Source organism: Haemophilus parainfluenzae (genome assembly GCF_014931415.1).
Lineage (GTDB): Bacteria > Pseudomonadota > Gammaproteobacteria > Enterobacterales > Pasteurellaceae > Haemophilus_D > Haemophilus_D parainfluenzae_AF.
In genome coordinates, this window is sequence record NZ_CP063121.1 from 1,729,387 (window position 1) to 1,844,729 (window position 115,343).

The 115,343-nt window shown below is 39.4% G+C and carries 100 protein-coding genes and 2 other RNA genes (2 of these 102 only partly in view); 44 read left to right on the forward strand and 58 right to left on the reverse strand.

Features of this window, described 5'->3' with window-relative positions; genetic code table 11:
- Positions 1–648 carry the 5' portion of an AraC family transcriptional regulator gene (locus INP93_RS08445; RefSeq protein ID WP_232087608.1) on the reverse strand. 255 nt of this gene lie to the left of the window's left edge, so 648 of the gene's 903 nt are visible here — the first part of the coding sequence; it begins with the start codon at positions 646–648; its stop codon lies off the left edge, out of view.
- 92 nt (positions 649–740) lie between these two features.
- Here INP93_RS08445 and INP93_RS08450 point away from each other — a divergent pair, with 92 nt between their 5' ends.
- Complete coding sequence (locus tag INP93_RS08450; RefSeq protein WP_193451221.1) at positions 741–959, forward strand: OsmC family protein; 219 nt, start codon at positions 741–743, stop codon at positions 957–959.
- Between the two features lie 108 nt (positions 960–1,067).
- Here INP93_RS08450 and INP93_RS08455 read toward each other — a convergent pair whose 3' ends face one another.
- The 5 genes from INP93_RS08455 to ssrA form a co-directional block, all read right to left on the reverse strand.
- Positions 1,068–1,682 (reverse strand): CadD family cadmium resistance transporter, encoded by a 615-nt coding sequence (locus INP93_RS08455; RefSeq protein ID WP_003766668.1) that lies wholly within the window; start codon positions 1,680–1,682, stop codon positions 1,068–1,070.
- On the reverse strand, positions 1,597–2,145 hold the full coding sequence (locus INP93_RS09725) for an ATP-binding cassette domain-containing protein (RefSeq protein WP_232087609.1): 549 nt from the start codon (positions 2,143–2,145) through the stop codon (positions 1,597–1,599). Before INP93_RS09725 ends, INP93_RS08455 begins: the two co-directional genes overlap by 86 nt.
- A gap of 289 nt (positions 2,146–2,434) precedes the next feature.
- Positions 2,435–3,724, reverse strand: a complete 1,290-nt coding sequence (locus INP93_RS08470) for a DUF2931 family protein (protein ID WP_197544663.1) — start codon at positions 3,722–3,724, stop codon at positions 2,435–2,437.
- Between the two features lie 538 nt (positions 3,725–4,262).
- Positions 4,263–4,841 (reverse strand): NAD(P)H-dependent oxidoreductase, encoded by a 579-nt coding sequence (locus tag INP93_RS08475; RefSeq protein ID WP_197544664.1) that lies wholly within the window; start codon positions 4,839–4,841, stop codon positions 4,263–4,265.
- 199 nt (positions 4,842–5,040) lie between these two features.
- Positions 5,041–5,406, reverse strand: a transfer-messenger RNA (tmRNA) gene (ssrA, locus tag INP93_RS08480).
- Positions 5,407–5,513: 107 nt separating this feature from the next.
- On the opposite strand from ssrA, the gene INP93_RS08485 reads away from it, so the two are divergent.
- Positions 5,514–6,011, forward strand: a complete 498-nt coding sequence (locus INP93_RS08485; RefSeq protein WP_197544665.1) for a hypothetical protein — start codon at positions 5,514–5,516, stop codon at positions 6,009–6,011.
- 109 nt (positions 6,012–6,120) lie between these two features.
- Positions 6,121–7,188 (forward strand): DNA polymerase IV, encoded by a 1,068-nt coding sequence (dinB, locus tag INP93_RS08490; RefSeq protein WP_070635239.1) that lies wholly within the window; start codon positions 6,121–6,123, stop codon positions 7,186–7,188.
- Between the two features lie 86 nt (positions 7,189–7,274).
- Here dinB and rnpB read toward each other — a convergent pair.
- Positions 7,275–7,651: RNase P RNA component class A (rnpB, locus tag INP93_RS08495), an RNA gene on the reverse strand.
- A 124-nt stretch (positions 7,652–7,775) separates the two neighbouring features.
- On the opposite strand from rnpB, the gene INP93_RS08500 reads away from it, so the two are divergent.
- Together INP93_RS08500 and INP93_RS08505 are read left to right on the forward strand one after the other, a co-directional pair.
- A complete protein-coding gene (locus INP93_RS08500) occupies positions 7,776–8,711 on the forward strand; it encodes a KpsF/GutQ family sugar isomerase (RefSeq protein WP_070592279.1) in 936 nt (311 codons plus the stop codon).
- A complete protein-coding gene (locus INP93_RS08505) occupies positions 8,711–9,256 on the forward strand; it encodes a KdsC family phosphatase (RefSeq protein WP_070592280.1) in 546 nt (181 codons plus the stop codon). Before INP93_RS08500 ends, INP93_RS08505 begins: the two co-directional genes overlap by 1 nt.
- Before the next feature lie 71 nt (positions 9,257–9,327).
- Here the strand turns inward: INP93_RS08505 and INP93_RS08510 are convergent, their stop codons facing one another.
- On the reverse strand, positions 9,328–11,985 hold the full coding sequence (locus INP93_RS08510; protein WP_197544666.1) for a PqiB family protein: 2,658 nt from the start codon (positions 11,983–11,985) through the stop codon (positions 9,328–9,330).
- Positions 11,969–13,222, reverse strand: a complete 1,254-nt coding sequence (locus INP93_RS08515) for a paraquat-inducible protein A (RefSeq protein WP_197544667.1) — start codon at positions 13,220–13,222, stop codon at positions 11,969–11,971. The genes INP93_RS08510 and INP93_RS08515 overlap by 17 nt, the downstream gene beginning before the upstream one ends.
- 168 nt (positions 13,223–13,390) lie before the next feature.
- On the opposite strand from INP93_RS08515, the gene proQ reads away from it, so the two are divergent.
- The 5 genes from proQ (at position 13,391) to INP93_RS08540 (ending at position 19,015) form a co-directional block, all read left to right on the forward strand.
- Positions 13,391–14,038, forward strand: a complete 648-nt coding sequence (gene proQ / locus INP93_RS08520) for an RNA chaperone ProQ (RefSeq protein ID WP_049372655.1) — start codon at positions 13,391–13,393, stop codon at positions 14,036–14,038.
- Positions 14,039–14,066: 28 nt separating this feature from the next.
- Positions 14,067–16,136 (forward strand): carboxy terminal-processing peptidase, encoded by a 2,070-nt coding sequence (gene prc / locus INP93_RS08525; RefSeq protein ID WP_197544668.1) that lies wholly within the window; start codon positions 14,067–14,069, stop codon positions 16,134–16,136.
- A gap of 79 nt (positions 16,137–16,215) precedes the next feature.
- Positions 16,216–17,685, forward strand: coding sequence for a L,D-transpeptidase family protein (locus INP93_RS08530; protein ID WP_197545335.1), 1,470 nt, complete (start codon positions 16,216–16,218; stop codon positions 17,683–17,685).
- Positions 17,686–17,760: 75 nt separating this feature from the next.
- Positions 17,761–18,321 (forward strand): peptidoglycan L,D-endopeptidase MepK, encoded by a 561-nt coding sequence (gene mepK, locus INP93_RS08535; RefSeq protein ID WP_049367438.1) that lies wholly within the window; start codon positions 17,761–17,763, stop codon positions 18,319–18,321.
- 64 nt (positions 18,322–18,385) lie between these two features.
- Positions 18,386–19,015: an MBL fold metallo-hydrolase gene (locus INP93_RS08540; RefSeq protein WP_197544669.1), complete on the forward strand. Its 630-nt coding sequence runs from the start codon at positions 18,386–18,388 to the stop codon at positions 19,013–19,015.
- Positions 19,016–19,180: 165 nt separating this feature from the next.
- Here the strand turns inward: INP93_RS08540 and pepT are convergent, their stop codons facing one another.
- The gene (gene pepT, locus INP93_RS08545; protein WP_197544670.1) at positions 19,181–20,416 is read right to left on the reverse strand and encodes a peptidase T; all 1,236 of its coding nucleotides are present in this window, start codon (positions 20,414–20,416) and stop codon (positions 19,181–19,183) included.
- 278 nt (positions 20,417–20,694) lie between these two features.
- On the opposite strand from pepT, the gene potA reads away from it, so the two are divergent.
- The 4 genes from potA (at position 20,695) to INP93_RS08565 (ending at position 24,644) form a co-directional block, all read left to right on the forward strand.
- A complete protein-coding gene (gene potA / locus INP93_RS08550) occupies positions 20,695–21,813 on the forward strand; it encodes a spermidine/putrescine ABC transporter ATP-binding protein PotA (RefSeq protein ID WP_005698520.1) in 1,119 nt (372 codons plus the stop codon).
- The gene (gene potB, locus INP93_RS08555; protein ID WP_197544671.1) at positions 21,797–22,657 is read left to right on the forward strand and encodes a spermidine/putrescine ABC transporter permease PotB; all 861 of its coding nucleotides are present in this window, start codon (positions 21,797–21,799) and stop codon (positions 22,655–22,657) included. The genes potA and potB overlap by 17 nt, the downstream gene beginning before the upstream one ends.
- The gene (gene potC, locus INP93_RS08560; RefSeq protein WP_005695832.1) at positions 22,657–23,427 is read left to right on the forward strand and encodes a spermidine/putrescine ABC transporter permease PotC; all 771 of its coding nucleotides are present in this window, start codon (positions 22,657–22,659) and stop codon (positions 23,425–23,427) included. The genes potB and potC overlap by 1 nt, the downstream gene beginning before the upstream one ends.
- A 134-nt stretch (positions 23,428–23,561) precedes the next feature.
- Complete coding sequence (locus INP93_RS08565; RefSeq protein WP_005698550.1) at positions 23,562–24,644, forward strand: extracellular solute-binding protein; 1,083 nt, start codon at positions 23,562–23,564, stop codon at positions 24,642–24,644.
- Between the two features lie 74 nt (positions 24,645–24,718).
- On the opposite strand, the gene INP93_RS08570 is transcribed toward INP93_RS08565, so the two are convergent.
- From INP93_RS08570 to INP93_RS08595, 6 genes are all read right to left on the reverse strand, one after another.
- Complete coding sequence (locus INP93_RS08570) at positions 24,719–26,059, reverse strand: replication-associated recombination protein A (protein ID WP_197544672.1); 1,341 nt, start codon at positions 26,057–26,059, stop codon at positions 24,719–24,721.
- Positions 26,060–26,112: 53 nt separating this feature from the next.
- Positions 26,113–26,739, reverse strand: a complete 627-nt coding sequence (gene lolA / locus INP93_RS08575; RefSeq protein WP_197544673.1) for an outer membrane lipoprotein periplasmic chaperone LolA — start codon at positions 26,737–26,739, stop codon at positions 26,113–26,115.
- 36 nt (positions 26,740–26,775) lie between these two features.
- Entirely contained in the window at positions 26,776–29,565 is a 2,790-nt protein-coding gene (locus INP93_RS08580; RefSeq protein ID WP_197544674.1) for a DNA translocase FtsK, read from the reverse strand.
- 2 nt (positions 29,566–29,567) lie between these two features.
- Positions 29,568–30,047 carry a leucine-responsive transcriptional regulator Lrp gene (gene lrp, locus INP93_RS08585; RefSeq protein ID WP_005695827.1) on the reverse strand — a complete coding sequence of 160 codons (480 nt, stop codon included), beginning with the start codon at positions 30,045–30,047 and terminating at the stop codon, positions 29,568–29,570.
- A gap of 82 nt (positions 30,048–30,129) precedes the next feature.
- Entirely contained in the window at positions 30,130–31,509 is a 1,380-nt protein-coding gene (radA, locus tag INP93_RS08590) for a DNA repair protein RadA (RefSeq protein ID WP_049380993.1), read from the reverse strand.
- 26 nt (positions 31,510–31,535) lie between these two features.
- The gene (locus INP93_RS08595; RefSeq protein WP_197544675.1) at positions 31,536–32,558 is read right to left on the reverse strand and encodes a CYTH domain-containing protein; all 1,023 of its coding nucleotides are present in this window, start codon (positions 32,556–32,558) and stop codon (positions 31,536–31,538) included.
- 138 nt (positions 32,559–32,696) lie between these two features.
- Between INP93_RS08595 and INP93_RS08600 the strand changes: the two genes are divergently transcribed.
- From INP93_RS08600 to INP93_RS08630, 7 genes are all read left to right on the forward strand, one after another.
- On the forward strand, positions 32,697–33,377 hold the full coding sequence (locus INP93_RS08600) for a TIGR00153 family protein (protein ID WP_049365956.1): 681 nt from the start codon (positions 32,697–32,699) through the stop codon (positions 33,375–33,377).
- Between the two features lie 35 nt (positions 33,378–33,412).
- The gene (locus tag INP93_RS08605; RefSeq protein ID WP_049384911.1) at positions 33,413–34,675 is read left to right on the forward strand and encodes an inorganic phosphate transporter; all 1,263 of its coding nucleotides are present in this window, start codon (positions 33,413–33,415) and stop codon (positions 34,673–34,675) included.
- Positions 34,676–34,749: 74 nt separating this feature from the next.
- A complete protein-coding gene (locus tag INP93_RS08610; RefSeq protein WP_049384910.1) occupies positions 34,750–35,358 on the forward strand; it encodes a TIGR04211 family SH3 domain-containing protein in 609 nt (202 codons plus the stop codon).
- 61 nt (positions 35,359–35,419) lie between these two features.
- Entirely contained in the window at positions 35,420–36,664 is a 1,245-nt protein-coding gene (locus tag INP93_RS08615; RefSeq protein ID WP_197544676.1) for a multifunctional CCA addition/repair protein, read from the forward strand.
- 64 nt (positions 36,665–36,728) lie between these two features.
- Entirely contained in the window at positions 36,729–37,352 is a 624-nt protein-coding gene (lolB, locus tag INP93_RS08620) for a lipoprotein insertase outer membrane protein LolB (protein WP_049365960.1), read from the forward strand.
- Positions 37,352–38,275 (forward strand): 4-(cytidine 5'-diphospho)-2-C-methyl-D-erythritol kinase, encoded by a 924-nt coding sequence (gene ispE, locus INP93_RS08625; protein WP_197544677.1) that lies wholly within the window; start codon positions 37,352–37,354, stop codon positions 38,273–38,275. Before lolB ends, ispE begins: the two co-directional genes overlap by 1 nt.
- 1 nt (position 38,276) lies before the next feature.
- Entirely contained in the window at positions 38,277–39,224 is a 948-nt protein-coding gene (locus tag INP93_RS08630) for a ribose-phosphate pyrophosphokinase (RefSeq protein ID WP_005695817.1), read from the forward strand.
- Positions 39,225–39,547: 323 nt separating this feature from the next.
- On the opposite strand, the gene mdh is transcribed toward INP93_RS08630, so the two are convergent.
- Positions 39,548–40,483: a malate dehydrogenase gene (gene mdh, locus INP93_RS08635; RefSeq protein WP_065243159.1), complete on the reverse strand. Its 936-nt coding sequence runs from the start codon at positions 40,481–40,483 to the stop codon at positions 39,548–39,550.
- A gap of 186 nt (positions 40,484–40,669) precedes the next feature.
- Here mdh and argR point away from each other — a divergent pair, with 186 nt between their 5' ends.
- Both argR and INP93_RS08645 read left to right on the forward strand, forming a co-directional pair.
- Positions 40,670–41,125: a transcriptional regulator ArgR gene (gene argR, locus INP93_RS08640; protein ID WP_197544678.1), complete on the forward strand. Its 456-nt coding sequence runs from the start codon at positions 40,670–40,672 to the stop codon at positions 41,123–41,125.
- A complete protein-coding gene (locus tag INP93_RS08645; protein WP_197544679.1) occupies positions 41,125–42,009 on the forward strand; it encodes a TIGR01777 family oxidoreductase in 885 nt (294 codons plus the stop codon). The genes argR and INP93_RS08645 overlap by 1 nt, the downstream gene beginning before the upstream one ends.
- A gap of 47 nt (positions 42,010–42,056) precedes the next feature.
- On the opposite strand, the gene folC is transcribed toward INP93_RS08645, so the two are convergent.
- The 4 genes from folC to rplY form a co-directional block, all read right to left on the reverse strand.
- Positions 42,057–43,361: a bifunctional tetrahydrofolate synthase/dihydrofolate synthase gene (folC, locus tag INP93_RS08650; RefSeq protein ID WP_197545336.1), complete on the reverse strand. Its 1,305-nt coding sequence runs from the start codon at positions 43,359–43,361 to the stop codon at positions 42,057–42,059.
- Positions 43,362–43,365: 4 nt separating this feature from the next.
- Positions 43,366–44,256, reverse strand: a complete 891-nt coding sequence (gene accD / locus INP93_RS08655; RefSeq protein WP_049365964.1) for an acetyl-CoA carboxylase, carboxyltransferase subunit beta — start codon at positions 44,254–44,256, stop codon at positions 43,366–43,368.
- Between the two features lie 65 nt (positions 44,257–44,321).
- Positions 44,322–45,116: a tRNA pseudouridine(38-40) synthase TruA gene (gene truA, locus INP93_RS08660; protein ID WP_197544680.1), complete on the reverse strand. Its 795-nt coding sequence runs from the start codon at positions 45,114–45,116 to the stop codon at positions 44,322–44,324.
- A 103-nt stretch (positions 45,117–45,219) separates the two neighbouring features.
- Complete coding sequence (gene rplY / locus INP93_RS08665; RefSeq protein ID WP_005698823.1) at positions 45,220–45,507, reverse strand: 50S ribosomal protein L25; 288 nt, start codon at positions 45,505–45,507, stop codon at positions 45,220–45,222.
- Between the two features lie 226 nt (positions 45,508–45,733).
- On the opposite strand from rplY, the gene INP93_RS08670 reads away from it, so the two are divergent.
- On the forward strand, positions 45,734–46,342 hold the full coding sequence (locus INP93_RS08670; RefSeq protein ID WP_197544681.1) for a DedA family protein: 609 nt from the start codon (positions 45,734–45,736) through the stop codon (positions 46,340–46,342).
- Positions 46,343–46,412: 70 nt separating this feature from the next.
- On the opposite strand, the gene INP93_RS08675 is transcribed toward INP93_RS08670, so the two are convergent.
- Positions 46,413–47,024, reverse strand: coding sequence for a riboflavin synthase subunit alpha (locus tag INP93_RS08675; protein WP_197544682.1), 612 nt, complete (start codon positions 47,022–47,024; stop codon positions 46,413–46,415).
- 45 nt (positions 47,025–47,069) lie between these two features.
- Between INP93_RS08675 and INP93_RS08680 the strand changes: the two genes are divergently transcribed.
- Entirely contained in the window at positions 47,070–48,467 is a 1,398-nt protein-coding gene (locus INP93_RS08680; protein WP_197544683.1) for an MATE family efflux transporter, read from the forward strand.
- A gap of 47 nt (positions 48,468–48,514) precedes the next feature.
- On the opposite strand, the gene INP93_RS08685 is transcribed toward INP93_RS08680, so the two are convergent.
- Both INP93_RS08685 and rng read right to left on the reverse strand, forming a co-directional pair.
- Positions 48,515–49,078, reverse strand: a complete 564-nt coding sequence (locus INP93_RS08685; protein ID WP_197544684.1) for a hypothetical protein — start codon at positions 49,076–49,078, stop codon at positions 48,515–48,517.
- Positions 49,079–49,233: 155 nt separating this feature from the next.
- On the reverse strand, positions 49,234–50,709 hold the full coding sequence (gene rng / locus INP93_RS08690) for a ribonuclease G (protein ID WP_197544685.1): 1,476 nt from the start codon (positions 50,707–50,709) through the stop codon (positions 49,234–49,236).
- Positions 50,710–50,826: 117 nt separating this feature from the next.
- Between rng and putP the strand changes: the two genes are divergently transcribed.
- A complete protein-coding gene (gene putP / locus INP93_RS08695) occupies positions 50,827–52,341 on the forward strand; it encodes a sodium/proline symporter PutP (RefSeq protein ID WP_049368956.1) in 1,515 nt (504 codons plus the stop codon).
- Positions 52,341–53,306, forward strand: a complete 966-nt coding sequence (gene cmoB, locus INP93_RS08700) for a tRNA 5-methoxyuridine(34)/uridine 5-oxyacetic acid(34) synthase CmoB (protein ID WP_197544686.1) — start codon at positions 52,341–52,343, stop codon at positions 53,304–53,306. Before putP ends, cmoB begins: the two co-directional genes overlap by 1 nt.
- Before the next feature lie 59 nt (positions 53,307–53,365).
- Here cmoB and rlmM read toward each other — a convergent pair whose 3' ends face one another.
- Positions 53,366–54,454, reverse strand: a complete 1,089-nt coding sequence (gene rlmM, locus INP93_RS08705; RefSeq protein ID WP_197544687.1) for a 23S rRNA (cytidine(2498)-2'-O)-methyltransferase RlmM — start codon at positions 54,452–54,454, stop codon at positions 53,366–53,368.
- Positions 54,447–55,340 carry a transcriptional regulator GcvA gene (locus INP93_RS08710; RefSeq protein WP_070582220.1) on the reverse strand — a complete coding sequence of 298 codons (894 nt, stop codon included), beginning with the start codon at positions 55,338–55,340 and terminating at the stop codon, positions 54,447–54,449. The genes rlmM and INP93_RS08710 overlap by 8 nt, the downstream gene beginning before the upstream one ends.
- A gap of 484 nt (positions 55,341–55,824) precedes the next feature.
- Here INP93_RS08710 and INP93_RS08715 point away from each other — a divergent pair, with 484 nt between their 5' ends.
- The 4 genes from INP93_RS08715 to INP93_RS08730 all read left to right on the forward strand — a co-directional run bounded on the left by INP93_RS08715 (position 55,825) and on the right by INP93_RS08730 (position 60,532).
- The gene (locus tag INP93_RS08715; RefSeq protein ID WP_049362750.1) at positions 55,825–56,856 is read left to right on the forward strand and encodes a branched-chain amino acid aminotransferase; all 1,032 of its coding nucleotides are present in this window, start codon (positions 55,825–55,827) and stop codon (positions 56,854–56,856) included.
- A gap of 288 nt (positions 56,857–57,144) precedes the next feature.
- Positions 57,145–57,411 carry an oxaloacetate decarboxylase subunit gamma gene (locus tag INP93_RS08720; protein ID WP_070582465.1) on the forward strand — a complete coding sequence of 89 codons (267 nt, stop codon included), beginning with the start codon at positions 57,145–57,147 and terminating at the stop codon, positions 57,409–57,411.
- Between the two features lie 15 nt (positions 57,412–57,426).
- Positions 57,427–59,217: a sodium-extruding oxaloacetate decarboxylase subunit alpha gene (oadA, locus tag INP93_RS08725; protein ID WP_070582219.1), complete on the forward strand. Its 1,791-nt coding sequence runs from the start codon at positions 57,427–57,429 to the stop codon at positions 59,215–59,217.
- 10 nt (positions 59,218–59,227) lie between these two features.
- Positions 59,228–60,532, forward strand: coding sequence for a sodium ion-translocating decarboxylase subunit beta (locus INP93_RS08730; RefSeq protein ID WP_070582218.1), 1,305 nt, complete (start codon positions 59,228–59,230; stop codon positions 60,530–60,532).
- Between the two features lie 93 nt (positions 60,533–60,625).
- Here INP93_RS08730 and INP93_RS08735 read toward each other — a convergent pair whose 3' ends face one another.
- The 4 genes from INP93_RS08735 to INP93_RS08750 form a co-directional block, all read right to left on the reverse strand.
- On the reverse strand, positions 60,626–64,075 hold the full coding sequence (locus tag INP93_RS08735) for an acyl-[ACP]--phospholipid O-acyltransferase (protein ID WP_070582217.1): 3,450 nt from the start codon (positions 64,073–64,075) through the stop codon (positions 60,626–60,628).
- Entirely contained in the window at positions 64,072–64,713 is a 642-nt protein-coding gene (locus tag INP93_RS08740; RefSeq protein ID WP_070582216.1) for a MerR family transcriptional regulator, read from the reverse strand. Before INP93_RS08740 ends, INP93_RS08735 begins: the two co-directional genes overlap by 4 nt.
- A gap of 136 nt (positions 64,714–64,849) precedes the next feature.
- A complete protein-coding gene (locus INP93_RS08745; RefSeq protein WP_197544688.1) occupies positions 64,850–66,412 on the reverse strand; it encodes a peptide ABC transporter substrate-binding protein in 1,563 nt (520 codons plus the stop codon).
- Positions 66,405–66,767: a YbaN family protein gene (locus INP93_RS08750; protein WP_049370318.1), complete on the reverse strand. Its 363-nt coding sequence runs from the start codon at positions 66,765–66,767 to the stop codon at positions 66,405–66,407. The genes INP93_RS08745 and INP93_RS08750 overlap by 8 nt, the downstream gene beginning before the upstream one ends.
- Positions 66,768–66,997: 230 nt before the next feature.
- Here INP93_RS08750 and prlC point away from each other — a divergent pair, with 230 nt between their 5' ends.
- Entirely contained in the window at positions 66,998–69,037 is a 2,040-nt protein-coding gene (gene prlC / locus INP93_RS08755) for an oligopeptidase A (RefSeq protein ID WP_197544689.1), read from the forward strand.
- A gap of 113 nt (positions 69,038–69,150) precedes the next feature.
- On the opposite strand, the gene rpsO is transcribed toward prlC, so the two are convergent.
- Together rpsO and hldE are read right to left on the reverse strand one after the other, a co-directional pair.
- On the reverse strand, positions 69,151–69,420 hold the full coding sequence (rpsO, locus tag INP93_RS08760) for a 30S ribosomal protein S15 (protein WP_005628925.1): 270 nt from the start codon (positions 69,418–69,420) through the stop codon (positions 69,151–69,153).
- Positions 69,421–69,550: 130 nt separating this feature from the next.
- A complete protein-coding gene (gene hldE, locus INP93_RS08765) occupies positions 69,551–70,981 on the reverse strand; it encodes a bifunctional D-glycero-beta-D-manno-heptose-7-phosphate kinase/D-glycero-beta-D-manno-heptose 1-phosphate adenylyltransferase HldE (protein WP_197544690.1) in 1,431 nt (476 codons plus the stop codon).
- Between the two features lie 97 nt (positions 70,982–71,078).
- On the opposite strand from hldE, the gene INP93_RS08770 reads away from it, so the two are divergent.
- The 4 genes from INP93_RS08770 to rnb all read left to right on the forward strand — a co-directional run bounded on the left by INP93_RS08770 (position 71,079) and on the right by rnb (position 75,934).
- The gene (locus tag INP93_RS08770) at positions 71,079–72,014 is read left to right on the forward strand and encodes a Kdo(2)-lipid IV(A) acyltransferase (RefSeq protein ID WP_197544691.1); all 936 of its coding nucleotides are present in this window, start codon (positions 71,079–71,081) and stop codon (positions 72,012–72,014) included.
- Positions 72,015–72,258: 244 nt separating this feature from the next.
- Positions 72,259–73,014: a Nif3-like dinuclear metal center hexameric protein gene (locus tag INP93_RS08775; RefSeq protein WP_197545337.1), complete on the forward strand. Its 756-nt coding sequence runs from the start codon at positions 72,259–72,261 to the stop codon at positions 73,012–73,014.
- 85 nt (positions 73,015–73,099) lie between these two features.
- The gene (locus INP93_RS08780; RefSeq protein WP_197544692.1) at positions 73,100–73,888 is read left to right on the forward strand and encodes an SDR family oxidoreductase; all 789 of its coding nucleotides are present in this window, start codon (positions 73,100–73,102) and stop codon (positions 73,886–73,888) included.
- Positions 73,889–73,954: 66 nt separating this feature from the next.
- Positions 73,955–75,934 carry an exoribonuclease II gene (gene rnb, locus INP93_RS08785; RefSeq protein WP_197544693.1) on the forward strand — a complete coding sequence of 660 codons (1,980 nt, stop codon included), beginning with the start codon at positions 73,955–73,957 and terminating at the stop codon, positions 75,932–75,934.
- Positions 75,935–76,135: 201 nt separating this feature from the next.
- Here the strand turns inward: rnb and INP93_RS08790 are convergent, their stop codons facing one another.
- The 4 genes from INP93_RS08790 to malQ are packed head-to-tail and all read right to left on the reverse strand — an operon-like array spanning position 76,136 to position 82,384.
- Complete coding sequence (locus INP93_RS08790) at positions 76,136–77,800, reverse strand: PTS transporter subunit IIBC (RefSeq protein WP_197544694.1); 1,665 nt, start codon at positions 77,798–77,800, stop codon at positions 76,136–76,138.
- 10 nt (positions 77,801–77,810) lie between these two features.
- Entirely contained in the window at positions 77,811–78,602 is a 792-nt protein-coding gene (locus tag INP93_RS08795) for an endonuclease/exonuclease/phosphatase family protein (RefSeq protein ID WP_197544695.1), read from the reverse strand.
- Between the two features lie 9 nt (positions 78,603–78,611).
- Positions 78,612–80,879, reverse strand: a complete 2,268-nt coding sequence (gene glgP / locus INP93_RS08800; RefSeq protein WP_197544696.1) for a glycogen/starch/alpha-glucan family phosphorylase — start codon at positions 80,877–80,879, stop codon at positions 78,612–78,614.
- Positions 80,879–82,384 carry a 4-alpha-glucanotransferase gene (malQ, locus tag INP93_RS08805; RefSeq protein WP_197544697.1) on the reverse strand — a complete coding sequence of 502 codons (1,506 nt, stop codon included), beginning with the start codon at positions 82,382–82,384 and terminating at the stop codon, positions 80,879–80,881. Before malQ ends, glgP begins: the two co-directional genes overlap by 1 nt.
- A 195-nt stretch (positions 82,385–82,579) precedes the next feature.
- Between malQ and INP93_RS08810 the strand changes: the two genes are divergently transcribed.
- Entirely contained in the window at positions 82,580–83,293 is a 714-nt protein-coding gene (locus INP93_RS08810; RefSeq protein WP_197544698.1) for a UTRA domain-containing protein, read from the forward strand.
- A gap of 78 nt (positions 83,294–83,371) precedes the next feature.
- On the opposite strand, the gene tehA is transcribed toward INP93_RS08810, so the two are convergent.
- Entirely contained in the window at positions 83,372–84,316 is a 945-nt protein-coding gene (gene tehA, locus INP93_RS08815; RefSeq protein WP_197544699.1) for a dicarboxylate transporter/tellurite-resistance protein TehA, read from the reverse strand.
- A gap of 157 nt (positions 84,317–84,473) precedes the next feature.
- Positions 84,474–85,763: a serine--tRNA ligase gene (serS, locus tag INP93_RS08820; RefSeq protein ID WP_197544700.1), complete on the reverse strand. Its 1,290-nt coding sequence runs from the start codon at positions 85,761–85,763 to the stop codon at positions 84,474–84,476.
- A gap of 238 nt (positions 85,764–86,001) precedes the next feature.
- On the opposite strand from serS, the gene INP93_RS08825 reads away from it, so the two are divergent.
- Positions 86,002–86,220 (forward strand): HP1242/YdcH family protein, encoded by a 219-nt coding sequence (locus INP93_RS08825; RefSeq protein ID WP_005695756.1) that lies wholly within the window; start codon positions 86,002–86,004, stop codon positions 86,218–86,220.
- A gap of 51 nt (positions 86,221–86,271) precedes the next feature.
- On the opposite strand, the gene INP93_RS08830 is transcribed toward INP93_RS08825, so the two are convergent.
- A complete protein-coding gene (locus INP93_RS08830; protein ID WP_115912486.1) occupies positions 86,272–87,150 on the reverse strand; it encodes a DMT family transporter in 879 nt (292 codons plus the stop codon).
- Entirely contained in the window at positions 87,150–87,950 is an 801-nt protein-coding gene (locus tag INP93_RS08835; protein ID WP_197544701.1) for an HI_1241 family integral membrane domain, read from the reverse strand. The genes INP93_RS08830 and INP93_RS08835 overlap by 1 nt, the downstream gene beginning before the upstream one ends.
- A 133-nt stretch (positions 87,951–88,083) precedes the next feature.
- Here INP93_RS08835 and INP93_RS08840 point away from each other — a divergent pair, with 133 nt between their 5' ends.
- The gene (locus tag INP93_RS08840; RefSeq protein ID WP_070713693.1) at positions 88,084–88,746 is read left to right on the forward strand and encodes a trimeric intracellular cation channel family protein; all 663 of its coding nucleotides are present in this window, start codon (positions 88,084–88,086) and stop codon (positions 88,744–88,746) included.
- A gap of 156 nt (positions 88,747–88,902) precedes the next feature.
- Here INP93_RS08840 and INP93_RS08845 read toward each other — a convergent pair whose 3' ends face one another.
- Entirely contained in the window at positions 88,903–89,283 is a 381-nt protein-coding gene (locus tag INP93_RS08845; RefSeq protein WP_197544702.1) for a CDI toxin immunity protein, read from the reverse strand.
- A gap of 207 nt (positions 89,284–89,490) precedes the next feature.
- Here INP93_RS08845 and proA point away from each other — a divergent pair, with 207 nt between their 5' ends.
- Positions 89,491–90,744: a glutamate-5-semialdehyde dehydrogenase gene (gene proA / locus INP93_RS08850; protein ID WP_197544703.1), complete on the forward strand. Its 1,254-nt coding sequence runs from the start codon at positions 89,491–89,493 to the stop codon at positions 90,742–90,744.
- Positions 90,745–90,810: 66 nt separating this feature from the next.
- Here the strand turns inward: proA and INP93_RS08855 are convergent, their stop codons facing one another.
- From INP93_RS08855 to seqA, 10 genes are all read right to left on the reverse strand, one after another.
- Positions 90,811–91,659 carry a DUF808 domain-containing protein gene (locus INP93_RS08855; RefSeq protein WP_005695749.1) on the reverse strand — a complete coding sequence of 283 codons (849 nt, stop codon included), beginning with the start codon at positions 91,657–91,659 and terminating at the stop codon, positions 90,811–90,813.
- Positions 91,660–91,699: 40 nt separating this feature from the next.
- Positions 91,700–93,844, reverse strand: a complete 2,145-nt coding sequence (gene dnaX / locus INP93_RS08860) for a DNA polymerase III subunit gamma/tau (RefSeq protein WP_197544704.1) — start codon at positions 93,842–93,844, stop codon at positions 91,700–91,702.
- A gap of 16 nt (positions 93,845–93,860) precedes the next feature.
- Positions 93,861–94,403 carry an adenine phosphoribosyltransferase gene (gene apt, locus INP93_RS08865; protein ID WP_005698770.1) on the reverse strand — a complete coding sequence of 181 codons (543 nt, stop codon included), beginning with the start codon at positions 94,401–94,403 and terminating at the stop codon, positions 93,861–93,863.
- 113 nt (positions 94,404–94,516) lie between these two features.
- Positions 94,517–95,476 carry a lauroyl-Kdo(2)-lipid IV(A) myristoyltransferase gene (lpxM, locus tag INP93_RS08870; RefSeq protein WP_197544705.1) on the reverse strand — a complete coding sequence of 320 codons (960 nt, stop codon included), beginning with the start codon at positions 95,474–95,476 and terminating at the stop codon, positions 94,517–94,519.
- A gap of 9 nt (positions 95,477–95,485) precedes the next feature.
- Positions 95,486–96,253: a TSUP family transporter gene (locus INP93_RS08875; protein ID WP_197544706.1), complete on the reverse strand. Its 768-nt coding sequence runs from the start codon at positions 96,251–96,253 to the stop codon at positions 95,486–95,488.
- Between the two features lie 10 nt (positions 96,254–96,263).
- On the reverse strand, positions 96,264–97,136 hold the full coding sequence (mepA, locus tag INP93_RS08880) for a penicillin-insensitive murein endopeptidase (protein WP_197544707.1): 873 nt from the start codon (positions 97,134–97,136) through the stop codon (positions 96,264–96,266).
- Between the two features lie 65 nt (positions 97,137–97,201).
- Positions 97,202–98,275: a chorismate synthase gene (gene aroC / locus INP93_RS08885; RefSeq protein ID WP_197544708.1), complete on the reverse strand. Its 1,074-nt coding sequence runs from the start codon at positions 98,273–98,275 to the stop codon at positions 97,202–97,204.
- Positions 98,276–98,290: 15 nt separating this feature from the next.
- On the reverse strand, positions 98,291–101,632 hold the full coding sequence (gene mscK, locus INP93_RS08890) for a mechanosensitive channel MscK (protein WP_197544709.1): 3,342 nt from the start codon (positions 101,630–101,632) through the stop codon (positions 98,291–98,293).
- Positions 101,633–101,645: 13 nt separating this feature from the next.
- Complete coding sequence (gene menE, locus INP93_RS08895; protein WP_197544710.1) at positions 101,646–102,998, reverse strand: o-succinylbenzoate--CoA ligase; 1,353 nt, start codon at positions 102,996–102,998, stop codon at positions 101,646–101,648.
- A 4-nt stretch (positions 102,999–103,002) separates the two neighbouring features.
- Positions 103,003–103,644 (reverse strand): replication initiation negative regulator SeqA, encoded by a 642-nt coding sequence (seqA, locus tag INP93_RS08900; RefSeq protein ID WP_197544711.1) that lies wholly within the window; start codon positions 103,642–103,644, stop codon positions 103,003–103,005.
- Positions 103,645–103,714: 70 nt separating this feature from the next.
- On the opposite strand from seqA, the gene INP93_RS08905 reads away from it, so the two are divergent.
- From INP93_RS08905 to fur, 3 genes are all read left to right on the forward strand, one after another.
- Positions 103,715–104,500 carry an alpha/beta fold hydrolase gene (locus INP93_RS08905; RefSeq protein ID WP_197544712.1) on the forward strand — a complete coding sequence of 262 codons (786 nt, stop codon included), beginning with the start codon at positions 103,715–103,717 and terminating at the stop codon, positions 104,498–104,500.
- A gap of 127 nt (positions 104,501–104,627) precedes the next feature.
- On the forward strand, positions 104,628–105,152 hold the full coding sequence (fldA, locus tag INP93_RS08910; protein WP_049362803.1) for a flavodoxin FldA: 525 nt from the start codon (positions 104,628–104,630) through the stop codon (positions 105,150–105,152).
- 33 nt (positions 105,153–105,185) lie between these two features.
- Positions 105,186–105,620 carry a ferric iron uptake transcriptional regulator gene (gene fur / locus INP93_RS08915; protein WP_049366031.1) on the forward strand — a complete coding sequence of 145 codons (435 nt, stop codon included), beginning with the start codon at positions 105,186–105,188 and terminating at the stop codon, positions 105,618–105,620.
- Between the two features lie 93 nt (positions 105,621–105,713).
- Here the strand turns inward: fur and cysI are convergent, their stop codons facing one another.
- From cysI to INP93_RS08950, 7 genes are all read right to left on the reverse strand, one after another.
- Positions 105,714–107,480 carry an assimilatory sulfite reductase (NADPH) hemoprotein subunit gene (gene cysI, locus INP93_RS08920; RefSeq protein WP_197544713.1) on the reverse strand — a complete coding sequence of 589 codons (1,767 nt, stop codon included), beginning with the start codon at positions 107,478–107,480 and terminating at the stop codon, positions 105,714–105,716.
- A gap of 17 nt (positions 107,481–107,497) precedes the next feature.
- Positions 107,498–109,291, reverse strand: coding sequence for an assimilatory sulfite reductase (NADPH) flavoprotein subunit (locus INP93_RS08925; RefSeq protein WP_197544714.1), 1,794 nt, complete (start codon positions 109,289–109,291; stop codon positions 107,498–107,500).
- A gap of 57 nt (positions 109,292–109,348) precedes the next feature.
- Entirely contained in the window at positions 109,349–110,632 is a 1,284-nt protein-coding gene (cysN, locus tag INP93_RS08930; RefSeq protein ID WP_197544715.1) for a sulfate adenylyltransferase subunit CysN, read from the reverse strand.
- A 226-nt stretch (positions 110,633–110,858) separates the two neighbouring features.
- On the reverse strand, positions 110,859–111,782 hold the full coding sequence (gene cysD, locus INP93_RS08935) for a sulfate adenylyltransferase subunit CysD (RefSeq protein WP_049362808.1): 924 nt from the start codon (positions 111,780–111,782) through the stop codon (positions 110,859–110,861).
- 20 nt (positions 111,783–111,802) lie between these two features.
- The gene (locus tag INP93_RS08940; RefSeq protein ID WP_111327021.1) at positions 111,803–112,537 is read right to left on the reverse strand and encodes a phosphoadenylyl-sulfate reductase; all 735 of its coding nucleotides are present in this window, start codon (positions 112,535–112,537) and stop codon (positions 111,803–111,805) included.
- A 10-nt stretch (positions 112,538–112,547) separates the two neighbouring features.
- Positions 112,548–113,978 carry a siroheme synthase CysG gene (gene cysG / locus INP93_RS08945; protein WP_197544716.1) on the reverse strand — a complete coding sequence of 477 codons (1,431 nt, stop codon included), beginning with the start codon at positions 113,976–113,978 and terminating at the stop codon, positions 112,548–112,550.
- An 11-nt stretch (positions 113,979–113,989) separates the two neighbouring features.
- Positions 113,990–114,997, reverse strand: a complete 1,008-nt coding sequence (locus INP93_RS08950) for a sulfate ABC transporter substrate-binding protein (RefSeq protein WP_111327019.1) — start codon at positions 114,995–114,997, stop codon at positions 113,990–113,992.
- 257 nt (positions 114,998–115,254) lie between these two features.
- Here INP93_RS08950 and cysT point away from each other — a divergent pair, with 257 nt between their 5' ends.
- Positions 115,255–115,343, forward strand: the beginning of a protein-coding gene (cysT, locus tag INP93_RS08955) for a sulfate ABC transporter permease subunit CysT (RefSeq protein ID WP_197544717.1). 733 nt of this gene lie beyond the right edge of the window; the window shows 89 of its 822 coding nt (coding positions 1–89); its start codon is at positions 115,255–115,257; its stop codon lies off the right edge, out of view.

The following is a 115,343-nucleotide window of genomic DNA, read 5'->3' on the forward strand; positions in this document are numbered from 1 at the left end:
GGTTTCACTAAAATGTTGTTGCAGATAATGGGTGGCTTGGGCGATTTTTTTGGTGTGCGATCCATTGCTTACCATGGCTTTAAATTTGCCACCTTGCTCGCCTGTAAGGAGTCGATAATAAATTTCTTGTTGGATAAGCGGTGCAAGAAACCCAATATCTTTTGGATTTTCGTGCAAGAGTAATAAGCGTTCAACAGCATTTTTGAGAGATTCATCCAAATGCCATTGTGCAAAACCCTCGTCGCCCTGTTGGACATCATCTGCAAGGTTTGGATTTGCTAATAAAATCTTGCTAACGCTTTCAATATCAATTTTCATCGACATCACTAAAAACGGCTTTTGCGGCTCTGCATATTTAATCTCGCCACGCATCGGTATGTTTACTGGGCAAAACATAAAATGTTGATTATCAAATCGGTAGCATTGTTCGCCTAGCTGCACTTCACGTTCTCCGCTTAACACGATGCAAATGCTCGGTTCTTGAATAATACCCTCGTAGCAAAACGGCTGATCGGCATGGCGAATCACCAAGCCTTTAATTGGAGATGAATAGGTTTCGTTATGTGGAATAACTTTTAATAAGCGTTCTATCGTTTCAGTTGAGAACATTATTTTGTAGGAATAGGCAAGTAATTTGGATAAATCCATATAACACTTCATATTGCCGTTCAATATAATGAACTCACTTTCAACGGCAGTACGCCAAAACATTTAACCAATATTGAATTGAGGACAATATCATGAAAATTTTCTACAAAACATCAGCAACAGCAACCGGCGGACGTGATGGTCGTACCCAAGTGGACGATGGTTCAATCGGCTTTGATTTGGTTTCATTTCAAAATGACGGCACCGGAGCTGATGAAAAACACCAACGCGCCGAGTATGGCAAGCACCGCCGCACCGACGAAAAACGGCTGCATGGGGTGGGTGAAAAACTTATTCATGGTTTGGCTTAATTCTGCATGAAGATGCTTTCGGATATGGATTTATTGGGCGGACAGGGTTGTATCTTATATTGAAGAAGCAAGCCGAAGGTTTGTCAGATACTCAAATGCCCGTATCATTCATATTATTGATATTATTGTTTGAATTGTATTATTTTCAATAATAATAAATAACCCTAAACCAATATAAATAACAGCCATTATCCAACGACTAAACTTCTCTACAATTTCACCAACACCTGAAATATTAGCCAATCTTTGTGCTGTATATACTAAAACAAAAATCAATATTAAAAATACAAGAAGAGTAACTAATAAGTCGACAAGATCTAAAGTCACAAAGTAAGGAACAAAAAGTCCAATATTATCTGCACCACAACTAGCAACTGTAACCAAAGCAACAATACCGACTAATTTTGACAACCCTTTTTCATCCAATTCTTTTTTAGCTCTTTTTTCGCCCTCACAATCGTCGTAAATAGCAACTTTAATACCTAAGTAAATCGGTATTAAACCTAATAAACCCAACACCCATTTTTCCGGAACATAATTCAAAACAAAAGCTAGAAATAAACTAACTAATATTAAAATTACAGAACCTAAATATTGTCCGATATAAATATCTCGATATTCTTTTCTAGTATTTGCTCTAGCAAAAAATATTAATAGTATTACCAACAAATCTACTGCTGTAGCAATATATAAAACAGCAGCAGTAATCACAGTCGAAAACATAAAGCACCTCATAATGAATCCCCTGAAACTCTCTTGCCACCGCGGCTTCTTCAAAAGCCAAATCGCGTTCGGACAGCGGCGTAGGCAGGGTAATCACGTTTTGCACGTTCATGCCCTTAGTGGAAAGCAGCATGATTTCATGGCTCAGGCGTGCGGCTTCGAAGCGGTCGTGCGTTACCAGCATACACGCCATGCCCTGCCGCTCGATTTTTTCCACCAGCATGGCGACCAAAATATCGCGCAAATCGCGGTCTAAACCGACGAACGGCTCGTCCAGCAAGGCAAGGTCGCAGCCGCACAGCAGCAGGCGCAAAAATGCTACCCGTTTCGCCATGCCGCCGGACAATTCGGTCGGATATTTGTTCAAATCGCCCGCAGTCAGCCCGACTTTCGCCGCCAGCGCGATGATTTCGCCTTCATCGGGTTTGTCCATAAAAATAGCGATATTCTGCATCGCGGTCAAGTTTTCCGGCAGGCGGTTTTCCTGAAACTGAAAACCCGATATGATTTCAGACGACCTTTTTATCGTTTCGTTTATATTTTACTTTTGAAGATCTTCCAATTCTTTTTCACTAAAGCGGGCTTGACCTTTATCTTCACACTTGAGTAGCCGCCAAACAGTATCTTCCCGAAAAATGGGATTGCCGTTCTCATCCCTCTTGGCACTAACCTGTTCGGCAGGCAGAAGTTCTCCTCGACTGATTGGTTTTCATGACCGATAAAGTTATCAAAGCCGTATTTTCCTAATAATATTAGTAATAAGCAGTATTGCTGATTTCATAACGTTGATGGAGCTTAGCATCTGGCAATACAAATTTTTGTCCATCTTTTTGAAGATATGCTTCGGTTAATTCAAAATGATCATCAAATTTCAATTTCAACGTGGCAAACTGATTTATTGAAGGTGTACTGATATTGTGCGCTTGATTCCTTCCGGGGAATGCCTGTTGAAATATCTTGTATAACCCGTTTAGTCGGGCATCATCATATATGATTTTATAATCATTCTGTTCTTGTTCTTCAGTCTTAAATGGATGCAATCTGATGCCCCACCGATTACCCGTTTCTTTGTCTATTAACCATATTCTGATGTAAGTTGGCATCGCCTTCATTGCCTTCTTCTCTTCTTCTATCCTCTCCTTACCGATGGCCGTCCAGCGCTCCGTATTAGCGAATTCCATATAATATTCGCCGTTCCATTCCCCCCCATCCACTTCAACTTCCAAGTTCCATGGATATTTTGTTTGCATTTGTTTGTACCATTCTGCACTGACGTTTTTGGATCCAGCTATATAAGTGTGATAGAAATCGGGGTGTTCTTTACGTACTCCATCTAAGTATTCAGCCCTTCTCTTAGGGTCATGATAAAACTCAACATCGTAATACCACATTTCATTAAAGTGGTGTTTAGCAGCCTCTTCCAAAGAAGGTACAATCTCTCTTGCTTGCCAGGACATTAATTCCTTATGGATAAAAGTGCTGGTCAAATTCAACGTAACCCAACCACCAGGAGCAACAGCTAATTCAAAATTATTGGGAGATTCATATCGCGGAGTTTCAGTATCCTCTACTGCATTATTAAATACCCTGTAACTTTTTGCCATCATAGGACGTATCTTGTCTGTAGGAAGAGCTTCGTCCAGCTGATAAAATTTATTTTCAAACTGGGATAAATAGGTAAAAGTTAACCTTTCGGGAAGTAAATCAAACTCTGCCGTTCTTCCTAAGTATCCTCCTCGACCCCAGATAGAGCCTGTACCAAAGAAGTTTCGCAAGACCGTTCCGTTCTGCAAATAAAAATCAGAGCTGTACTTATTAGATACGTCTACCGCATATGCTCCCAACGTCAAATATGAAGAATTTTCCGGTGTGGCGTTAACCAATATAGCCTCCGCCATCTTAACACCCCAAACCATGCCTTTTGCCTGTTCGGGATTGCCGTTGCCTTCAATCATTCTATTTAATCCTATGTTTGCCAATACAATGCTGAGGTAACCTGCTGCTACTATTCCTAAAAGGATATTTGTTTTCTTGTGTTTCATTCAGACGGCCTTTTGACTATCTTATTGATTCCAATAAAGATACGAATTAATGATATCAATCCAGTATCCGTAAATTACCCAGACATTGAGCAGAATGAAAACAACTGCACAATATTTCCAATGACGGTTTTGATACATTCTGATAATGCAGTAGGCATTGACAATCAAAAAGAATGCGTATTTGCCAATTTCCTCCCAAAGCACCTGAAGACTTAATATCATATATTCCATATTACCAACCATTTAAATTTTTCTAGGTTCCTAATCGTTAAATTCAAAAGAATTCTCTCCGTTTTTACATAGATATCTAAATTATTTACATTTTTAATGATAACCCATATATCTACCTTTGATAATAATTATAGAATATGCAATGCTACCAGACAATAAGCTGTGCGGAAATGAAAAGGTTCAACGAATATTACCGTAAAGCCTGTGAGCGCATTGGTGAATTAGAATTAAAAAAATTGGCATAATAATTAATTTTGACATAAAAAAGGTGAGCAAAATGCTCACCTTCTAAACCAATATTTTGCAATTAACCAAACACTTTTTCCAAGTGGTCTTGGTAGTCTGCCAAGTATTGTTCAACTTGTGGATTTTTAATCACGTCGTTGCATAGGAATGTCGGCAGACGGGTCAAGCCGATGAACTCGTTGAGTTTGTGGAAGTGCATATACAACGTATCTACACCTTTACCTTCGAAGAAATCGCCTTCACGGGTAAATGCTTCAATCGGTGCATTCCAAGTAAGTGAAAGCATGTGTTTTTTGCCTTGCAACAAGCCACCTGTGCCGTAGCCTTCGGTTGGATTTACACGATGGCGGCCATCACTGTGGTAAAGCTTGCCGTGTCCGGCGGTTAATACTTCGTCTATGTATTTTTTCACTGTCCAAGGTTCGTGCATCCACCAACCTGGCATCTGCCAAATCACGGCATCCATCCACAAGAATTTTTCGATTTCTGCTTCAACATCATAGCCGGCATCAATCACGGTTTCTTGAACATTGTGTCCAAGTGCGGTCAAAACTTCTTTCGCTTTTTTATGAAGCGTGTGGTTCAACTCGCCATGTGAATGACCAAAATCTTTACCACCATCTAGTAATAAAATATTCATTTTTTCTCCTTTAGCTGATAATTTACGATTATTAAGCACTTTACTAATGCAACAATTTAACCAATCAATAAGTGCCAACTATTAAATGCACTACTCAAATTCGAGAGTTTGATAGAAGTTAAAAGCGCAATAAAAAAGCCTTGAAGTCATTATTTTCAAGGCTTTAAAGTCTTTCATAGGACTTGATAGGTTTATTTTGTGGTGGAGCTGGCGGGAGTTGAACCCGCGTCCGAAATTACTCTACCTTCAGTACTACACGTTTAGTCTCGTCTTTAATTTCACTTAAGCATGCGGACAGACACGCTAAACTTAAGCTAGTTTGATTCAATTTAGTGCTTCGATCCTCAAACAGCGGCTTCCACACGATCTCGTTTTGATTTGACTCCGCTTTATCCCCGTCTTACGAGCGGAAGCTGGGGAGCGAAGGCTATGAGCAGGTTATTAAGCTGCTAAAGCGTATTGTTCGTCGTTTGCGACTATTTTTTTGCGGTTTATTTACGAGGCCTACCGCACCTCGACGTGCACCTTGGGCTTCGCTAATCCCGTCGAATCCAGAATCAGCCCCAAAATCGTTCGGCAGTTTATCAAAAAATCCAAGAAAGGAAAAGAAGCTATTTATTAACCTAAGAAGTTAGGGTAAAATTTTGCCACTTTTTTATAAGGAATCGAATAATGAAAACATTAAAATCTCTGACCGCACTTTCATTAGGTGCATTATGTTTAGCATTTAACACACAAGTTATTGCAAAAGAAGCAACACCCGCAAAAGCAACACAAACCCAACAACAAGCGGTAAAAGCGAATGATAACATCGACAAATACCTTGCCATCAATATTGGTAATCGTGAAATGGTGGTTGATGAAAATGGCCAAGCATTAAGTGCATTCAAACATGAAATCACTAACATTGGTCAAAAACCAATCAAAAATATTCAATGGGTGGGCGTATATGTGAATAACCGTAAAGTTATTTACAGCCAAGATATGCAAATCAATTTAGAAACCCCATTACAACCGGGCAAATCCATCAATATTAATTTACAAATTCCGTTTGTTCAATTGGCTGAAGACGCACGCAAAGTCTTTATGAACCAACAAGAAAAAATTGATGTTTATCCTATTGAACGCGTTATCCTGTTTGGTGATAAAACCGTTCTCTCAGATCGTTAATTCTCTTCTCTAGCCCACGTAATGTGGGCTCTTTAATTACTGTATGGTTGAACAGTTATTTTCTTTTCGATATACTAAAAACACGCCTAATTTTGACCGCACTTATAGCATGAACTCCACCCGAAAAATTATTCACATTGATATGGATTGCTTTTATGCCTCTGTTGAAATCCGTGAAAATCCAACGCTACAGGGCAAACCTGTCGCAGTGGGTGGTAGTTCTCGACAACGTGGTGTGCTCACTACCTGTAATTACGAGGCTCGAAAATTTGGGCTACACAGTGCGATGCCTACGGCACAAGCCATCAAAAAATGCCCTAATCTGATTTTAGTGCCAGTTAATATGCCGCTTTATAAACAGGTATCCGCACAAATTCATCAGATCTTTCAACGCTATACTTCTATCATTGAGCCACTTTCATTAGATGAAGCTTATTTGGATGTCACGGATTGTACACAATGTTCAGGATCTGCCACTTGGATCGCACAAGAAATTCGCCAAGCGATTTTTGATGAATTAAAACTGACCGCCTCAGCTGGCGTTGCCCCCCTTAAATTTCTCGCCAAAATTGCTTCCGATATGAATAAACCGAACGGACAATTTGTGATTCAACCTCATGAAGTTGAACAATTTGTAAAAACACTGCCATTAAAAAAAATCCCTGGCGTAGGCAAAGTCACTTCTGAACGTTTATTAAAAATGGGATTAGAAACTTGCGAAGATGTACAAAAACTCGACCAATCTATTTTGTTAAATATCTTCGGTAAAATGGGCAAGCGAATTTGGGATTTTAGCCATGGCATTGATGATCGTGAAATTCAAGCGCATCGGGAGAGAAAATCTATCGGCGTAGAACGCACTTTATCCGAAAATATTCGTCATCTCGAACAAGGCATAGCATTGCTAGATAATCTCTATACCGAGCTTATTCGTCGCATTGAACGAAGTGCACCGAATATCCCTTTAACTGCTTTTCGCAAAATTGGGGTGAAATTAAAGTTTGAAGATTTTCAGGTGACGACCTTAGAAAAAACTGGCTTGCCTTTATCACTAAAAAGCTTTCAACAATTACTGGAACAAATTTGGCAACGTAGCCACGGAAAATCCATTCGTCTCGTTGGATTACACGTGAATTTACCGGAAGAAAGCCATTTAGAACAAATGAGCTTGTGGTAAAACACAAAAGGAAATGACCGCACTTTTATTCATTCCATCCCGAGTAGGATAATGAAAAAACAAAAGTGCGGTCATTTTTTATGAATTTGTTGAGTTGGTCGATAAGCCGAGTTCTGTCGTGGACAATCATTCCTCTAGGCGACAAATTACTCTGCCGCTCAAGCAACCTACCCGAACTCTGGACGGGCCACCCATTGAGTTCCTATTTGGTCTTGCTACGAGTGGAGTTTACCTTGCTGCACGTTGTTACCAACGGCACGGTGTGCTCTTACCACACCCTTTCACCCTTACCGTTTTCACGGCGGTCTGCTCTCTGTTGCACTGGTCGTCGGCTCACGCCGCCCGGACGTTATCCGGCACTCTGCCCTTTGTAGCTCGGACTTTCCTCTCGTTTACTTGTCCCACTAGGTCGTGCGAACACGGTTAAGGGCTTCAATAAACCAGCGATTGTCTAACCAACTCGCGGCGTAGTATAGGGGGAATTCAAAGAGCGGTCAAATTTTCATTCTTATTTTTAATAACTTCCGTTAGAATAGCCCTGCAAAACACGGTTATTTTCAACCGCACTTTTATCATAAGGATTTCCTATGAATTATTTACAAATCGCACGAGAAACGCTTTCTGTTGAAAGCCAAGCGCTCACACAACTAAGCCAACGCTTGGATGATGAGTTTTCTCAAGTTGTGGATCTTATCCTTGCTTGCGAAGGTCGTTTGGTCATCGGTGGTATTGGTAAATCGGGGCTAATTGGCAAAAAAATGGTGGCGACTTTTGCTTCTACAGGAACACCAAGTTTCTTCCTTCACCCAACCGAGGCATTTCATGGCGATTTAGGTATGTTAAAACCCATCGACATCGTGATGCTGATTTCTTATAGCGGTGAAACCGATGATGTAAATAAACTCATTCCAAGTTTGAAAAACTTCGGCAATAAAATTATTGCTTTAACCAGCAATAAAAACTCTACGCTTGCTCGCCATGCGGATTATGTTTTAGATATCACCGTAGAACGCGAAGTCTGTCCAAATAACCTCGCACCAACCACTTCTGCGTTAGTGACTTTAGCCTTAGGCGATGCCCTTGCGGTTTCATTGATTACTGCTCGCCATTTCCAACCGGCTGATTTTGCGAAATTCCATCCAGGTGGTAGCCTTGGTCGTCGTTTGTTATGCAAAGTGAAAGATCAAATGCAAACTCGCCTGCCAATTACCACACCAGAGACCAGCTTCACTGATTGTTTAAGCATTATGAATGAAGGTCGTATGGGCGTGGCATTAGTGATGGAAAACCAACAACTTAAAGGCATTATTACCGATGGTGATGTGCGCCGAGCATTAACGGCTAATGGTGCAGATACCCTTAACAAGACTGCGAAAGAACTGATGACCTCGTCACCGAAAACGATTCATGAGAACGAATTCTTAGCGAAAGCAGAAGACTTGATGAAAGAGAAGAAAATTCACTCACTTGTTGTGGTCAATGATGAAAATAATGTTGTGGGTTTAGTGGAGTTCTCAAGCTAATGATTAACGAAAAATTAAAGAAAATTAAATTGGTCATCACCGATGTCGATGGCGTATTAACTGATGGTCTACTCCATTACGATGCGAATGGTGAAGCGATTAAGAGTTTCCACGTTCGTGATGGTCTTGGTGTCAAAATGTTGATGGATGCAGGTATTCAAGTCGCCGTATTATCGGGCAGAGATTCTGCGATTCTACGTAAGCGAATTAGTGATCTCGGAATTAAATTGTTCTTTTTAGGCAAGCTTGAGAAAGAAAGTGCTTGTTTGGAACTCATGAAACAAGCAGGAGTTACAGCAGAGCAAACAGCCTATATTGGTGATGACAGCGTCGATCTCCCTGCTTTTGCAACCTGTGGCCTTTCTTTTGCTGTGGCAGACTCTGCGCCTTATGTGCAAAATGCTGTGGATTATATACTTTCACTTGGCGGCGGGAAGGGTGCATTCCGTGAAATGTCCGATATGATTTTACATGCTCAGGGCAAAGATGAAGTCTATACTTCAGCCAAAGGCTTTTTAAAATCAGTCAAAAATATGGGGCAATAGCACTATTCAAAATACCTAAAAAAATAACCGCACTTTGATTATTCAAAAGTGCGGTTATTTCTTTTTATGTTTTATTGATTTGCCGGTAAAGCACCCGAATTCCAAGTTGGTGCTTCAGCTGGTTTCTTCACTTGCAACATAAAACGCTGATTTGCCGTTGCTTGCGGTTGAACGATCGTACCCGATGGAGTCGAGAACGAAATGCCCCCTTTCAACAATTGCTGTACGCTACCGGTATTAAATTCTGCGCCTTTCCAACCAAGGTTGAAATCATAACCTGATGAAACCCAGAACTCTGAATTTTTACGTACCAAATGTTGATACTTCGGTGTAATCGCAATATGTACCAATACACGATCACCTAAAGAATTCAATTCAAACTTACGAACGGTTCCCACTTCAACACCGCGATAAAGTACTGGAGATCCTTCCGTTAAATTCATCGCATCACTGGTTTCCAAAATAAATGGCACGCCATTGCTGTATTTATTTCGCGGTTGTGCGGTTTGCGCTAAATTAAACTGTGTTTTTGATGGGCCTTTGCCTAACTCAATATCAATATAAGGCTGTAAAAGACTATCTAGGTTTTCAATTCCACCGGCTGAGATTTGTGGAGAAATCACTTTAAATACCGTACCTTCTTTTGCAATCATGCCCATATAGCTTGGATTAATTAATGCTTTCGCTGTGATACGATTTGTTTTTTGATCAAGGGAAATCTGCTCAACCTCACCAACATTCATACCAAGATAACGCAAGCTCATTCCTTTACTTAAAGCCGTTGCATCATCTGTGAGTAACGTAATTACTTGTCCCGCTGATTTGGCTCTTAGTTCACTTGGATAAAGTGTTTTATTTTTGCCTGAACCCGTATTATCAAAGCTAATCGCACCTTTTAATGAACGAGCAACCGGTGATGCCTGGATACTAATGCCTTTCGGAGTAATATCAATTTGTGCCGCACTTTCAACCCAGAACACACTTTTATCTGTAAGAAGATCTTGATAAGCCGGATAAATATACACATCAATATCAAAGTTATTGGCTTTTGGTCTTACGTTAATAATTTTACCCACTTCAAACTGACGATAAAGCACGACAGAACCTTTGCTAATACTAGGCAAATTAGTGGAATGTAGCACAATACTTGGATTCACTAAGTTGCCCGTTACGCCTGTTTCTGCACTGCTAATATCCTTATAAAGTGGATAGGTAGAATGCGGTGCGCCACTTCCTTTTTTCGCTAATACACGCACGCCACCTTGCAACCATTTTGATGGTGTCGCCGATTCAAAACGTAAGCCATCAATACCCAAACTCACATCAAAATTAGAGGCAGCGACAAACTGGGTGTTTTCATGAATAAGATTGCGATACTCTGATGCAATCGCCACTTCAAATTTGACACCATCAACATTTAAGTTCTGCTTCACAATTTGACCGATAGCAATATTATTATAAAACACGGATTGCCCTTCCGCGATACCATAAGTCTCTGGCGCCGTTAAGGTCAAAACCAAGGTATTTGGTGCTTTGAGCAATAACTCATTTTCTCGAATGACTTCGAATTGCGTTTTACTTTCTCCACTTCCTGGAATAATTTCGAAATAATCACCACGAAAGAATTTCTGTGGATTAGCAATATCGCCCAAATCTAACTTGCGACTTTTCAACACAATATGTGTATTAGTTTTTAAGAGATTAGCCTGGCTTGGCTCAATTAATAATGTCCCTTGTAAAATATCTTCATTGTTTTCGACGGTTCTTAAAGAAGAAAGCAAACCAACTTGCTCATCACCATAATAAACTGAAGTTTGCCCTGCTTGTAAGCCTGCTGAAACAGGTAGAGTCACTTCAACTTCAATCCCGCGTTTAGCTGCTTGTAAATTAGAATAAAGGATATAATTGCTGTTAGTCACCGCTTGAGGGCTATCTGATGGCGAGTCGAATGATACGGCACCTTGCACCACCGCATTTAAACTTTCCACCGACACATTCATACCGGATGAATTAATATTGGCGTTAATACCGCTAATATTCCAGAAACGTGAATCTTTCTTCACAAAATGCGCAAAGGCCTTATCAATTACGACATCAATTTCAACTTTATTGTCTTTATTGAATCGATAATCATAAATTTTCCCGACTGGCATTTTTTTGAAATACACAGAAGCACCGATCGAAATTGAACCTAAATCATCTGAAATTAAATGAATTAACAAATCCCCTGGATTGACTTGCGCAATAGGACCTTGCTCTTCCGCAATAAATTCATCTTCAGAGTCACCATCACCTGGCTGGAGCGTAATATAATTTCCTGAAACCAAAGAGTCTAAGCCTGAAATCCCCGCAAGAGACACACTCGGCTGAACAAGCCAGAACTTGGTGTTCTCTTTTAACACTTCTGTTGCTTCAGAATAAATATTTGCCTCAACTTTCACTTTTTGCATATTGTCGGTAAAGTTCACTTTCTTCACGACACCAATTTGCAACCCTTGATAGCGAATAGGGGTTTTATCTGCAACGAGTCCTGCACCATTAGAGAATGTTATCGTAATGGTCTTTCCTCGTTCTTGTACAATTTGGAAAAATAAAATGGCACCAATACATAATGCAATAAAAGGCAATAACCAAAACGGTGAGATGCGTTTATTCTTACGTAATAACGCTGCCACATTATTAGATTGCTCATCAATAGATTGAGATTCTAGTTTATTGTTTTCTGTCATAAATTTTCCAAATTAATCGACTATCAAACTGAGAAGTTGAAATCATAGTTAAAAACACTGCTGCACCGAAATAAAATGCCGCAGGGCCTACAGTAAAATTAATAATCTGTCCGCGTGTTACTAGAGACATCATCAAGGCTAGCACAAAAAGATCCAGCATTGACCAACGTCCTACAAAGTGAACGATATGTAATAGCCGCATTTGCCATTTAATTGAATGTCGCCATTTAAAATGCACGCTGGCCAATAAATACAACATAATGAGGATTTTGCTGACTGGCACAAAAATACTGGCGAAGAATACCACGAAAGCCACAAAATAGCTGCCCATGCTTATAAATGAGATCACCCCCGACATCAAGGTGTCTTGTGACAAATTTCCTGTTAAATAAACGCCGGATATTGGCAGTAAATTTGCGGGGAAAAGCATAATAATCCCGGCCACTAATGTCGCCCAAACACGTTGTAATTTTACACTCTCTGGTATTTCAATAAGCGACGCACAACGTGGGCAAATGGCTCGATGACGGTGATCGTATTGTTGATCTTCTTTTAAAAAAGTGTAATCGCAAGCGGTACAAAGCTCTAACGGTTTATCACTTTTGGTAACCGGTTTCTGATCGGGATAAAAATCATGCCATAAATCATCTAAATTAATTTTAATGAATAATAAAGTGGTTAAAAGTGCAGTAAAAACAAAAGCAATTAAATACACATCCACTTCTAATGTGGCATATTCGCGCACTTTAAACATGGTGACAGCCAGTGCAACTAAATAGACGTCGAACATCACCCAAGGCTTAATATAACCCACAAATAATAAGACATTACGAGGCTTAATTTTGAGTAATTTAGAAATCTGCAACATAATGACTAAAATTGCAAAAGAGACAGGCATTAAAACAGCACAGATGAAAATCATAAATGCAGTATAGGAATATCCCTCTACTGCCATTTTCCAAATCCCTTTCCAAACAGAAGCATCAATTTTGGTACCTAGTAAATCTAAGCTCAATAAAGGATAGCCTAAAGCAAATGGCATTAAAATTAAGATAGAAAGGGCGATTAATGAACAACGTTTAAGTGACCAACGACTTCCCGATTGCAATTTATGATGGCAACGCGGACATTGTGCGTATTCCCCTTCTTGAGGACGACAAACAAACACCGTTGCATCGCATCCTATGCAACGCACTAGTTTATAAGTAGCATGAGTAAAATCAGGTGTTTTTGTCATTGTTTCATCAAAAATTTAAAAAGTGAACTATTTTAGCCTTAATTAAGGGGATTTGTGAAGTTATACATCTGTACTAGAAACGGAATTATTCCGCCCAACCATTGTCAATCCTTATAAAAGTGCGGTAAACTGTGCAAGTTTTTATTTTTATCCTAGGAAAACGCAGAAATGACAGATTCTCAAGTTGAAGCCCAAGCTGAAAATAATGCTGAAGGCGTTCAAAAATTAACTGATACAAAAGCGATTATTGCATATCTTGTGGAAAAATTCCCGCTTTGCTTTATTGCAGAAGGTGAAGCAAAACCATTAAAAATTGGTCTTTTCCAAGATCTTGCTGAAGCATTAAAAGATGATGAACGTGTCAGTAAAACTCAATTACGTCAGGCTTTACGTCAATACACTTCTAACTGGCGCTATTTACACGGCTGCCGTGAAGGTGCTGAACGTGTGGATTTATACGGCAACCCTGCTGGTGTATTAGACGCTGAACACGTTTCTCATGCGGCGCAACAATTAGCAGAAGCAAAAGCTAAATTTGCAGAAAAACGTAAAGCAGAATTAGCAGCGAAAAAAGCACAACAAAAACGACCTGCTCGTAAACCGAATTCAAATCAAGCCCCTCGCAAACCAAAAGCACCACAAGTGAAACTAAGTGCGGTTGATTTCACAACACTTTCTGCGGGTAGCAAAGTGAAAGTGAAAGTGGCTGAACAAGCGAAAAATGCGACCGTATTAAATGTGGAAAAAGATGGCGCACGCGTAGAACTTGAAAATGGTTTAGTGATGACTGTCACCGCAGATCGTTTATTTGCCTAATAATTTATTTCTTATCGGGAAAGGTTAAATGAAATTACATACAACCAAAAGTCTTATTGCGACAGCAATTTTAGGTGCGTTATTTCTTCATTCGTCTGACACATTTGCTGTACAGCCGAAATTAAAGCAAAGTGATATTACGATTCCTTCGGCAACTGATGCCAATCAGTTAGCAACTAAGCGTGCAACGACACGTTTAACTCAATCACATTATCGTAAATTCCAGCTTGATGACGCCTTTTCCGAAAAGATTTTTGATCGTTATATTAAAAGTTTAGATTACAGCCATAACACCTTTTTAAAATCAGATATTGATGATTTACGTGCTAAATATGGCTCAAAATTAGATGACCAACTTAATGAGGGTGATCTTTCAGCCGCATTTGCTATTTACGATCTGATGATGAAACGTCGTTATGAGCGTTATGCTTATGCTCTATCTCTATTAGATAAAGAACCAGATTTAAAAGGTAATGATCAAATTGAGATCGATCGTGAAAAAGCCGCTTTCCCAGCAACGGAAGAAGAAGCGAATAAGCTTTGGGAAGAACGCGTCAAAAATGATGTAATCAGCCTGAAATTAAAAGATAAAAAATGGCCTGAAATTAAAGAAAAGCTCACTAAACGTTACAATTTAGCGATTCGTCGATTAACTCAAACCAAAGCGGATGATATTGTTCAAATTTATATTAATGCTTTTGCTCGAGAAATCGACCCGCATACAAGCTACCTTGCGCCACGTACTGCAAAAAGCTTTAATGAAAGCATGAACCTTTCTTTAGAAGGGATTGGTGCAACATTACAATCTGAAGATGACGAAACCAGTATTAAATCCTTAGTACCAGGTGCGCCGGCTGAACGCAGTAAGAAATTACAAGCGGGCGATAAAATCATTGGTGTGGGCCAAGAAAAAGGCGAAATCGAAGATATTATCGGCTGGCGTTTAGAAGATATCGTTGACAAAATTAAAGGTAAAAAAGGAACAAAAGTTCGTCTTGAAATTGAACCTGCAAAAGGTGGGAAAAGCCGTATTGTCACTTTAGTTCGCGATAAAGTCCGTATTGAAGACCAAGCAGCAAAACTTACAGTTTCTAAAGTAGATGGTGAAACTGTTGGTGTCATTAAAATTCCAAGTTTCTATATTGGCTTAACTGATGATGTGAAAAAATTATTAGTAGATGCTGAGAAGAAAAAAATTGGCGCTTTAATTGTGGATCTTCGTGAGAATGGCGGCGGTGCATTAACAGAAGCCGTGTCATTAAGCGGTTTATTCATCACTGATGGTCCTGTGGTACAAGTACGAGATGCGTATCAACGTATTCGTGTACACGAAGATGATGACAATGCTCAGCAATATAAAGGACCATTGTTGGTAATGATTAATCGTTTCAGTGCATCTGCCTCTGAAATTTTTGCTGCGGCAATGCAAGATTACAATCGTGGTATCATTATTGGGCAAAATACCTTTGGTAAAGGTACCGTACAACAAAGTCGTTCATTAAACTTTGTTTATGATTTAGACCAAACACCACTTGGTGTGTTGCAATATACTATCCAAAAATTCTATCGAATTAATGGTGGTTCAACCCAATTAAAAGGTGTTGCTGCAGATATTAATTTCCCTGAAATTATTGATGCCAAAGAAATTGGTGAAGAAAAAGAAGATAATGCATTACCTTGGGATAAAATTCCACCGGCGACTTATTCTGAAACCAATAAAGCACGTAAAGATGTTGAAGCATTAAATGAAAAACATCTAGAGCGTATTGCAAAAGATCCTGAATTTATTGCTTTAAATGAAGATCTTAAAATCCGTGATGAACGTCGTGAGCGCAAATTCTTATCATTGAATTTCCAAGAACGCAAAGCGGAAAATGATAAAGATGATGCGAGACGTTTAAAAGATCTCAATGATCGTTTTAAACGTGAAGGCAAAAAAGCATTAAAAGACATTGATGATTTGCCAAAAGACTATGAAGCACCTGATTTCTTCTTAAAAGAAGCGGAAAAAATGGCAGCTGATTTAGTTAAACTTAATGCGAATCAACAAAAAGTGGATGCTGAAATAAAACAAGAAGCGGCAAAAGCAACAAAATAACGATTATTTTGACCGCACTTTAGCAGATGAAAAAACTGAAGTGCGGTTATTTTTTATGAATATTTTTAAAGGTACAGCAATGTTAAAAGGAACAATGAAATTAAGCGCATTAGTCTTATCATTATCAATGATGACGTCAGGTTGTGCATTAGCTGAATGGGCCAAAACAGTTGGACAGACTCAACAAGCCGAAAATAAAGGCGTTGATATGTCTAAATTAAGTCCAGAAGAGCGAGCAAAACTTGAAGCTGAAATCAAAGAAGATCAAGCTCGTCTTGCCACTGAAAAGCAAGCGATGCTAGAGATGTCATTAACGCATGAAATTGGTGAGCAAAATCTACAGTTCAAACCAATTTTGGCTAAATTATATGCCGATAATAAATATGACCTAATGTGGAAAGACAAGGCGGCTGAGAAACAATTCCTACGTGAATATGCAGCCATGGTGGCATCAGGCATTTCTAAACGTTCAGCTCAATCGTTAGTCAATTTACATAACGCTGAAAAAACGGGTGGACTCACCTATGATGTATTATTAAGTGATGCTTTCCTTGATTACTTGTATTACAGCAAGAACGTAAATCAACAAGCACAACGTTGGTTATACGCAACGAATGCTTATAAACCAGAATTACCAAATCAAGAAATTATTGACCAATGGCAAAGTGCGGTTAAAAACAATGCTGTTTCTGGTTTTATAAACGGATTATCTAACCATAATCGTTTATACCGTGAAACCGTACAAGCACTTCCATCGATGATTTCAGCTTCAGGTATTTCTGCAATGGGTAAAAAACTTGCTCTTAATGCACAACGTTTACGCGTTATTCCGGATTTTGAAAATGGAATCTTTGTTAATATTCCAAGCTATCAATTGAAATATTATCGTGATGGTAAAGTTCTTCTAGAATCACGCGTTATCGTGGGGAAAAATGAACGTCGTACACCGGTGATGTACAGCCGTTTGAGTAATGTAGTTGTTAATCCACCTTGGAATGCCCCAACACGTTTAATCAATGAAGATATTTTACCGAAATTAAAACGTGACCCTGGCTATGCGGCGGCACACAACTACTCTATTTTGGATAGTAAAGGTAACACTATCGATCCTTACTCTATTAATTGGAGTAGTATTGGGGATAAATTCCCGTACCGTATCCGTCAAGCAGCTGGCGACAGTGCATTAGGTAACTATAAATTTAATATGCCAAGCTCTGATGCGATTTATCTTCACGATACACCAAATCATAGCTTATTCAGCAAAAAAGACCGTGCATTAAGCTCAGGTTGTGTGCGTGTAGAAAAATCCGATCAACTTGCCTCTATTCTGTTACAAGAAGCTGGTTGGTCAGAAGATAAAAAACGTAACGTTTTAGAAAGTAAGAAAACAACTTCTGCAAACATTCGTACAAATGATCCGGTATTCTTATATTATGTGACTGCATGGGTTGAAAACGGCCAAACACAAGTTTTACCGGATATTTATAAATACGACGATGCCGCGACGTTTAATGGGATCGACTGGGCAGTTGTAAAAAAATATCTTTAAACAATGTTCGCGCTAGAACTTTTTAAAGAAAAAATTGTCTAGGGTGAGAGATGGGTAATAAAAGAGACTAAAAAAATGGGTAACATTGACAAAAATCGTCGTAAATGGCTTTCATTAGGCGGCATCGTTTTGGGCGCCAGCATGATGCCGAGTACGGTGTTAGCGATGGTCTCTACTCCTAAACCTCGCATTCTTAGCTTCTATAATGTCAACACCAATGAACGATTAAGCGGTGAGTTCTCAGCAACAACTGGATTTAATCGTTCATTACTTGGTAAACTTGATTACTTCATGAGAGATCGCCGTACAGACCAAGTACGCCGAATGGATCCAAATCTCTTCATGAAGTTTTATCATTTACAAAGTAATTTAGGTTTACGCACTGCGCAAATTGATGTGATTTGTGGCTATCGTAGTGCAGCGACAAATGCCATGCGTCGTAGACAAAGTCGAGACGTAGCAAGCAACAGCTATCATATTAAAGGTCAAGCGATTGATTTTAAAATCCCTGGTGTACCTTTAGCAAGATTACGCCAAGCGGCTGAAAATCTTGATAGCGGTGGTGTAGGATATTATCCGTATAGTAATTTTATTCACGTGGATACTGGCCCTGTAAGAACATGGCGTGGTGCATAAAAAACAGTTTAATTTTAGACCGCACTTTAGTGCGGTTTTTTGTTATCAACGATAAGGAAAAAAGATGAATATTGAAATTATTCCAGTTACAGCCTTTCAGCAAAATTGCTCTCTTATTTGGGATGATGAAAAAAATGCGGCAATTATCGATCCTGGTGGTAATGCGGAAAAGCTTATTCAACGCATTGAGGAATTAGAATTAAACCTAAAAGCAGTCTTATTGACGCATGGTCATCTTGATCATGTAGGTGCGGCAGAAGCGATTCGCGATCATTTTAACATTGAAATTTGGGGCTCACAGGAAGAAGATCGTTTCCTTTTTGAAAGTCTACCACAACAAGCTCAGCAGTTTGGTTTACCTTATATTTCTGCGTTTACACCTGATCGCTGGTTTAATCAAGAAGGCGAAAAAATTCAAATTGGTACATTTACCTTTGAAATTCTTCATCTTCCTGGTCATACACCTGGCCACATTGGTTTTATTGAACATGAAAAAAATATTGCTTTTACTGGCGATGTCCTTTTCCAAAACAGTATTGGTCGTACAGACTTCCCTCGTGGGGATTTCGACACCTTGATCTCATCAATCAAGAATAAATTATTTACATTAAATGATGATATGGTTGTCATTGCGGGACATGGTCCTTACACAACCATTGGACAAGAAAAACGAAACAATCCGTTTTTGAAGTAAAGATCTAAATTTAGGGTAAAAAAAAGCTCCTAATTTCTTAGGAGCACCAAAAAGGAATTTATGAATAAAATCTCTAAAGTTTAGCTTTATCAAAGGAATCTCGATAAAACGCTAACGATTATATTGACATATTCTGACAAATGCAAGCTTTTTCTTTACACTAATTTACAAATCTTTACAGTTTGCTATTTTTATAACCACTTCGACGGCTTTTTCCATCCCTTCAAGGGTCACTAATTCATGTTTGCTATGGAAATTATAGCCACCAGTAAAGATATTTGGACAAGCTAATCCTTTTTCTGCTAAAAATGCCCCATCGGTTCCACCCCGTATTGGTTTGTGATTTGGTGTAATACCACAAGCTTTCATTGCTGCATCAGCAAGTTTAATCGCCTGTGGAACATTTTTGACTGTGTCATACATATTTTTATAACTGTCTTCAATAACACATTCCACAGGGTTTTTTAGGCTTTTCTCTCTATTAAATTTTTCTACAAGTTGATAAATAAACGCTTTACGTTGATCAAAATTAGCTTGGTCAAAATCTCGAATCAGATAATGTAATTCAACTTTCTCAATATCCCCTTTAAAATCATCTAAATGGAAAAAACCTTCTTTTCCTGATGTTTTTTCGGGAACATCATCTTTTGGAAAACTTTGTTGAAACTCACAAGCTAACGTAAGCGCATTCACTAATTTATTTTTCGCATACCCTGGATGAATCCCCCGGCCTTTAAAGGTGATTTTTGCCGTTGCCGCATTAAAATTCTCATACTCGAGCTCGCCCACTTCCCCACCATCAATGGTATATGCCCAATCACAAGGGAAATCGTCTAATGGAAAATAATGCATTCCTAAGCCAATTTCTTCGTCAGGCGTAAATGCCACTCGAATATTGCAATGTGGGATATTTTCCTGTTGTAAGACAGAAAGTGCGGTCATAATTTCTGCGATTCCAGCTTTATTATCCGCACCAAGTAAAGTAGTTCCATCTGTCACAATCAAGGTTTTACCAATAAGCTGATGTAAAAATGGATAATACACGGGACTAATAAACTCTTCCCCTAAACCTAATGCGATATCTCCCCCCCGATAGTTTTCGATCACTTCGGGTTGAACATTTTTACCGCTACATTGTGGTGAGGTATCTAAGTGGGAAATAAAACCTATGGTTTGTGTTAAATCAGGATGATTTGAGGGTAAATAAGCCGTGACGACGGCATGCTTAGTCACATTAACATCTTGTAAACCAAGTTCAATTAATTCTTGCTGCAAATGCAAAGCTAATTTCATTTGTCCTCGCGAACTGGGGGAATGTTTTGCAGACGATTTAGATTGCGTATCAAACGCGACATAAGTTAAAAATCGCTGCAATAATTCATTGTTATTATGTTCTTCCATTTTAAAATTCTCCTTTATATCGGCACTAGTCTAATCCCAAAATTCGTTACAGTTCTTGATATATAACAAGAAAGTGGAGAGTTATAAGATTTTCTGAAAAAAGTGCGGTCAAATTTTCGATAAATTTTTTCCTAAAAACACGATTAAATCCTTTTCATCATTAACAATTCGCTATATCATATCTGTTCAATTTTATGTCGCCCCTGCATCATTTTTTGCAGGTTTATTTCTACTCAGTACCAATCAAATTGGTGAAATTAGGGAGAAAACCAAAGCTAGTGGAAAATCTGGTTCAAAACAAGCCTATTATTGAGCTTCGTTCTATCAAAAAATCCTATGGTTCCAACACAATCATTAATGATTTCAATCTAACCATTAATAACGGTGAATTCGTCACAATTCTTGGTCCTTCGGGCTGTGGTAAAACTACAGTTTTGCGTTTATTAGCAGGTTTAGAAGAATTAGATGAAGGTCATATTATTTTGGACGGTGAGGACATTACCAATGTTCCGGCTGAAAAACGCCACATTAACACCGTATTCCAAAGTTATGCATTATTCCCGCATATGACTATTTTTGATAACGTGGCTTTTGGTTTGCGTATGCAAAAAGTGGCAGAAAGCGAGATTAAACCTCGTGTTCTGGATGCATTGCGTATGGTGCAATTAGAAGAAATGGCCGACCGTAAACCAGCTCAACTTTCTGGTGGTCAGCAACAACGTATCGCGATTGCTCGTGCTGTTGTGAATAAGCCAAAAGTGTTGCTACTGGATGAATCTTTATCTGCGCTGGATTATAAGTTACGTAAACAAATGCAAAACGAACTTAAACAATTACAGCGTCAACTTGGCATTACCTTTATTTTCGTTACTCACGATCAGGAAGAAGCGATCACCATGTCTGACCGTATCGTCTTATTGCGTAAAGGTAAAATTGCACAAGATGGTTCACCACGTGAAATCTATGAAGATCCAGCCAACTTATTCGTTGCTCGCTTCATTGGTGAAATTAATGTATTTGATGCCACTGTGATTGAACGTAAATCTGACGATGAACTACTTGCTAACGTAGAAGGTCGTGTATGTGATATTCACACCAGTATCTCTGCTGAAAAAGGTCAAAAACTACAAGTGTTATTACGCCCAGAAGATATTGTGATTGAAGAGCTTGACGAAAATGAGCACTCAAATGCAATTATTGGTCGTATTGTGGATCGTACCTATAAAGGGATGACACTTGAGTCTACAGTGGAATTTGATCACAACGGTAAACGCGTATTAGTGAGCGAATTCTTTAACGAAGATGACCCACATATGGATCACAGCGTTGGTCAACGTGTAGGTATTACATGGCACGAAGGTTGGGAGGTTGTACTCAACGATGAAGATAATCAATAATAAATTCCAGAAAATTACTGTTGCAATTATCTTCAGTTGGTTAATCTTCTTTGTGCTAATTCCAAACTTATTAGTATTAACCGTAAGTTTTTTAACCCGAGATGGTAGCGACTTTTATGCTTTGCCATTTACTTTAGATAACTACACTAACCTGTTTAATCCGCTTTATGCACAGGTAGTGTGGAACTCATTGTATATGTCTGGCATCGCAACGATTATTTGCTTACTCATTGGCTATCCGTTTGCCTTTATGGTCAGCAAAATTAATCCAAAATATCGTCCATTTTTATTATTCCTCGTGGTATTGCCATTCTGGACAAACTCACTGATTCGTATCTATGGAATGAAAGTCTTCCTTGGTGTAAAAGGTGTGTTAAATACCATGTTAATGGATATGGGCATTTTGAGTGAGCCTATTCGTATTTTAAATACCGAAGTAGCTGTAATCATTGGTTTAGTGTATCTCCTTTTACCATTTATGATTCTACCGCTCTACTCTGCTATTGAAAAATTAGATGGACGCTTATTAGAAGCGGCAAGAGATTTAGGCGCGAATGCGGTTCAACGTTTCTTCCGTATTATTTTGCCATTAACCATGCCAGGTATCGTAGCGGGTTGTTTATTAGTATTACTACCTGCAATGGGTATGTTCTATGTAGCTGACTTACTTGGTGGTGCGAAAGTATTATTAGTCGGTAACGTGATTAAGAGTGAATTCTTAATTTCCCGTAACTGGCCATTCGGTTCAGCAATCAGTATCGGCTTAACCATCTTAATGGCATTATTGATTTTCGTTTACTATCGTGCAAATAAATTGTTGAATAAGAAAGTGGAGTTAGAATAATGAGTCGTTTACTACGTAATATTTTTATGTTTGTGGTATACGCTTATTTGTATATCCCAATTATTATTTTGGTGACTAACTCCTTTAACGAAGACCGTTATGGTTTAAGTTGGAAAGGTTTTAGCTGGAACTGGTATGAACGTTTATTTAATAACGATACCTTAATCCAAGCGGCGTTCCACTCTGTCACTATTGCTTTCTTTGCTGCAACGTTAGCGACTATTGTGGGTGGTTTAACCGCGATTGCACTTTATCGCTATCGTTTCCGTGGTAAACAAGCGGTAAGTGGTATGTTATTTATCGTCATGATGTCACCAGATATCGTAATGGCGGTTTCTCTACTTGCCTTATTTATGGTTGTAGGGATTTCACTTGGTTTCTGGTCATTATTATTGGCACACGTAACATTCTGTCTACCTTATGTTACCGTAACGATTTTCTCTCGCTTAAATGGCTTTGATGCAAGAATGCTTGAAGCGGCGAAAGATTTAGGTGCTAGCGAAGTCACTATTTTGCGTAAAATTATCCTACCACTTGCCTTACCTGCAGTGGTATCAGGTTGGTTATTAAGCTTTACTATTTCATTAGATGACGTTGTCGTATCGTCTTTCGTAAGTGGTGTAAGCTATGAAATCCTACCGTTGCGTATCTTCTCTCTTGTTAAAACAGGGGTAACACCAGAAGTGAACGCATTAGCAACGATTATGATCGTGCTTTCATTAGGATTAGTCATTTTAAGCCAATTAGTTACACGCAAAAATAATCATTAAACATTGATATAAAAAGGTTTCACAAATCTTTTAAGATCAAATAAAATACGCCTTGACGCACAATCAAGGCGTTTTTTTATACCTGCATTAATGCAGGTGGTTTTTTACCCCTCTTTTACGGAGAACAAAGAAAAATGAAAAAATTTGCAGGTTTGCTTACTGCCGGTTTAGTTGCCGCTACATTAACTGCTTGTAACGACAAAGAAGCCAAGTCTGATGCAACAAAAGCACAGGCTCCAGCAAATGATACTGTGTACTTATATACTTGGACTGAATACGTACCAGATGGTCTTTTAGATGACTTCACAAAAGAAACTGGTATCAAAGTTATCGTGGCAAGTCTTGAATCCAATGAGACGATGTATGCCAAAATGAAAACCCAAGGTGATGCGGGCGGTTATGATGTTATTGCACCATCTAACTACTTCGTATCTAAAATGGCACGCGAAGGCATGCTACAAGAATTAGATCACAGTAAATTACCTGTTATCAAAGAATTAGACCCTGATTGGCTCAACAAACCTTATGACAAAGGCAATAAATACTCGCTTCCTCAGTTGTTAGGTGCGCCAGGTATTGCATTTAATACCAATACTTATAAAGGTTCTGACTTCACTTCTTGGGGTGATTTCTGGAAACCTGAATATGCAAACAAAATCCAATTATTGGATGATGCGCGTGAAGTATTCAACATTGCATTATTAAAAATTGGTCAAGATCCAAACACCAAAGATCCAGCAATTATCAAGCAAGCTTATGAAGAGTTATTGAAATTACGTCCAAACGTACTTTCTTTCAATTCTGATAACCCTGCAAACTCTTTCATCTCTGGTGAAGTAGAATTAGGTCAGTTATGGAATGGTTCTGTACGTATCGCGAAAAAAGAACAAGCGCCATTAAATATGGTATTCCCAAAAGAAGGTCCTGTTCTTTGGGTTGATACTTTAGCGATTCCTAAAACCTCTAAAAACCCAGATGGTGCACACAAGTTAATTAACTACTTGTTAGGTGCAAAAGCAGCGGAGAAATTGACTTTAGCGATCGGTTACCCAACAGCTAACCTTGAAGCGAAAAAAGTCCTTCCAAAAGAAATTACAGAAGATCCATCTATTTATCCACCAGCAGAAATTCTTCAAAAAAGCTACTGGCAAGATGATGTAGGTGATGCAATCCAATACTATGAACAGTATTACCAAGAGTTAAAAGCAGCAAAATAATGTGCTTTTAAGTGATAACAAAAAGTGCGGTCAAATTTGACCGCACTTTTTTATATTTACCATTTTCGAAGAAACTATTTATAGCGTTTTTTTGATGCGTTTTTATCTTGCTCTTGTAAACGTTCAAGTTTTTCTTTAATTTGAATTTCCATCCCTCGATTAGTTGGGAAATAATACTGGGTATCTTTCAGTTCCGGTGGAAAGTAATTTTCTCCTGCGGCATAAGCATTTGGCTCATCATGTGCATAACGATATTCAGCACCATAGCCTAATTCTTTCATTAAAGCCGTTGGCGCATTACGTAAATGAGGCGGTACATCAAAATCAGGAAAATCTTTTGCATGTTGTTTGGCTGCATTAAATGCGTTGTAAACGGCATTACTTTTCGGTGCTACGGCTAAATAAATAATAGCTTGCGCAATAGCTCGCTCTCCTTCATAAGCGCCCACTCTCGTAAAACAATCCCAAGCCGCTAGAGCCACTTGCATTGCTCTAGGATCCGCATTACCCACATCTTCTGAAGCTATCGCTAATAAACGTCGAGCAACATAAAGAGGATCGCCGCCTGCAGTGATAATTCGCGCATACCAGTAAAGCGCAGCATCTGCTGCGGAGCCTCGAATGGATTTATGTAAAGCGGAAATCAAATCATAGAAGCGATCACCTTGTTTATCAAAACGCGCTTGTCGTTCACCTAATACTTCTTTCAACAAAGTGCGGTCTAATTTTTTACCGTTTTCTGTTTCAGGAGCCATATCCACCATCAATTCAAGGCAGTTTAAAGCCAGGCGAGCATCACCATTCACATATTCGGCTAATACTTGTAGTAAATTCTCTTCTAAAACTAACCGCTCTTTACCTAATCCTCGCTCAGGATCAGAAATCGCCTGTTTTAGAACTTGTTCGATTTCAGTAACTGTCAATGACTTGAGTAGATAAACTCTCGCACGAGAAAGCAATGCATTATTTAATTCAAAGGAAGGATTTTCCGTTGTCGCACCAATAAAAATAATCGTCCCATCTTCAATATGGGGTAAAAACGCATCTTGTTGGCTTTTATTAAAGCGATGCACTTCATCCACAAATAAAATCGTTTGGCGATCTGCAAGTCGATTTTGTTTCGCACGCTCAATTGATTCTCGAATTTCTTTCACGCCGCTTGTTACCGCGGAAATTCGTTCAACTTCTGCATTGATACGATGAGCAATAATTTCCGCCAGTGTTGTTTTACCTGTACCCGGCGGCCCCCACAGAATCATAGAATGAACATGCCCTGCTTGAATTGCTTTACGAAGCGGCTTTCCTTCCCCAATTAAATGCGTCTGCCCATAATATTGCTCCAAATTAGTTGGACGCATACGGGCAGCTAAAGGGCGAAAGTCATTTTCAGCAAAATCAAAATTAAGATTAGACATATTCTTTCCTTAATAAGCAAAAGGTGTGAAGATTATCATTCACACCTTATGGATTATTTTTTACCTTTACGTTGGTCATCCAATTCAACACCTTTCGGTACGCTAAATTGGAATAAGCTATCAGCTAAGGTTTGGTTTGTAATGTTGCGCAATACATAAAGATTGGTTTGACCATCTTTTTCTGTAGTGCTGAAATTTTTTAACACACCATTTGCATCAACACGAATATCAAATTGTTTAATATTGCTATTTTTCGCCTTTGGTTTTAACACAAAGGTATCCGCATTCTGTGTCACTGAATATTGATTCCAGTGGCTTTTATCGTTACTGGTTAAAAGTACAAAAGGTGTATTATTGACTGCATCCTTCACCCATTGAGCGGTAACTTGTTGCACGAATGGATCGTAATACCAAAGGGTTTTACCATCTGCAATAATTTGTGTTTCTTGCGGTGATTTGGTATCCATACGGAAAAGATTTGGGCGTTTAATTTGAAGTTTTCCACTTCCTTGTTGAACGTTTTTACCACCAACAGAAGTCACGGTTTGAGAGAAATCAGCACTCAATACTGTCACTTGATTTAAGCGATTCTGCAACTCATCTGCCGCATCGGCAAAAGCAAAACTACTCGCACTCAACAGTACAGTAAGTGCGGTCATTTTTAATAATGTTTTTTTCATTCTACTTTCCTTTTTGTAAAGTGAAACTTAAGAGAATTAATATTCGGAACGTCGAGCTAAAATTTCTCGTTTTCCATTTTTCATTGGGCCTAAAATGCCTTGTTCTTCAAGCTGATCCATAATTCTAGCCGCTCGGTTAAACCCAACACTAAATTTACGTTGAACATAAGAAGTCGATGTATTGCCTGTGCTTAAGACAAACTCAACGACGTCATCAAATAATGCATCAAGATCGCCACTACTTGCAGTTGATTTTTCACCTGAGTCTTCATCATCCGCGCCATCTAAAATACCATCAATATAATTCGGTTTACCACGTGCACGCCAATCATCTGCTACACGGGCCACCTCATCATCACTCATAAAGGCACCATGTACCCGAACAAGATCCGAAGAACCTTGACCTGAATATAACATATCACCACGGCCCAATAAGGCTTCTGCACCGCCCTGATCCAGAATCGTTCTAGAGTCAATTTTACTTGCTACAGTAAAGGCGATACGGCTTGGAATGTTAGCCTTAATCAAACCTGTAATCACATCTACTGATGGGCGTTGTGTGGCTAAAATCAGGTGAATACCAATTGCACGAGCTTTTTGTGCTAAGCGCGCAATTAACTCTTCAATTTGTTTACCCGCAACCATCATTAAGTCTGCAAACTCATCAACGATCACGACAATATAACTCAATTTTTCTAATGGAGGTGGCATCTTATCCATTGTATCGCCAGGCTTCCAAATTGGGTTTGGAATTGGCATATTGAGTTTTTCATATTCTTCAATTTTTTCGTTATACCCTTCAATGTTACGCACACGTAAGGCTGACAACAATTGATAGCGGCGTTCCATTTCTTCTACGCACCAACGCAGTGCATTTGCCGCTTTCTTCATATCCGTCACTACTGGGGTAAGTAAGTGTGGAATATCGTTATAAATAGAAAGCTCAACCACTTTCGGGTCAATCATAATAAATTTCACTTGATCCGGTGTTACGCGGAAAAGCAAACTTAAAATCATGGTGTTCACCCCAACAGACTTACCTGAGCCAGTCGAACCCGCCACAAGCAAGTGAGGCATTTTAGCCAAATCAACCACTACAGGTTTTCCGCTAATATCTTTACCCAAAGCCATTGAAAGCAATGATGTTGAGGAACGGAATTCGTTGCTATCGAGTACATCACGCAATGGCACTATTTGACGGTGTGCATTTGGCGTTTCAATACCAATATAAGGTTTGCCAGGAATCACTTCTGCTACACGAATCGCGCGGAACATTAAAGCACGGGCTAAATCTGTATCAATACTGGTTACTTTCGATGCTTTTACACCCGGTTGTAATTCAAGCTCATAGCGAGTCACCACAGGGCCAACTAACACATCTTGTACCGTAGCTTTGACATTAAAATTCTTTAATTGTTGTTCTATACGTGCGGATGTGTCTAAAATTTCTTCACGCGTAATGTCTTGAGCCTGTGTAGGACGATGCTCAAGTAAATCCAAGCTTGGTAATGGTGTTGTTGGTTTTTCACGTTTATTCGTTGGTTGTTGGAATGCTGGGTGAATAAGCGTATCAGAATACGGCTTATAGGTTGTTTCAGTTGCATTCTCAATATGAATTTCACGCTCTTTAACTGGAGAAGCTGTTGGCTCATTCAAGATCACTTTTAATGCATCTTCAGCATTTGAGGCTTTCGCACGCACTTCCATTTCGTGCAAACGCGCTTGCTCTTGTGCGGCAAACTGACGTGCCAATTCATCTTCTAAACCATCATTTTCTGATTCTAAAGGTTCATCATAAGTTGGATAAAGTGCGGTTGTATTTTCAGGTGTTTTAAGTGACACTTTTGGCATCACATTTTCTTCAAAAATGTCATCTGATTCATCCACACTTTGATGATTCACTTGCGGATTTTTCCATGTGGCTGAAAAATCTTCTTTTGTCGGTAATTCAACAGAAGAAACCGCAGAAATAGATACATTCGGTAAATTGTCTGATTCAACCGTGAAACCTTTAAACTTATCTTCTAATTTTTCAACATCTGCAGGCTCTGAAGCACTCGGTGAGGATAGTCCACTGATATTAATCAGTTGTTCTGGCTTAACAAAGGTATTCTCAGATACCTCCTCTTTTTTATCTTCCGCTGGTTCGCTTTCCAATTGAGAATCTGAGAAAGCGAGTTGTTGAGGTGTTTCAATCACAATTTGTTCAAGATCATCTACAGAAGTATGCTCTGTTTGCTCTTCTTCTGCCGGCTGATTTTTCATGGTTAGCCAATGGTAGAATTTCACAATTAAACGAATTAATGATGCACCAGAACAGAAAATAAAGCCCACTACCGCACAGATAAAGCCGACTAAAATACAGCCAAACTTGCCGAGTGTAGGATATAAGTTCACTACTAAACTGCCTCCAAATACACCACCAGCTAAATAGTAGTTCGTATTTGAAAGCAACAATGTGGCCATCATAGTTAAACCAACGATGAGAGCAATAAAACCAAAGGAACGTAATGCAATGCGAGTTGCCGAGAGAGAATGAACCGCTTTGGTTTTCAGTAAATAAATCGGTACGATAAAAATGACAAATGGAATGAGGTGACCAACATAGCCGAGAAAAACAAAAAACGCATCAATCAACCAAGCGCCAAAAGCACCGGCTTTATTGATAGTTTCAGTTTGAAAACTTGCTGTAGACCAAGAGTTATCTAATGGCGTATAGCTTGACCATGCCACGATTAAATATAAACCTAAAAGTGCGGTCAATCCGAGTAACAATTCTGCTAAATATTGTTTCGGTGTAAATCGTTTTGTAATTCGCTTAATCATTTTTATTTTAGTACGAGATAATTAGTTTGTTTCACTTCTTCCATGACGACATAAGTTCGAGTGTCATTCACACCGGGTAAGCGCAATAAGGTGGTACCCAATAATTTTCGATATGCCGCCATATCTGCTACACGTGTTTTGAGTAAATAATCGAAATCACCTGATACCAAATGACATTCGAGAATTTCATCAAGCGCTTGAATCGCAGCATTAAACTCTTCGAAAACATCAGGTTTACCACGCACAAGCGTGATTTCAACAATAACCAATAAAGGCGCATCCAGTAATTCAGGATTTAAAAGTGCCCGATAACCCATAATCACACCTTGTTTTTCTAAGCGTTTTACCCTTTCTAAACAAGGTGTTGGCGATAACCCCACTTTCTTTGATAAATCGATATTAGAGATTTTACCGTTGCGTTGTAATTCATTTAAGATTTTGATATCAATGCTATCCAACGCTTTATTTAATTTCTTTTCCATAACCTTTCCTTATGTATGGCGCATATTCTATCTAATTTATCAAAAACTTTCAGTAATCAGACAACAATAGGACAACGTTTTTTTAGAAATTATCCAAAATGGCGAGCGCATCAGCGAGTTTTTTCACCGTAAAAACTTCCATATTTTCAACCGCACTTTTCGGCTTATTGGCAAAAGGCACGATCGCGCGTTTAAAACCATGTTTTGCCGCTTCACTAATGCGTTCTTGACCACTGGTTACCGGACGAATTTCACCCGCTAACCCTACTTCACCAAAGACAACTAAATCTTGTGGCAATGGGCGATTACGAAAACTCGAAATTAATGCAAGTAATAACGCAAGATCAGCTCCAGTTTCCCCGACTTTTACCCCACCAACGACATTCACAAAAACATCTTGATCCGACATTTGTAATCCACCATGACGATGCAATACCGCAAGCAATAAGGCTAAACGATTTTGCTCTAACCCTACCGCCACACGACGCGGATTTGCAAGCATGGAATGATCCACCAATGCTTGAATTTCGACTAAAAGCGGACGCGTTCCTTCCCAAAGCACCATGACCGAACTGCCCGGTGTTTGTTCATCTCCTCGACTTAAGAAAATCGCTGATGGGTTTTTCACCTCTCGCAAGCCTTGCTCGGTCATACCAAATACGCCCAGCTCATTCACCGCACCAAAACGGTTTTTATGGCTACGTAACGTACGGAAACGGGAATCAGCCTCCCCTTCCAGCAATAACGAACAGTCAATGGCATGTTCCAATACTTTCGGACCCGCAAGAGTGCCGTCTTTCGTGACGTGTCCAACCATAATGATGGCGACTTGTCGAGTTTTCGCATAACGAGTCAGGAAAGAGGCACATTCACGCACTTGTGCCACACTTCCTGGAGAGGATTGAATATCCGAAAGATGCATAACCTGAATCGAGTCCACTACAATAATTTGAGGTTTTAACTGATCCGCTAGATTACAAATTTGCTCAACCGATGTTTCAGATAACATATTTAATTTATCTGTCGGCAAATTTAAGCGATTAGCACGCATCGCCACTTGTTGAAGTGACTCTTCCCCCGTCACATAAAGTGCGGTCATATTTTTTGCTAATCCGCACATGACTTGAAGTAACAAGGTACTTTTCCCCGCACCAGGATGTCCACCAATTAAAATGGCACTTCCCGGTACGATCCCGCCACCTAACACGCGATCTAATTCTTTAAATCCACTGGTGAAACGCGGTGTCTCTTGCAAACTAATTTCAGAAAGCGTTTGTATTTTTGCGCGAGTTTCTCCTGCATACCCGCTAAAACGATCATTTTTTGTGGAATTTGAGGCTGAAATTAACCGCACTTCACTAATCGTATTCCACGCCTTACAGGCAGAACACTGCCCTTGCCAGCGCGAAAATTCCGCGCCACAATCATTACATACATAAGCAGTTTTAGGAGCTTTTGCCATTTTTACTATCCTTTAGAGAAGCCGTTTTACGCCATCAACATCATTAAGCCAAGCATTCTTTCAAAATACGCGCGGCTCTTTAACAACGCTTTTAGCTTCTCAATAGTTTGAAAATTATCCTTTGTTTCACTATGAAAGGTAATCAAGCCTTTTATTTCATTAAGAAAAAATTGATTACTTGCTAATAACTCAGCTGATCGATTTTCTTCCAGTTTTTCAAACAGGGCTTTGTTGTCATCATAATAATGATAAAGATTGAAAAATGCGCCCACACGTTCAACAGTTTTCATAAAATCAAACGCAAACACATCAGTTGGAAATGAGAGGGTTTCTTCAATCAATTGCTGTTCCATTTTCATGACAGCACTTAATTGTTCGCGAGAATCAACCGCACTTCCCTCACGTTCCTCTTTTAAGAAATCACGCCATTTGTTTAACCAATCAATCAGCAGTGGTTTGCTACCTAATTGATAGCCTCGTTTCGCTTTGCTTGCTGAACTAAAATAAATATCCTGTTCAAAAGGTAAAAGTGAGACAAAATGGAAAAGATCTGAAACGAGCCCTTCTTTTAATTCAAATTCAATTTCACAAATAGGCTGTATTTTTTCTCCCGATAAAATTTTCCCTTGATCAAAGGCTACTTCAATTTTTGATGCACCAAACGCAATTAACCAGAAAGTGCGGTTAAAATCTGTTGAGAAAATCGGTTGTAATGTAGCGGAAGGTAAGTTTTCAAATGGATACAATGAGGTTAACTGTTCCGTTGTGGGTACTGAATTATCAGGTAGAGATAAATTGTATTCTGGACGGCTATGCAATCCACCAACCACTTTTCCGTCTGTTTTTAAAGTGAGTGTGAAATCATTATTTTCCTGACGGACACGCAATCCCATTTTTTGTTTAGCCAAAAAATGGTCAGGATAATCGAAATAGGTATTTCCCAGAAAGACTGTATTTTGCTCTAAAATATTGAATTGATTGAGATGTGTTTTTAGGGTATCGAAAGCATCAGAGGTAACTGCAAGCTTTAATTCAACTTCATTACTCATTTTATTTTTCCTTATCACTTTTAACTGTTTAAATATACAGATAATTTTATACAAATCAAGATCTTTTTCGTGTATTTCCTTATAAAATCAGGTAATATGCAACCGAAATTTTAACCCTTGTTATGGAGTAAAACACCTATGGCAATGAATAATATTCTCGGATTATTTGCCCATTCTCCTTTAAAACCACTGCAGAAACATTCTGACAAAGTGACTGAATGTTGTGATTTATTAATTCCATTCTTCCAACATACCTTTGTAAAACAATGGGATGATGCAGAAAAAACACGTCTAGACATTTCTCAATGTGAACGTGAAGCAGATAGTTTAAAACGCGAAATCCGTTTGAAATTGCCTCGCGGTTTATTTTTACCCATTGATCGTACCGACTTACTCGAATTAGTTACCCAACAAGACAAATTAGCTAACTATGCTAAAGACATTGCTGGTCGTATGATTGGTCGCCAATTTGGAATTCCTGAAGAAATGCAGGAAGAATTTTTGCACTATGTGAAACGTAGTTTAGATTCTATTCATCAAGCTCATTTAGTGATTGAAGAAATGGATAAACTACTTGAAACCGGTTTTAAAGGTCGTGAATTAAAGTTAGTAAACCATATGATTCAAGAGCTAGACAGCATTGAAGATGATACGGATCAAATGCAAATTAAATTGCGTAAAATGCTCTACACGATTGAAAGTCGTTATAACCCTATTGATGTAATGTTCTTATATAAAATCATCGAATGGGTAGGCGTATTAGCCGATCAAGCTCAACGTGTAGGATCTCGCATTGAATTGATGCTAGCCCGTTCCTAATTTTGACGACATTAACTACAACATAGGAAATCACTATGGAAATTATTAATGCATACGGTTCGTGGTTAGTCTTAATTACCGCGGTATTCGGTTTTTTTATGGCATTTGGTATTGGTGCCAACGACGTATCAAACTCAATGGGCACCTCGGTTGGTTCGGGTACCATTACAGCCAAACAAGCAATTATTATTGCCCTCATTTTTGAATCTGCCGGGGCTTATTTAGCCGGCGGTGAAGTAACAGAAACCATCAAAAGTGGTGTAATCGATCCCACTCAATTCGTCGAGATGCCTGATGTATTGGCATTAGGGATGCTTTCTGCACTCTTTGCATCGGGTGCTTGGTTGTTTATCGCGACAAAAATGGGTTGGCCTGTTTCTGGTACCCATACCATTATCGGAGCTTTAATTGGTTTTGCTTGTATTACAATTGGTCCAAGTTCTGTTGACTGGTCTACCATCGGTGGGATCGTTGGAAGTTGGTTTATCACTCCTGTGATTGCTGGGCTCTTAGCTTATACCATCTTTGCAAGTATCCAGAAGCTCATATTCGATACCGAAGAACCGCTGAAAAACGCACAAAAATATGGCCCTTACTACATGGCGATTACTGTATTCGTACTTTGTATCGTGACCATGGCGAAAGGGTTAAAACACGTTGGTTTAAATCTTTCCAACAATGAAACTCTCGTTATTTCATTACTTATCAGTGTTGTTGGTATGATTTTCTGCCATTTTTACTTCCGCAGTAACACCTTTACCGCAAAAGCAAGAAAAGGATCGTTCGGATCAGTAGAAAAGATTTTTAGTATCTTAATGCTTTTAACCGCTTGTGCAATGGCGTTCGCACATGGTTCTAATGACGTAGCCAATGCAATTGGTCCGCTTTCTTCTGTGGTATCAATCGTGCAAAATGGCGGGAAGATCCTGAGTGGTGGTGATTTAGCTTGGTGGATTTTACCTTTAGGTGCATTAGGTATCGCCGTTGGTCTTATCGCAATGGGACAAAAAGTAATGGCAACCGTAGGATCGGGTATTACCGATTTAACCCCAAGTCGTGGTTTTGCTGCACAATTTGCAACTGCGATGACTGTTGTTGTGGCATCTGGTACAGGTTTACCAATCTCCACTACACAAACCTTAGTGGGCGCAATCTTAGGTATCGGTTTCGCACGTGGTATTGCAGCGCTTAACTTAACGGTTATCCGTAATATCATTAGTTCATGGGTTGTGACATTACCTGCTGGTGCATTCTTTGCGATTGTGATTTTCTATATCCTTCGCGCGATTTTCCACTAGTATAATTATTAAAAGTGCGGTTATTTTTCATTTCATTTTCCGACCGCACTCTCTTCATGAGTCTAGGAAGTATTATGTCAAAAGTGAGCAAACTTTTATTTTCTTGTGTTCTATTGGGCTCAACCATTGGAACAGTACAGGCTGAAACGCAATATGTGACAGAAAATCTGAACACCTATTTACGCCGTGGTGCGGGCGATCAATTTAAGATCGCGGGCGCAATCCAATCTGGCGAAGCAGTAACCGTTTTGGAACAACAAGGGAAATACACCCTAATTCGTGATAATAAAAACCGTGAAGCTTGGATTTTAACTTCTGAACTGAGCTCTACACCAAGTAGCCGTGAAGAAAATCCAAAATTAAAAGCACAGGTTCAAGAGCTAACCTTAAAACTGAATCGCGTCGATTCCGATTGGCAGCAACGCACAAACGAAATTCAACGCCGTAGCAAACAAGCGGAACAACAAAGCAGTGAATTGCTTGAACAAAATTCACAACTTAAACGTGAATTAGAAATGACGAAAAATAAAAATCGTGATTTAGAAGCCATGCTTGATGCCAATAAACGTGAAATTGCGATTCAATGGTTTATTTATGGCGGTTCTGTGTTGGGCGTAGGTTTGTTAATCGGCCTTGTATTACCTCACATTTTACCTAGACGTAAACGCCGTGATAACTGGTAATGATTCATCGTTGAGGTAGGCATTTGCCTACCTTTTCTTTATATTTTGAAGGGAGAGAAAAATGGAAATTTATCTTGTCGGCGGTGCAGTACGTGATCAACTTCTAGGTTTGCCGATTAAAGATCGTGACTGGGTTGTCGTCGGAGCGACACCAGAAATGTTGTTAGCTCAAGGTTATCAACAAGTCGGCAAAGACTTCCCTGTTTTTCTCAATCCTGAAAACCATGAAGAATATGCACTCGCTCGTACAGAACAAAAATCAGGTAAAGGTTACACCGGATTTATTTGTGATTTTTCAGATGAGATTACGCTTGAACAAGATTTAATTCGCCGAGATCTTACTATCAATGCTATTGCACAAGACAAAGATGGCAAGCTGCACGATCCTTATCATGGTGTAGAAGATATTCACCAACGTATTTTACGTCATATTTCACCTGCATTTTCTGAAGATCCACTTCGTGTATTGCGTGTCGCACGCTTTGCGGCTCGCTTTCATCATTTAGGTTTCTCTATTGCAGAAGAAACCCTTAAATTAATGGCTGAACTCACTGAACAAGGCGAACTCGCCCACCTCACGGCTGAGCGCGTTTGGATGGAAACAGAAAAAGCATTAAACGAACCGCATCCTGAAATTTATTTTGAAACACTACATCAAGTCGGCGCACTCAAAGTGCTCTTCCCTGAAATTGCCGCCTTAGATGGTGTTCCGAATCCAGCCAAATATCATCCTGAAATTGACAGCTTTATTCATACCATGCTCGTATTGCAGCAAGCCGTTAAACTCACAGAGAATACGAATTTGAATAAAAGTGCGGTCCGTTTTGCCGCAATTTGTCATGATCTTGGCAAAGCCCTTACACCAAAAGAAATGTGGCCAAGTCATCATGGTCATGAAAAAGCGGGGATTAAACCAACTCGTTCATTATGCAAACGTCTTAGAGTGCCTAATTATATTCAAGAATTATCCGAGTTAACTTGTGAATATCACACGCATGTGCATAAAGCCTTAGAACTTCGCCCTGAAACAGTGGTGAAACTCTTTAATACGTTTGATGTTTGGCGTAAACCTCAGCGCTTCGAAGAATTTCTATTAGTATGTTTATCTGATACTCGCGGGCGAACGGGATTTGAAAATAAAGAATATCCGCAAATTGATTATCTCAAAGCGCTTTATCAAGCCGCCCTTGCTGTTGATGTACAGCAAGTCATTGCAGATGGTTTTGAAAAACAAGGTATTCGAGATGAATTAACGCGTCGAAGAATTACCGCGGTGAAAGCGGAGAAAACACGCTTAAATGCTTAATCCAGCTTTACTAAAAGTAAACTACCCCTTACAATATGTGCAATTTTTTAGTAAATATTTTGTTATGAAATTATTAAAATCTCTTCTAGCACCTGTATTTGCAAGTGTGATCTTATCCGCTTGTACTCTTGATGCAGAGCGCCCAACAGATGTTCAACATATCGATAAAAACGATATTACGTGGCAACAACACCTCAAAAAAATCAAACAAATTCAATCTTATAGCACCAAAGGACAAATTGGTTATATCAGTCCACAAGAGCGTTTTTCGAGCCGCTTTGAATGGCAATATCAAAACCCGAAAGCCTATAAGTTAAAACTTTATTCTCTGATCAGCAAAACAACGCTAACCATGGAAATGCATCCAAATGGCATGACCATTTCAGATAATAAAGGCAACCAACAATCTGATAAAAACGCCAAATTATTGTTACGAGAAATCATCGGAATGGATGTGCCATTAGAGCATTTATCTTATTGGTTAAAAGGTCAGCCAGCGGATAACGCGGATTATCAAGTTGGAACTAATCATCTTTTATCCGAATTTAGCTACCCGCTTGATGGTTCGATTTGGACAGCTGATTATCTAAGCTATCATCCAGATAATTCGATGCCTGAAAATATTCTGTTAAAGAATAAAAGTACATCACAAACCCTAAAAATTCGTGTGGATGAATGGGCGTTCTAATGAAAACACATCACTTTTCAACCGCACTTTCAACTTCTCTTGGAAAGCCTAACCGCTTTCCAAGCCCCGCAAAACTCAATTTATTTCTCTATATAAACGGTAAACTGCCAAACGGCTACCACGAATTACAAACGCTTTTCCAATTTCTTGATTTCGGCGATTGGCTCACCATTGATATTCGCCAAGATAAACAAATCCACATCACACCAGAAATTCCTGGCTTACCTCTAGAACAAAATTTAATCTATCGTGCAGCGACACTACTACAGGAAAAAACAGGCTGTACGCTCGGTGCCACAATTCATTTAGATAAAATTCTGCCAATGGGCGGGGGTATTGGTGGCGGTTCATCCAATGCGGCAACTACCCTCCTTGCTTTAAACTATTTATGGCAAACCCATTTATCTATTGATGAACTTGCTGAGCTCGGACTAAAACTTGGCGCAGATGTCCCCATCTTTGTTCATGGTCAAGCCGCTTTTGCAGAAGGCGTAGGTGAAAAAATCCAATACTGTGAACCACTAGAAAAATATTATGTGGTACTAAAACCTGAAACTGCGATCTCTACTGCGGTGGTTTTTAGCGATCCCGATTTGCCTCGCAATACAGAAAAAAGATCCCTTGCCGAACTTTTGAATCAACCGTTTGCAAACGATTGCGAAAAAGTCGTGCGAACTCAATATCCTAAAGTTGAAAAAGCCCTACTATGGTTGCTACAATATGCACCAGCCAGATTAACCGGAACCGGGGCTTGTGTTTTTGCTGAATTTGATGATGAAAAATCAGCACAAGCTGTTTTCCAACAAAAACCGAAGGAATTTTTCGGCTTTGTTGCTAAAGGATTAAACGTTTCACCATTACATGTGATGTTGAAACAACTCTCGACCAACCAATCTATCTACACTCAACCTGAGGTTATATAAAATGCCAGACATTAAACTCTTTGCTGGAAATGCTACGCCTGAGCTAGCGAAAAAGATTTCTGAACGTCTTTACATTTCATTAGGCGATGCCACTGTTGGACGCTTTAGCGATGGTGAAATCCAAGTGCAAATTAATGAAAATGTGCGTGGTGCAGACGTGTTTATTATTCAATCTACTTGTGCACCAACGAATGACAACCTGATGGAATTGATTGTAATGGTTGATGCTTTACGTCGTGCATCTGCCGGCCGTATTACTGCCGTTGTTCCTTATTTTGGTTATGCTCGTCAAGATCGTCGTGTACGTTCTGCTCGTGTGCCAATCACTGCAAAAGTGGTAGCTGATTTACTTTCAACTGTAGGGATTGACCGTCTATTAACTTGTGACTTACACGCAGAGCAAATCCAAGGTTTCTTTGATGTGCCTGTTGATAACGTATTCGGTTCACCAGTTTTACTTGATGATATCTTGAAGAAAACAGATCTTGTCAATCCTATCGTTGTTTCTCCAGATATCGGTGGTGTGGTTCGTGCTCGTGCAGTAGCGAAATTATTAAATGATACAGAGATGGCGATTATCGATAAACGTCGTCCACGTGCAAACGTATCACAAGTTATGCATATTATCGGGGATGTTGCAGATCGTGATTGTATCCTTGTAGATGATATGATTGATACAGGTGGTACATTATGTAAAGCGGCCGAAGCATTAAAAGAACGCGGTGCAAAACGCGTATTTGCTTACGCAACCCACGCCGTTTTCTCTGGTGCAGCTGCACAACACTTAGCGAGCGATGCCATTGACGAAATCGTGGTAACGGATACTGTTCCACTTTCACCTGAAATGAAAGCACTTGGTAAAGTACGCGTGCTGACTCTTTCAACTATGCTTGCTGAAGCAATTCGTCGTATCAGCAATGAAGAATCTATTTCAGCAATGTTTGAATAATTCTTTCGCTTAGCATTCATTTTAAAAGTGCGGTCAGAAAATCCAGTGTTTTTTGACCGCACTTTTTTTATGCTGCAACTAAAAATAAGGCAAAAAAAAGTGCCCCACTGGGGCACTACTCGGAAAGCAAAATAGATGTCGGCTATTTAAAAATAGCACTTGTTTTTAGTGATTTAAGAATACGGCAAAGCCCTTTATATTGCAAATAGCAATGTTCAGATTTGTGAGCTAAATCACGCTTTTTCTTCACTTTTTTATGTTTAATCGTTTTCGTATAAAAAAAGAGGAGCATACTGCTCCTCTTCTCTAGAAATAGAATTAAATTAACCGTTAATAAATTTTTCGCCTAATTCAATATCTGCACGCAATGTTGGTAACATTGCTTCTAAAGCGTCTTGTTCAAATTTGCTTAAGGTACCGATTGGTAAAATTTCTTCTACACCTTCTTTACCTAAACGTACAGGTTGAGCGAAGAAACGTGCGTATTTACCATCACCTTCTACATAAGTACATTCAACCACAGTTTCGCCACTTAAGCCTTTCACTAATGAACGCGCAAAACGTGCTGCAGCTTGAGCCATAGAAAGTGTCGCAGAACCGCCACCTGCTTTTGCTTCAACCACTTCAGTACCTGCATTTTGGATACGTTTTGTTAATGGTGCAATTTCCTCTTCTTTCCACTCAGCATATTGAACTTGTGAAAGTAATGGAAGAATCGTCACACCTGAGTGGCCGCCAATTACCGGTACGCTTGTACGAGAAACATTTAAGCCTTTTAATTCAGATACGAATGTTTCAGAACGTAACACGTCTAAAGTGGTGACACCGAATAATTTACGTTTGTCGTAAACACCCGCTTTTTTCAATACTTCTGCAGCAATCGCAACAGTCGTATTCACAGGGTTGGTGATAATACCTACACAAGCTTTTGGACAAGTTTTTGCAACATGTTCAATTAAGTTACGCACGATACCCGCATTGATGTTGAAAAGATCTGAACGATCCATACCCGGTTTACGTGCAACCCCTGCAGAAATTAAAACGACATCAGCACCTTTAAGTGCAGGTGTTGGATCTTCTCCCGCAAAACCTTCTACTTTCACCGCTGTTGGAATATGACTCACATCTTTAGCCACACCTGGTGTCACTGGTGCAATATCATAAAGTGCTAATTCACTTTCAGCGGGTAATTGTAATTTAAGTAATAAGGCTAATGCTTGACCAATACCGCCTGCTGCGCCCAATACTGCAACTTTCATAAAATACTCCTCATGTATTAATTAATCCTAACTAGGTAGAATTTTAAAGTCTTAGTCATTAAATTACAAACAGAGAAATTCAATAATGCGATCTAGCTCAAACTTTTCAAACGGCAAATTTATTTTAATTGCTTAAAATGAATTTTTATGCAATTCTTATGCAAATTCCCCTATATGAGAATAACTATGTCAGATCAATTAACAAAAGCATTTAAAGAACTGCTCCATCAAGAACGATTTGCTTCTCAGAGTGAAATCGTTGACGCCTTAAAAAACCAAGGATTTCAAAGCATTAACCAGTCTAAAGTTTCACGTATGTTAAGCAAATTTGGAGCGGTTCGTGCGAGAAATACTAAAATGGAAATGGTGTATTGCTTACCAAGCGAATTAAGTGTCCCCGCCACCAGTAGCCCATTAAAAAATTTGGTTTTGGATATTGATCACAATGATTTCGTTATCGTCATTAAAACCTCTCCGGGTGCTGCGCAGTTGATTGCCCGCTTATTGGATTCCATTGGTAAACCTGAAGGCATTTTAGGTACGATTGCTGGAGATGACACCATTTTTGTGACCCCCACAAAAGAGACAACCATCAAATCGCTTCTAGAGCAAATTCAAACGCTTTTTGAAAGCAGCCTATAATGAATATCTTATTGACCGGTGGAACGGGATTTGTAGGAAAAGCTTTAGTTGAAGCGCTACTGTCACGTGGCGATAGTGTTACAGTACTGACTCGCTCCATTGAAAAAGCTCAAGCGATTTTTCCTGAAAAAACACTGCAATTTTTGACCGCACTTTCCACACTCAAAGACTTAAATGAATTTGATGCGGTCATTAATCTTGCCGGTGAACCAATCTTTGATAAAAAATGGACAGTTCAACAAAAAGAGAAACTTTGTCAAAGTCGCATTGATTTAACACAACAGATTGTTCAACTTATTAATCAAAGTAAATATCCCCCAGTCTTGATTTCAGGTTCTGCAACGGGAATTTATGGAAACTGTGGTGAAGATGAGATCACCGAAGACACAAATCCAAGTACTCAATTTACCGCTCAGCTTTGTATTGATTGGGAAAATGCAGCAAAACAAGCTAACACAAGAGTCTGTTTAGTGAGAACCGGATTAGTGCTTTCTCCAAAAGGCGGAGCTTTAGCAAAAATCCTTCCGCTCTATCGCTTCGGATTAGGCGGCAAATTAGGGAATGGTGAGCAATATTGGAGCTGGATTGCATTAGAGGACATGGTAGAAGGCCTTCTCTTCTTACTTGACCATAATGATTGTGAAGGTGCATTTAATTTTACTGCGCCACATCCTGTTAAAAACAAGACATTCAACCAATTATTAGGTCAAGCACTACATCGACCTTGTTTTGCTCAAGTGCCTCAATTTTTACTCACTTCTCTTCTCGGTGAACGCGCTTGCATTCTATTAGACAGTCAGAATGCCTATCCAAAACATTTGTTAGATTGCGGATTTACATTCCAATACTCAGAATTAAGTGATTACTTTCACAAAATACTTTAAAAAACAAAAGGCTGGTCAAAACCAGCCTTTATTATTTTCCATCGCCATTAAGCTAAATATTCTAAAAATTCCCCTACCGTGTGGAAGGATCCAAATACCAGCACAATGTCATTTTTACCCGCTTCTTTAACCGCACTTTGTACACCTTCAGCTACAGAATCTTCAGAAACACTTTTTGCTGATGGGCAAACTGTTGTTAATTTTGCATTTAGGTCATCGCCAGATTGACCACGGTAACCGCCTAATGTGACACAATACCATTGGTCAATAACAGAAGTAAGTTGGGTAAACACCGACTCCGCATCTTTATCTTTTAACATACCGCAAACGGCAATGATACGACCTGAAATCTGTGCTTTAAGTGCGGTCAATTTTTCGGCTAAATATTTTGCCGCATGAGGATTATGCCCCACATCGATAATCACTTTTGGTAACTGTGAATAAGGGACATTCAAGCGTTCTGCCAGTTTTTCTAGCTGATTACCTTTCAATTGTTGGAAACGACCAACTAATTCCACTTCAATTAATGAACGTTTAATGGTCTCGACAGAAATATCAAAAGGTAATTGCTCAACAGCCGCCAAAGCGGTTGCTGCATTGGCTAATGGAATTTGGCAAAATGGCAGATTTTCTAACCGCACTTTGTTGCTCTGCCACATCCAAGTTTGCTCATTGGCTTTAAACGACCAATTAACATCTCGGCGTGAAACGTAGCAATGTAATTTCTCCGCTTGTTCTAACATAGGTTGCGGAACATTTGGCTCGCCAATCACAACAGGTTTATTCGCACGAAAAATACCCGCTTTTTCAAAGCTAATTTCTTCACGTGTTGAACCCAGAAAATCTGTATGATCAATATCAATACTGGTGATAACCGCCAGATCATTATCCACAATATTCGTTGCGTCCAAACGCCCACCAAGCCCCACTTCCAAAATCACGACATCAAGCTTCGCTTGTTTAAATAAATGCAAAGCCGACAACGTGCTAAATTCAAAATAAGTGAGAGACTGCGTTTTATGTTTTTCGATAAAATCAAAAGAAGCGGTATGCATTTCATCCGGCAAGTCTTGGTTTTGAATACGAACCCGCTCGTTATAACGCAATAAATGAGGTGAGGAATACACACCCACACGCAAACCATGATTTAACAAAATGGTTTCAAGCAAACGGCAAGTCGTACCTTTGCCATTTGTGCCCCCTACCGTGATCACATAAGGTGCGGGATTCAAAAGGTCCAGTTCTTCTGCCACTAACTTAATACGCTCTAGCCCTAAATCAATCGCTTTGAAGTGACTGTTTTCCAAATAAGAAAGCCACTCAGCGAGTGGCGAAGTGGCTTTTAAATTCATTGTATTAGGCATTTTCAACAACTTCTACTTCAACAAAAGGTGAAGGTTGATTGGTGAGTTTGCTTAAAAGGTTTCCAAGGGTTGAACGCATTTCTGAACGTTTCACGATCATATCAATCGCCCCTTTCTCAAGTAAGAATTCACTACGTTGGAAGCCTTCTGGTAATTTCTCACGTACAGTTTGTTCGATAACACGTGGGCCTGCAAAACCAATTAATGCTTTTGGCTCGGCGATGTTTACATCACCTAACATGGCAAAACTTGCAGATACCCCACCTAATGTTGGGTCGGTTAATACCGAAATAAACGGCACACCTTTTTCACGCATTTTTGCCAACACCGCACTGGTTTTCGCCATTTGCATTAAGGAGAAAAGTGCTTCTTGCATACGTGCACCACCACTCGCAGAGAAACAAACAAACGGACAATTTAATTCCATTGCTTTTTCCGCCGCTTTCACAAATTTTGCACCCACAACCGATCCCATTGAGCCGCCCATGAAGCTAAAGTTTGAAGCAGCAACAACAATAGGCATATTGTAAAGTGTACCGGTCATTGTGATTAATGCATCTTTTTCACCGGTTTCTTTTTGTGCAGCAGTAATACGATCTTTATATTTTTTTAAATCTTTAAATTTAAGAATATCTTTTGGTTCTAAATCAGCCGATAATTCTTGGCTTGAACCTTCATCTAACAAGGCTAAAAGGCGCTCACGAGCATCAATACGCATATGATGACCGCATTTTGGACAAACATATAAATTACGTTTTACTTCTTCACCGTAAAGAACTTGTTCACAAGAGGTACATTTTGTCCAAACCCCTTCTGGTACATTAGCTTTACGTGATGCAGAGGAAGAGGTTCCTTTGCTAAAAATTCTATCAATCCAGCTCATTTTTTACCTTTTTTATTAACTAGAAAAGTTTGCGTATTTAATCATAATTTAGCGAAATTTGCTAGTCAGATGAGATTATCTTCTAAAAACAATGGTCCTAAATTTTTCTGTGGAATCGCAAATTTTTCAGGATAAATCACATTGACTAAATACAGGCCTTCTGGTTTCGCTGTTGGCGCGGCCAATTTACGATCTTTTTGTTCTAACAACCATTTCATCCACTCAACGGGTTGATTGCCTGCACCGACTTCAATTAAGCTTCCTACAATGTTACGCACCATGTGATGCACAAAGGCATTAGCTTGAATATCCACAATAATGTACTGCCCTTTTCGCACGACATTTAAATGATGCACATTTCGCCAAGGGGTATTCGACTGACATTGTGCCGCGCGGAAAGAGGAAAAATCATTTTCACCCAATAAGAACTGCCCCGCTTGGTGCATTTTCTTTTCGTCTAAATCTAAATGGCAATGAGTAATCCCTTCCGGCAAAATGGCTGAACGTAATTTATTGCAATACAAGATATAGCGATAACGACGCGCGGTTGCAGAAAAACGGGCGTGAAATTCATCATCCACCACTTTTGCCCAACTCACTGAAATGTCATCAGGCAAATTTGCATTAGTCCCAAATACCCAAGCTTTTTCAGGGCGAACAGCGGTAGTTTCAAAATGCACCACTTGTCCTGTGCCATGTACACCAGAGTCTGTTCTGCCCGCACAAAACACTTCAATTTTTTCATTTGCCACGAAAGATAACGCTTTTTCTAATTCTTCTTGTACACTGCGCACTTTCTCTTGTCGCTGCCAGCCACAATACTGTTTTCCGTTATATTCAATACCTAAGGCTATCTTCATTGGAAAATACTCCTAAAACGATTTCAAATTTGACCGCACTTTGCCCGAAAAGAAAAAACACCAATAACTCATCATTATTGGTGTTCTTATCACAAGCTAAAAATTAAGCACGTTTGAAGTCAATGTGAACCAATTTTGGTTTGAATGGGTGACGTTGCATTGCTTGAACTTTCACTGCAACTTCTTTACCTTCAACCACTAAAGTGATTACATCGCTATAGAAAGAATCGTGAGCTTGTGCGTTGTTTAATTCATCGTGATTTAAGATGATTGAAACAGGTGCTTCGCTGCCACCATAAATGATTGCAGGGATTTGACCGTTGTGACGCAGGCGGCGGCTCGCACCCTTACCTTGCGCTTGACGAACTTCAGCGTTAAATTTAAATGCCATTTTAATGTTCTCTTGATTAAAAGTTTAAAATAAAAAATTGCAGGCGACCCAGCAATTTTCCTAAATTTGCTCAAAGACAAACTTTGAGAGCGACGGATTATAAAATATTCAGCCCCACAATGCAAATTTACGCAGCAAATTTTTTCTAGGCTTTTCAAGGCAAAGCGATTAAAATGAACCCCAATTTTTAATTAATTTTAACTAACTGATTGTAAGTGGGTTTCAAATGGAATTTCTTATCAGCTTTTTTACCGATTACGGTTATTGGGCGGTGCTATTTGTTCTGATTATTTGTGGCTTTGGTGTACCCATTCCAGAAGATATCACGCTTGTCTCCGGCGGTGTGATTGCTGGTCTCTATCCTGAAAGCGTCAATTCCCACTTAATGTTAGTCGTGAGTATGATTGGCGTACTTGCCGGTGATTCAACCATGTACTGGCTTGGTCGCATTTACGGCACACGAATTCTTCGTTTCCGCCCAATGCGTAAAATCGTCACATTAGAACGCCTCAAAATGGTACGTGAAAAATTTGACCAATACGGCAACCGTGTTCTATTTGTTGCTCGTTTCTTACCAGGCTTACGCGCACCAATTTATATGGTTTCTGGCATTACCCGCCGCGTCAGCTACACCCGCTTTGTATTAATTGATTTCTGCGCCGCAATTATTTCTGTGCCAATTTGGGTTTACCTTGGCGAATTTGGTGCGAAAAACTTAGATTGGTTACACGAACAAATTCAAAAAGGCCAACTCGTGATTTATATCCTAATCGGTGTTTTAGCTCTGTACCTATTTTGGAAATGGAAAAAAGCGAAGAAATCCAAAGCTAACTAATCTCATATAATTCAATAAAAAGTGCGGTAAAAAAACAACATCGTTTTCTACCGCACTTTTTTCATTCCAACTAAGCTTTAGCGGCTAAATATCGTTCCACCGTATCCACAATCGCTTGTGTTTGTGGATCGATTTCGATATTCACTAAATCGCCAATTTGCCGTTTGCTAATCAGGGTTCGATGTAGGGTTTCTGGAATTAAATTCACGCAGAATTCATCGTCTTTTACTTCACCGATAGTAAGACTGATACCGTCAATCGCAATAAATCCTTTTGTTAGGATATATTTCATCACATCTTTATTAGGCAATTTAAACCAAACCTGACGATTGTTTTCGCTTTCGATAATTTGTGAAACGCTTGCGGTACAATAAACGTGACCAGATAAAATATGTCCACCAATTTCTGCGCCCATTTGCATTGCGCGTTCGATATTCACAAAATCCCCGGCTTTTAAGCCGCCGAGATTGGTGATGCGCAAGGTTTCTTGCATTAAATCAAAGCTGACAAGATCATCGTGAATTTCAGTCACTGTTAAGCACACACCGTTATTCGCCACGGATGCACCGATTTCTAAGCCTTTTCGCATTTCAGCTGGTAATTTTACGATCTGTGTTCTAAAATCATCGCTGTCTTTAATTGCATAAATTTGGGCGATGCCCTGTACAATACCCGTAAACATTATTATTCCTTCATTAAAAATTTTTCCAATATTATAGCAAAATTTATGAATTCTCGTCTTTTTTCTCAATACCGTATTGATATTCAAAAACTTATCCGAATTGCGACACCTATCGGGCTTGCCCAGTTAGCTCAAACTGGCATGGGTACCGTGGATGTGATTATGGCGGGGCGTGTGAGCTCGGCTGATGTAGGCGGTGTCGGTATTGGTGCCTCCATTTGGCTACCTTTGGTGCTTTTCGGTCAAGGCTTATTACTCGCCTTGCCACCAACAATTTCCTATTTAAATGGATCTGGACAGCGCCATCGCATTGCTCACCAAGTGAGACAAGGCCTTTGGATTTCATTTTTAGTGATGATTCCCCTTGCACTCATCATCTATCATAATGATTTCATATTACAGTTTATGAATATGGATGCCCACATGGCAGATGTGACGATGAATTATTTGCGTGCGATGGTGTGGGGCTTACCTGCCTATTTATTGCTGATTAATTTCCGCTGTTTGAATGATGGCATTGCTAAAACAAAACCCGCCATGGTGATTACCTTCATGGGGTTAATGCTGAACATTCCGCTGAATTATATGTTTATTTACGGCAAATTTGGTGCGCCTGCATTGGGCGGTGTCGGTTGTGGTGTGGCAACGGCTATTGTCAACTGGGCAATGGCAATCTTAATGATTACCTACTCTGCCAAAAACTATAATGAACGTAGTTTGAAAGTCTTTGAAAAGATTATTGAAAAGCCAGACATCAAAACACTGAAAAAATTGACCGCACTTGGCTTGCCTATTGCCATTGCTCTGTGCAGTGAAGTATCACTCTTTGCGTTAAGTAGTTTGTTACTTTCCCCATTAGGTGCGGATGTGGTCGCCAGCCACCAAATTGCCTTAAATACCAGTGCCGTAGCCTTTATGTTCCCCATGTCTATTGCGATGGCTGCTACCATTTTAGTGGCGCAAGAACTGGGTAATCACGCACCACAAAAAGCCAAAATTATGGCTCACGCGGCTATTATTCTTGGCTTGATTGTGGCAAGTGTATTGGCGTTGGTGATTTGGGTATTTAGTGCAGAGATTGCCGCATTAATTGTAGGCGATAATGCTACTGTTATTGCCCTTTCAGGCAGCTTATTAGCGATGGCTGCGATTTATCAATTTTCAGATTCAGTGCAAGTCGTCGTGAGCGGTATTTTACGTGGCTATAAAGACACTAAAATTATCCTTTATATCACGTTACTTGCCTATTGGGGCGTGGGTATCCCTGTTGGTTATATTCTTTCCCGCACGGATTGGATTGTTCCAAGCATCGGTGCAAAAGGTTTCTGGGTTGCCTTTATCATTGCATTAACCATTGCAGCGGCTTTACTCTTTATGCGTATGCGAAAAATCCAATCACAATCTGATGAAGCCATTATTCAACAGTTAGAAAGATTGAAATAGTTAAAGTAAAAAGTGCGGTCGAATTTGACCGCACTTTTGTCTTCTACCTATTTAAATACTTTAGCAAATCCCAGTAATACATTTCGGTCATAGTCATAAAATTCATATTTATCCAAAAGTACATCATTCCAACAATAATTTTTCTTATCTGTACTTTTTATAAAATAATGACCAGGTTTAGCAATAAGAAATGATGAGAAATCCTCAGAAAAAATAACAAACTCACCACTATAGTATGAGATTAATGACCCTGCACATTTTTTAAAAAATCTATTATTTGAACGTGATTTCATAACAATAGGTGGGATATTTTCATTTTTTATATGATTTAAATCATCATAACTAAAGACTACAGGAATAGCGTACAAACAATCGAATTCTTTAAGGAATCCAGATATATATAAATCAGTTCTACACTCATCGGAATAATCATCATCTAGAAACTCTATAAATTTATACTTCCTAAAATTTTTATAATTATACTCTTCTTTATCAAAGTTAATTAAGTACTTATAGTTATTGAATACTTTTTCTATCTCATCTTCAAAAAATAAAATATCATTTTTATCTAATGTTTTTTTATAATCTTCATACCAAGAATTACTCTCCATATACCGCCTCAAAATTCGCCATTCTATATCAATTAGATTAAGCACTTATTTAATTTATTATTCGGATTACTTACAACGTGACACACTAAGAAGTATATCCCATCAAAATTTGATAACATAAAAAGTGCGGTCGAATTTGACCGCACTTTTGTCTTTTACATCACCACCACATCAAACTGTTCTTGGTTGTAGTACTGCTCTGTTTTGACCTGAACCTGTTTGCTGATGAACATTTCGATCTCTGGCAATAAACCATGCGATTCTTCTTTGATTAAGTAATCCGCTACAGCTGGAGAGGCATAAACCACAAATTGTTCACTCGAGAATAAGTGGTTAACGCGAATAATCTCTCGCATAATTTCATAGCATACCGTTTCGACAGTTTTCACGCGTCCACGACCTTGGCAAGTTGGGCATTCATCACACAAAATGTGCTCTAAACTTTCACGTGTGCGTTTACGGGTCATTTCCACTAAACCAAGTTGAGTAAAACCATTCACATTGGTTTTTACGCGATCTTTTGATAGCGCTTCTTCCAAGGATTCAATCACGCGATTACGATGCTCATCGGTTTGCATATCAATAAAATCAATTATGATAATACCGCCTAAATTACGCAGTTGTAGCTGCTGTGCAATGGCTTTAGTGGCTTCAATATTGGTGTTAAAAATTGTTTCATCTAAATTTCGATGACCGACGAATGCACCGGTATTGATATCAATGGTCGTCATGGCTTCGGTTTGCTCAATAATGAGATAGCCGCCAGATTTTAAATTCACGCGTTTTTCAAGTGCATTTTGAATACCACGTTCTACACCATAAATATCAAAAATCGGCTGACTGCCCGTATAAAGCATTAATTTCTCACTTAATTCTGGCATAAATTCATCGGTAAATTCTTTCACTTCGTTAAAACAAAGTTTGGAATCAATATGAATTTTCTCTAAATTGGCGCCGATAAAATCACGCAAAATACGCTGTGGCAATGCGGGTTCACCATAAATTTTAGAACGGGTTGGATATTTGCCTTTACGCTCAAGTACTTTACGCCATAAACGTTTTAAAAATTCCGCATCTTGGCGCAATTCTTCTTCTGTTGCGCCTTCGGTGGCGGTACGAATAATAAAACCGCCTAACTCATCACAAAAAGGCTCAACAAGCGCTTTTAATCTTGCTCGCTCTTCTTCACTTTCAATACGTTGTGAGACACCAACATGGCTATTTTCAGGCATAAAGACGAGATAACGAGAAGGCAATGTAATATCTGTAGTTAATCTTGCACCTTTGGTGCCCAAAGGATCTTTTACCACTTGTACTACGATATCCTGTCCTTCGCGTACGAGTTCAGAAATGCTTTTTGCTCGGAATTGCTTTTGTTCGTTCACATCCACACACTCGGTATGTGAAACAATATCAGAAGCATGCAAAAATGCGGCTTTTTCTAAACCGATATCCACAAACGCAGACTGCATCCCCGGTAAAACACGGGTGACTCGCCCTTTATAAATATTCCCCACGATGCCACGTTTGGCTTGACGTTCAATATGAACCTCTTTTAAAACCCCCGTTTCCACCAGCGCAACGCGGGTTTCATTGGGCGTAACATTCATTAATAATTCAACAGAATTCATTTTTTCGACCTTAGTTTTAATGGTATAAGTCTATCGAAAAGGAAAATAGAATAATAGACCCAAATAAGGTAAAATATGACCTTTCTCAAATTTTCATGACTTTTTTTGAGGTATTTAATGTTTGGTTTAGACCCAACACTTATTACTTTTAGTATTTATATTTTCGGCATGATTTTAATCGGTGTCCTTGCCTATTATTATACAAACAACTTATCCGATTATATTTTAGGCGGCCGTAAACTCGGAAGTTTTGTGACAGCGATGTCTGCTGGAGCATCTGATATGTCCGGCTGGTTATTAATGGGCTTGCCGGGTGCGGTGTATGTATCTGGCCTGGTTGAAGGTTGGATCGCCATTGGTTTAATCCTTGGGGCTTATTTTAACTGGTTGCTCGTAGCTGGTCGTTTACGGATCTATACCGAATTTAACAACAATGCACTCACATTACCGGAATATTTCCACCATCGCTTTGGTACATCACATAATCTCTTAAAAATTGTGTCTGCAACAATCATCCTAGTATTCTTCACCATTTATTGTGGTTCCGGTGTGGTTGCAGGGGCGAAATTATTCCAAAACCTATTCTCAGTCGACTATTCCACAGCCATTTGGTACGGCGCATTAGCGACCATCGTCTATACCTTTATCGGTGGATTTTTAGCCGTAAGCTGGACGGATACCATTCAAGCTACATTAATGATTTTTGCACTGATTTTAACGCCTCTCTTTATCTTTTTAAGTTTGGGTGATGCATCACAATTTACTGAAGTGCTACATCAAGCAGAAATCGCAGCAAATAAAGACTTTACCGATTTATTTAGTTCTACTACACCATTAGGTTTATTAAGTTTAGCGGCTTGGGGCTTAGGTTATTTTGGTCAACCGCATATCCTTGCGCGCTTTATGGCTGCTTACTCGGTGAAATCTCTCATTAAAGCACGCCGCATCAGTATGACATGGATGGTGATTTGTCTTGCCGGTGCAATTGGTATTGGCTTCTTCGGTATTCCTTATTTCTTTGCTAACCCCAATGTAGCTGGCGTGGTAAATAATGAACCAGAACAAGTATTTATTGAACTGGCTAAATTGCTCTTTAATCCATGGATTGCCGGTATTCTACTCTCTGCGATTTTAGCGGCAGTAATGAGTACACTTTCCGCTCAATTATTAATTTCTTCAAGTTCTATCACTGAGGATTTTTATAAAGGTTTTATTCGTCCAAAAGCTTCTGAAAAAGAATTAGTTTGGCTAGGTCGTGCAATGGTTTTAGTTATCGCGGGCATTGCGATTTGGATTGCACAAGATGAAAACAGCAAAGTATTAAAACTCGTTGAATTTGCCTGGGCGGGCTTTGGTTCTGCATTTGGTCCTGTCGTGCTTTTCTCCTTATTCTGGAAACGCATGACTTCATCAGCAGCGATGGCTGGCATGGTTGTCGGTGCAGTGGTTGTCTTTGCTTGGAAATCGGTGATTCCTGAAACCAGTGAATGGTTTAATGTCTATGAAATGATCCCAGGATTCATCCTTGCTAGCTTGGCGATTATTGTGGTTTCTCTCCTTTCCGCAGAACCTGAAAATGAAGTAAAAGAAACCTTTGAGAAAGCAGAAAAAGCCTATAAGGAAGCAAAATAATGATTGATTTTCGTCCTTTTTATCAACAAATTGCCACCACAAATTTATCTGCTTGGCTAGAAACATTGCCTTTGCAGTTAAAAGAATGGGAAAAACAAACCCATGGTGATTATGCAAAATGGTCAAAAATCGTGGACTTTCTCCCTGATTTGCAGGCAGATACTATCGATTTAAAAAATGCGGTGAAATCTGACCGCACTTCCCCTCTTTCAGAGGGCGAAAAACAACGCATTGTCCATCATTTGAAACAATTGATGCCGTGGCGAAAAGGACCTTATCATTTATTTGATATTCACGTAGATTGCGAATGGCGTTCTGATTTCAAATGGGAGCGAGTTTTGCCTCATCTGGCACCATTAAAAGATCGTACCATTTTAGATGTGGGCTGCGGTAGCGGCTACCATATGTGGCGAATGGTTGGTGAAGGTGCAAAAATGGTCGTTGGTATTGATCCAACCGAACTTTTCCTTTGCCAATTTGAAGCCGTTCGAAAATTATTAAATAACGATCGTCGAGCGAACTTAATCCCATTAGGTATTGAAGAAATGCAACCACTTGCGGCATTTGATACCGTATTCTCAATGGGCGTGCTTTATCATCGTAAATCACCGCTTGATCATCTCACTCAACTAAAAAATCAATTAGTAAAGGGTGGCGAATTGGTGTTAGAAACCTTAGTGGTTGATGGCGATGTCAATACGGTATTAGTGCCTTCAGATCGCTATGCAAAAATGAAGAACGTATATTTTATTCCTTCTGTTGCTGCACTCATTAATTGGTTGGAAAAAGTCGGCTTTACTAATGTGCGTTGTGTGGATGTCGCCACCACGACATTAGAAGAACAGCGTAAAACGGATTGGTTAGAAAATGAAAGTTTGATTGATTTCTTAGATCCAAATGATCACAGTAAAACCATCGAAGGCTATCAAGCCCCAACTCGCGCAGTGATTTTAGCCAATAAATAATGGTTTAAATAAAAAGTGCGGTCAAAAAATTCCATGTTTTTTGACCGCACTTTGCTTTTTTATTTTAAAGCAATATGTACCGTAATCTCTTCACGATCATGATACAAATGCTTCGCCTGAATATCAAATTCCAGTTCTTTTTCTGCTAACATCACCGCAAGATTTTCTAAGCACAACATCACTTCTTGATAGCGTTTTTTCATTGGTAATTTCAAATTGAAAATAGTTTCTCGGCACCAACCGTTAATTAACCATTTTCCAATTAAATTCGCAATTCGACTTGGTTGCTCCACCATATCACACACAAGCCAATCAATATGCTTACGTTTTGGTGGTTGGAATTTAAATCCATCTTCTGGGCAATGTTCTATTCTGCCAGTATCATGTAAGCTCGCCGCCATTTTGCCGTGATCAACTGCATACACAAATAAACCACGTTTCACTAATTGATAGGTCCAGCCGCCAGGGCAAGCACCGAGATCAACACCAACCATATTTTCATTCAAGCGTTTACTTTCTTCATTTCGAGGAATAAAGGTTAAAATCGCTTCTTCCAATTTTAAAGTTGAACGGCTTGGTGCATCCGCTGGGAATTTTAAACGAGGGATTCCCATAAAGTGGGTGGAGTTATTACCAAGATAGGAATACCCCACATAGCAACAATTCGGCTGCGTGAAAAAACAATGCAAAACCTGACCGCGCTTTGCATTCGGCTTACCTTGTAACCAACCTTGTTTTTTTAACGCTTGGCGCAACGGCACGGTAAATTTTCGGCAAAATGTCGAAAGCTCTTTGGCTTCATTAGTATCTGCTGTTTCAACAAATAGCTCTACCGCTTGCTTAAGATTAATGTCTTCTGCAATGCGTTCATATTGAGCCAGAATTGGCGAAATACGATCTTGAGGATCGAGATTTTCTAAGAGATCTGACACAACGATCATTTGACGTGCAAAAATCAAACGATTAAAAGGGATTTCTCGTGCTAAACGATCTGCATCACCTGGTTGATAGCATTCAAAAATGACATAGCCGCTGTTTTCTACTACGCGAGCAAAACCAAATACGCCACGCTCAGAAGCTCGGTCGGTAATTTCTGCAGCGACTTCTTTTTCAAAGCCAATTCGACAATATAAGGCTAATTTATTCATGTTTTCCTAATTTAATTGAATCTTTAATCCATTTTCTAAAGGCTTGAATTTGTTCGTCATCTAAACGATCTAAATGATTAACCACATAGAATGATTTTGGATCCCGCAATTCGGTTGGTAACACAATTTGCAAATGACCGTTTTCAATTTCTTGCTGAGCCAAAATACGATTTGCTAGAGCAATCCCCTGCCCATGAACGGCCGCCTGCAATGCCATAAAGGTGTGGCTAAATAACGGGCCTTGCTGAATATTCAAATCATCTAATTTGAGATAATCCGCCATTGCTTGCCAGTTATCTCGAGTATGCGTATGAATCAGCGTATGCTTTTTCAAATCATTAGGACAACGCACAGGTGTTTTCTCAAGCAATGAAGGCGCAGCCAAAATCACGAGGTTTTCTTCGCCTAAACGATCAACCTGTAAATTTTCCCAATCACCTTTTCCATAATAAATGGCTATATCAATTTCTTTATTCAATAAACCTTCATCTTGATCCACACCCTTCAAGCGTACTTCAATTTCAGGGTGTTGCTTATTAAAATCACTCAAATGTGGCACAAGCCATTGAATACCAAAGGTTTGTGGCACGCTAATTGCCAAATGTGGCTCTGCTTTAAGTGTTAATAAACGTTCAGTTGCTTCATTTAATTTTCGTAAGATTTTATTGATATCAACAAAATAGGCTTTCCCAAATTCTGTCAATTCGAGTGAACGATTTTTACGAATAAAAAGCTCAACACCTAAAAAATCTTCTAATAATTTTATTTGATGGCTCACTGCGGCTTGTGTCACAAAAAGTTCATCTGCCGCTTTTGTGAAGCTTAAATGTCGTGCAGCAGACTCGAAAGACTTCAATGAATTCAAGGGAGGCAAACGTTTATACATAATTCTTCCAAACAGCTAAATTTTAGTTTATAATAACGAAGATTTAATTCGGATTAGTTTTTTTTATGCATCAAATAAAAAAACATCATTTGTCCTTCCATCACCTTCTACCTACAATACACCCATACTTAATGATTGGTAATTCCTTACAAGTTAATGAGTTTCAGACTTAAGTATGATGTTGTGTTTGCATATAGTTCGGTTCTCCGAACTGGAGTAACAATTAAGTTACTCATTTACTTCCTGTATATATTAAAACCATTCTGGTTAAGCGCTGCTCGTTTCGAGCGGCGTTTTTTTTATTCCTGGCATTTTAGCATAAGCAAAATTTTATTTCCTGACCAACTTCACAAATTTAAAAATCCAATAAAAATTTTGAGAAATCACAATATTTTTGTGTTTAAAGGTTTTCATAGTTATCGTAATGGTGTAGATTAACTGCATTTCCATTCATAAAATTATTTATACAAATTAAGGAAGCAAAATGAAAGACTTAGACTGGAACAATCTTGGATTTAGTTATATCAAAACAGATTACCGTTTCATCGCACATTGGAAAGATGGCAAATGGGATGAAGGTAAACTCACCACCGATAATATGCTACATATCCACGAAGGTTCAACTGCTATTCACTACGGTCAACAATGCTTTGAAGGCTTAAAAGCCTATCGTTGTAAAGACGGTTCAATCAACTTATTTCGTCCTGATCAAAATGCAAAACGCATGCAACATACCTCTGATCGCTTATTAATGCCGCAAGTGCCAACAGAATTATTTATCCGTGCTTGTAAAGAAGTGGTGAAAGCAAACCAAGAATGGTTGGGTCCTTACGGATCTGGCGCAACATTATATTTACGTCCATTCCTCTTTGGTACAGGCGCGAATATCGGTGTAAAAACCGCACCTGAATTTATTTTCTCTGTATTCTGCTGCCCTGTTGGCGCTTATTTCAAAGGTGGTTTAGCACCATCTAATTTCATTACGACTGATTACGACCGTGCTGCACCTATGGGAACCGGTGGTGTAAAAGTAGGTGGTAACTACGCAGCAAGTTTGCTTCCACATGAACTAGCCGCAGAAGAAGGTACGCCAGAACGTAAATTCGCTGATGCGATCTATCTCGATCCAAAAACACATACTAAAATTGAAGAAGTGGGTGCGGCAAACTTCTTTGGTATTACCAAAGATAACAAATTTATCACACCAGCATCTGAATCTATTTTACCAAGTATCACTAAATACTCATTACTTCACATTGCAAAAGAGCGTTTAGGTATGGAAGCTATCGAAGGTGATGTGTATATTGATCAACTTGATCAATTTGCAGAAGCGGGAGCTTGTGGTACTGCCGCAGTAATTACGCCAGTAGGCGGTATTCAACACAAAGGTAAATTTCACGTGTTCTATTCAGAAACTGAAGTGGGCCCTGTTACACGTAAACTTTACAACGAGCTAACAGGTATCCAATTCGGTGATGTGGAAGCACCTGAAGGCTGGATTGTAAAAGTAGAATAATTTTCCTTTCTATCAATAAAGCAAGATTCACTTAATTCAAGGACTAAGTTCTGTGACTACAGAGCTTGGTCCTTTTAGTTTTTATAAGCTTTGTATAAGTTATTTCTAATACAGAGATGACTCATTAATAATATTTAGCTCACGCAAAAATATCGTCAAAATCAACTGCACTTTTCACCTTTTCTTGTGTGCCTATATTTCAAATTATGATCTTCATCACAGTTTTATTTGAACAGATCGATTAGAATAAAATTGTCCATTTTTTCAAACAAATAAGGAAGAAAAATGATGACTCCCTCAGCACTTATAGGCGAAGGAATTAACCTGATGTTTTCAGGGATGGGTTTTGTGTTGGTCTTTTTGCTCATTTTAATTTGGGCAATTGGAGTGATGTCTAAACTTATCAATCGATTCTTTCCTGAACCACAACCCGAACCCAAAACTTCCCCAAATTCAACCGCGCTTTCTGCGGCACCAACTGACGATTTTGAGCGTTTACGTCCTGTGATTGCAGCGGCTATCGCACACCATCGCCGTACCCAACAGTTCAAATAACATAAGGATTTTACCATGGCTAAAAAAATTAAAATGACAGAACTGGTGCTTCGTGATGCCCACCAATCACTTTTCGCAACTCGCTTGCGTCTTGATGACATGTTACCAATTGCTCATGAATTAGACGATATTGGTTATTGGTCATTGGAAGCTTGGGGCGGTGCAACATTTGATAGCTGTATTCGCTTTTTAGGTGAAGATCCTTGGGTACGTTTGCGCGAATTGAAAAAAGCCTGTCCAAAAACCCCATTACAAATGTTATTACGTGGTCAGAACCTATTAGGCTATCGTCACTATGCTGACGACGTGGTAGAACGTTTCGTAGAACGTTGTGTAGCGAATGGTATGGATGTTTTCCGCGTATTCGATGCACTCAATGACCCGCGTAATATGAAAGCAGCGTTGCAAGCAGTACGTAAATTTGGTGGTCATGCTCAAGGGACTTTAAGTTATACCACTAGCCCAGTTCATACCATGCAAACCTGGCTTGATACGACTGAACAATTACTTGAAATCGGTATCGATAGCTTGGTCATCAAAGATATGTCAGGTATTTTAAATCCAATGGCGGCAGCAGACTTAGTTCGCGAAATCAAAAAACGTTTTGACGTAGAATTGCATTTACACTGCCACTCAACCACCGGTATGGCAGAAATGGCGTTATTAAAAGCGGTTGAAGCTGGTGTAGATGGTATTGATACGGCAATTTCTTCTATGTCAGGTACTTATGGTCACCCAGCAACTGAATCCCTAGTTGCCACCTTGCAAGGTACTGAGTATGACACCGGTTTAGATATTCCTCGTTTGGAAAAAATTGCTGCCTATTTCCGCAATGTACGTAAAAAATACGCTAAATTTGAAGGCCAATTACGCGGTGTCGATAGTCGTATTTTAGTGGCACAAGTGCCAGGCGGCATGCTCACTAACTTGGAAAACCAATTAAAACAACAAAATGCGTCCGATAAATTAGATTTAGTATTAGAAGAAATCCCACGCGTACGCAAAGATTTGGGTTATATTCCTCTTGTTACACCAACCTCTCAAATTGTTGGTACACAGTCGGTTATTAACGTACTTACAGGCGAACGCTACAAAACTATCGCCAAAGAAACTGCCGGAATTTTAAAAGGTGAATATGGTAAAACACCTGCACCGGTAGATAGTGCGTTGCAAGCTCGCGTATTAGAAGGTGCTGCGCCAGTAACTGACCGTCCAGCCGATCACATTGCACCTGAAATGGCGAAAATTGAAGCTGAAGTTGCTGAACAAGCTAAAGCGAAAGGCGTGAAATTGGCAGACAACGCCGTAGATGATGCTTTAATCGTGGCGCTCTTCCCTCAAATTGCATGGAAATTCTTAGAAAACCGCAACAACCCTGCCGCCTTTGAACCAGCCCCTACCGGCAATGAAAGTGCGGTGGAAAATAAACCTGTTTCTAAAGCTGTACCATCTGCTTCTGGCTCCGCTGTTTATACCGTGGAATTAGAAGGTAAAGCTTTTGTGGTGAAAGTAAGCGAAGGTGGTGATATCTCTCATGTCGCGACTACAGCTCCGCAAGCTGCGCCACAAGCGACTCCTGCTCCAGCAACGGGGGGGACACCAGTAACGGCGCCGATGGCGGGTAATATTTGGAAAGTTGTTGCAACAGAAGGTCAAACTGTAGCAGCTGGCGATGTATTATTCATTCTCGAAGCCATGAAAATGGAAACCGAAGTGAAAGCTGCACAAGCTGGTACCGTACGCGGCATTTGCGTCAAAGCTGGTGATGCTGTCGCGGTAGGTGATACCGTGATGACCTTAGCATAAGGAATGGTCTATGGAGAGTATTATTGCGTTAATTAAAGGGATGGGCATATTCCATCTGCAATGGGGGCAAGCAGTAATGATCGTTGTGAGCCTGCTGTTGCTGTGGCTTGCCATTTCGCGCAAATTTGAACCTTTGCTGTTGCTACCAATTGGTTTCGGCGGATTATTGTCAAATATCCCTGAAGCAGGGCTAGCCATGACAGCATTAGAGAATTTGCTTCATCTCGGCTCACCAGAGCAAATTGTGGTAATCGCCTCGCAACTGGGTGTTTCACCCGATCTTGCTGCGATTAAAACAGCGATGACTTCCGCGCCAATATCCATGATAAATCAATTAGAAGCTTTATCTGTGGATATGGGTTACAGCGCCGGTATTTTGGCTTTATTCTATAAAGTTGCGATTGGATACGGCATTGCACCATTGGTTATTTTTATGGGTGTAGGTGCAATGACAGACTTTGGTCCGTTATTAGCCAATCCAAAAACGTTGCTACTTGGTGCGGCTGCACAATTCGGCATTTTCGCTACCGTGCTTGGTGCGTTAGCCTTAAATTACTTCGGTATTATCGAATTCACACTGCCTCAAGCTGCCTCTATCGGTATTATCGGTGGTGCGGATGGTCCGACTGCGATTTATCTAACCAGTAAGCTGGCGCCTGAATTGCTTGGTGCTATTGCGGTGGCGGCTTATTCTTATATGGCGTTAGTGCCGTTGATTCAACCACCGATTATGAAAGCATTAACCACAGAAGAAGAACGCAAAATCCGCATGACGCAAATGCGCCATGTAAGTAATCGTGAAAAAGTGTTATTCCCGGTGATTTTGCTGTTGCTCGTTGGTTTGCTCCTACCGGATGCTGCCCCATTACTCGGGATGTTCTGTTTCGGTAATCTCATGCGCGTCAGCGGCGTAGTAGAACGTTTAAGTGACACTACACAAAATGCCTTGATTAACATTGTAACCATTGTGCTTGGCCTGTCTGTGGGATCTAAACTTATCGCCGATAAATTCTTACAACCGCAAACGTTAGGCATTTTAATTCTTGGTGTCATTGCTTTCGGAATCGGTACAGGTAGCGGTGTATTAATGGCAAAATTGATGAATAAATTCAGCAAAAACAAAATTAACCCGCTTATTGGTTCTGCTGGTGTATCTGCCGTTCCTATGGCCGCTCGTGTTTCTAACAAAATCGGATTGGAAGCGGATAACCAAAACTTCCTCCTGATGCACGCGATGGGACCGAACGTTGCTGGTGTAATTGGCTCGGCTATTGCCGCTGGGGTCATGTTAAAATATGTCGGTACGTTGATGTAAGGTGAAAGATGCTGAAAAACACCTAAATGAGGTTTATTAAAATAACAAAAAGAGCCGTCAAATTGACCGCTCTTTTATTTATTACAATTTTCTTTACTTAACCAAACTCATCGCTAAGTTCTTCGCACCTTTGAAATCCACTTTACCACTTCCGAGCATCGGGATTTCATCCACTAAGAAAACTTGGCTTGGTAGCATAATCGGCGGTACATTTAATCCTTTAATGCGTTCATTGATCTCATCTAAAGAAAGTGCAGATTTGATTAAAAGTACAATGCTCTCGCCTTTTTTATCATCGCTCAAGGCGACGGCAACAAATTGATTTTCTTCATCAAATACTTGTGAAAGTTTCTCTTCCACGCTGCCAAGACTGATCATTTCGCCGCCGACTTTAGCAAATCGAGAATAACGATCCACAATAGTAATAAAGCCGTTATGATCGATATGACCTTTATCGCCGGTTTTGTAATAACGTACACCGTCAATTTCAACAATCACTTCTGCTGTTTTTTCTGGTGCATTCAAATAACCTTTCATGACTTGTCCACCACCAATCAAGATCAGACCATCTTCGCCGACTGGTAATTCTTGCAAGCTTTCTGGATCCACAATTTTAATAATGGTGCCTGGTAATGGCATACCAACTGTACCAGCTTGATTGAAGGTAAATTCCTGTAAGGTTTCCGGATCAAGTAAATTAGGCATATTCACACTAGCTACCGGTGCTGTTTCAGTTGCGCCATAACCTTCGTAAATTTCCAAGCCAAATTTAAGTTTGAAGGCTTCTTTTACATCCGCTTTCAATTTTTCGGCGCCCGCAATAACCATACGCACGTTTTGTAGCATTAACGGATGGAATTTCTTATTGCGTACATACAATCTAAAGAAAGTTGAAGTACCAAATAAAATACTCACCCGATGTCGAGCACACATTTTTCCTACTGTCGCCCCATCCGTCGGATCCGCTACACTTACCATTTTAATGCCTTCACACAATGGCAATAAAGTTGTCACTGTTAAGCCGAATGAATGGAAAATTGGTAAGGAATTCAAAATCACATCATCTTTGTGGAAGTTTAATAATTCACCGATCTGTTTAATATTTGTCAGTAAGTTTTTATGGCTTAATTCAATGCCTTTTGGATCACCTTCACTGCCACTACTGAATAAGATGGTTGCATTATCTTCCAAGCTTACGTCTGCAAAGTAACGTAATTTAATCCACCATTGTGGCGCCAAAAACGCCGTTAAAAATGACCGCACTTTATTAGCCTTAGTGATCGATTTCCCTAAATTTTCCATAAAGAGGGCTTTATCAGCCACCACTTGGCTAAAATCAAAACCTTTTGTGTTCAACTTATCCAAGAATTTTTCAGAGGTAATGACTTGCGAAATGTTGGCTTTTTTCAACGCTTTTTCCATCACTTCTGGGCTTAGTGTGTAGTTTAAATTTACCGGTACTTTGCCCATCACCATTAGGGTCATATTAATAATTGCTCCAATTGATGAACTTGGTAATAACACACCAACATTTTTTTCATCCCCTAAAGCAGCTTTCAAGGTTTTCACAAACATTAGCACTGCAGCAATGAATTTCAGGTTATTCAATTTAGTGCCTTGTGCATCAACAGCCGCTTCTTTGAATAAATTCGATTTTGCCGAGCTCAACCAATGATGCATAAGCGGTTTACGTTTACTCATGACTTTTTCCCATACGGAGAAAGAAAGTTCGAGTACTTTTTGCTTCATCGCTGTCGCATCAATAAAGCCATGAATGGGTTTACCAAATGCCACTAAAATTTCACGCTTACCTTGGCGTTTAGTTAAATTCTTATAGAAAGAATCTGCACGAGAGAAGCTGCTGCCCCATAATCCACGTAAATAGAAAGGAACAGTCGTCACATTCTCTAAATCTTTTAATACGTACTCAAAGCCTTTTTGGAACTCATTAATTTGACCGTTATAGCTGATATGGCCTTCTGGGAATAAAGCTACCACTTCGCCACGCGCTAAATATTCACGAATGGTTTCAATAGATTCTCGGCTTGAACCACCACCAATTGGGATGACTTTGAAAATACGGAAGAACCAAGTGAGATACCATTTGTTGTAAATCGGACGATACATCACAAATTTAATCGCACGAGGGCTAGCCGCTTGTAACACCAACCAGTCAATCCAGCTAATATGGTTGCCTAATAATAGAACTCCACCACTTTGTGGAAGATTTTTTAAGCCATCCACATGAAAACGGTAATTCGCTTTTAACGCAAAGAGCAAGAATAAACGCGTAAATAAATGAGGCACTTTCGACATGGTATATAAACTCGCAGCAAAACATGCAACTGAAGTCACTAAGAATAAACCTTGAGTCGAAACATTAAGTTGTACAAAAACAATGCTTAATAGCAAAAACACTACCATAAACACGTTTTGTACAAAGTTGTTACCTGCCATGATTTTGCCGCTGATTTTCTCAGGTGCGAAATACTGAATAGTTGCATTTAGTGGCACGATTAATAAACCGCCAGAGAAACCAAAGACAAAAGAACAAAGTGCTAATACCACCCCACTTTGGGCTAGGGTTAAAAAGAATAACGACACACAAATACCTAATGCACCAAGCGGAACAATACCTAACTCAATATGCAAACGAGAAGCACGTCCTGCAAGATATGAACCAAGCGCAAGCCCTATTCCGCTCACCGCAAGAATCGCTTGAATGACAATAGCATTATCTTCATTGAACATTGCTTTATAATGCGCAGGGAATGCTGCCACAATAATTTGTGACACGCCCCAAAATAGGCTTAATCCAATGACACTCAACCAAATATTTTGATCTGCTTTTAATGTGCGAACGTTATCTTTTAAATACCCTAAAGAAAGGTATTTTCTCATATCAAACTGACCATCTGTATTTTCAGCTTCTTGCTTAAAGAATGGGATTTTAAAAGCAAAATAGGCTTCTAGTGCACTCAGTAATACTAACGCCACACCAATCACCCAAACACTTTGTAATACTTCATTCGGATCATCTGATGCTACATAATGCGCTTCAAAGAAGAAAGAAAATACAAAAGAACTAAATAGAATGGCTACAATAGTAAGCGCTTGAATGACACCGTTTGCCATACCGATATTTTCAGTGCCCACAATTGATTTAATAATGCTATATTTGGCCGGAGAATAGACCGCACTTTGCGCTGCCAAAATCAATGTCAGTACAAAGGAAATAGCAAACATACCCGTCATATAACTCAATAAAATCCCAGCACTGATCAGCACAGCCGCTAAACTGCTATAACGAATCACATTGGTGCGAGAAAATTTATCGTTAATAAATGCCGAAGGCGAAAATAAGAAAATAAATGGCAATAAAATCATGGCATTAATTAATGCCGTTAAAATAACCAAACTCTCGCCTGAAAAACTTTTCAGCAACACATTTTGAATGGTAATTTTATGTGCCAAATCCACACTGGCATTAATAAAGGCAATGGCTAAATAAGGTACAAAGCCAGCATATTTTAAGAGTTTCATTTCGCACTCTCCGCTTGATAAAGATTAAAGGTTTTCATATTCAAGAGATACGGTTTTAACACTAACAATAAATCAAATAAGTGTTTTAATTTTTCATCTTTTTGTTCGCTATTGGCTAATGCCGCTAAAGTCACATTCACCTCTTTTTCCGCTAACATTTTCGCAGCGGCCAAATAAGCTTTCACCACATCCATTTCGGCTTCATCACAACGAGCTAAGATCGCCAAAATATCACGTTCTTTTGCTGTAAAAATGCCTTCACGAGGATTCAATAAGCCTTCCGCTACCATGTCTTCTATTTGTTCAGCGGAAAGATGAAATTCTGCAGAGAGCTGCTCGACTGAAAATACTTCATTTTCAGCCCCCATGATAATGTCTAATAATCCAATAAGGCTTTCATAAGGATTATTCCAATCAAAACTAGGATGAGCAAAAAGTGCTTTAATTTGTGAAATCGTCGCATTGAAATTGCTTTGTAAATATTTAATAAAGCTGAGCAGCTCTACACAATATTCATCATAAAGATGAAAATTCGGTTTATCTTTTACTGGTTCTGGCAACAAACCTTCTTTCACATAGTACAGCACCGTGGATTTTGGTGTCTGACTGAGCTTAACCAAATCATTCATTTTTAACATAAGGATTTCCCTCTAGGTTGATTTGTTGTGTATTGTATCGTATAAAAATAAAAAGTAAATAGTGTTACTCTACACTTTTATTTAATTTAATAAAAAAAGTTGTTCACCACATCATGAACAACTTTCTTAATCAGTTTTAGCTTTCAACTTTTCGCCATAGATCCTTACTGTAAATAACGCCCACTGGATTTTTCTTCGCCCCCATAATAGTTGGAGAAAGATAAACTGGCGTGGTGTATTGGAAAAGCGGTAAAGCAAGGTTTTCCTGTTGGATCTTCTCACTTAATTTTAAGTAAATTTCTGACCGCTCTTTTTCATTTAAGCTTTGCAATGCTTGCTCAAAAAGTTGATCGTATTCTGCATTGGCATAGCCATTTTTATTATCAGGACTTTTAGAATAGAACAACCCCAAGAATGCCATCGGATGATTGAAATCTGCACACCAGCCAGAACGAATGACTTGAAAATCACCTTTTTGGCGTTTCATTTGTAATGTTTGCCAATTGACTGGTTGAGCATCCACGCGCAACATATCTGATTGAGTCAATTGCCCCACTAAGCGCTGCGCGATATTCACATGCAATGGCGCATCATCATAAAGCATATTTAAATGCAATGGATGTCTTTCATCAATTTTATTTTGAGCCAATAATTGCTCGGCAACAACGGGCTCCCATCTTGAGTCTTGTCCATTTAACATGGCTTTCGGTAAAAAATACGAACTCGGAATTGCTGCTGGAATCTCATTATTCACAATATTAGTGACAGAGACCAACGACGCAATCGCCTTACGCACATCGGCCTTAGCAACTTTAGGATCTTTCAGATTAAATTCATAAAAATATCCACAAAGCTGCGGAAAATGCTGAAGATCTGAGTGTACTTCCGGCATATCAACCACCACATCAAATTCAGCCAATTTAGGTGCAACAAAAGGCAAATAGGCTACGCGTTCAAAAGCGACATTATTTTTCTGCCAATAATAGGGGTTTTTCGCTAAGTGTATGCTTCTCACACTTTCACTTTCGATCATATAAGCCCCATTAGTCACAGGGGAATCAGGATCACTATATTGTGGCACAAGGCTAATATGCGCCAACATTTCCGGCAAATACGGTGTTGGTTTATCAAGCTCAATACGTAAAGTGCGGTCATTTTCTGCATAAATGCCTAAGCTCTTAAAAGGTTTATTTTTTTCTAAAACGCCTTTCGCATTTTTTAGATTAAGATAAGCCAAATAAGATCTTAATGGACTATTTGATTGAGACAATGCTTGCCAAGAAAGCATGACATCCTGAGCAACTAAAGGTTCACCGTTTGACCAACGAAGCCCTTCACGCAAGGTAAAGATCCAAGTTTTGTTATCTTTTGTTTGCCAACTTTCTGCGATACCAGGCACGATTCGTCCTTCCTGATCATAAGCCGTTAAGCCTTCATATAAATCGCGCAATAAGTTTTCTTGTTCAGGATAACGCACAAACCAAGGCTCAAAAGAAGGAGAATGAGTAAACGCCCGAGTCAGTAAAGTCCTACTCGGTTTTGATGTATTTTCTTGTTCGATAGACTGACTTTGTGTTGGTTGCTCTTCTGCTGCCGCGTTTGTAGATTTAGGACTGTTTAATTTATCACAACCACTCAATCCAAAAACGATACCGAAAATGACCGCACTTTTAAGCCAAGTAAAGAAAGAATTATCCATTTTCAACGTCTTCTGTTTTAATCCAAAAGAAAAAGAACCAATATTTTACCGCAATTAAAATGGCAATGATCGTTCGCCCCACTACACTTGGAGTAAAGTAAAAGCCAATTAAAAGCATCGTAGTTGAAAAGGTTAGAATAGAAATTTTTGCTTTTTTTGTTAATGCACGACGTTCATTAAAGGATTTTAGGTGCTTTTGATAAAGCTTCGTCCCTAAAAACCATTGTTCTAAACGAGAAGAACCTTTCGCAAAAGAATAAAGTGTAAGCAGTAAAAAAGGTGTTGTCGGAAGAATAGGTAAAAAAATACCAATAACACCTAATATTAAAGAAATGAATCCAAGAACAACATACATAGCCTTGGTTAAAGAAGTTTTTGGGAAAAACTTAAGTGAAACAACACCTATAACAATCGTAAGAGCAATGATGCCAGAAAAAATGATAATAGAAAAAAAGGAAGCGCCGTTCATCATAAACCCTAAATAAAAGTGATACGCAATTATTACTGATTTTTTAGATTTTTCAACCTTGATATTATAGAATTTGTCGCAATTTACTAAAGAAACAGTTACCAAAAGGAATATTTATGTCTAATCCATTACTTCATATTGAAGGCTTACCTCCGTTTTCTCAAATCAAACCAGAACATATTCAACCGGCAATCCAAAAACTCATCGAAGAAAATCGTCAAGCCATTGAACAAGTTCTAAAACAACCGCACTTTACTTGGGAAAACTTTATTGAACCCCTTTCTGAAGCAGGCGAACACCTAAGCCGTGCTTGGTCTCCCATCTCCCATTTAAATTCAGTTAAAAACAGCCCTGAATTACGTGATGCGTACCAAGCCTGCTTACCACTACTCTCTGAATACAGCACTTGGGTAGGCCAACACGAAGGGTTATACAATGCCTATTTATCCTTAAAAAATAGCCCTGAATTTGCCACTTATTCAGTGGCGCAAAAGAAAGCCATTGAAAATGCACTACGTGATTTTGAGCTTTCAGGTATCGGTTTATCTGAAGAAAAACAAAAACGTTATGGTGAGATTGTTGCTCGCTTATCTGAATTAAGCGCACAATTTAGCAATAATGTACTCGATGCCACCATGGGCTGGGAAAAAGTCATTGAAGATGAAAGTGAATTAGCAGGTCTTCCTGAATCGGCATTACTTGCAGCAAAACAATCTGCTGAAAGCAAAGGCTTAAAAGGCTATCGCTTTACGCTAGAAATCCCAAGTTATTTGCCAATCATGACCTATTGCGAAAATGCAGCACTACGCGAAGAAATGTATCGTGCTTATGCAACTCGCGCTTCTGATCAAGGTCCAAACGCAGGTAAATGGGATAACACAGCGATCATTGAAGAAATCATGACGTTACGCGTGGAACTAGCGAAACTGCTAGGTTTCAATACCTATACTGAACGCTCACTTGCGACCAAAATGGCAGAAAATCCACAACAAGTGTTAGATTTCTTAAATAACCTTGCAGATCGTTCAAAAGCGCAAGGTGAGAAAGAATTAGCGGAACTTAAAGCTTATTGTGAAAAAGAATTTGGCGTAACGGAACTTGCCCCTTGGGATATCAGTTTCTATTCTGAAAAACAAAAACAACATTTATATGCGATCAATGATGAAGAACTTCGTCCTTATTTCCCTGAAGATCGCGTTATTTCGGGCTTATTTGAATTAATTAAACGTATTTTTAATATTCGTGCAGTTGAACGTTTTGGCGTAGATACTTGGCATAAAAATGTGCGTTTCTTTGATTTAATTGATGAAACGGGAGAAGTACGCGGCAGTTTCTATCTCGATCTTTATGCGCGCGAAAATAAACGTGGCGGCGCATGGATGGATGATTGTATCGGCAGAAAACGCAATGCCGACGGTTCAAGTCAAAAACCTGTTGCCTATTTAACCTGTAACTTCAATGCACCTATTGGTGATAAACCTGCACTATTCACCCATGATGAAGTCACGACTCTCTTCCATGAGTTTGGTCACGGCATTCACCATATGCTCACCAAAGTTGATGTGCCTGATGTTGCGGGTATCAATGGTGTTCCTTGGGATGCAGTAGAACTTCCAAGTCAATTTATGGAAAACTGGTGTTGGGAAAAAGAAGCCCTTGATTTTATCTCTGGTCACTTTGAAACGCACGAACCGTTACCAGAAGAAAAATTAAATCAACTTCTCAAAGCGAAAAACTACCAAGCAGCGATGTTTGTGTTACGTCAGCTTGAATTTGGCTTGTTTGATTTTACCCTTCATCATACTTTTGAACCAGGCAAAGCTAATCAAGTACTTGATACCTTAAAAGCAGTGAAAGATAAAGTTGCCGTAATTAAAGGCGTTGAATGGGCAAGAACACCACATAGCTTTAGCCATATCTTTGCTGGCGGTTACGCAGCCGGTTATTACAGCTACTTATGGGCTGAAGTGTTATCTGCAGATGCATTCTCTCGCTTTGAAGAAGAAGGAATTTTCAATCCAGTTACCGGTAAATCTTTCTTGGATGAAATTCTCACTCGCGGTGGCTCTGAAGAACCAATGGTCTTATTCAAACGCTTCCGTGGACGTGAACCTCAATTAGACGCATTACTTCGTCATAAAGGCATTGCGAACTAATAACTAAAAAAAGAGCGGTCAAATTTTTGACCGTTTTTTTATCTTCCAATATGCAGAAAATAAAAAAGCCCTCGGTAATCCGAAGGCTTTTATTTTTACTATCGTAATAAAAATTAGCGACGTAAACCTAAACGAGCGATAGTGCTTTGGTATAAAGCAAGATCAGTACGTTTTAAGTAGTCTAAAAGTTTACGACGACGAGAAACCATACGTAATAAACCACGACGACCATGGTGGTCTTTTTTGTGCTCAGCAAAGTGAGCTTGTAAGTGGTTGATTTGTGCAGTTAATAATGCGATTTGAACTTCAGAAGAACCAGTATCTTTCGCATCGCGACCAAATTCAGCAACGATTGCTGCTTTTTTTTCAGTACTTAGAGACATTTTTTACTCCTAAAAGGTAGTGTTATTAATACATCATTCGCCGATCTCTAACTCAGCGATGACAAGGAGCCTGAATTTTAACGATTGAGCAGGATAAAGGCAAGCTTTATTCTACTCATTCCTTAATAAATTAATCTTTCAGCGCTTTAATTTTCTCAATTACGTTCGTAGTTGAACAGCCATTTTCGAAATTCAATACGCGAACATCGCCGCCGTTCGCCCACACTTCTTTACTGCCAGCAATCTCTTCTGGTTTGTAATCGCCGCCTTTCACCAATAAATCCGGTAAAATATCGCCGATTAAACGTTGTGGTGTATCTTCATCAAAAGAAACCACCCAATCCACAGAGGCTAAGCCTGCCAATACTGCCATACGTGCATTCAGATTGTTAATTGGACGACTTTCACCTTTTAAGCGTTTGACTGAATCATCCGTATTCACGGCAACAATTAAACGATCGCCAAGTTTGCGAGCATTTTCTAAATAAGACACATGGCCAGGGTGAAGAATGTCAAAACAACCGTTTGTCATTACAATTTTCTCACCGCGCGCTTTAGCATGAGCTACCGCAATTTTTAATTGGCTTTCTGACATAATACCAAAGCCTGTTTCAGAACGGCCATGGATTGCATTCTCTAATTCCACCGTAGAAACGGTTGATGTACCCAATTTACCGACCACAATACCTGCCGCCACATTAGCTAAATAGCAAGATTCTTCAAAAGAACGACCATCTGCAAGTGAAGTTGCTAATACACTGATTACGGTATCGCCCGCCCCCGTTACATCGAATACTTCTTTTGCAACAGTTGGTAGATGAAACGGTTCTTGATTTGGACGAAGTAATGTCATGCCTTTTTCAGAGCGCGTCACTAAAAGTGCGGTCAATTCAATGTCTGAAATTAATTTTAAACCTTTCTCAATGATTTCTTCTTCAGAACTGCATTTACCTACCACCGCTTCAAACTCTGACATATTTGGTGTCAGTAAAGTCGCACCACGATAACGTTCAAAATCTGTACCTTTTGGATCGATCAACACGGGTACGTTCGCTTTGCGTGCGATTTGGATCATCTTTTGCACATCTTTTAACGTGCCTTTACCGTAATCAGAAAGCACTAACGCACCAAAGTTTTTCACTTCGGCTTCTAATTTCGCAAGCAACTCATGACATTCCACATTTTGGAAATCTTCTTCAAAATCCAAACGAAGTAATTGTTGGTGACGAGACAAAATGCGTAATTTCGTAATAGTTGGGTGAGTATCCAATGCCACAAAATTACAATCAATTTTTTGATGTTGTAATAAATTGGTTAAGGCTGTGCCTGTTTCATCTTGACCAATTAAACCTAAAATTTGCACAGGGACATTAAGAGAAGCAATATTCATCGCCACGTTTGCTGCACCACCTGCACGCTCTTCATTATCTTGTACTCTAACCACAGGAACCGGTGCTTCCGGTGAAATACGATTAGTTGCACCAAACCAGTAACGGTCAAGCATGACATCGCCTAACACTAATACTTTTGCTTGATTAAAATTGGCAGAATATTGAGCCATTTTGAAATCTCTCTGTTGGAATAATAAAAATTTGGCGCAATTTTACCACAACTCAAATTTGCGATAAACTACACGCCGAACTAACCAGAAAAGAATTATGAAAAACGAAAAACTCCCTCAATTTCAACCGTACTTTCTAGCCCCTAAATACTGGGGATTTTGGCTTGGTGTGGCGATTTGGCGAAGCCTTTTGTTACTTCCCTATCCAATTCTACGTCATATCGGCAATGGCTTAGGCTGGCTTTTCTCAAAATTAAAAGTGGGAAAACGTCGTGCGGCGATTGCCCGTCGAAATCTTGAGCTCTGCTTCCCTGAAATGCCCGTTCAAGAACGTGAAGCCATTTTGCAAGAAAACTTACGTGCTGTTGGAATGGCAATTATTGAAACCGGCATGGCATGGTTTTGGTCTGATGCGCGCATTAAAAAATGGTCAAAAATTGAAGGATTAAATTATTTAAAAGAAAATGCCCAAGACGGCATTATCTTTGTTGGTGTCCATTTTCTTACGCTTGAATTAGGCGCGCGTATTGTGGGATTACATCATCCTGGCGTAGGCGTTTATCGTCCAAATGACAATCCAGTACTGGATTGGTTGCAAATTAAAGGTCGTTTACGTTCAAACAAAGATATGCTGAACCGAAAAGATCTGCGTGGTATGCTCAAAGCCTTACGCAAAGGTGAAACTATTTGGTATGCGCCTGATCATGATTACGGACGAAAAAATGCCGTATTTGTGCCTTTTTTTGCTGTAAAAGAAGCGGCTACCACAACGGGTAGTTATTATCTGCTTAAATCTGCACCAAATTGTAAAGTCGTCCCTTTTGCTCCATTGCGTAATAAAAACGGCTCAGGCTATACGGTCAGTATTTCTCCACCAGTAGATTTTTCTGATCTTTCAGATGAAACAGCAATCGCTGCAAGAATGAATAAAGTCGTGGAAAAAGAAATCTTAAAAGATGTGGAACAATACATGTGGCTACACCGCCGATTTAAAACGCGTCCAACTGAGGATGAACCAAGTTTGTATTCATAAGTGCGGTTGATTTTTCATCTATTTTCGAACACAAAAACGACATATCGAAAAATAGGGAAATTTTTCCTTATTTTTTTCTTGATCTTTATATAATTGAATATATAATGAATCTCGTTTTAGATAGTAAACTTGTTTTATTACAAACACTCTACTGGCTAGTGCATTCCCCCCCACTCCTTTTGCACTAGCCATTTTTTTTGAAATCTCTTACCATATCTCACCTTTTTCTTTTCTCTCAAAAATGATGAACAATCTAGAACTTGAACGTTTACTAAACGAAAAACTTAGCACAGACAGAATAAATGATTACGCCCCTAACGGTTTGCAAGTAGAAGGCAAAGCAGAGATCAAAAAGATCATCACGGGTGTCACCGCAAGCCAAGCTTTGATTGATTATGCCGTTGCACAACAAGCTGATGCGGTGCTTGTCCACCACGGCTATTTTTGGAAAAGTGAAAATCCATGTATTCGCGGCATGAAAGGCAAACGCATCAAAACGTTGCTTGTGAATGATATCAATTTATACGGCTACCACTTGCCTTTGGATGTCCACCCAGAATTAGGTAACAACGCAAAACTTGCTCAGTTATTAGGGATTAGCGATCTTCAACCTTTAGAAAATAGCTCAACTAGCATTCCTGTTTGGGGAACGTTAAAAGATCCTGTTACCGCTGAAGAATTCGCACAACATATTGAACAAGTGCTTCACCGTAAACCCTTAATTTGCACAGAAAACGGACCGCACTTAATCCGTAAAATTGGCATTTGCACTGGTGGCGGACAAGGCTATATTGATTTAGCGGCAGCACAAGGTTGTGATGCCTTCATTACCGGTGAGGTTTCGGAGCAAACAATTCACTCAGCTCGTGAGCAAGGTATTCATTTCTTTGCGGCTGGTCACCATGCAACAGAACGCTACGGCATTAAGGCATTAGGTGAATGGCTAGCGGCTGAATATGGCTTGGATGTAGAATTTAAAGATATTGATAATCCAGCCTAACTGGTACAAAGTGTGATTGATTGCCGAAAGCACACAAAACAAGTATAATCTCGTCGATTTTTTTAACTCAAACATAGGAGAAAATATGGGTTTCTTAACTGGTAAACGTATTTTAGTAACAGGTCTTGCAAGCAACCGTTCTATCGCTTACGGGATCGCAAAAGCAATGAAAGAACAAGGTGCTGAACTTGCTTTCACTTATTTAAACGATAAATTACAACCACGCGTAGAAGAATTTGCAAAAGAATTTGGTTCTGACATCGTCCTTCCTTTAGACGTAGCGACCGATGAAAGCATCCAAAATTGCTTTGCAGAATTAAGCAAACGTTGGGAAAAATTTGATGGTTTCGTACACGCTATCGCATTCGCACCAGGCGACCAATTAGATGGTGATTACGTAAACGCAGCAACTCGTGAAGGCTACCGTATCGCTCACGATATCAGTGCATTCAGCTTCGTTGCTATGGCACAAGCAGCACGTCCTTACTTAAATCCAAATGCAGCATTATTAACCCTTTCTTACTTAGGTGCAGAGCGCGCGATTCCTAACTACAACGTCATGTGTTTAGCGAAAGCGTCTCTTGAAGCGGCAACTCGCGTAATGGCGGCTGATTTAGGTAAAGAAGGTATTCGTGTGAATGCGATCTCTGCTGGTCCTATCCGTACCTTAGCAGCATCAGGTATTAAAAACTTCAAGAAAATGCTTTCTGCATTTGAGAAAACCGCAGCGTTACGCCGCACTGTTACTATCGAAGATGTGGGTAACTCAGCAGCATTCTTATGCTCTGATTTAGCATCGGGTATCACTGGTGAAATCGTTCACGTAGATGCAGGTTTCAGGATCACCGCAATGGGCGAATTAGGCGAAGAATAATTTTTCGTACAATCTATTTTTAGGCAGGCTTTTCAGTCTGCCTTTTCTCTTTTTTTAAATATAACTATGTTCCAAGATAATCCATTACTCGCACAACTTAAGCAACAAATCCACGACAGCAAAGAACACGTTGAAGGCGTGGTAAAAAGTACTGATAAAGCTTATGGTTTTTTAGAGTGCGATAAAAAAAGCTACTTTATTGCCCCACCGACAATGAAAAAAGTCATGCACGGTGACAAAATCAAAGCCACCATTGAAAAGCAAGGCGATAAAGAGCAAGCTGAACCAGAAGAATTAATTGAGCCAATGCTCACGCGCTTTATTGCCAAAGTGCGGTTCAATAAAGACAAGAAATTGCAAGTTTTGGTTGATCACCCAAGTATCAACCAACCCATTGGCGCGCAACAAGCTAAATCCGTCAAAGAAGAATTACAAGAAGGCGACTGGGTCGTAGCAAATTTGAAAACGCACCCATTACGTGATGATCGTTTTTTCTATGCGACTATCAATCAATTTATCTGCCGTGCTGACGATGAATTAGCCCCTTGGTGGGTCACATTGGCACGTCATGAGCAATCTCGTCATCCTGTGCAAGGTGCAAAAAGTTATGAAATGTTAGATCAACAAACACGCGAAGATCTGATCGCACTTCATTTTGTCACGATTGACTCTGAAAGCACGCAAGATATGGATGATGCTCTTTACATTGAACCTGTCGAGCAAAATGGTACACAAACTGGCTGGCGATTAGTCGTTGCCATTGCGGATCCAACAGCTTACATTGCATTAGATTCACAAATTGAAAAAGATGCGAAACAGCGTTGTTTTACCAATTATTTGCCTGGCTTTAATATCCCAATGTTGCCTCGTGAATTATCTGATGAATTATGTTCATTAATGGCAAATGAAACTCGCCCTGCATTAGTGTGTTATATTGAAACGGATCTTGCCGGTAACATTACAGCTAAACCGCATTTTGTCTCTGCTTATGTGCAATCTAAAGCGAAATTAGTCTATAACAAGATCTCAGATTATTTAGAGCAAGTGCCTGATGCATGGCAACCGGAAACACCAGAAATTGCACAGCAAATTGATTGGCTACATCAATTTACCAAAGCACGTATTCAATGGCGTAAAACGCATTCTCTTTTATTTAAAGAGAAACCGGATTACTCCTTTATTCTCGCTGAAAATGGCAAAGTGAAAGAAATTAAAGCGGAATATCGTCGTATTGCCAATCAAATCGTGGAAGAATCCATGATTATTGCCAATATCTGTGCTGCACAATTTTTAGCTGAACAAGCACAAACTGGTATTTTTAATACACACTCTGGGTTTGATAAGAAATTCTTAGAAAACGCGCATAATTTCTTAATGGCAAATTTAGCTAATAAAGAAAATCAAGCCGAGCTTGCTGAGCGTTATTCGGTAGAAAATCTGGCAACCTTAAAGGGTTATTGCCAAATGCGTCATGATATTGAACCGATTGAAGGTGACTATTTAGAATTCCGTTTACGTCGTTATTTAACCTTTGCAGAATTTAAATCGGAACTTGCTCCACATTTTGGGCTTGGATTAGAAGGTTATGCAACTTGGACATCGCCTATCCGTAAATATTCCGATATGGTGAACCATCGTTTAATTAAAGCTGTGCTCACACAACAAGCTTGTGAAAAACCACAAGATGAAGTCCTTGCTCGCTTACAAGAAGCCCGTCGTCAAAATCGCTTGGTTGAACGTGATATTGCAGACTGGTTATATTGTCGCTATCTTGCTGATAAAGTCGCAGAAAATGCTGAATTTGATGCAGAAGTGCAAGATGTGATGCGTGGCGGTTTACGTGTTCAATTATTGGAAAATGGCGCATCCATGTTCGTACCAGCTTCCACATTGCATCCAAATAAAGACGAAATGCAAGTGAATGCTGATGAATTGGCACTGTATATTCAAGGGGAACGCCGTTACAAAATCGGCGATTTAGTGAAAGTGAAACTTATCGAGGTTCGAGAAGAAACTCGCAGTATTATCGGTCAGTTAATCATTTAATGATACTTCCCTTCTAACTCTAGAAATACCGCTCGTTACACAATGGGCGGTATTTTTTCTAGCACCGAAGTTGTGACAATATTTTATAGATGGTATCAAATAAAGGAATTTTGGAGATATATTGAAGATATTCAATATCTAGGAGAGGTATATGATATCCCCGCCTTGAAGAGCGGGGATAAAATTAGCATTTAGGTTGAATTACATTTTAGGAATATCAACACCAGATGAAAGCACATCTTGAATATCTGATTTTAAGACATCTGCTTTTGGCCCATAAATCGCTTGGATACCAGATCCTTTCACAATAAAGCCCATTGCACCCGCTTGTTTCCAGCTTGCTTCATCACCCACTAAATCTGGATTATGTACAGTGATACGTAAACGTGTCATACAAGCATCAACATCCGCGATATTATTACGTCCGCCAAGCAAGTTGATGATTTGAATAACTTGTGCGCTAGCATTCGCCACTTTTGGCTCATCGCTAGAAGCTTCATCTGAACCTTTCGCATCATAGTTACCATTACGGCCTGCTGTGGCAAGATTAAATTTCTTAATCATAAAGTTCGCGATAAAGAACATAGCAACAGCAAATAAGATCGATACCCAGATAAAGTTGATCACATCCATACCAATGCCTGCTTTAATCGCCATTGGTGTACGCGTTAAGAACTCAATGTTACCGAATGAATGCACACGTAAGTCCACAATATCTGCCATGGCGAAAGCACAACCTTGTACTAAAGCATAAACAATATAAAGCGGTAATGCGACAAACATAAACATGTATTCGATTGGCTCTGTTACCCCTGTTAAGAACACCGCAAGTGCTGATGAAAGGAAAATACCTTTATAGAATTTTTTCTTGTCTTCATCTACGTTGATATACATAGCAAGCGTCAAGCCCATTAAGATACCGCTTGAACCAATCATTTGCCCTACTTTGAATCGAGCTGGTGTCACGGTTGAAAGCAACTCGTTATATTGGGTTACGTTACCCGCATCTTTAAGGTTAATTAAGTCAGAAATCCATGCAAGCCATAGTGGGTCTTGACCAAATACTTGTTTACCTTGTTGCGCACCAGTTAAGAATTCATAAGTACCACCTAATGAAGTGTAATTCATTGGGATAGTCAACATATGGTGTAAACCAAATGGAAGTAATAGACGCTCTAAAGTACCATAAATAAATGGTGCTAAAATTGGCGCTGAACTTTGTGAGTTAGCAATCCATTGACCGAAATGATTAATTCCTGTTTGAACTAAAGGCCAGAATAATGATAGGAAGATCGCCACTAATACGGAACGATAAATGACAACGAAAGGAACAAAACGTTTACCATTAAAGAACGTTAATACTTCAGGTAATTTACGGAAATTGTAGTAACGATTGAAGGTTGTTGCCCCCACAAAACCCGCGATAATACCAACGAACACGCCCATATTTAACGCAGGTTGCCCAAGCACATTCACAAAGTAATTCGCCACAGGAATTTCACCGGCCAATATGGTACTTACGTGAGCATTTGGATCGGCTAGCATTTCAAGCTTTACACCGAAAAAGTTACCGGTAATTAAGTTAATTAAAATGAAAGCAAGGCCAGCTGCAAATGCACCGCCTGCACGCTCATTTGCCCAGCTACCACCAATCGCTAAAGCAAATAATAGATGGAGGTTACCAATAATCCCCCAACCAATTTGGGCGATAATGTTTCCGACAAGCGCTAGCCATTCCGCATCGCTAATCAAAGGCAGTGAGTTACCAATACTCACCATTAAACCCGCGGCTGGCATCACGGCAATCACAACCATTAGGCACTTACCGAATTTTTGCCAAAATTCAAAACTGAGCATTTTTTTCATATTGATTCTCCTACAAGATGAGAGCTACTTCTACGCCAAAATGGTCGGAAACAATCGGTTTATTTTTGCCATTAAAAATAACCTGACTGGATAAAACCCTTTTTGCTTGGTTTAAAAAAATATAATCTAATCGCTTTTCTTGACTATGACCTTTCCAGCCGTCAATCGCTTTCTCTACGGTGATGCCGCTATCCTTCTGCTCTGCCATTTCAAAGGTATCAAATAAACCTAAGGATTTAATTTGCTGGTAAGCTTGCTGATCGCTTATTGCATCGGTATTGAAATCACCCATCAGGATTTTAAGATTCGCACTTTTGCTCCGATCCACAATATAGCGAATATTATCCAGTTGGTTTTCCCCATCACAATTTGGCAAATTGATATGACAAGAATAACATTCAATTAACTGGCCTTGATATTCCACCGTCAGCCCAATGATTTTACGTGAAAGAATCGAGTCAAGACGTTGATGTTGGCTACAATAAAACGTATCGACATCATAAACAGGCAAGCGCGTTAAAAACGCAATGCCCTCATCATATTTATCGTAACCAATATGCGAATTGCTCCAAAAAAGCGAGTATTTCTGTGCAACGCGTTGATTGATTTTATTTAACAGAAGGACACCATAGTTATCTTGCTTTAACGTTGGCGAAATAGCAGGAGACGACATCAATTGATTAACCTCTTGTAAGGCAATGATGTCATAACCCTTTTCCACAATAGTTTCAGCAAGAATCTCTATTTTTTCCGCTTGGTTAGCTTCTAACCAAGCGTGTACATTCAGGGTAAGTAGTTTCATTGCTTCCCCTTAGCCCTCACAATGCCAAATGTCTTCATTATATTGAGCGATCGTGCGGTCAGATGAAAAGAAGCCCGCTTTGGCGATATTGTGAACGACTTTCTCATTCCAACTATCCTGATCTTCATAATCGGCTAAGATTTGTTCTTTCGCTTCAACATAAGCATTAAAGTCAATTAACGTCATAAACCAGTCTTTATTCAATAATTCGTTATAAAGACGTTCTAAACGTGTTTTATTGCCTAATTTCACCACGGCAGGATTCAGAATAAAATCAACCGCTCTTTTAATATCTTTGTCGTTTTCATAATACGCTTTTGAAACATAGCCTGCTGTTTCATAAAGTTTAATAATGCTTTCTGAATCTTTACCGAATGTATAGATATTTTCAGCACCGGCTAATTCTGCAATTTCAACATTAGCCCCATCCATTGTGCCTAAGGTTAATGCACCATTAAGCATAAATTTCATATTCCCTGTACCGGAAGCTTCTTTAGAGGCAAGTGAAATTTGTTCTGAAATATCAGTTGCTGGAATGAGTTTTTCCGCCACACTCACATTATAGTTTTCCACTAAATGAACGTTTAAATACTTGTTCACTTCAGGATCATTATTGATTAACTCAGATAAACAAAGAATTAAGTGAATAATATCCTGTGCAATAATATAAGCAGGTGCAGCTTTTCCGCCGAAAATCACGGTAATCTTACGTTTTGGTAATTTACCTGCTTTAATTTCTAAGTATTTATGAATCACATAAAGCGCATTCATTTGCTGGCGTTTGTATTCATGGAAACGCTTAATTTGCGTATCAATGATAGAATTTTCATCTAGCTCAATACCTTTATTTTCTTTAAGGTACGCTTTTAATGCCAATTTGTTTTCAAACTTAATTTTCGCTAATTGTTGATGAACCTTTTTAGCATCTTTAAAGGCTAACAATTTCTCTAATTTCGTTGCATCATGCAAATATTCATCGCCAATCAATTCTTTAATATAAGCCGCTAATGGTTGGTTAGAAAACTCTAACCAACGACGGAAAGTAATGCCGTTTGTCTTATTATTGAATTTTTCAGGATACAACGCATAGAACGCTTTAAGTTCTGAATTTTTCAAAATCTCCGTATGTAACGCCGCCACACCATTCACAGAATTTGAAAAGTGAATATCCATATGTGCCATATGCACTCGTTTTTGTTTATCAATAATTTGTACTGCTGGATCTTTATATTCTGCACGCACTAATTTATCTAATTTCTTAATGATCACCACTAAATGTGGCACCACTTCATCTAAATAATCTAGCGGCCATTTTTCTAATGCTTCAGACAAAATGGTATGGTTGGTATAGCCCACCATATTACGTACGATTTCAACCGCTTCAGCAAACTTAATTTTATGTTTTTCGGTTAATAAGCGAATTAATTCAGGAATCACCATTGAAGGGTGTGTATCATTGATCTGTACATACGCATAATCGGCTAAATCATGTAAGTTACTACCACGCGCAATCGCTTCATCAATTAATAATTGTGCCGCATTTGATACCATGAAGTATTGTTGATAAATACGTAATAATTCCCCATTTTTATCTGAATCATCTGGGTAAAGGAATAAAGTCAGATTTTCTTCAATCGCAGTTTTATCAAACTCGATACCTTTTTTAATCAGTTTAGGATTCACTGATTGAATATCAAACAAATTGAGATAGTTCTTCGTATCTTTCTTATAACCTAAAATATCAATACGATCTAATTTAGAGGTTAATATAAATTTCTTAAATGGTACTTCATAGCTAATATCTGTTGGAATTAACCAAGAGTTATCCTCAATCCAATCATTAGGCTCCGCATGTTGTTCATTCTTTTTAAAGACTTGTTTGAACAAACCATAATGATAATTTAAACCTACCCCTTCAGCATTTAAGCCAAGTGTAGACATTGAATCAATAAAACAAGAAGCCAAACGACCTAACCCACCATTTCCTAAAGACGGTTCTGGTTCAATATCTTCAATATGACTTAATGATTTACCCGCACTTTCTAATTCTGTTTTGATGTCTTGATAGACACCAAGGTTAATCAGGTTATTAGAAAGTAATTTACCAATTAAAAACTCAGCTGAGATATAGTAAACCTTACGTTTACCTGTATTTTTAGGTTTATCTGCTGAGAGTGTTTTTACGTAATTTAATAATTGAATATAAGTTTCTTTATCGCTTAATTGTTCAAGCGATTTATTGGTTTCGTTTTTTACAAAGGTACTAAATTTCATCATTATTTTTCCTGATTCGCACGTTGATATAACGTGGTCATCTTTTCTAAAAAGTCTTTTTTATCTTGCGTTAAATCTGATTGCTGCATTCTCCATTGCCAGTTTCCACCAATTGTTGAAGGCACGTTCATTCTTGAACTGGCTGGCAAATCTAAAACATCTTGCATTGTTGCAATCGCGGTATTGCTAACGGTTGCAAAAAGCTGACGAATCATCGCTTGACAAATCGATTCATCCTCATGGCGATGCGTATAATCATTGATATATTGCTGCTGTTGTTCAGTCAGGCTGTTATACCAACCATTGGTCACATCGTTATCATGTGTGCCGGTATAAACAATGGAATGCGGGATGCAATAATGCGGGCTATCTAAGCTTTCTCCGCTAACATCTTCAAAGCCAAATTGCAGAATCTTCATGCCAGGATAGTTACAGTCTGTAAGCAATTTTCTGGCTTTGTCATCAATATTACCTAAATCTTCGGCAATAATCGGTAAATCGCCCAATTGCTCTTTAACGGCTTTAAATAAGTCATAACCTGGGCCTGGCTGCCAGCTACCATCTTTAGCAACCTCTGCTTTTCCGTCTACTTGCCAATAATCAGAGAAACCTTTGAAATGGTCGATACGTAGTACATCATAAATTTTGAAGCTTTCTTCAATGCGGTGAATCCACCAAGCGTAGCCTTGTTTTTTATGTTCTTCCCAAGCGTAAAGCGGATTGCCCCAAAGTTGTCCTGTTGCACTGAATTGATCGGCTGGGACCCCCGCGACAAAAAGCGGATTGCGTTCTTCATCTAATTGGAAGAGTTCTGGTTTTGTCCAAACCTCTACGCTATCTGCAGCCACGTAAATCGGCATATCACCGATGATCTGAATGCCTTTTTGATTTGCGTAATTTTTTAATTCAGTCCATTGTTTGAAGAAGAAATATTGCGTCACTTTAAAGTACTGAATTTGCTCCGCTAACATGGTGCGATATTTTTCCAATGCACTTGGATCTCGAGCCACAGCTTTTTTATCATCCCATTTTTGTAATGCTTGATTACCAAAATGCTCTTTAATTGCCATAAACTCAGCAAAATCGTCCAACCATAATCGATTGTTTTTCTCGAAGTGATTGAAATCAGCTTGGAGTGATTGATTCGCTAAAAAATTTTTTACGGCTGTTTCTAAAATCGGACGGCGTGCGTAAAAGATACGTTCATAATCCACGCTAGTTGGATCATCACCAAAATTGACTGAAGCATAATCAGATTCTTTCAGTAAGCCCATTTGGGTTAGTAAATCAAAATCAATAAGGTGAGTATTACCTGCAATTGCAGAGAAAGATTGATAAGGTGAATCACCATAACTGGTGGTAGTAAGTGGAAGAATTTGCCAATAAGTTTGTTTAGTTTCAACTAAAAAATCGACAAAATCATAAGCCGATTGCCCAAAGCTACCAATCCCGAATGCATTTGGTAGCGAGGTAATGTGCATAAGAACACCACTTGAACGAGTAAGCATAATATTTCCTCTAGGAAGTTATCATTTTGGCTCATTCTAACCTAACCGTATTTTTATGCAACAACTTATACGTAAAAGTTTAAAACATTTTCGTAAAATAGTGACTAATATCACATTTTATACGTATAACATTTATGATTTTATGATATGCTATGGCGACACCTACGGAACAAATGGTCGATAAAAGGATTAAAAATGAGCAAATACAAGCAGGTCTATAATGAGATAAAGACCCAAATTAACAATGGTAATTTAGCACCATTGCAAGAACTCCCGAGTGAAAATGAACTCATGCAAAACTATGGCTTTTCTAAAGATACTATTCGAAAAGCGCTTTCTTTACTTGAAATTGATGGCTACATTCAAAAGCAACAAGGCCGAAATTCGATTGTTTTAGAGCATGACTTATCTAAACCACAGATGCTTTCTGAAATTAAAACCGTCAGCGAATTAAATAGTGCCTCAACACACAAAGTGAAAACCACATTAACCAGCTTGTATATTGTGCAAGGTGAAGAAGAATTGATGGATATCTTTAACGTCAATGATCAGATCGATTTCTATCGCATTGCTCGTCTGCGTGAAATTGATGGAGAGGCAGTTGAATATGAGGTTTCTTATTTTGATCGCCGCATCGTGCCGTTTATTAGCCGAGAAATCGCAGAACATTCTATTTATCACTATTTGGAAAACGAATTAAAATTAAAAATTAGTCACTCACAACGAAAAATTGTCTTTCGCTATGCAAACGAAGAAGAAAAAAAGGCAATTGATCTTGGTGAGTATGACATGGTTGTGAATGTGACGAGTACCACTTATTTGGCTGATGGTCGACCGTTTCAATATGGGAGTATTAGCTATCGACCAGATAAAATTGCATTTACATCAACAGCAAAACGACATGTCTAGTTTTTGTAAATGATAGGTTGTTATTTAAAAAATTCATAAAAAAAGTGCGGTCATTTTTAACCGCACTTTTTATTTAAGCTATTTTAACCAAAATTGTCCTTTGAAAATTTTTCCTAATGTCATCAGCACCAAACCGCTCATCATCACGTTAGCAAAGATAAATGCACCGTTTGCCAATCCGCTCAGTACGTTATGATGAACAAAAGAAACCGCCCCATTCGCTAAAGAAGCTAATCCGAATGAAAAAGCCCAGAACCCAATATTCAGTCCTTTTTCACTAATCCAAGGAAACAGGCGAATTAAAAAGAACATTTGTAAAAAACCGTATCCCCATAAGAGCTTAACGAAAAGATCGATCTCTCCCCCATTAAGCGATAAGTAAGCCGACGAGCCCACAAATGCTGGGGCAAGAATGATCCCCATTGTTGGACGAAATTGGGGTTCAATCTGCAACACGCGTAAACGTTGGAATAACACCGGTTCATAAATAATCCAAGCAATCATCCCTGCACCTAAGAACAAATAGCCTAAATCTTGATAGCCTAACAAGGCTAATGATGAGGCACTTGTAAAGTTAGTCGCCACAGAGGGCAAATAAAAAGGTGGCAGTGTCGATTTTTCCTCAAATGTGCCATCTTTCCATAACGCACTAATTCGCACTGAAGCAAACAATAATTGCCCAATTGTCCCGATCCAAATTAATCCCTCACCAATAAGAGGAAACCAGCGATACAGAACATCCCCGCTTAACATCGTTGTAATCGGTATTAATGCAAGAAAAGAAAAACGTATCGGACAACAATATTCATCTTGTACTTCTTGAGAGAAATAAATCATTTTATAAATATAGAGCAAGACGAAAAGTGCCCATACTGAAACAGACGTTATGCCAATAATATCACTCACATTTAGAGAAAAAGAGAGCGTATCGCCCATATGCAACCAGGCTAAAGATAAAGCGCTTAAACCTAATGGAATCGCAAAATAGCCTGTTGGTAATGGAAATAGTCGTTTATCAGTCATTATTATTCTCCTAAAAATTGATACCTTATAAGATTACCTCTAAATGCATGAATATTGATGTGGATTTATCTCAAAGACTAGAATAAAAATCTCATTTCTCTAAATGAAAGAAAGGGCTAATAAACATTAGCCCTAAATTGAATTTATATATTTTGGATTATTTGCAGATCACTTCTAATCCGCCCATGTAAGGACGTAATACTTCTGGCACCGTAATTGAGCCGTCTGCATTTTGGTAGTTCTCAAGCATGGCCACTAATGTACGACCAACTGCTAAACCAGAACCATTTAATGTGTGTACTAAGCGAGTTTTCTTATCCCCTTTCGCTTTACAACGTGCTTGCATACGACGGGCTTGGAAATCCCACATATTTGAGCAAGAAGAAATCTCACGATAAGTATTTTGTGCAGGCACCCACACTTCTAAGTCGTAAGTTTTGCAAGAACCAAAGCCCATATCTCCGGTACAAAGTAAGACTTTACGATATGGTAGATTTAAAAGCTGTAATACTTTTTCTGCATGGCCGGTTAATTCTTCAAGTGCTTCCATTGATTTATCTGGATCGACGATTTGTACCATTTCTACTTTATCGAATTGGTGCATACGAATTAAACCACGGGTATCTCGACCATATGATCCCGCTTCAGAACGGAAACATGGTGTATGTGCTGTCATTTTGATTGGCAATTCTGCTTCATCAATAATCACATCACGTACAAGGTTAGTCACTGGCACTTCCGCTGTTGGAATTAATGCGTAAGGTTGCTCACCTTCTAACGCTAAAGTATGGAATAAATCTTCACCGAATTTTGGTAATTGACCTGTACCATAAAGGGTAGCATGGTTAACTAAATAAGGTACGTAAGTTTCTAAATAACCATGTTGTTCGGTATGAAGATCTAACATGAATTGCGCTAACGCACGGTGCATTTTAGCAATTTGACCTTTCATGACCGCAAAGCGCGCACCTGCTAATTTAGCTCCTGCTGCAAAATCTAAGCCATTGGCATCTTCACCTAATGACACGTGATCTTTGATCTCAAAATCAAAGGTACGCGGTGTACCCCAACGTAAAATTTCTTTATTTTCAGTATCATCTTTACCTAATGGCACTTCATCTGCTGGAAGGTTTGGAATGCTTAATGCGATTTGATTGATTTCGGCTAACACCGCATCAAGTTGGGACTTCGCTTCGTTAAGCTGTTCGCCCATGTTATCTACTTCAGCCAATAATGGTGCAATATCTTCACCACGTGCTTTTGCCGCACCAATAGCTTTGGAACGTGCGTTACGCTCTGCTTGTAATGTTTCAGTTTTTACTTGTAAATCTTTGCGTTGTTCTTCTAATGCGGTAAGTTTTTCCGTATCAAGAATAAAGTTACGTTTTACTTTTAATTTTTCTGCTACTTCAGCCAGATTATTACGGAGTAAATTTGGATCGATCATTGGAATTCCCTATTTTTCATTATGAAACAGATGCCTTTATTCTAGCGTGCTTTGAGCAAATAAACCAGTTAAAACCCTGATTTTTCTTTTATTAATCTCTTCAAAAACATCCAATTTTATAACCGCACTTTGCCATAATTTAATTTTGTGATCTCTGTCAAATTCTGAGAATGAGGCACTAGAAACAGCAAAAAAAAGTTCTATAATGAAAATGAACGTTAACCAAGAGGAGTAACCTATGTTTCCTGAATTTCGCGATTTAATTACTAATCTCAAAAACAAAGATGCTTATTTTGATCGCTTGTTTGAAAAACACAATGTGTTAGACCAAGAGATCAAAAATAAGATTGATAACATAGAACTCGCTACTCATACGGAAATTGAGAACTTGAAAAAAGAAAAATTACGGATTAAAGACGAGCTCTATCAATACTTGAAAAAGAAAGCAGCTGAGTAATTGGTTTAATGTGAAGACAAAGTGCGGTGAAATTTACCGCACTTTTTTGTTTTAAGTGGTTTTATTCTTTTGAGAGCCCAGATAAATCGCGACTAATGTCAGCACTGCCCCCGCCCATTGCCAATGATTGATGGGCTTATCCAAGCCAAAATAATCAATCACAAGCGCCACCACCGGTTCGGAAAGAAGCAACAAACCGGTTAAACCTAACGATAAATAAGGAATGGTATAAGCAATCATGCCCCAAGCGACACATTGCATCACAGCACCATAAATGAACACCAATCCCCAATCGGTGAAGGTGGTTGGATAAAGATTATCAGAATTAAAAATCAACGAAGGAACAATTAAGACAAGCGCACCACTTAAACTCAAAATAAACATTAACGAAAATAAAGCAGTAGGTTCTTCTTCGTGCACTTTTTTAATCATAATCATTGAAGCGGCAAGCATGCCTGCCGAAATGAGCCCAATGATAATGCCGTACATACCGTCAAAATTATGCTGTAGCTCTTCCCCTGAGATTAAGACAACACCCGCAACCGCTAGAAAAAGGCTTAACATTTGTAATTTCGTTTGGCGTTCACCAAAGAAGAGATAGCCAATTGCGGCCAAAAAGAAAATCTGCAAACTATTCAGCAACGTTGAAATACCCGGCCCTACCGCATATACACTTTCATGCCAAAAAGATAAATCAAAAGCTAAAAAGATGCCGGCTAATGCGGCATACATCATCGCTTTACGGCTTTTCGGGAAACGCTGTCTTTTTAATTTCATTAAGAACCAGAAAATAAAAGAGGCAATAAGTAAACGCCAAAATGCAATGGCATAACCACCCACTGGAACAAACTTAACAATCAGGCTTCCTAAACCGAATAACACACAGCCCAAGACTAACATCGGGGCAGCGTAAGATTTTATTTTATCCATTAAATAAACATTGCCCAGACAGCCAAACTCGCCGCCATAAAGAACAAAATGAGTAAGCTGTTATAACTGAGTTTCCATTTATTCACACTATGTAAAAGCAGAATGCCAGCCATCACTAAGTGAAGTAGGAAATAAATGCCATATGCAAAAACACCATCAAAACTGACCGCACTTACACCTTGATAAACAATAAAGAGCAGTACTGCCAACGCATTCAGTGCAAGCAGTAAAATCATCAATAATGGCAGTAACGCAATGAAACCTTGCAGACGATTACGAGAAACAGACAAGCATAAATTCGCCAATAATACCCCCATCACCGCTTGCGCCAATGGATTATATTGCACGAAATTTGGTGTTGGATTGCCGAAGAAAATCATCAAATAGGCAATTACACCCAATCCACTCACCAACGATGCCATTAAGAGAAAACCATGGCGAGCTGATTCATCTTTAGGTTGTTTCCATACTGCATATACGGCAGATAATCCGCATAAGCTAACAATATCAGTCATCACGTAATGATGTGGTGAGGCTAAGCTCATTCCAAGCCAAACTAACCAATAAAGTACAAAACAGACATTTGCTTTGATTAAACGTCCGCGTTGTCCTGGACAAATTTCACCTTTAATAAAGGCTACCAAACAAAGTAGCTGAGCAATCAGCACACCAAAGGCTAAATGAGGAATCAGTTTTTCAGCAGATTGCAAAGACTCTGCAAAAAATTCAATAATTAATAGCAACCCAATTGGCAAGAGAGCAAGAAATGCGGCTAAGGGTTTGGATTGTTCTTCTGACATAAGATTCTCGATTAGAAAAAGAAGGCGTCATTATGCCAAAATTTACAGCTTTTTTTAATGGCTTTCGTGCATTTTGACTCATTCCCTTTTAAAATAAGCAAAATTATAACCGCACTTTAGGAACCACAAAAAAATGCTATTAAGCGTACTTTACATTATTGGAATAACTGCCGAAGGAATTACCGGTGCATTAGCCGCTGGACGAGAAAAAATGGATATTTTTGGGGTAATTATTATTGCCTGTGTGACGGCGATTGGTGGCGGTTCGGTACGCGATGTATTACTTGGACACTACCCGCTTGGCTGGGTTAAACATCCTGAATATTTCATTATGGTGGCTGGTGCAGCGGTATTAACGGTTTTTATCGCACCTTTCATCAAACATTTCATGCGCTACTTCCGCACAATTTTCTTGGTATTAGATGCCTTAGGATTAATCGTGTATTCCATTATCGGTGCGCAGATTGCCATTGATATGGGTTATGGTTTTACTGTGACATCCATTGCTGCAACCGTGACAGGTGCATTTGGTGGTGTGTTGCGTGATTTACTCTGTAACCGCATTCCCCTTGTATTCCAAAAAGAACTTTACGCCAGCGTGTCATTCTTCTCTGCCGCTATGTATATGGCATTACAACACCTTCAAGTAGAACACACGCTTTCAATTTTACTCACGTTATTCAGTGGTTTTGCATTACGCTTACTTGCAGTTCGATTTGGTTGGGGATTACCCGTTTTCGATTTCCAAGAGCAAGATGAGGAAACAAATGATAAATTACCGAAGAAAACGAAATAGAAATAATGGATAAGATGTAAATTTAGATTTCTCTAATTAAAGAGATAGTATGATGGGTCATAAGATAAAAGCATTTCAAAATTTCTTAAAAACCAAACATATTTTATGTTCTAACACTTTGATTGCACAATGCTAAAACCCCAGACTCACGAACTACTAAGAATTCAAGGCTACAATATCTAATGGAGGTGTTTTGGGCACTATTTGAGCCAAATAACCATCCCCAAGCAAAAACACTTTTGTTGATAATGCAGATATATCATCTATTTTTTCTAAAGCTAAGAATAAATTAGTTTTAAAGATAGGTGCTCCATTTATATCGGCTAAAACATAAACTTCTGAAGATTTAAGTTTTTCTTCAACCAATTTAATCAATTTATCAAATTTTAAAGTAACAACACCTTCCTTTAATTTATCTATATTTCCATACTCAAATGGATATTTATAAAAAATATTTAGAACCTCTTTCTCTTTTTCTTCTGATAAGAGGCTAAAATCGTCTGAAAGAGCTTCTACACACTCTTCAAATAATGTCATACAAACCTTTATTTTATTGTTTAAGAAATATTAAGACTTAAGTAGGGTTTATAAATTCTCAAATCGCACCCTACTCACGGGATATAAACTGACTAGATGATAAATCATTACTCATAATTCACAAAATCCTTAATTTTAATCATTTCACCTTACGCATTTTTACGATAAGCTACACCATATTTTTGTTGCAATAACAAGGGATTCGATATGTTAGAACAAATGGGCAAACAGGCCAAAGATGCAGCCTTTATTTTAGCGCAGTTAAACACCACTGAAAAAAATCATGCACTCAGTATTATTGCGGATCAATTAGAACAACAAGCGGATCGTATTCTTGCCGCAAACCAAAAAGATATTGAAATCGCGAAACAAAACGGCTTATCTGAAGCCTTAATTGACCGCCTCTTATTAACCGAAGATCGCCTAAAAGGCATTGCGAATGATGTACGCCATGTGATTTCGCTCGCAGATCCAGTGGGAAAAATTATTGATGGGGGCACCTTAGATAGCGGATTAAAAATTGAACGCGTTCGTACACCGCTTGGCGTAATTGGTACCATTTACGAAGCACGTCCCAATGTCACCATTGATGTAGCAAGCCTTTGCTTAAAAACCGGTAATGCCGTGATTTTACGTGGCGGAAAGGAAACACAACATTCCAACCAAATTTTAGTAGAAGTGGTACAAAATGCCCTTGAACAAGCAGGATTACCACGCCATGCAGTCCAAGCCATTACCGATCCGAATCGTGAGCTTGTAATGCAACTACTTAAATTGGATCGCTATGTAGATATGATTATTCCTCGTGGCGGAGCTGGTTTACATGAACTTTGTAAACAACATTCAACCATTCCAGTGATTGTCGGTGGTGTGGGCGTTTGTCATCTTTTTGTGGAAGAAAGTGCGGACCAAGAAAAAGCCCTCGCGGTGATTGCTAATGCAAAATGCCAACGTCCAAGCACATGTAATACGTTGGAAACGCTTTTAGTTCAACGCTCGATTGCAGAAACCTTCCTACCCAAACTCGCGAAATATTTAGCCGAGAAAAAAGTAAAATTCCATGCAAAATCGACCGCACTTTCTATTCTTCAAGCTGCAAATGTCAATGTGCAAGAAGTGACTGAACAAGCATTACGCCAAGAATGGGGCTCACTCGATCTCAATGTCGTGGTGGTTGAAGATATGGATGCGGCAATTGCTCACATTCGTGAATATGGCACACAACATTCAGAAAGTATCTTGACGGAAAATCAACGACTAGCAACACAATTTATCAATCAAGTGGATGCGGCAGCCGTATATGTTAATGCAAGTACTCGATTTACCGATGGCGGACAATTTGGTTTAGGTGCAGAAGTGGCGGTAAGTACTCAAAAACTTCATGCTCGAGGCCCAATGGGATTAGAAGCCTTAACCAGCTATAAATGGGTTTGTGTTGGCGATTACACTTCTCGCAAATAATCTGTTCCATCCATAAAAAAACCGCACCTTGAAACAATCAAAGTGCGGTTATTTTTTATCTCGTTTTTAGTGTTTACCGAATAATTTCATCGCGGGTAATACAATCGCACAAGCAATCGCGCCTACGATCACACCCACGACTAACGTTGCCACATTACCTAATAACCCATCTGCTAATTGATAATCAGCGAGCAAATGATGAATGAAATCCACATTATGTACAAAAATACCGCCACCGACTAAGAACATCGCAAGCGTACCAATAAAGCTAAGTGAACGCATGAATTTAGGCATAATCACTAAAATTGCATTTCCGATTGACTTCGCCACACCACCTTTTTTGATAAGGTATAAACCGAAATCATCCGCTCTAACAATCAATGCGACCAAGCCATAAACAAAAATAGTAATTCCGATACCCACTATTGAAAGAGAAATGATGCGAGTGAGCAAGCTCGCTTCGGTTAATTCGCCCAATGCAATAATAATAATTTCAGCAGAAAGAATAAAATCCGTACGAATTGCCCCTTTAATTTTAGCGGCTTCATTAAAGGTTGTTTTTTCTTCGTGCTCTTCATGAGCAATAAATTTATGTAGAATTTTCTCTACCCCTTCAAAACACAAATATGCCCCACCTATCATCAAAAGTGGCACGATCAACCAAGGTAAAAATGCAGAAAGCAGTAAAGCAATTGGAATTAAAATGACTTTATTGACTAAGGATCCTTTGGTGACAGCCCAAACAATGGGTAATTCACGATCGGAAGATGCCCCTGTTACCTGATTAGCATTTAAGGCTAAGTCATCACCTACTACACCAACGGTTTTCTTGGCTGCTATTTTGGTCATCAAGGCGACATCATCAAGAATCGATGCAATGTCATCAATAAGAGTAAAAAGAGAGCTAAACGCCATATTCTTTCCTTTATAAAGTTAAAATTTAGAGAAATGAGTTTTAGACTGGTCGAATGCTTTCGACATCCAACTTTGCATCAAACTCTTTTTGTAATAAAAGTAGTTTTTTATCTTGCTGTAAATCCGTACGTGCCTGTTCACGCAACTCCTGATAAACTTTTTTACGGTAATCCATCGGGGTTAAAACATCGGAATCTTCAACAAAAATCGACAATTTGACTGGTTTTTCATATAAACGTTCAAGATGATCCACTAAATTTTTAATATTTCGATCTTGTTTTAAATGGGCTTTTTCAGAATGAAGCCCGAGTTGAATTTCATCTTCTGTTTGCGACTTAATAAAGCAATTTAATGCCAACTCTTTTGAAAAACCACTTACGCCTGAGCGTTCGACAATATCCGTCCAAGGATCTTGTTTTTGTGTAATTTGAATAATTTTCTCACGCAATTCTGGTGTCACATCTTTCAAAATCGCCTGTTTAATATCAGAAGGTCGCACACCGCTATCCACTTTAGCTAAATCCGGATTACTCCACTCCCAACGGTAAGTTTCCGCATCCAGAATTTCCTGCTCTTCCGCGTCCATTTCAGCATTGTCATCAATGGTATTTTCAACCGTTTCAACACTTTGCTTTAACGCTTCTGCTTGTTGAGTAATTGGATTTGGCACCGCTGCTTTCGTTTGCGTCGCTTTCGGTGGTGTCATCTCTCGCACAGGAAGTGCGGTCATTTTTGGTGAATTTTTTTGCTCATCCAACGCTTGGAGATGATGCAAGGTTTCTTCTACGGCGGCTTGCTGTTCATCATGATGATGTTGGCGCTCTGATTGCTCAATTTGCGTTAATTGATTCAATGCTTCTAGCGCAGCAAGGCTAGCTAAATTCAATGAAGATGTGGTTTGCGTGGAAACAGGTTGAGAAGGTGATGAATGTACAACCGCTGATTGAGCCATCGGCTTTTGCGCTTGTGCAGAATAATTTGCTTTGATGTTTTGCGACAGCACCGGCATATCCACATACCCAGAAACAGGCTGACTTTCAACCGAACTTTTCTGTGTATTTTGTTCAGTGGATAGCCCGCCTTGTTTAGGCGTTTGTGCTGCCGTAAGGAACTTTGGGTGGAATGCCAACGCCCTCAATAATGTCATTTCTGCACCAATTCGACGATTTGGTGCGGAGGCCAATTCTTTTCGACCCGATACAATCACTTGATAGAAAAATTGTACGTCTTCCGGTGAAATATGTTTAGCCAGAAAACCGAGATGATCGTTTTCATCCGTAGCATTTTTAGCGAGTAACTGCATTAATGCAATTTGATGTAATTTCTCTGCCGTTTCTGCCAGTAACTCATCCCAATCGCCCGCTTTTTCTGCCACTGTTTGGATGGTTTTCATTAAACGCTCACCGTTACCTTGGTGTAAGGCGTAAATAATTTCAATCGGTTGGTCTTCATCTAATAGCCCAAGCATGGTATTCACCACATCGGTGGAAACTTTACCATTACCCATGGCAATCGCTTGATCCGTTAAACTTAAGCTATCACGAATACTACCCTGTGCCGCTTTGGCTAATTTATCTAATGCTGGTGCATCAAAAGGAATATTTTCGGCAGTAAGTACACGGTTAAGGTGTTCTGAAATTTGCGGTTCATCTAATGCTTTGAGATGAAATTGCATACAACGAGATAAAATGGTGATCGGTAATTTTTGAGGATCCGTTGTAGCGAGTAGGAATTTCACATATTCAGGTGGCTCTTCCAAGGTTTTTAACAACGCATTGAAAGAATGGCGGGAAAGCATATGGACTTCATCGATTAGATAAACTTTATAACGCCCCACTACCGGCTTATATTGCACGTTGTCTAATAGCTCACGCGTATCTTCTACTTTAGTACGAGAAGCCGCATCAATTTCAATTAAATCAATAAAGTTGCCTGCTTCGATCGCTTTACAGTTTTCACATTCACCGCAAGGATCGGCAGTAATACCGTTTACACAGTTCAAGCCTTTCGCAAATAAACGAGCAATGGAGGTTTTACCCACGCCACGGGTGCCGGAAAATAAATAAGCATGGTGTAAACGGTTTTCTTTTAAACCGTTTTCCAAAGCAGTGAGCACATGGCTTTGTCCCACTACTTCAGAAAAGTTTTTTGGTCGCCATTTTCTGGCTAAAACTTGGTAGCTCATCGCATCTCTTTAAAAATTAATGACCTTCAAAATTCACTAAAGTGTAGCAATCAATGCCTAAATCACGTAAGCGTTTTTCGCCCCCTAATTCTGGCAAATTAATCACAAAGGCAGCATGTTTCACTTCACCACCTAAACGTTGAACTAATTTCACGGTGGCTTCAACTGTACCGCCTGTCGCTAACAAGTCATCAATGATTAACACATTATCGCCTTGTGAAATGGCATCTGTGTGCAATTCAAGGGTGTCTTGACCGTATTCTAATTGATAAGACTGTGCAATCACTTCACGAGGTAATTTGCCCGGTTTACGAACGGGGATAAATGGCAAGCCTAATGCTAATGCAACTGGCGCACCAAAAATGAATCCACGAGACTCGGTACCAATTACTTTTGTGAGACCTTGATCTTTATACTTTTCAACGATCAAATCGATTGTTGCCTTGAAAGCCGCAGGCACTTCAAGCAAGCTCGTGATATCACGGAAAATGATGCCTTCTTTTGGATGATTTGGGATAGATTTGATAGAAGATTTGATTAATTCAAGTTGTTTGTTCATAAATAATTGCTCAAAAAAGAGTAAGAAAAAATCCTGTTTTTAGGCTCGCATTCTAGCATAGAAAAATACAAAAGTGCGGTGAATTTTGACCGCACTTTTGTAAATAAAATGAATTAATCTGGGTAAATATCTTCCCCGTCTTTTCGAGTACGAAGAAGCTGTAAAATCCAGACATATTGTTCGGGGGTTGGCGTAACGAAATATTCAATTTCTTCGTTCATCGCACGGGCTGATTGCTCAGGATCGTCGCTTAATTGCATCGGTGGGCGAATTTCCATTTCATACTTCCCACTCTTGGCGTTATAGCGTGGAAACATTGGAATAACCACCGCTTTCGCTAATTTTGCCATTTTGTTCAACCCAGGAAGCGTCGCCTTATAAGTAGCAAAGAAATCCACAAAGACACTTTGCTCAGCACCAAAATCTTCATCGGGAAGATAATACCCCATTTGACCTTGTTTGATGTGTGCTAAAAATGGCTTAATCCCATTTTGACGAGCATGCATTTTGCCACCAAAACGTTGACGTGCTAAAGTCCACAACCAATCCACCAAGGGATTTCGGTGAGGGTTATACATTGACGTCATCGGCATGCCGTGTGTATGCAAAATAATGCCAGAGGCATCAATTGCCCAACCATGTGGCACCATCAAAATGATGTTATGCCCTTCTTCTTTGGCTTGTTTGATATACTCAAGACCAATAAATTCGCTGCGTTTTTGTAAATGCTTTTTAGAGCGAATAGCAATTTCACCAATACCGAGCATCACTTGTGCGACCGTCACAAACATCTCTTCAATCACTTTGTCACGCTGTTCTGCCGTCCAATTAGGGAAACAGAGTTTCAAATTAATCTCGGCACGAATACGTGGTTTACCGATTTTTTTCGTCAGTGCTCGTGCCAATTTCTCAGCTAATTTATCGCGTAAACGAAACGGTACAAAAGCCAATAATAAAAGCACAAAAATACCAAGCCAAATGCCCCAATTTTTCGGATGCAAATATGACCATGAAAAATGTGGTTCATAACCCGTTCGTGCCGTAATACGTAATTTTTTCTGAGAATCTGTCATAATCAATTGTTAAAAATGAAACCAACCTTGATCATACGCCATTTTTATCGTCATGATAAATGACATAATCACCACCATCGGTCTAATCAGTTGTTTGCCTTTTGCCATCACCATTTTAGCACCTAAATTTGCGCCTATCAGGCTTCCTGCCATCATGACTAACCCAACAGTCCAAATCACATGACCACCAATTAGGAAGAAAATTAATGAGGCTAAATTTGAGGTTAAATTCATCACTTTGGCATGCGCCGTCGCTTTAGTGAGGTTAAATCCTAGTAAGGTCACACAAGCTAGATTCATCAATGATCCCGTTCCCGGTCCGAAAAAGCCGTCATAAAAACCTAGAAGTGAGCCAAAACATAACGCAAAAACGGCGTAAGAAATTCGTTGTTTGCGATCACTCTCGCCCAATTTAGGCGTAAATAAAAAGTATAAGCCAATCGCTAAAATGAGAAATGGAAGGCCTTTTTTAATTAATGACGTATCTAAATTTTGAATAAGTAACGTACCAATCACCGAGCCGATAAAAATTATCAGTAAGATGAAAGAAAATTCCGATAAATTGACCGCTCTTTTTCGTAAAAAGTAAATACTTGCCGACAACGCGCCACCAAATGCTTGTAATTTATTGGTGCCTAATGCCATTGCCGGTGGCATACCTGTCATTAATAAGGCTGGGATCGTAATTAAGCCACCACCGCCCGCAATCGCATCAATAAATGCGGCAATAAAGGCAGCTGCAAAAAGCATGGCTAATATATCAATCCCCAATTCCATGATTTAACTCCTACTCTAACCATTCGCTACTGTTTGGCGAACTCAACACTTGCTGACATAAAAACGGTTCTGGTGGTGTCGCTTTTGGTTTAGAAGAGCCTGAACCTGGTTTTGCGGGTTCAAACCAAGAATAAAGTTCATCACCACATCCATCGCCTGCTGGTACAGGTGCTTGATCTTCACAATAAGCGGCATCTTTCGGACAAGCAATGCGCACGTGGAAGTGTGAATCATGTCCAAACCATGGGCGAATTTTGTGTAACCACGCACGATCATCACCCGCAGTTTGACAAAGTTTTAATTTAATCGCGGGGTTCACAAAAATACGGGTCACTTTTGGATCTTGCGCAGCCAGTTTGATTAACGTTGCATGATTGTTATTCCATACATTTTCATCAACACGTTGTGCTTGACGATTCACCACGAGTAAGCCTTTTCCGTCAGAATTTAGCGCTTCACTGTCTGTCATGGTGCCCATACGCAGCCAAATATCCGCATCTAAGCCCATTTGATGGCTCGCATGCCCCGTTAAAAAGCGACCACCGCCAGGCATCGCAATATCGCCAACCAACATCGTTGGTAAGCCAGCTGACTTCGCTTTTTGTCCAAGACGCTGTAAATAGGCAATCATATCCGGATGACCATAGTAGCGATTTTTATTCATACGAATCACTTGGTATCCCTCACCTTTATAAGGCAATGGCTCCGCCCCGATAATACAACCATTCGAATAGCTACCAATTGGATTCGCTTTACCATCTGTTGCAGGAATTGGACGTTTAATTCGTTGCCAGTCTTGTGGTGAGGCTGTTGTTTGTAGCGAGAGAAAAACGCTCCCTAAAACAACCGCACTTGAAAGTAATTTTGCTAAAGATTTATTCATAAGATTTCCTAAAACGAATGACCTTATCTTCAATAAAAGAAAAAAATAAGCTTAATTTAAAAGAGTTATTTACACTGAGCCTTAAAACGCAATAAATGGTCGAGTAACACAATCGCGACCATTGCCTCTGCAATAGGGACTGCTCGGATACCAACACAAGGATCATGACGCCCTTTTGTCACCACTTCGACAGGCTCGCCTTCTAAATTTATAGAACGACCAGGAATCGTAATACTAGAAGTCGGTTTCAATGCAATGGTTGCAATAATTGGCTGACCTGAGCTAATGCCACCTAAGATACCGCCAGCATGGTTGCTTTCAAAACCATTTGGCGTCATTTCATCACGGTGTTCACTGCCACGCTGTTCAACAACTGCAAAACCGTCGCCTATCTCTACACCTTTAACGGCATTAATTCCCATTAAGGCATGGGCTAAATCGGCATCAAGGCGATCAAAAACAGGCTCTCCTAAACCAACAGGGACATTCTCTGCAATCACGGTTAGTTTGGCACCAATCGAATCCCCTTCTTTTTTCAATTTACGGATTAATTCATCAAATTTTTCGACCGCACTTTCATCCGGACAGAAAAATGGATTGCTGTTTACTTTATCCCAATCAATTTTGCCGACATTTTGTGGCGCAATCTTCACTTCGCCAATTTGACTTAAAAAACCACGCACTTCAATGCCAAACTGCTCACGTAAATATTTCTTCGCAATCGCTCCCGCAGCAACACGCATCGCAGTTTCACGGGCAGAAGAACGACCACCACCGCGATAATCACGAATACCGTATTTTTGTTGATAGGTAAAATCTGCATGCCCAGGACGGAAACGATCTTTGATATCGCCATAATCTTGTGAACGTTGATCACCATTTTTAATGATCATTCCAATGCTGGTACCCGTTGTTTTACCTTCAAATACCCCAGATAAAATCTGTACTTCATCGTCTTCACGACGTGGCGTAGTGTAACGTGATGTACCCGGTTTACGACGATCTAAATCAGGTTGAATATCGGCTTCCGATAATTCAAGATTCGGTGGCACACCATCAACGATGCAGCCTAATGCAATACCATGTGACTCCCCAAAGGTTGTCACACGAAAAAGTTGTCCGATAGTATTCCCTGCCATATTTTCTCTCTTTAATTAATGGTTTTGAGCTAATTTTGCCACATCAATAAATGGAATTTCTTCGCCTGTATCTTTATTCTTAATAAAGATATCTAATTGGTTGAATGCAATATCAATATTATTTTCTGCAAATAACTCATTCACACGACGATTAAGTGCATCAAGCGTATCATTTCGATCTGCTACTTGTCCGACATAAACACGTAATTCATGATCTAACGTGCTAGCACCAAAGTTTAAGAATAATGCTCTTGGTTCTGGATCTCTTAAAACAGTCGGCAATTCATTTGCTGCTTGTAATAATAAGCGTTTCACTAACTCTAAATCTGAACCATAAGCCACACCAACTGATACGACTAAACGAGTAACGGTATTAGATAACGCCCAGTTAGTGACTTGTCCAGTAACAAAAGATTTATTTGGCACAATCACTTCTTTTCGGTCCGGATCAATCATGGTAATGGCACGAATACGGATTTTTGCCACGGTACCGGTTACATCGTTGATGGTCACGGTATCGCCCACACGAATCGGACGTTCAAATAATAAAATGATACCGGAAACAAAGTTCGCAAAGATTTCCTGCATACCAAAACCAAGACCAACAGAAAGCGCAGCAAACAACCATTGTAATTTGGACCACGACATACCAAGTGTTGAGAATGCCCATGCGCCACCCACTGCAACTAGGGCGTATGTTAATAATGTCGTAATGGTATAAGGCGTACCTTGTGAAAGTTTCACACGGGAGAAGATCAATACCTCTAAAATACCTTGAATATTCCGCACTAAAATATAGGTAATCACGACAATGATTAATGCAACAATCAAGTTAAAGAGTGAGATTGTTTCGGTCACCACGCCAGCTTCAGTCGTTGAAGTTTGTTGCCACAAGGTAATATCACGTAAATAACTAACCACCGTGACCAAATCTGACCATACATAGTATAAGATGGCAAAAAGTGCGGTCCAGATAAAGAGATCGGCAAAGCGTAATAACTGATTACGTACATCATTTAACGCTAATCCCTCTTCTTGTTCATTAATCACCACTTCATCTGATTTTGATGCTTCCGGATTATCTTGCTGTTTCTGTTGGCGTTTCTCTTGTAATCGACGATAAGCCAAACGTCTTGAGGCAACGGTAATACCACGATAGATGGTATAGCGTACAAACGACCAAACAACCCAGGCAATATAGGTATTAATTAAATGCGTAATTAAATTGAGCGCCGTATAGTAATAACCTACCGCAATTAAGACGATTAAAATAATAGGGACCAATTGCAATAAAATACGAACGAGTTTAAAAATCTTTTTATCACGTTGGTCGGTATCATTTAAATTAAATGACTTTTCTGTACGAATGAATCGTGGCGCAATAATGGCAATACAGAAAATTAATGCAACAATGGTATTTATCTCACCTAAAACATCATTGGCAAGTCCTGAATCCATTACATTACTAAAAATAGACGTATTTAATAACAAAACAACTGAAACAATAATGCGTTTTGTCACATCCTGAATGTTTGCTGCACTTTCTTGGCTAAAGCCGAAATGACGAACGACAATACCATTCGGACGAAGTGTCGCTAAAATAAAACTAAAGAACCACCAATAGCCGGCCATACTGAGCGACCACTCCCAAAACTCTTGTGGATTTTTCACGAAGAAAAAGCCTAAAAGTTGACAAGCAGCTAAGAACCAAAGCGTACCGGATAACGATAAAAATGCCGTATAGAATAACGCAAGTGGTGTATGCCATTGGCTATCGGAACGAAGCGTGTTAATTTCGCCATTGATCACGGCTAAACGTTGTTTAATCGCGTTTTTAAATTTAAGAATAACCCCGCCAATAACAAAAAGAATAAACACATAAGCCAGTAAATACGGCAAATTATCAAAGTTTGTTGGGAACCCTAATTTTTTACCAATGCCATCAAATTGCGCTTTAAGTGACATTGGTAATTTCTTGAACCAATCAAGATTAATTGGATTATTACTTTTTACCCAGAAACTTTGTTGATCGAGTTTAGACTGGATCTGATCACTGATTTGTGTAATTTGTTGTTGAGTTAGCTCTAAGGAAATCGCTAAATTCAATTGATTATTCAACGATTTAATTAAATCAGAACCCACTTTACGACGTTCAGTGAGTAAATTGGTTAATTGTGTTTTTTCTGCAGGTGTAAATGATTTGTTTTCATCCTGCTCAATTTTACTGATGTAGGCATCAATATCATAAAGCTCATTACGTTTTTGCGTAATATCGAAGATCTGTACACGCAAATCTGCAATTTGTTTTGAAAGACCTTGAATATTTAAATTGGTCGGTAATTTTTGTTTTTGTTGCTGAATAATGCGAGAAAGCACCAACGTGCCTTGTAACGCACTGATTTGCTCATCAATGGTACGTTGTGTCTGCGTTAAGTTATCCAACACATTTCGCATGCGTAGTTCATCTTGCGTTAATGTATTGGTTTTCTCTGTTTGCTCAAGTAAATATTGGCTAAGTTGCGAATTTAAATCTAACTCTTTCTGAATCAACGGATTTTGCTCAACACTTTGGCTTTGTTGTTGCGCTTGCTCAACTTGGTTTTGTGTTTTAGCCAAATTTTTTTGATTAATCGCTTCTTGAATGGCTGCAATTTGTTGCTGCAGTGCTTGAACACGAGTATTTAATAGTTCATATCGACTTTGATAAAGCACTGTCAACTGATCGCTATTTTTTAATAGCACTTGATTATAGATATTTTTTAGCTCAATCAGTTGCAATTCAAGCTGAATTTGCTGTTTCAACAATGCACTTGTCGTTGGATCAGCTAATTTCTGATTCAATTCTTGTGTACGTTTAACATTATCTGTCAAGGCGGTTTGAGCTCGTTCAGACACGGAGCTCTGCCCTGCAAGTTGCGTATTCACGGCACTTAAGGCTGATTGGGCATCCTGTTGTTGATTGGTCAGTTTCTCAACCTGAGCCTGCAAATTCGCTAAACTTTGCGAAGCATAATCGGCGCTATTTGGCGTGCTTAGCTGTTTTTTAAGATTTTGAAGATCAGCACTATTCTTCTGAATTTCAGATTCAGCATCAATAAGCGTATCTTGCAAATCGTTATTATTTTTTTGCTGTGTTTGAATTTGTTGCAAGAAATCAAGCGAAGCCTGGATTGTCGCGACGTTATTTGTTTTTTCATCACCATCTGGTAATTTTTGTGCCTCGGCTAATTCACTTTTTAGTGTTTTTTCCGTCGGTAAATCCGCATTATTATTCTCTGCCCAAACAGGCTGAGAAAGCGCCAGCGTAAAAACAAATGAAAGACCAAGTGCGGTCAAAACGCGAGAGATATTTTTCATTAAACTAACTTTCCTATTGTTGCGACAGCCAATCGGCGAGTGCCTTGCGAGAAATCTTTATTGCCCCTTGGATTAAATCCTGCGGGAGTTCATAGTAGGCAACAGGTTGCTTAAATCGTTCCAGTCGCCCTTGTAAAAAAACGTTGAGAGATTCAACCGCACTTTCATTAAAGGATGTATGAAATTCAATAATCGCGACAGGGCGATGGCCAAATTCCTCATCATATTTAGGCAAAACAAAGACTTGCTTCACTAAATCTGATTGTGCAATCACTTTTTCAATTTCTTCCGGCTGAATATTTTCACCACCGGAAATAAACATATTATCTAATCGGCCTTGAATGACTAATTCGTTATCGAGCCATTGACCTTTATCTTTGGTTTGGAACCAACCTTCAGCATTAGTAAGCGGTTCAACACACCCATTGCGCCAATATCCCATGGCAAGTCCTGCACCTTTTAGCCAAACTTCTTCATTCACTAACTTGAACTCTCGGCCAAGCAAAGGCTGCCCCACACCGATTTTTCCATCCGATTGTTTAGCGAATGCGGTAGAAGCCATTTCGGTCATACCATAACCTGAATAACTTCGAATCCCTAATTCACTTAACGCTTGGGTTAATTTTACGGGGATTTGTGTACCACCCAATAATACCGCTTGAGTTTGGATAGGTTGTCGATGTTCTACCAAATAATCAAACCAACGCTGTAATTGCGTTGGCACGAGAGAAACATGGGAAACCTCACCAATAGATTGATAAAAATCTTCTTTCGGTAAAACTAAGGTTGCACCTACGTAAAGCCAGCGCCACACAATGCCTTGTCCGGAAACATGATAAAGCGGCAAAGAAAGTAGCCATGATTGATCTTTGCCAAAATTCATTAAGGCACAAACGCCTTCCGCATTAGCTAAATGAGCAGACACATTATGCACCACCGCTTTAGGCAAACCAGTCGAGCCCGATGTTAATGTCATCGTTGCCGCTTTTGTAAAGTCAGCGTTATGTTCGGGTAATGCTTTAGTAGCTAAATAATAAATATCTTCGGTTTGATAACAAAAATCCACCCCATACACTTGGCACAATTCTTCTCTTTTTTCTTGAGGAAATGCAGGGTTGATACCTAAAATTTTTGCGCCTAGCTGAATAACGGCTAAATAAAGAAATAAGATCTGTTCTGAATTTTTACCACAAAAAGCAACCGCACTTTGCGCTGTCACACCTTGTTGTAAAAGAAAGGCTTCTACCTGATTAATTTTCTCAGCAAGTTCTGCCCAAGTAAAAGGATCGCCCTGCGAATTTCGCAACGCGACCTGATTTGCATACGCTGAATTTTGGGCAAATGCTTGCCAAGGGAATTTTTGCATTGACTTAGTTGCTAACGAAATAAGGGCGAACTTCGTCGATTAAATATTCCGGCAAATGCATAGACTGCATCGCCCCTTCTAACATCAACATTTTACGGCCACTATTAGTATTGGTAATCACCCAATATGGTGTATCTGGAATTTGTTTTGGTTTAGTATGATTACCTGCCACAAGCAACGTCCCTTCATCACGAGCAAAATACACACGAGTACGGCCTTGCAAGCTTTCGGTTGCCTGTGCAAAGCTTTCTGGATTGGTACGATAAAGCGTACGTAATATACTTAAAAAACGCACAACGGCTTTTGGCTCGTCTTTAAATTCAGCAGAATTCAAGAGTGCACGCACTTTATCAACAATGTGATTGATTGCTTCATCCGATTGTTTTTTCACTGCTTTTGGCGGTTCGACAGGTTCAACTTTTGGTTGAGATACTTCGGTTGTTTTTTCTGTTAAAACAGGTTCAGAATGCACCGCACTTTTTGAGTTTTCTGTCGAAGTTACAGACTCAAAGAAATCAACCGAGCTTGTTACGTGAGTAGGTAAATTCAACAAACGGCGAAGAATATCAGACGCACTTTCTCCAATAGATTGAGTTTGTGCCGCAATGTATTGATATAATTCTTCATCGACTTCAATTATCTTCATTTTTTTCTCTCCGTTTGCTAAAATTTTCGTCCATTATAACGATTTCTAACCAAATTCTCACGCAAAATATATGTCATCTTCCCAATTATTAAACCATCAATTTCACCAAGCAAAACAATCAATTAATTCGCCTACCTTAGTTTTCATTCACGGCTTGTTTGGGGATATGAATAATCTTGGTGTCATCGCGCGTGCATTTAGCGATAACTATAATATTTTGCGCGTAGATTTACGCAATCATGGACATAGTTTTCATTCAGAAACAATGAATTACGATGTCATGGCTGATGATGTATGGCAACTTATCGATCACCTTCAATTAGATAAAGTAATCTTAATTGGTCATTCAATGGGCGGAAAAACAGCAATGGAAATGACCGCACTTCAACCGCAGCGTGTGGAAAAATTGGTTGTCATTGATATTGCCCCCGTAGCAAATAGCAGTGCTGGACATGATGATGTATTCCGTGGTTTGTTTGCGGTAAAAAAAGCGCAGCCACAAACTCGTCAACAAGCTAAGCCTATTTTAGAAACTGAAATTGATGATCCGAGTGTGGTGCAATTTATGTTGAAATCTTTTGAGCCGACTTCAAGTGAATATTTTCGTTTCAATTTGACCGCACTTTTTGAACATTATGCAGAGCTAATGGATTGGCAAGAGATCTTCGCTAATACGCCTACTCTCTTCATCAAAGGTGGGCTTTCATCTTATATTAAACCTGAATATACAGAAACCATTCTAAAACAATTCCCGAATGCAACCTCGTTCACTATCAATGGTTGTGGGCACTGGGTTCATGCAGAAAAACCTGATTTTGTGATACGTGCAATTGATAGGTTTCTAAATAAGAATTAATCGTTTTAAATGAGAATTATTCTATTCAAATGAGAATTCATTTATGTTATAGTTCGCACAAATTGTAGGACTTTGAACCCTCATCTTTTTTTCTACTCACCTAATTTTATTTCAAAAGGAAAGAACAATGGCAGTTGTCGGTTTATTTTACGGTAGTGACACAGGTAATACAGAAAACATTGCAAAAATGATTCAAAAGCAATTAGGTAACGAACTCGTTGATATTCGTGACATTGCAAAAAGCTCTAAAGAAGATATCGAAGGTTATGATTTTTTACTTTTCGGTATTCCGACTTGGTATTACGGTGAAGCGCAAGCTGACTGGGATGATTTTTTCCCAACCTTAGAAGAAATTGATTTTACTGACAAATTAGTCGGTATTTTTGGCTGTGGCGATCAGGAAGACTACGCAGATTATTTCTGTGATGCGATCGGTACAGTACGAGATATCGTTGAACCACGCGGTGCGATTATTGTAGGGAATTGGCCAACGGACGGTTACACCTTTGAATCATCAAAGGCATTATTAGATGATGGAAACTTTATCGGTTTATGTATTGATGAAGATCGTCAACCTGAACTTACTGCAGAACGCGTAGAGAAATGGACAAAACAAATCTACGATGAAATGTGTTTAGCAGAATTAGCTTAACCATCTCTAATTTAGCAAATTTAAGGGAACATTATGTCTGAAGAAAACATCAAATTACTCAAAAAAGCAGGATTAAAAATTACTGAACCTCGGCTCACGATCCTTGCATTAATGCAAGAGCATAAACATGAGCATTTCTCAGCTGAAGAAGTGTATAAAATCTTGTTAGAGCAAGGCAGTGATATTGGTCTTGCAACTGTATATCGTGTGCTTAACCAATTTGATGAAGCGCATATCTTGATTCGCCATAATTTTGAAGGTAACAAATCTGTTTTTGAGCTTGCGCCAACAGAACACCACGATCACATTATCTGTGAAGATTGTGGCAAAGTGTTTGAGTTTACTGATAACATTATTGAACAACGTCAAAAAGAAATCAGTGAACAACATGGCATCAAATTAAAAGCACACAGTTTATATCTCTACGGCAAATGTAGTGATATCAACAAATGTGAAGAGAAAAAATAACTCTTGCTAAAAAACCAAAACCTTAGGCTAAAACCTAAGGTTTTTTATTATCTCCACTAAAAGTGCGGTCAAAATCAACCGCACTTTTGTACATTAAGCCGCTGATTTAATAATCACTTTTGAGTCATCCCAGAAATCAACGGGTGCATTTAGCACTGGTTTAATGATGCCAGCACGAATGGTGAAATCACCAAAGCCTTCGTTTTCATGACGCTCACTTGCCCAACGGCCAATCAGCGTGTCAAGTTCACTGATAATTTCCAGAATCGTAATATTTTCTTTATAAAGACGTGGAATACGCACACCTTCACGATCCCCACCGATATGCAAATTGTAACGACCAATTGCTTTGCCCACCAAACCGATTTCCGCCAACATTGCGCGGCCACATCCATTTGGACAACCGGTAATACGTGTAACGATATAATCATCAGCCACTTGATGTTTCGCCATCACTTTATCCAGTTCATCAATAAAGCTTGGAAGAATTCGCTCTGATTCTGCCATCGCCAATGGGCAAGTTGGGAAAGAAACGCAGGACATTGAGTTTTCGCGTAATTTACTCACATCATCACGAATCAAACCGTAATCACGTGCAATTTGCTCAATTTGTGCTTTATCCTCTTCCGCTACATTTGCCACGATCAGATTTTGGTTGGCGGTGATACGAAAATCGCCCTTATGAATTTTGGCAATTTCCAACACACCACTCAGTAATTTTTTCTCATCGTTATCCACCAAGCGTCCGCTTTCGATGAAGAGAGTCAAATGCCAGTTGTTATCAATGCCTTTTACCCAACCGATACGATCACCTCGTTCAGTAAATTTAAACGGACGAATCGGTTCAAATGGAATGCCCATACGACGTTCTACTTCGGCGCGGAAATTATCTAATCCCATGTTTTGAATGGTATAACGACTACGTGCATTTTTACGATCGCTACGGTTACCAAAATCCCGTTGGGTTGTCACCACAGCTTCAGCTGCTTTTAAGGTGTATTCCAACGGCACATAACCCAGTTCAAGGGAAATATGCGGATAGGTTTTGGTGTTACCATGTTCAAGGGACAAGCCACCGCCCGCCAAGACATTAAAACCAACCAAATTACCGTTATCGTCTGCAATCGCCACAAAATCCAAGTCGTTCCCGTAACAATCCACGTCATTGAGTGGTGGAATCACCACAGCAGTTTTGAATTTACGTGGCAAATAAGTTTTCCCGAGAATCGGCTCTTCCTGTAAAAAATCATCGCTACTTTGGACTTTCTTACCATCAATCCATACATCTAAATAACCCCGAGTACGTGGTAACAGGTGTTCTGAAATTTTCTTGGCATATTCATATGCCTGCTGATGCAGTTTTGATTCAATTGGATTAGAAGTACATAACACGTTACGATTCATATCTGAAGCTGTCGCAATGGAGTCTAACCCCAAGCTATGCAATAAACGATGCATAGTTTGTAATTGGCTTTTCGGCACACCGTGATATTGGAAAGTTTGACGATTAGTCAAACGAATCGAACGATAATAGCTATGTTCACGGGCGAATTTATCCAATTCAATCCATTGGAATGGTTTGATGATTCCTCCCGGTAAACGGCAACGTAACAGCATAAATTTTAACGGTTCGAGTTTTTCCTCTGCACGTTCGGCACGAATATCACGATCGTCTTGTTCATACATACCGTGGAAACGGATTAATTGAAAGTTATCCCCACGGAAACCACCGGTTAAGGAATCCTCTAAATCATCTAAAATGGTACCGCGTAAAAAGTTACTATCGGTTTTTAAGCGCTCATTGTCTGAAAGCGGTTTTTCTTGCCATTCCAAGCCTTTTTGTTTGTTTTGCTCTGTCATTTTTTCACCCCACAAATCTAGTACACATCGCGTTGATAACGTTTTTCTTCACGCAGTTCATTTAAATAATCTTCTGCTTCATCCGGACTTAAATTGCCTTCTTTAGCAATGACTTCGAGTAATGCTTGTTCCACATCTTTTGCCATTTTTGATGCATCACCACAGACATAAAAATAAGCCCCTTCTTGTAACCATTGCCAAAGTGCGGTCGCATTTTCACGAATTTTATCTTGCACATAGATTTTCTTCTCTTGATCGCGTGACCAAGCAAAATCGTATTTATGCAAGAATCCCTCTTTGGCAAATTGTTGCCATTCTGTTTGATAGAGGAAATCGCTGGCAAAATGTGGATTACCAAAAATCAGCCAGTTTTTACCACTTGCCTCATCGGCTACACGTTGCTGCATAAAGGCACGGAATGGTGCCACGCCAGTACCGGAACCCACCATAATAATTGGCTTAGTCGTATCATTTGGCAGACGGAAATTATCATTATGTTCTACAAATACGCGCACAGCGCCATCTTCTTCTACGCGATCCGCTAAAAAGCTTGAGGCTGCGCCACTGCGTGCTCGACCTTCATGTTCAAAACGTACCACGCCAACAGTTAGATGTACTTCCTCCCCTACCTCTGCAGGCGAAGATGAAATGGAATACAAACGAGGCGTTAAAGGACGTAATAATGAAACCAGTTGTTCAGCGGTTAATTTTGCAGGAAATTTATGTAATACATCCACAATCGGTGTACGTTGAACCAATTCTTGCAATGCTTGATTATCCGCAACCAAATCATTCAGCTGTTCGTTATGCGCCAAGGCTGCATAGCCTTTCACAAAAGCCGGTGTGTTTTGAGTAAGCTCTAAATGCGATAAAAGTGCGGTCGAAATAGTTTGCGTTTTTCCCTCAATTGTCACTTCTGTAGTAGGATTAATCTGCGCGAGCGATAAAATTTCATCGACTAACTTAGGATCATTGTCAAACCATACACCGAGTGCATCTCCCGCTTGATAACGAAGATCCGAACCTGCTAAATCAAATTCTAAATGACGCACATCTTTATCCGACTGACGGCCGGTAATTTTCTGGTTAGTAATTAACGTTGCAGGAAATGGATTGGCTTTATTATATTGGCTTTCCTTGGCTACTGGTGCGGTTGTAGCTGTAGCAATACTTTGTACAACCGGTGAAGCCTGTGCAGCCTTTTCTTTTACGATAGCCACAATATCTCGGATCCATTGTTCCGCGGTTGCACTGTAATCTAAATCGGCATCCACTCGCTCAAATAAACGCGTCGCGCCTAATTCGGCAAAACGCTGATCAAAATCTTTGCCTGCTTGGCAGAAATTTGGATAAGAACTATCCCCTAATCCCAATACAGCAAATTGCAATTCGGTGAGTTTTGGTGCTTTTTTACCATTTAATAACTTATGCAATACCACGCCTTCTTCTGGTGGCTCACCTTCACCTTGCGTAGAAGTCACTAAGAGCAGGTATTTTTCATCTGCAATGGTTTTCGCTTTGTAATCTTTTAAGGCGACACGCTTCACGGCAATACCGGCTTCAGTAAGCTCTGCGGCAACTTTATCTGCCACCGATTTAGCATTGCCGGTTTGTGATCCTGAAAGCACCGTAATTGAAAAAGGTTCGGCTGAAAGTGCGGTCAAATTTGCTGCCAAATGTTGCCCTGCAACTTGTTGTTCTACACCGGTAGCTTGCGACCAGGCATAACCGGAAAGCCATGCCAATTGAAAAGGCGTTAGCGTTGGTAAGAGATTCAGTATTTCTGTTGGTAATGGATTGTTGTGTTGCATAAGTTTCCCCACAAGAAAATGAGTAATATCAGTAAATTCACATTAAGAAAGCGCGAGTTAAAGAATCATACCGGCTGCTACGGTGTTATAAGTTGCTTCATCAACTAAAATAAAGGCACCACCAGCAATATTTTCTTCATAAGTTGTGGCAACAATCGGTTTCTGTAAACTTAAACGCACTCGAGCAATATCATTCATCTTTAAGGCTGTAGCACCACTTTCTTGTTCGAGTGTATGAACGTTTAACACACTTTCAATTTCACTGATTTTGGCAAATACGGTTTGTGTACCATGTTTAAGTAAATATTTACGGGCGGTATTTAGTGGGCGTTCATCAAACCAACAAATCGTTGCTTCAAGTTGCTTTTGTGGTGTAAGTGGTGAACTTTCATCTACAAATAAATCACCACGAGAAATATCAATGTCGCGATCTAAACGTAAGGTAATCACTTCCCCGGCCACCGCCTGTGTCACCTCACCTTTTGGCGTAATAATCTCGGTCACTTTAGCGGTTAATCCATTCGGTTCAATTCGAATAGTCTGCCCCTGTTGCACTGAGCCACGTTCGATTCGACCTTGATAACCGCGGAAATCATCGGCTTTATCCGCATCCTGACGCACCACTAATTGCACCGGAAAATAGAGATCAGCATTGGAATGACCCACCTCATCCACACTCGGTAAATTTTCTAAAATGGTGAGTAAAGGTTCGCCTTGATACCAAGAGGTGCTTTCACTTGCATATACTAGGTTATCGCCAAGCAATGCAGATACCGGCACAAAATGCACATCTTTTAATCCAAGTTGTGCCGCCAATTGACGATACGCCTCTACTATGGCATTGAATTTTTCTTCGCTGTAATCCAATAAATCCATTTTGTTCACCGCCACTAAAATGTGTGGACAATTTAATTGACGTAAAATCGCTGAATGGCGTTTAGTTTGTGGTAAGAGTTGTAACGGTTTCTCATTAAAATTCAGCTGAGAAGCATCGATTAAGACGATTGCAGCAGATGCCGTGCTTGCCCCTGTCACCATGTTACGTGTGTATTGCTCATGTCCTGGGGTGTCGGCAATGATGAATTTACGTTTTGCCGTAGAGAAATAGCGATACGCTACATCAATGGTAATGCCCTGCTCACGTTCTGCTTCCAAACCATCTGTCAAAATAGAAAAATCAATGGCTTCTTTATTACCTTTCTCTTTTCCTGCGTTAAGGGTTTTGATTTGGTCGGTCAATAACGCTTTGCTATCGTAAAGTAAACGGCCGATTAAGGTACTTTTCCCGTCATCTACACTACCGGCAGTAATAAAACGAAGTGGAGTTGAATGTTGTGTCATATTTCTTCCTTATATTCTGTTAATTATTCTTTTGTATTTCATTATCTTTGAATAATGCCCCATATAAATCGCCTGAACGACTTTCAATTTTTAGAAAAATTTGTACTGTTTGAGCGTAGCGAGTTTACAAATTTTTCGTTAAGAAAATTGAAACAAAGTGAAGAGGAGCGATTTAATTGGAGTGTGTTCTTTGCTACTTTCTTGCACAAGCAAGAAAGTAGAAATACTAAAAATACCCTTCTTTTTTCCGTTTCTCCATGGCGGCTTCGCTGGCTTGGTCGTCTAGACGAGTGGCACTGCGTTCGGAAATGTCAGCAATAGCGGTTTCTTCAATGATTTCTAATGGTGTTGATGCAGTGCTCGCTACCGGACAAGTACAGCTAATATCACCCACAGTACGGAAACGAACATCCAATACTTCGCTGACTTCATTCGGCAATTTAGGGGTTAATGGTGTCACTGGCACTAATAAACCTTTTCGACGTACAACTTCGCGTTTATGGCTGTAATAGATCGGAGGCAATTCCAAATTCTCACGAGCGATATATTGCCAAATGTCTAATTCCGTCCAGTTGGAAATCGGAAACACTCGCATATTTTCGCCTTTATGCAATTTAGCATTGTATAGAGACCATAATTCTGGACGTTGTGCCTTAGGATCCCATTGGCCGAACTCATCACGGAACGAGAAAATTCGTTCTTTAGCACGAGCTTTTTCCTCATCACGGCGTGCACCGCCCATCAAAGCATCAAATCCATTCTCTGCAATGGTTTCTAATAAAGTGACCGCCTGTGCCGCATTACGCGAATCCGTTTCTTTGCGTAATACCACCGTGCCTTTGGCAATGGAATCTTCCACATGCCCAACGACTAAGCGTGCGTTAAGTTTTGCCACTTGTTCATCTCGAAATTGGATCACTTCTGGATAGTTATGTCCGGTATCAATATGTACCAAGGGAAACGGTAAATGTACCGGACGATCACCTAACTGGAATGCTTTACGGGCTAATGCCAGCAATACCACCGAATCCTTCCCACCGGAAAAAAGCAACGCCGGGTTTTCACATTCCGCAACGACTTCACGAATAATATGAATCGACTCAGCCTCGAGCCAGTCTAGATGTTGGTTATTGAGTTCAGTTTTTGTCATGTTTTGCTTCCTATATTTTTCTACTTATGTAATCCACATTCCTTACTATCTTTACTCTCCCACCACCAGCGACCAGCGCGAATATCTTCGCCCTGTTTAACTTGGCGGGTACAAGGTTCACAGCCAATACTTGGAAAACCTTGATGGTAAAGGTCGTTATAAGGCACATTGTTCGCTAAGATATAAGCCCACACATCTGTTTCTGACCAATCAAAAATAGGATTGTATTTATCAATACCACGAGACTGATCTTGCTCAGCAAAAGGGAGCGCAGTACGTGTGGCCGATTGTTCTCGACGCTGTCCGGTCAGCCACGCATCTGCGCCTTGAATCGCACGATTTAACGGTTCGATTTTACGGATATGACAACACTCGCGACGTAATTCCACGCTTTCATAAAAAGCAAATTTCCCTTTTTCTTCCTCGTAGCGAGTCACTTCATCAGCAATCGGCTGAAAGCGTTCTATTTGAAGATGTGGATAGACTTTCTCAAGGTTATCTAATAAATTTAACGTATCTTGATGAAGTAAACCGGTATCTAAAGTAAAAATACCAATATCTAAGTTTTCACGCGCAATGACATCGGTAATGACCATATCTTCTACAGCTAGACTGCTGGCAAAGCGTGCATCATGATGGTTATCAGCTATTTGATGTAAACGTTGCTTCAATGTGGCTGTTTTTTCTGCTAAACGATCTTGTACATCAAGGCTAACAAGTGGAATTTGCCAAAAAGTCGGTTTAAATAAACTCATCATCCACTCCTTACGCCACTTGACTGATGGTTAAACTTTCTAAGGTAAAGTGCGGTTGTTTTTGACGTTGTTTTTCTTCGCCAAACCACGCTAATTGTTCGTGTAATTTCACCACTTCTCCCACCACAATTAAGGCGGGGGTCTCTGCTTTTTCCGCTAATTCAGCTAAATTTGCAAGTGTGCCAATCGCTGTTTTTTGAGTAAGTTGAGTGCCTTGACTAATAATCGCAACAGGCGTATTCGCATCGCGACCATATTGTTGTAAACGTTCAGCAATGACTTGCGCTTTTAACGTCCCCATATAAATAACTAAGGTTTGATGACTTCTTGCTAAGGTTTGCCATTCAATATCAGAGGCATCGGCTTTACGATGGCCGGTCACAAAAATAGCACTTTGTGCATAATCACGGTGAGTTAATGGAATGCCGGCATAGGCTGTTGCGCCAATACCCGCTGTAATACCGGGTACAACCGAAAATGGAATTTGATGTTGAGCTAATACTTCTAATTCTTCGCCACCGCGTCCAAAAACGAAAGGATCGCCGCCTTTTAAGCGCACTACTCTCTTGCCTTGTTGGGCAAGGGTTAATAACAATTGGTTGGTTTCATCTTGTGCGACAGAACGACCATTGGCACGTTTCCCCACAAAAATACGTTCTGCATCACGGCGAATCAAAGAAAGAATCTCATCAGAAACCAAGGCATCGTAAAGCACCACATCAGCTTGTTGAATTTCCTGTAAACCGTTAAGAGTTAGTAAGCCAGCATCTCCAGGACCGGCACCGACTAAAGAGACAAAACCACCTTGATAGTTATTTTCTAGCTGTTCAGCTAATTCTTGTTCAGCTTGCGCTTCCTGTTGATTTTTTATGAGATTGACAAAACGTCCACTAAACATTTTTTCCCAAAAACGGCGACGTTCGGTGACCGATGCCAATTTTGCTTTTACTTGATCACGCCATTTACCAGAAATCTCAGCGATTTTGCCTAAATGTTGTGGCAATAATGCCTCCAGTTTCTCACGTAATAAACGGGCTAATACCGGCGCCTTTCCACCACTCGAAATCGCGATTTGGATCGGATTACGATCAATAATAGAAGGGAAGATAAAGCTACAATGAGGTTGATCATCCACCACATTGACTAATTTATGTTGGCTTTCGGCTAAATGGAAAATACGGTGATTTAATACCTCATCATTTGTTGCCGCGATCACTAACATCACCGTTCTCATTTGTTCGGCATTAAATTCTTTGGCAATCCATAGCACTTTATTTTGACGTTCAAGTTCGCTTAATTCCTCATTTAATTGGCGAGCAACAATACGGACTTGCGCATTCGCTTTGAGCAACAACCCGACCTTACGAGCAGCCACAGAACCACCGCCGACAACAAGTACCGGGCGACCGGTTAAATCAGCAAAAAGTGGAAAATAATTCATGGGTATCACTCCTATTTATTCACTTTATCAGCACGTTGTGCACTGATATATAGACGATCAAATAAGCCGTTATCGACAAAATGTTGAGTATTAATCGCATCCCACGAACCAAAACGTTGGTTCACATCAAATTGATTCACTTCTGGAAAAACTGCGGTCGTTTTAGCAATAATTTTTTTATCTGTCGGCCGAAAATAATTTTTTGCGGCAAGTTCTTGTGCTGGGGTTGACCATAAATAGCTCAAATAATCATGGGAAAGTTGATGCAAACCATCTGCCTGGGTATTTTTATTCACTTCCGCTACATAAATTGGTGTGTATGCGGTAATGCTGGGATATACCACTTCAAAACTATTTTCACCTAACGTTTTAGCCGCAAGTGCGGCTTCATTTTCCGGAGCAATCAATACATCACCGATATTCCGTTGAGTGAAGGAAATACTGGCACTACGCGCTCCTGCCTCTAAAACAGGTACATTTTTAAGTAAACGCCGCATAAAATCCTGTGGTTGCTGACTATGTTGTTCGGCATAAGCTAAGGCAGATAAATAAGCAAAGCGCCCGTTCGCGGAGGTTTTAGGATTAGCAAACACCACTTTCACATCATCCCGTACCAAATCCGACCAATCTTGGATATGTTTTGGATTGCCCTTTTTGACTAAAAGAACCATCACTGAACCAAAAGGAACGGCACCATTCGGTAATACCTGCTGCCAATCAGCATTTACTAAGCCTTTTTTGACTAAAGCTTCGATATCATTACTTTGTGTCAATGTCACCACATCTGCAGGCAAGCCATTTAACACGCCGAGCACCTGTTTACTGGCGCCACCATGCGATTGTGAAATCATCACATCTGAGGGAAATTCACGTTGAAACGCGATGTTATATTCCTTATAGAAATCACGAATCACGTCATAGGACACATTCAGTAGCACCGTTTTTTGTTCCGTACTGGTATGCCATAAACAAGCTGCCAAGCCGAAAGAAAGCACTGAAAATAAAGCGATTTTTTTCATTTTTACTCTCCTCCGTTATTACCCTCAATTTCGTGTGGCTAAATTTATATCGCAAAATATTAAGTACAAAAAATAACGAAAAAGCATTTTATAGAACAAAATGAAATATAAAACAGAAAACCAAACGTTTACTTATTTCACTTTGGAATATTAAATAAATTTCCGTTCTTTGCCATTATGGTAAAGAGCGGTTATTTTTTTGAACATTTCAAAACGCTTACAAAGCTTAGGTATTTATCTGTTGTGAAGGTGGGATAATGAAAACCGTATTACCAGAATTTAAACGAAGTATATTGATTACATTAGCCTGGCTCGGCTCAATGGTATTGTTGCCATTAACATTACT

Excerpts from the sequence above, each read along its gene's own strand:
- INP93_RS08450 (WP_193451221.1), top strand. The coding sequence starts at position 741 with ATGAAAATTTTCTACAAAACATCAGCAACAGCAACCGGCGGACGTGAT.
- INP93_RS08455 (WP_003766668.1), bottom strand. The coding sequence starts at position 1,682 with ATGTTTTCGACTGTGATTACTGCTGCTGTTTTATATATTGCTACAGCA.
- INP93_RS08470 (WP_197544663.1), bottom strand. The coding sequence starts at position 3,724 with ATGAAACACAAGAAAACAAATATCCTTTTAGGAATAGTAGCAGCAGGT.
- INP93_RS08475 (WP_197544664.1), bottom strand. The coding sequence starts at position 4,841 with ATGAATATTTTATTACTAGATGGTGGTAAAGATTTTGGTCATTCACAT.
- INP93_RS08485 (WP_197544665.1), top strand. The coding sequence starts at position 5,514 with ATGAAAACATTAAAATCTCTGACCGCACTTTCATTAGGTGCATTATGT.
- dinB (WP_070635239.1), top strand. The coding sequence starts at position 6,121 with ATGAACTCCACCCGAAAAATTATTCACATTGATATGGATTGCTTTTAT.
- INP93_RS08500 (WP_070592279.1), top strand. The coding sequence starts at position 7,776 with ATGAATTATTTACAAATCGCACGAGAAACGCTTTCTGTTGAAAGCCAA.
- INP93_RS08505 (WP_070592280.1), top strand. The coding sequence starts at position 8,711 with ATGATTAACGAAAAATTAAAGAAAATTAAATTGGTCATCACCGATGTC.
- INP93_RS08510 (WP_197544666.1), bottom strand. The coding sequence starts at position 11,985 with ATGACAGAAAACAATAAACTAGAATCTCAATCTATTGATGAGCAATCT.
- INP93_RS08515 (WP_197544667.1), bottom strand. The coding sequence starts at position 13,222 with ATGACAAAAACACCTGATTTTACTCATGCTACTTATAAACTAGTGCGT.
- proQ (WP_049372655.1), top strand. The coding sequence starts at position 13,391 with ATGACAGATTCTCAAGTTGAAGCCCAAGCTGAAAATAATGCTGAAGGC.
- prc (WP_197544668.1), top strand. The coding sequence starts at position 14,067 with ATGAAATTACATACAACCAAAAGTCTTATTGCGACAGCAATTTTAGGT.
- INP93_RS08530 (WP_197545335.1), top strand. The coding sequence starts at position 16,216 with ATGTTAAAAGGAACAATGAAATTAAGCGCATTAGTCTTATCATTATCA.
- mepK (WP_049367438.1), top strand. The coding sequence starts at position 17,761 with ATGGGTAACATTGACAAAAATCGTCGTAAATGGCTTTCATTAGGCGGC.
- INP93_RS08540 (WP_197544669.1), top strand. The coding sequence starts at position 18,386 with ATGAATATTGAAATTATTCCAGTTACAGCCTTTCAGCAAAATTGCTCT.
- pepT (WP_197544670.1), bottom strand. The coding sequence starts at position 20,416 with ATGGAAGAACATAATAACAATGAATTATTGCAGCGATTTTTAACTTAT.
- potB (WP_197544671.1), top strand. The coding sequence starts at position 21,797 with ATGAAGATAATCAATAATAAATTCCAGAAAATTACTGTTGCAATTATC.
- potC (WP_005695832.1), top strand. The coding sequence starts at position 22,657 with ATGAGTCGTTTACTACGTAATATTTTTATGTTTGTGGTATACGCTTAT.
- INP93_RS08565 (WP_005698550.1), top strand. The coding sequence starts at position 23,562 with ATGAAAAAATTTGCAGGTTTGCTTACTGCCGGTTTAGTTGCCGCTACA.
- INP93_RS08570 (WP_197544672.1), bottom strand. The coding sequence starts at position 26,059 with ATGTCTAATCTTAATTTTGATTTTGCTGAAAATGACTTTCGCCCTTTA.
- lolA (WP_197544673.1), bottom strand. The coding sequence starts at position 26,739 with ATGAAAAAAACATTATTAAAAATGACCGCACTTACTGTACTGTTGAGT.
- INP93_RS08580 (WP_197544674.1), bottom strand. The coding sequence starts at position 29,565 with ATGATTAAGCGAATTACAAAACGATTTACACCGAAACAATATTTAGCA.
- lrp (WP_005695827.1), bottom strand. The coding sequence starts at position 30,047 with ATGGAAAAGAAATTAAATAAAGCGTTGGATAGCATTGATATCAAAATC.
- radA (WP_049380993.1), bottom strand. The coding sequence starts at position 31,509 with ATGGCAAAAGCTCCTAAAACTGCTTATGTATGTAATGATTGTGGCGCG.
- INP93_RS08595 (WP_197544675.1), bottom strand. The coding sequence starts at position 32,558 with ATGAGTAATGAAGTTGAATTAAAGCTTGCAGTTACCTCTGATGCTTTC.
- INP93_RS08600 (WP_049365956.1), top strand. The coding sequence starts at position 32,697 with ATGGCAATGAATAATATTCTCGGATTATTTGCCCATTCTCCTTTAAAA.
- INP93_RS08605 (WP_049384911.1), top strand. The coding sequence starts at position 33,413 with ATGGAAATTATTAATGCATACGGTTCGTGGTTAGTCTTAATTACCGCG.
- INP93_RS08610 (WP_049384910.1), top strand. The coding sequence starts at position 34,750 with ATGTCAAAAGTGAGCAAACTTTTATTTTCTTGTGTTCTATTGGGCTCA.
- INP93_RS08615 (WP_197544676.1), top strand. The coding sequence starts at position 35,420 with ATGGAAATTTATCTTGTCGGCGGTGCAGTACGTGATCAACTTCTAGGT.
- lolB (WP_049365960.1), top strand. The coding sequence starts at position 36,729 with ATGAAATTATTAAAATCTCTTCTAGCACCTGTATTTGCAAGTGTGATC.
- ispE (WP_197544677.1), top strand. The coding sequence starts at position 37,352 with ATGAAAACACATCACTTTTCAACCGCACTTTCAACTTCTCTTGGAAAG.
- INP93_RS08630 (WP_005695817.1), top strand. The coding sequence starts at position 38,277 with ATGCCAGACATTAAACTCTTTGCTGGAAATGCTACGCCTGAGCTAGCG.
- mdh (WP_065243159.1), bottom strand. The coding sequence starts at position 40,483 with ATGAAAGTTGCAGTATTGGGCGCAGCAGGCGGTATTGGTCAAGCATTA.
- argR (WP_197544678.1), top strand. The coding sequence starts at position 40,670 with ATGTCAGATCAATTAACAAAAGCATTTAAAGAACTGCTCCATCAAGAA.
- INP93_RS08645 (WP_197544679.1), top strand. The coding sequence starts at position 41,125 with ATGAATATCTTATTGACCGGTGGAACGGGATTTGTAGGAAAAGCTTTA.
- folC (WP_197545336.1), bottom strand. The coding sequence starts at position 43,361 with ATGAATTTAAAAGCCACTTCGCCACTCGCTGAGTGGCTTTCTTATTTG.
- accD (WP_049365964.1), bottom strand. The coding sequence starts at position 44,256 with ATGAGCTGGATTGATAGAATTTTTAGCAAAGGAACCTCTTCCTCTGCA.
- truA (WP_197544680.1), bottom strand. The coding sequence starts at position 45,116 with ATGAAGATAGCCTTAGGTATTGAATATAACGGAAAACAGTATTGTGGC.
- rplY (WP_005698823.1), bottom strand. The coding sequence starts at position 45,507 with ATGGCATTTAAATTTAACGCTGAAGTTCGTCAAGCGCAAGGTAAGGGT.
- INP93_RS08670 (WP_197544681.1), top strand. The coding sequence starts at position 45,734 with ATGGAATTTCTTATCAGCTTTTTTACCGATTACGGTTATTGGGCGGTG.
- INP93_RS08675 (WP_197544682.1), bottom strand. The coding sequence starts at position 47,024 with ATGTTTACGGGTATTGTACAGGGCATCGCCCAAATTTATGCAATTAAA.
- INP93_RS08680 (WP_197544683.1), top strand. The coding sequence starts at position 47,070 with ATGAATTCTCGTCTTTTTTCTCAATACCGTATTGATATTCAAAAACTT.
- INP93_RS08685 (WP_197544684.1), bottom strand. The coding sequence starts at position 49,078 with ATGGAGAGTAATTCTTGGTATGAAGATTATAAAAAAACATTAGATAAA.
- rng (WP_197544685.1), bottom strand. The coding sequence starts at position 50,709 with ATGAATTCTGTTGAATTATTAATGAATGTTACGCCCAATGAAACCCGC.
- putP (WP_049368956.1), top strand. The coding sequence starts at position 50,827 with ATGTTTGGTTTAGACCCAACACTTATTACTTTTAGTATTTATATTTTC.
- cmoB (WP_197544686.1), top strand. The coding sequence starts at position 52,341 with ATGATTGATTTTCGTCCTTTTTATCAACAAATTGCCACCACAAATTTA.
- rlmM (WP_197544687.1), bottom strand. The coding sequence starts at position 54,454 with ATGAATAAATTAGCCTTATATTGTCGAATTGGCTTTGAAAAAGAAGTC.
- INP93_RS08710 (WP_070582220.1), bottom strand. The coding sequence starts at position 55,340 with ATGTATAAACGTTTGCCTCCCTTGAATTCATTGAAGTCTTTCGAGTCT.
- INP93_RS08715 (WP_049362750.1), top strand. The coding sequence starts at position 55,825 with ATGAAAGACTTAGACTGGAACAATCTTGGATTTAGTTATATCAAAACA.
- INP93_RS08720 (WP_070582465.1), top strand. The coding sequence starts at position 57,145 with ATGACTCCCTCAGCACTTATAGGCGAAGGAATTAACCTGATGTTTTCA.
- oadA (WP_070582219.1), top strand. The coding sequence starts at position 57,427 with ATGGCTAAAAAAATTAAAATGACAGAACTGGTGCTTCGTGATGCCCAC.
- INP93_RS08730 (WP_070582218.1), top strand. The coding sequence starts at position 59,228 with ATGGAGAGTATTATTGCGTTAATTAAAGGGATGGGCATATTCCATCTG.
- INP93_RS08735 (WP_070582217.1), bottom strand. The coding sequence starts at position 64,075 with ATGAAACTCTTAAAATATGCTGGCTTTGTACCTTATTTAGCCATTGCC.
- INP93_RS08740 (WP_070582216.1), bottom strand. The coding sequence starts at position 64,713 with ATGTTAAAAATGAATGATTTGGTTAAGCTCAGTCAGACACCAAAATCC.
- INP93_RS08745 (WP_197544688.1), bottom strand. The coding sequence starts at position 66,412 with ATGGATAATTCTTTCTTTACTTGGCTTAAAAGTGCGGTCATTTTCGGT.
- INP93_RS08750 (WP_049370318.1), bottom strand. The coding sequence starts at position 66,767 with ATGTATGTTGTTCTTGGATTCATTTCTTTAATATTAGGTGTTATTGGT.
- prlC (WP_197544689.1), top strand. The coding sequence starts at position 66,998 with ATGTCTAATCCATTACTTCATATTGAAGGCTTACCTCCGTTTTCTCAA.
- rpsO (WP_005628925.1), bottom strand. The coding sequence starts at position 69,420 with ATGTCTCTAAGTACTGAAAAAAAAGCAGCAATCGTTGCTGAATTTGGT.
- hldE (WP_197544690.1), bottom strand. The coding sequence starts at position 70,981 with ATGGCTCAATATTCTGCCAATTTTAATCAAGCAAAAGTATTAGTGTTA.
- INP93_RS08770 (WP_197544691.1), top strand. The coding sequence starts at position 71,079 with ATGAAAAACGAAAAACTCCCTCAATTTCAACCGTACTTTCTAGCCCCT.
- INP93_RS08775 (WP_197545337.1), top strand. The coding sequence starts at position 72,259 with ATGAACAATCTAGAACTTGAACGTTTACTAAACGAAAAACTTAGCACA.
- INP93_RS08780 (WP_197544692.1), top strand. The coding sequence starts at position 73,100 with ATGGGTTTCTTAACTGGTAAACGTATTTTAGTAACAGGTCTTGCAAGC.
- rnb (WP_197544693.1), top strand. The coding sequence starts at position 73,955 with ATGTTCCAAGATAATCCATTACTCGCACAACTTAAGCAACAAATCCAC.
- INP93_RS08790 (WP_197544694.1), bottom strand. The coding sequence starts at position 77,800 with ATGAAAAAAATGCTCAGTTTTGAATTTTGGCAAAAATTCGGTAAGTGC.
- INP93_RS08795 (WP_197544695.1), bottom strand. The coding sequence starts at position 78,602 with ATGAAACTACTTACCCTGAATGTACACGCTTGGTTAGAAGCTAACCAA.
- glgP (WP_197544696.1), bottom strand. The coding sequence starts at position 80,879 with ATGATGAAATTTAGTACCTTTGTAAAAAACGAAACCAATAAATCGCTT.
- malQ (WP_197544697.1), bottom strand. The coding sequence starts at position 82,384 with ATGCTTACTCGTTCAAGTGGTGTTCTTATGCACATTACCTCGCTACCA.
- INP93_RS08810 (WP_197544698.1), top strand. The coding sequence starts at position 82,580 with ATGAGCAAATACAAGCAGGTCTATAATGAGATAAAGACCCAAATTAAC.
- tehA (WP_197544699.1), bottom strand. The coding sequence starts at position 84,316 with ATGACTGATAAACGACTATTTCCATTACCAACAGGCTATTTTGCGATT.
- serS (WP_197544700.1), bottom strand. The coding sequence starts at position 85,763 with ATGATCGATCCAAATTTACTCCGTAATAATCTGGCTGAAGTAGCAGAA.
- INP93_RS08825 (WP_005695756.1), top strand. The coding sequence starts at position 86,002 with ATGTTTCCTGAATTTCGCGATTTAATTACTAATCTCAAAAACAAAGAT.
- INP93_RS08830 (WP_115912486.1), bottom strand. The coding sequence starts at position 87,150 with ATGGATAAAATAAAATCTTACGCTGCCCCGATGTTAGTCTTGGGCTGT.
- INP93_RS08835 (WP_197544701.1), bottom strand. The coding sequence starts at position 87,950 with ATGTCAGAAGAACAATCCAAACCCTTAGCCGCATTTCTTGCTCTCTTG.
- INP93_RS08840 (WP_070713693.1), top strand. The coding sequence starts at position 88,084 with ATGCTATTAAGCGTACTTTACATTATTGGAATAACTGCCGAAGGAATT.
- INP93_RS08845 (WP_197544702.1), bottom strand. The coding sequence starts at position 89,283 with ATGACATTATTTGAAGAGTGTGTAGAAGCTCTTTCAGACGATTTTAGC.
- proA (WP_197544703.1), top strand. The coding sequence starts at position 89,491 with ATGTTAGAACAAATGGGCAAACAGGCCAAAGATGCAGCCTTTATTTTA.
- INP93_RS08855 (WP_005695749.1), bottom strand. The coding sequence starts at position 91,659 with ATGGCGTTTAGCTCTCTTTTTACTCTTATTGATGACATTGCATCGATT.
- dnaX (WP_197544704.1), bottom strand. The coding sequence starts at position 93,844 with ATGAGCTACCAAGTTTTAGCCAGAAAATGGCGACCAAAAAACTTTTCT.
- apt (WP_005698770.1), bottom strand. The coding sequence starts at position 94,403 with ATGAACAAACAACTTGAATTAATCAAATCTTCTATCAAATCTATCCCA.
- lpxM (WP_197544705.1), bottom strand. The coding sequence starts at position 95,476 with ATGACAGATTCTCAGAAAAAATTACGTATTACGGCACGAACGGGTTAT.
- INP93_RS08875 (WP_197544706.1), bottom strand. The coding sequence starts at position 96,253 with ATGGAATTGGGGATTGATATATTAGCCATGCTTTTTGCAGCTGCCTTT.
- mepA (WP_197544707.1), bottom strand. The coding sequence starts at position 97,136 with ATGAATAAATCTTTAGCAAAATTACTTTCAAGTGCGGTTGTTTTAGGG.
- aroC (WP_197544708.1), bottom strand. The coding sequence starts at position 98,275 with ATGGCAGGGAATACTATCGGACAACTTTTTCGTGTGACAACCTTTGGG.
- mscK (WP_197544709.1), bottom strand. The coding sequence starts at position 101,632 with ATGAAAAATATCTCTCGCGTTTTGACCGCACTTGGTCTTTCATTTGTT.
- menE (WP_197544710.1), bottom strand. The coding sequence starts at position 102,998 with ATGCAAAAATTCCCTTGGCAAGCATTTGCCCAAAATTCAGCGTATGCA.
- seqA (WP_197544711.1), bottom strand. The coding sequence starts at position 103,644 with ATGAAGATAATTGAAGTCGATGAAGAATTATATCAATACATTGCGGCA.
- INP93_RS08905 (WP_197544712.1), top strand. The coding sequence starts at position 103,715 with ATGTCATCTTCCCAATTATTAAACCATCAATTTCACCAAGCAAAACAA.
- fldA (WP_049362803.1), top strand. The coding sequence starts at position 104,628 with ATGGCAGTTGTCGGTTTATTTTACGGTAGTGACACAGGTAATACAGAA.
- fur (WP_049366031.1), top strand. The coding sequence starts at position 105,186 with ATGTCTGAAGAAAACATCAAATTACTCAAAAAAGCAGGATTAAAAATT.
- cysI (WP_197544713.1), bottom strand. The coding sequence starts at position 107,480 with ATGACAGAGCAAAACAAACAAAAAGGCTTGGAATGGCAAGAAAAACCG.
- INP93_RS08925 (WP_197544714.1), bottom strand. The coding sequence starts at position 109,291 with ATGCAACACAACAATCCATTACCAACAGAAATACTGAATCTCTTACCA.
- cysN (WP_197544715.1), bottom strand. The coding sequence starts at position 110,632 with ATGACACAACATTCAACTCCACTTCGTTTTATTACTGCCGGTAGTGTA.
- cysD (WP_049362808.1), bottom strand. The coding sequence starts at position 111,782 with ATGACAAAAACTGAACTCAATAACCAACATCTAGACTGGCTCGAGGCT.
- INP93_RS08940 (WP_111327021.1), bottom strand. The coding sequence starts at position 112,537 with ATGAGTTTATTTAAACCGACTTTTTGGCAAATTCCACTTGTTAGCCTT.
- cysG (WP_197544716.1), bottom strand. The coding sequence starts at position 113,978 with ATGAATTATTTTCCACTTTTTGCTGATTTAACCGGTCGCCCGGTACTT.
- INP93_RS08950 (WP_111327019.1), bottom strand. The coding sequence starts at position 114,997 with ATGAAAAAAATCGCTTTATTTTCAGTGCTTTCTTTCGGCTTGGCAGCT.